This is a genomic window from Flavobacterium sp. T50_26 (assembly GCF_057652995.1).
The window spans coordinates 1-86,284 of sequence record NZ_JBYFCC010000019.1; the positions used below are offsets into that span (position 1 = coordinate 1).

78 protein-coding genes and 1 tRNA gene are annotated in these 86,284 nt (G+C 34.4%); 22 read left to right on the plus strand and 57 right to left on the minus strand.

Going from position 1 to position 86,284, the window contains the following annotated elements; genetic code table 11:
• Positions 1 to 95 precede the first annotated feature (95 nt).
• Together AC23MC_RS11765 and AC23MC_RS11770 are read right to left on the minus strand one after the other, a co-directional pair.
• Positions 96 to 575, minus strand: a complete 480-nt coding sequence (locus AC23MC_RS11765) for a PDDEXK-like family protein (protein ID WP_487568552.1) — start codon at positions 573 to 575, stop codon at positions 96 to 98.
• Between the two features lie 463 nt (positions 576 to 1,038).
• Entirely contained in the window at positions 1,039 to 1,470 is a 432-nt protein-coding gene (locus AC23MC_RS11770; protein WP_487568553.1) for a helix-turn-helix domain-containing protein, read from the minus strand.
• A gap of 472 nt (positions 1,471 to 1,942) precedes the next feature.
• Between AC23MC_RS11770 and AC23MC_RS11775 the strand changes: the two genes are divergently transcribed.
• The gene (locus AC23MC_RS11775; RefSeq protein WP_487568554.1) at positions 1,943 to 2,377 is read left to right on the plus strand and encodes an Hsp20/alpha crystallin family protein; all 435 of its coding nucleotides are present in this window, start codon (positions 1,943 to 1,945) and stop codon (positions 2,375 to 2,377) included.
• A 71-nt stretch (positions 2,378 to 2,448) separates the two neighbouring features.
• Here AC23MC_RS11775 and AC23MC_RS11780 read toward each other — a convergent pair whose 3' ends face one another.
• The 17 genes from AC23MC_RS11780 to rlmF all read right to left on the minus strand — a co-directional run bounded on the left by AC23MC_RS11780 (position 2,449) and on the right by rlmF (position 20,489).
• Positions 2,449 to 2,952 (minus strand): hypothetical protein, encoded by a 504-nt coding sequence (locus tag AC23MC_RS11780; protein WP_487568555.1) that lies wholly within the window; start codon positions 2,950 to 2,952, stop codon positions 2,449 to 2,451.
• A gap of 37 nt (positions 2,953 to 2,989) precedes the next feature.
• Positions 2,990 to 6,025, minus strand: a complete 3,036-nt coding sequence (locus AC23MC_RS11785) for a hypothetical protein (protein ID WP_487568556.1) — start codon at positions 6,023 to 6,025, stop codon at positions 2,990 to 2,992.
• A 2-nt stretch (positions 6,026 to 6,027) separates the two neighbouring features.
• Positions 6,028 to 6,183: a hypothetical protein gene (locus AC23MC_RS11790; protein ID WP_487568557.1), complete on the minus strand. Its 156-nt coding sequence runs from the start codon at positions 6,181 to 6,183 to the stop codon at positions 6,028 to 6,030.
• Between the two features lie 11 nt (positions 6,184 to 6,194).
• Complete coding sequence (locus AC23MC_RS11795) at positions 6,195 to 6,704, minus strand: hypothetical protein (RefSeq protein WP_487568558.1); 510 nt, start codon at positions 6,702 to 6,704, stop codon at positions 6,195 to 6,197.
• A gap of 2 nt (positions 6,705 to 6,706) precedes the next feature.
• The gene (locus AC23MC_RS11800) at positions 6,707 to 7,480 is read right to left on the minus strand and encodes a hypothetical protein (protein WP_487568559.1); all 774 of its coding nucleotides are present in this window, start codon (positions 7,478 to 7,480) and stop codon (positions 6,707 to 6,709) included.
• Between the two features lie 17 nt (positions 7,481 to 7,497).
• Positions 7,498 to 7,992, minus strand: a complete 495-nt coding sequence (locus AC23MC_RS11805; RefSeq protein ID WP_487568560.1) for a hypothetical protein — start codon at positions 7,990 to 7,992, stop codon at positions 7,498 to 7,500.
• Between the two features lie 11 nt (positions 7,993 to 8,003).
• Entirely contained in the window at positions 8,004 to 8,798 is a 795-nt protein-coding gene (locus AC23MC_RS11810; protein ID WP_487568561.1) for a hypothetical protein, read from the minus strand.
• A 20-nt stretch (positions 8,799 to 8,818) separates the two neighbouring features.
• The gene (locus AC23MC_RS11815) at positions 8,819 to 9,736 is read right to left on the minus strand and encodes a hypothetical protein (RefSeq protein WP_487568562.1); all 918 of its coding nucleotides are present in this window, start codon (positions 9,734 to 9,736) and stop codon (positions 8,819 to 8,821) included.
• 139 nt (positions 9,737 to 9,875) lie between these two features.
• On the minus strand, positions 9,876 to 12,761 hold the full coding sequence (locus tag AC23MC_RS11820; protein WP_487568563.1) for a hybrid sensor histidine kinase/response regulator transcription factor: 2,886 nt from the start codon (positions 12,759 to 12,761) through the stop codon (positions 9,876 to 9,878).
• Positions 12,762 to 12,929: 168 nt separating this feature from the next.
• The gene (locus AC23MC_RS11825) at positions 12,930 to 13,406 is read right to left on the minus strand and encodes a DUF1572 domain-containing protein (RefSeq protein WP_487568564.1); all 477 of its coding nucleotides are present in this window, start codon (positions 13,404 to 13,406) and stop codon (positions 12,930 to 12,932) included.
• A 113-nt stretch (positions 13,407 to 13,519) separates the two neighbouring features.
• Positions 13,520 to 14,281, minus strand: coding sequence for a hypothetical protein (locus AC23MC_RS11830; RefSeq protein WP_487568565.1), 762 nt, complete (start codon positions 14,279 to 14,281; stop codon positions 13,520 to 13,522).
• Between the two features lie 51 nt (positions 14,282 to 14,332).
• Positions 14,333 to 14,830, minus strand: coding sequence for a hypothetical protein (locus tag AC23MC_RS11835; protein ID WP_487568566.1), 498 nt, complete (start codon positions 14,828 to 14,830; stop codon positions 14,333 to 14,335).
• A gap of 162 nt (positions 14,831 to 14,992) precedes the next feature.
• A complete protein-coding gene (locus tag AC23MC_RS11840; RefSeq protein WP_487568567.1) occupies positions 14,993 to 16,669 on the minus strand; it encodes a hypothetical protein in 1,677 nt (558 codons plus the stop codon).
• Positions 16,670 to 16,969: 300 nt separating this feature from the next.
• On the minus strand, positions 16,970 to 18,958 hold the full coding sequence (uvrB, locus tag AC23MC_RS11845) for an excinuclease ABC subunit UvrB (protein ID WP_487568568.1): 1,989 nt from the start codon (positions 18,956 to 18,958) through the stop codon (positions 16,970 to 16,972).
• 23 nt (positions 18,959 to 18,981) lie between these two features.
• A complete protein-coding gene (locus AC23MC_RS11850) occupies positions 18,982 to 19,278 on the minus strand; it encodes a type II toxin-antitoxin system RelE/ParE family toxin (RefSeq protein ID WP_487568569.1) in 297 nt (98 codons plus the stop codon).
• Positions 19,263 to 19,493 (minus strand): hypothetical protein, encoded by a 231-nt coding sequence (locus tag AC23MC_RS11855; protein WP_487568570.1) that lies wholly within the window; start codon positions 19,491 to 19,493, stop codon positions 19,263 to 19,265. Before AC23MC_RS11855 ends, AC23MC_RS11850 begins: the two co-directional genes overlap by 16 nt.
• A 42-nt stretch (positions 19,494 to 19,535) precedes the next feature.
• Positions 19,536 to 20,489 (minus strand): 23S rRNA (adenine(1618)-N(6))-methyltransferase RlmF, encoded by a 954-nt coding sequence (rlmF, locus tag AC23MC_RS11860; protein WP_487568571.1) that lies wholly within the window; start codon positions 20,487 to 20,489, stop codon positions 19,536 to 19,538.
• Between the two features lie 197 nt (positions 20,490 to 20,686).
• On the opposite strand from rlmF, the gene AC23MC_RS11865 reads away from it, so the two are divergent.
• Complete coding sequence (locus AC23MC_RS11865; RefSeq protein ID WP_487568572.1) at positions 20,687 to 22,132, plus strand: hypothetical protein; 1,446 nt, start codon at positions 20,687 to 20,689, stop codon at positions 22,130 to 22,132.
• A gap of 52 nt (positions 22,133 to 22,184) precedes the next feature.
• Here the strand turns inward: AC23MC_RS11865 and AC23MC_RS11870 are convergent, their stop codons facing one another.
• The 10 genes from AC23MC_RS11870 to trmD all read right to left on the minus strand — a co-directional run bounded on the left by AC23MC_RS11870 (position 22,185) and on the right by trmD (position 32,678).
• On the minus strand, positions 22,185 to 22,847 hold the full coding sequence (locus AC23MC_RS11870; RefSeq protein WP_487568573.1) for a thiamine diphosphokinase: 663 nt from the start codon (positions 22,845 to 22,847) through the stop codon (positions 22,185 to 22,187).
• A gap of 56 nt (positions 22,848 to 22,903) precedes the next feature.
• A complete protein-coding gene (locus AC23MC_RS11875) occupies positions 22,904 to 23,281 on the minus strand; it encodes a GxxExxY protein (protein WP_248434585.1) in 378 nt (125 codons plus the stop codon).
• 156 nt (positions 23,282 to 23,437) lie between these two features.
• A complete protein-coding gene (locus tag AC23MC_RS11880; RefSeq protein WP_487568574.1) occupies positions 23,438 to 24,256 on the minus strand; it encodes a DUF4249 domain-containing protein in 819 nt (272 codons plus the stop codon).
• Positions 24,257 to 24,259: 3 nt separating this feature from the next.
• The gene (locus tag AC23MC_RS11885; RefSeq protein WP_487568575.1) at positions 24,260 to 26,638 is read right to left on the minus strand and encodes a TonB-dependent receptor; all 2,379 of its coding nucleotides are present in this window, start codon (positions 26,636 to 26,638) and stop codon (positions 24,260 to 24,262) included.
• Between the two features lie 128 nt (positions 26,639 to 26,766).
• Positions 26,767 to 28,989 (minus strand): NADP-dependent isocitrate dehydrogenase, encoded by a 2,223-nt coding sequence (locus AC23MC_RS11890; protein ID WP_487568622.1) that lies wholly within the window; start codon positions 28,987 to 28,989, stop codon positions 26,767 to 26,769.
• 252 nt (positions 28,990 to 29,241) lie between these two features.
• Complete coding sequence (gene rplS / locus AC23MC_RS11895) at positions 29,242 to 29,592, minus strand: 50S ribosomal protein L19 (RefSeq protein ID WP_188362613.1); 351 nt, start codon at positions 29,590 to 29,592, stop codon at positions 29,242 to 29,244.
• A 119-nt stretch (positions 29,593 to 29,711) separates the two neighbouring features.
• On the minus strand, positions 29,712 to 30,725 hold the full coding sequence (locus tag AC23MC_RS11900) for a Gfo/Idh/MocA family oxidoreductase (RefSeq protein WP_487568576.1): 1,014 nt from the start codon (positions 30,723 to 30,725) through the stop codon (positions 29,712 to 29,714).
• 41 nt (positions 30,726 to 30,766) lie between these two features.
• Positions 30,767 to 31,150 carry a DUF3037 domain-containing protein gene (locus AC23MC_RS11905; RefSeq protein WP_487568577.1) on the minus strand — a complete coding sequence of 128 codons (384 nt, stop codon included), beginning with the start codon at positions 31,148 to 31,150 and terminating at the stop codon, positions 30,767 to 30,769.
• Positions 31,128 to 31,916: a HipA family kinase gene (locus tag AC23MC_RS11910; RefSeq protein ID WP_487568578.1), complete on the minus strand. Its 789-nt coding sequence runs from the start codon at positions 31,914 to 31,916 to the stop codon at positions 31,128 to 31,130. The genes AC23MC_RS11905 and AC23MC_RS11910 overlap by 23 nt, the downstream gene beginning before the upstream one ends.
• Positions 31,917 to 32,000: 84 nt before the next feature.
• A complete protein-coding gene (gene trmD, locus AC23MC_RS11915) occupies positions 32,001 to 32,678 on the minus strand; it encodes a tRNA (guanosine(37)-N1)-methyltransferase TrmD (RefSeq protein ID WP_487568579.1) in 678 nt (225 codons plus the stop codon).
• A 285-nt stretch (positions 32,679 to 32,963) separates the two neighbouring features.
• On the opposite strand from trmD, the gene AC23MC_RS11920 reads away from it, so the two are divergent.
• Both AC23MC_RS11920 and AC23MC_RS11925 read left to right on the plus strand, forming a co-directional pair.
• The gene (locus tag AC23MC_RS11920) at positions 32,964 to 33,896 is read left to right on the plus strand and encodes a peptidylprolyl isomerase (protein WP_487568580.1); all 933 of its coding nucleotides are present in this window, start codon (positions 32,964 to 32,966) and stop codon (positions 33,894 to 33,896) included.
• 424 nt (positions 33,897 to 34,320) lie between these two features.
• Positions 34,321 to 34,875 (plus strand): hypothetical protein, encoded by a 555-nt coding sequence (locus tag AC23MC_RS11925; RefSeq protein ID WP_487568581.1) that lies wholly within the window; start codon positions 34,321 to 34,323, stop codon positions 34,873 to 34,875.
• A 55-nt stretch (positions 34,876 to 34,930) separates the two neighbouring features.
• Here AC23MC_RS11925 and AC23MC_RS11930 read toward each other — a convergent pair whose 3' ends face one another.
• From AC23MC_RS11930 to rsfS, 7 genes are all read right to left on the minus strand, one after another.
• Positions 34,931 to 35,704: a superoxide dismutase gene (locus AC23MC_RS11930; protein ID WP_487568582.1), complete on the minus strand. Its 774-nt coding sequence runs from the start codon at positions 35,702 to 35,704 to the stop codon at positions 34,931 to 34,933.
• A 4-nt stretch (positions 35,705 to 35,708) separates the two neighbouring features.
• A complete protein-coding gene (locus tag AC23MC_RS11935; protein ID WP_487568583.1) occupies positions 35,709 to 35,981 on the minus strand; it encodes an acyl-CoA-binding protein in 273 nt (90 codons plus the stop codon).
• A gap of 1 nt (position 35,982) precedes the next feature.
• Positions 35,983 to 36,633: a phosphatidylserine decarboxylase family protein gene (locus AC23MC_RS11940; protein WP_487568584.1), complete on the minus strand. Its 651-nt coding sequence runs from the start codon at positions 36,631 to 36,633 to the stop codon at positions 35,983 to 35,985.
• Entirely contained in the window at positions 36,623 to 37,429 is an 807-nt protein-coding gene (locus AC23MC_RS11945) for a phosphatidate cytidylyltransferase (protein ID WP_487568585.1), read from the minus strand. Before AC23MC_RS11945 ends, AC23MC_RS11940 begins: the two co-directional genes overlap by 11 nt.
• A 1-nt stretch (position 37,430) precedes the next feature.
• Entirely contained in the window at positions 37,431 to 38,033 is a 603-nt protein-coding gene (locus AC23MC_RS11950; protein WP_487568586.1) for a lactate utilization protein B/C, read from the minus strand.
• 115 nt (positions 38,034 to 38,148) lie between these two features.
• Positions 38,149 to 40,104: an ATP-dependent zinc metalloprotease FtsH gene (gene ftsH, locus AC23MC_RS11955; protein ID WP_487568587.1), complete on the minus strand. Its 1,956-nt coding sequence runs from the start codon at positions 40,102 to 40,104 to the stop codon at positions 38,149 to 38,151.
• Positions 40,105 to 40,129: 25 nt separating this feature from the next.
• Positions 40,130 to 40,501 carry a ribosome silencing factor gene (rsfS, locus tag AC23MC_RS11960; RefSeq protein WP_487568588.1) on the minus strand — a complete coding sequence of 124 codons (372 nt, stop codon included), beginning with the start codon at positions 40,499 to 40,501 and terminating at the stop codon, positions 40,130 to 40,132.
• A gap of 94 nt (positions 40,502 to 40,595) precedes the next feature.
• Here rsfS and AC23MC_RS11965 point away from each other — a divergent pair, with 94 nt between their 5' ends.
• On the plus strand, positions 40,596 to 41,324 hold the full coding sequence (locus AC23MC_RS11965) for a biotin--[acetyl-CoA-carboxylase] ligase (protein WP_487568589.1): 729 nt from the start codon (positions 40,596 to 40,598) through the stop codon (positions 41,322 to 41,324).
• A 28-nt stretch (positions 41,325 to 41,352) separates the two neighbouring features.
• Here AC23MC_RS11965 and AC23MC_RS11970 read toward each other — a convergent pair whose 3' ends face one another.
• From AC23MC_RS11970 to aroB, 4 genes are all read right to left on the minus strand, one after another.
• Positions 41,353 to 41,796 (minus strand): DNA primase, encoded by a 444-nt coding sequence (locus AC23MC_RS11970; RefSeq protein WP_487568590.1) that lies wholly within the window; start codon positions 41,794 to 41,796, stop codon positions 41,353 to 41,355.
• Between the two features lie 11 nt (positions 41,797 to 41,807).
• Complete coding sequence (locus AC23MC_RS11975; RefSeq protein ID WP_487568591.1) at positions 41,808 to 42,782, minus strand: deoxyhypusine synthase family protein; 975 nt, start codon at positions 42,780 to 42,782, stop codon at positions 41,808 to 41,810.
• An 89-nt stretch (positions 42,783 to 42,871) separates the two neighbouring features.
• Positions 42,872 to 44,272, minus strand: a complete 1,401-nt coding sequence (locus AC23MC_RS11980) for an arginine decarboxylase (protein ID WP_112084500.1) — start codon at positions 44,270 to 44,272, stop codon at positions 42,872 to 42,874.
• A 291-nt stretch (positions 44,273 to 44,563) separates the two neighbouring features.
• Positions 44,564 to 45,631 carry a 3-dehydroquinate synthase gene (gene aroB / locus AC23MC_RS11985; protein ID WP_487568592.1) on the minus strand — a complete coding sequence of 356 codons (1,068 nt, stop codon included), beginning with the start codon at positions 45,629 to 45,631 and terminating at the stop codon, positions 44,564 to 44,566.
• A gap of 138 nt (positions 45,632 to 45,769) precedes the next feature.
• Here aroB and AC23MC_RS11990 point away from each other — a divergent pair, with 138 nt between their 5' ends.
• A complete protein-coding gene (locus tag AC23MC_RS11990; protein WP_487568593.1) occupies positions 45,770 to 46,933 on the plus strand; it encodes a proline dehydrogenase family protein in 1,164 nt (387 codons plus the stop codon).
• Between the two features lie 56 nt (positions 46,934 to 46,989).
• On the opposite strand, the gene AC23MC_RS11995 is transcribed toward AC23MC_RS11990, so the two are convergent.
• Both AC23MC_RS11995 and lysA read right to left on the minus strand, forming a co-directional pair.
• On the minus strand, positions 46,990 to 48,408 hold the full coding sequence (locus tag AC23MC_RS11995; protein WP_487568594.1) for an alkaline phosphatase: 1,419 nt from the start codon (positions 48,406 to 48,408) through the stop codon (positions 46,990 to 46,992).
• A 261-nt stretch (positions 48,409 to 48,669) separates the two neighbouring features.
• On the minus strand, positions 48,670 to 49,875 hold the full coding sequence (gene lysA, locus AC23MC_RS12000; protein WP_487568595.1) for a diaminopimelate decarboxylase: 1,206 nt from the start codon (positions 49,873 to 49,875) through the stop codon (positions 48,670 to 48,672).
• A 153-nt stretch (positions 49,876 to 50,028) separates the two neighbouring features.
• On the opposite strand from lysA, the gene AC23MC_RS12005 reads away from it, so the two are divergent.
• Positions 50,029 to 50,358, plus strand: a complete 330-nt coding sequence (locus tag AC23MC_RS12005; RefSeq protein ID WP_487568596.1) for a type II toxin-antitoxin system HigB family toxin — start codon at positions 50,029 to 50,031, stop codon at positions 50,356 to 50,358.
• 2 nt (positions 50,359 to 50,360) lie between these two features.
• Positions 50,361 to 50,717, plus strand: a complete 357-nt coding sequence (locus tag AC23MC_RS12010; protein ID WP_487568597.1) for a helix-turn-helix domain-containing protein — start codon at positions 50,361 to 50,363, stop codon at positions 50,715 to 50,717.
• A 1-nt stretch (position 50,718) separates the two neighbouring features.
• Here AC23MC_RS12010 and AC23MC_RS12015 read toward each other — a convergent pair whose 3' ends face one another.
• The 4 genes from AC23MC_RS12015 to AC23MC_RS12030 form a co-directional block, all read right to left on the minus strand.
• Positions 50,719 to 51,273 carry a DNA alkylation repair protein gene (locus AC23MC_RS12015; protein ID WP_487568623.1) on the minus strand — a complete coding sequence of 185 codons (555 nt, stop codon included), beginning with the start codon at positions 51,271 to 51,273 and terminating at the stop codon, positions 50,719 to 50,721.
• Positions 51,274 to 51,396: 123 nt separating this feature from the next.
• Positions 51,397 to 52,215 (minus strand): KilA-N domain-containing protein, encoded by an 819-nt coding sequence (locus tag AC23MC_RS12020; RefSeq protein ID WP_487568598.1) that lies wholly within the window; start codon positions 52,213 to 52,215, stop codon positions 51,397 to 51,399.
• A gap of 111 nt (positions 52,216 to 52,326) precedes the next feature.
• On the minus strand, positions 52,327 to 52,500 hold the full coding sequence (locus tag AC23MC_RS12025) for a hypothetical protein (protein WP_487568599.1): 174 nt from the start codon (positions 52,498 to 52,500) through the stop codon (positions 52,327 to 52,329).
• A 160-nt stretch (positions 52,501 to 52,660) separates the two neighbouring features.
• The gene (locus AC23MC_RS12030) at positions 52,661 to 53,131 is read right to left on the minus strand and encodes a toxin-antitoxin system YwqK family antitoxin (RefSeq protein ID WP_487568600.1); all 471 of its coding nucleotides are present in this window, start codon (positions 53,129 to 53,131) and stop codon (positions 52,661 to 52,663) included.
• A 355-nt stretch (positions 53,132 to 53,486) separates the two neighbouring features.
• On the opposite strand from AC23MC_RS12030, the gene sucC reads away from it, so the two are divergent.
• Positions 53,487 to 54,683, plus strand: coding sequence for an ADP-forming succinate--CoA ligase subunit beta (gene sucC / locus AC23MC_RS12035; protein WP_248434538.1), 1,197 nt, complete (start codon positions 53,487 to 53,489; stop codon positions 54,681 to 54,683).
• Between the two features lie 124 nt (positions 54,684 to 54,807).
• Here the strand turns inward: sucC and AC23MC_RS12040 are convergent, their stop codons facing one another.
• From AC23MC_RS12040 to purL, 9 genes are all read right to left on the minus strand, one after another.
• A complete protein-coding gene (locus tag AC23MC_RS12040) occupies positions 54,808 to 56,598 on the minus strand; it encodes an acyl-CoA dehydrogenase family protein (protein WP_487568601.1) in 1,791 nt (596 codons plus the stop codon).
• A gap of 148 nt (positions 56,599 to 56,746) precedes the next feature.
• Positions 56,747 to 57,928 carry an acetyl-CoA C-acyltransferase gene (locus tag AC23MC_RS12045; protein WP_487568602.1) on the minus strand — a complete coding sequence of 394 codons (1,182 nt, stop codon included), beginning with the start codon at positions 57,926 to 57,928 and terminating at the stop codon, positions 56,747 to 56,749.
• Between the two features lie 90 nt (positions 57,929 to 58,018).
• Positions 58,019 to 58,375, minus strand: a complete 357-nt coding sequence (locus AC23MC_RS12050) for a four helix bundle protein (RefSeq protein ID WP_487568603.1) — start codon at positions 58,373 to 58,375, stop codon at positions 58,019 to 58,021.
• Positions 58,376 to 58,421: 46 nt separating this feature from the next.
• A complete protein-coding gene (locus AC23MC_RS12055) occupies positions 58,422 to 60,812 on the minus strand; it encodes a 3-hydroxyacyl-CoA dehydrogenase/enoyl-CoA hydratase family protein (RefSeq protein WP_487568604.1) in 2,391 nt (796 codons plus the stop codon).
• A 148-nt stretch (positions 60,813 to 60,960) separates the two neighbouring features.
• The gene (locus AC23MC_RS12060) at positions 60,961 to 61,392 is read right to left on the minus strand and encodes a MarR family winged helix-turn-helix transcriptional regulator (RefSeq protein WP_188363186.1); all 432 of its coding nucleotides are present in this window, start codon (positions 61,390 to 61,392) and stop codon (positions 60,961 to 60,963) included.
• Between the two features lie 169 nt (positions 61,393 to 61,561).
• Positions 61,562 to 61,975 (minus strand): OsmC family protein, encoded by a 414-nt coding sequence (locus tag AC23MC_RS12065; protein WP_487568605.1) that lies wholly within the window; start codon positions 61,973 to 61,975, stop codon positions 61,562 to 61,564.
• Positions 61,976 to 62,089: 114 nt separating this feature from the next.
• The gene (locus tag AC23MC_RS12070; protein ID WP_487568606.1) at positions 62,090 to 63,865 is read right to left on the minus strand and encodes an AMP-dependent synthetase/ligase; all 1,776 of its coding nucleotides are present in this window, start codon (positions 63,863 to 63,865) and stop codon (positions 62,090 to 62,092) included.
• Between the two features lie 118 nt (positions 63,866 to 63,983).
• Positions 63,984 to 65,957: an LTA synthase family protein gene (locus AC23MC_RS12075; protein ID WP_487568607.1), complete on the minus strand. Its 1,974-nt coding sequence runs from the start codon at positions 65,955 to 65,957 to the stop codon at positions 63,984 to 63,986.
• Between the two features lie 71 nt (positions 65,958 to 66,028).
• Complete coding sequence (purL, locus tag AC23MC_RS12080; RefSeq protein ID WP_487568608.1) at positions 66,029 to 69,682, minus strand: phosphoribosylformylglycinamidine synthase; 3,654 nt, start codon at positions 69,680 to 69,682, stop codon at positions 66,029 to 66,031.
• A 193-nt stretch (positions 69,683 to 69,875) separates the two neighbouring features.
• Between purL and AC23MC_RS12085 the strand changes: the two genes are divergently transcribed.
• Complete coding sequence (locus AC23MC_RS12085; protein ID WP_487568609.1) at positions 69,876 to 70,616, plus strand: FkbM family methyltransferase; 741 nt, start codon at positions 69,876 to 69,878, stop codon at positions 70,614 to 70,616.
• Here AC23MC_RS12085 and AC23MC_RS12090 read toward each other — a convergent pair whose 3' ends face one another.
• Positions 70,617 to 72,176 carry a hypothetical protein gene (locus AC23MC_RS12090; protein WP_487568610.1) on the minus strand — a complete coding sequence of 520 codons (1,560 nt, stop codon included), beginning with the start codon at positions 72,174 to 72,176 and terminating at the stop codon, positions 70,617 to 70,619.
• 126 nt (positions 72,177 to 72,302) lie between these two features.
• On the opposite strand from AC23MC_RS12090, the gene AC23MC_RS12095 reads away from it, so the two are divergent.
• From AC23MC_RS12095 to AC23MC_RS12115, 5 genes are all read left to right on the plus strand, one after another.
• Positions 72,303 to 72,731, plus strand: coding sequence for a hotdog fold thioesterase (locus tag AC23MC_RS12095; RefSeq protein ID WP_487568611.1), 429 nt, complete (start codon positions 72,303 to 72,305; stop codon positions 72,729 to 72,731).
• Between the two features lie 2 nt (positions 72,732 to 72,733).
• Positions 72,734 to 73,759: a chorismate-binding protein gene (locus tag AC23MC_RS12100; protein WP_487568612.1), complete on the plus strand. Its 1,026-nt coding sequence runs from the start codon at positions 72,734 to 72,736 to the stop codon at positions 73,757 to 73,759.
• Between the two features lies 1 nt (position 73,760).
• Complete coding sequence (bshB1, locus tag AC23MC_RS12105; RefSeq protein ID WP_487568613.1) at positions 73,761 to 74,483, plus strand: bacillithiol biosynthesis deacetylase BshB1; 723 nt, start codon at positions 73,761 to 73,763, stop codon at positions 74,481 to 74,483.
• A gap of 106 nt (positions 74,484 to 74,589) precedes the next feature.
• Positions 74,590 to 74,665, plus strand: a tRNA-His gene (locus AC23MC_RS12110).
• Positions 74,666 to 74,805: 140 nt separating this feature from the next.
• Entirely contained in the window at positions 74,806 to 76,881 is a 2,076-nt protein-coding gene (locus tag AC23MC_RS12115) for a M1 family metallopeptidase (RefSeq protein WP_487568614.1), read from the plus strand.
• Here AC23MC_RS12115 and AC23MC_RS12120 read toward each other — a convergent pair.
• The gene (locus AC23MC_RS12120; protein ID WP_487568615.1) at positions 76,878 to 77,402 is read right to left on the minus strand and encodes a DUF7935 family protein; all 525 of its coding nucleotides are present in this window, start codon (positions 77,400 to 77,402) and stop codon (positions 76,878 to 76,880) included. The genes AC23MC_RS12115 and AC23MC_RS12120 overlap by 4 nt on opposite strands.
• 226 nt (positions 77,403 to 77,628) lie before the next feature.
• Between AC23MC_RS12120 and AC23MC_RS12125 the strand changes: the two genes are divergently transcribed.
• The 7 genes from AC23MC_RS12125 (at position 77,629) to guaB (ending at position 86,194) form a co-directional block, all read left to right on the plus strand.
• Entirely contained in the window at positions 77,629 to 79,950 is a 2,322-nt protein-coding gene (locus AC23MC_RS12125) for an ATP-dependent helicase (RefSeq protein ID WP_487568624.1), read from the plus strand.
• Between the two features lie 300 nt (positions 79,951 to 80,250).
• Positions 80,251 to 80,628, plus strand: coding sequence for a GxxExxY protein (locus AC23MC_RS12130; RefSeq protein ID WP_487568616.1), 378 nt, complete (start codon positions 80,251 to 80,253; stop codon positions 80,626 to 80,628).
• Positions 80,629 to 81,094: 466 nt separating this feature from the next.
• Positions 81,095 to 81,571, plus strand: a complete 477-nt coding sequence (locus AC23MC_RS12135; RefSeq protein ID WP_487568617.1) for a DUF6495 family protein — start codon at positions 81,095 to 81,097, stop codon at positions 81,569 to 81,571.
• A 27-nt stretch (positions 81,572 to 81,598) separates the two neighbouring features.
• Positions 81,599 to 83,590 carry an NAD-dependent DNA ligase LigA gene (gene ligA / locus AC23MC_RS12140; RefSeq protein WP_487568618.1) on the plus strand — a complete coding sequence of 664 codons (1,992 nt, stop codon included), beginning with the start codon at positions 81,599 to 81,601 and terminating at the stop codon, positions 83,588 to 83,590.
• A gap of 9 nt (positions 83,591 to 83,599) precedes the next feature.
• Positions 83,600 to 83,770 carry a hypothetical protein gene (locus tag AC23MC_RS12145; protein ID WP_487568619.1) on the plus strand — a complete coding sequence of 57 codons (171 nt, stop codon included), beginning with the start codon at positions 83,600 to 83,602 and terminating at the stop codon, positions 83,768 to 83,770.
• A gap of 197 nt (positions 83,771 to 83,967) precedes the next feature.
• The gene (locus tag AC23MC_RS12150; RefSeq protein WP_487568620.1) at positions 83,968 to 84,657 is read left to right on the plus strand and encodes a lysoplasmalogenase family protein; all 690 of its coding nucleotides are present in this window, start codon (positions 83,968 to 83,970) and stop codon (positions 84,655 to 84,657) included.
• Positions 84,658 to 84,721: 64 nt separating this feature from the next.
• The gene (guaB, locus tag AC23MC_RS12155; RefSeq protein WP_487568621.1) at positions 84,722 to 86,194 is read left to right on the plus strand and encodes an IMP dehydrogenase; all 1,473 of its coding nucleotides are present in this window, start codon (positions 84,722 to 84,724) and stop codon (positions 86,192 to 86,194) included.
• Positions 86,195 to 86,284 lie beyond the last annotated feature (90 nt).

Genomic DNA, 86,284 nt, shown 5'->3' on the forward strand with positions numbered 1-86,284 from the left:
TAGAAAGCACTAAACGAGGTTGTTTTTTATGATTAGATTGAAAATTTAGTTTTTTGAAGGGGTTGTGCAACGGTTACTGCTGTTATAAACAGTTTTTATTCTGATAAATAATCCTTTATTAGTTGCCAATTGTCTATATAACTTTCAAGATTTTCAACTTTTTTAATATGAACTTTATTCCAACCAATTTCGTTTCTTATTTGCTTTAAAACATTAACTGGGAAAACATAAAATGTCGGCGGTTTTATTCCGTTATCTTTAACATTATTTTTTTTTCCAAATCTGTAACCTCGATTTAAAGCAACGTGAACAATAAAATCTGTGTCTAAACTTTTCAGAGGAAAACTTGAGTCATAATCAGTTGCCCATCTACTTTTAACTTGTATTCGTGCAACTCTTTTTGATTCTGGATTGACTGCGGTTAAATCATAACCTGGAAAATTTATATATGCTTTATATGTAGAAACACCTTCAATAAGTAAGAGTCCTAAAACTAGAAATTCCGCACCTTCTGACTCGAGTTTTGTGTCTTGCTTTTTGGCTTTTACAACGATGTTTTCTTCTTTTTTACTCATGGTTTGTAAAATTGCTTATAACTTGTCTGTATACTTATTTTTATATATCGTGTTGAGTAAATCTAACCTAACTGATAGATATATGTTCAATTGTCATTAGTAATATTTTCACTAAAATACAAAAAACTTCCACACCTCACTAATTTCCTAATAAATTTAGTAAAGTCAAAAAGAGAGATAAATAGTTAGGGGTAGAAGTAAAAAGTTATTCAAAACTCCTTTTTTGAGGTTTACGACTCCATGCATGACGTTCCAAACCCCACGGATGGGGTAGGAGAACCCCATTTTTTCCCGTCATGAACCCCTTTTTTTGGGTTTTAACTCCTTTTTACACGTTACCTAACTGGTTTTTTCCGGTCTTAAAGTAGGTAAAAGGGGTTATGGAACTACTTTAAAGGGGTTGTGGTGTATCGTCCTAAAAAAAGCCTTCCAAAAGGAAGGCTCAAAATATATAAATTCTTATTTAGTTCTTATTCAACAACTTCTCCAAATAAGCCACTTTGTCCTTCTCAGCTTGAAGCAATCGCTCATGCAGTACTTCTTTCTCCTGATAAACTTTTTTATTATCCTCGTAAGCCTCTATCAATTTATCTAACGGGTTGAACGTGCAGTTTGAAGCAAAAATACTTCCGGTTGTAACCACATTATCATGAAAAGTATTAAAATAATTAATCACATTCTCTTCACTAAAATTCTTAATTGCCTCACTTGTCACACCCAAAGCCTTTGCAATCGGTTCTAATTTCGCATCCTCAATCTCCTCAGTGTTTTCATATTGAGATATTTTCTGTTGGCTCACACCCATTAAGTCAGCCAGAGCTTCCTGCTTTATTCCCTTAATCTCTCTTATCTTGGCAATGTTGCGGCCAATATGTTTTTTAGTTGTGGTTGTCATGGCAATTCATTAAAAAATTATAATAACCAAATTTAATAATTTTTTTCATATGAAACACCGTTTCCATTCCTCCAATCAAATTTTTCTCCCAAAAACCACTTCAAACCCAAACAAGAATGCATCCCGCCATCCATATGTCATTAGATAAAGCGATGCTTACTTAATACCCTTTTCGACCTTTGTTGGTAAAAAATCACAGTGGCTGGTCCTCCTTATCATCTCCATATCCTAGGTATGGATAGTGTATGAGTAATGTATGAAGAACATTATGTCAAATACATATAAAACATGCCCATATCCTAATCCAATCCCTGAAAAAATGTCTGTTAAAACATTGTTAACCAGTTATAATAACTGAAATTTTGACGGTTTTTGGGTTGAAAAAATGTCAATTTGACTTAACGATTCAATTGGTATAAACTTTGTTTTTTGTGAGTCAAAATAAAATGTTTAACCATAAAAAAATAAAGTTATGACACTAGTAAAAACAAACAACCGATTTCCTTTTCCAGCCGTTTTTGATGAATTTTTTAAACCGGACTGGATGGGTGGCATGGAACGCATGAACAACACAGTTCCGGCTGTGAACATTAAAGAAACTGAAACTACTTTTGTGGTAGAATTAGCCGCTCCGGGCAAAAGTAAAGCCGATTTCAACATTGAATTGGATGACAATGTGTTAACCATTTCTTCTGAAGCCAAACACGAAAAAGAAGAAAAAGACAACGATGGAAAATATACTCGCAAAGAGTTTAGTTATTCTTCTTTTAAACGTGCGTTTACGTTGCCTGAAATTGTGAATGAATCGGATATTAATGCTTCGTATGAAAATGGTGTGTTGCACATTACGCTTCCAAAACGTGAAGAAGCATTGCCAAAACCAAAACGAATGATTGAGATTGGTTAATCATAAAGTTAAATGACAAAAAGCACCTTTCGGGGTGCTTTTTTTGTAATAAATCAAAATTTGCATAATTTTTAAGGCAGCAATGGAACAAACTTAAAATAGCCGTTTACTGACGTAACACCTGTAAATCCAATTCCGTTGCCTCCAATTTTAAAAATTCCGGAAATTCCAGATGAATTATTTTGTGTAATTTTTATGTAACCATCTTTGCCATACCAACTATTTGTGTTTGTGGGCAACATATAGGTGAAATAATTATCTTCTCCAATAAAATAAGTTCCCACGTCTAATGAACTTATTCCAAATTTTATAACATTAAAAGAACCGTCCATTGCATAGATGGCAGAATTTGATGCACTTGCAAATGCATCTGGAACACTAGTATAAGGAAGCACACCGTTGTGGCGGTAATAAAATTCGGCTAATCCCGGAGGTGGCGGTTTTAAAAGATGTGAATTACTGCTGTTGTTTTCATTTTCATTTTCATTGGTAACAATAGCATCGCTACTGCAAGAAAATAGGCTAGCACTCATAAATAGTACTATTGAAACTGATTTTAAAATTTTTGTTTTCATTTCTATTAAAATTTGATTGTTAAAGTTTTATGCTGTTTTAAAAAGCTCTAATGGCTCGAACAACAAAAGTATCTGATTTATTTAGTTGTAAAAAAGTACCTGTAAAAGAAAACAGGCCAAATACAGTGTTGGAAGTGTTTTCTGTGCTACTCCAATAAGATCCTGTTCGAGAAATAAGGGTATAACCTCCTAATCTCAGTGCTTTATTTGCATAATATCGATTGTTGTACAGAATATTTAATTCGTCAATACTAGGTATATACCAACCTGCACCAAGCGAAGATACATAGCTTGCGGCCGGGCTACTTGTCATCTGTGCGGTATTAAATGCACCATCTTCCGATCTGTTCGCATTAACTAATGTATTGGTCGTTTGCCAAGCATGAGAAGATTCTGTAAGTGAAACAATAAGTCCATGTTCCAGTCCATCACTACCTTTATATAGTTCAAAAATAATTCCACCAAGGTATAATTCACCTAAATAATGTGAAAAGCCAGAAGGTGATAGGTTTTGCCATGTAGCAACACCTGCTGCATCTGATGTTAACACTCGATTTGCTCCTTGTGTTCCATCAACAATTCGTAAAGCTCCGGGAGTTGCATTGTTTATATGGACTAAATTGGTAGGGTTTGTGTCTAATGGCACACCAATGCCTATGTTTCCGCCAACAAACATTGCCGAGTTTCCAATTCCATTTCCATTTGCAATTAATGCTTGGTTTCGAGAAAAACTTGTACTAAATGTTGGATTTACAGTGCCCAAAAGTGCATAAACTCCAGTTGAATTATAGGTGTTGTTAACATCACTCATTCCCAATACACCAACTCCAAAACCCCACCCTCCAGTGCCATTGCCATTACCTTTTACGCCAATGTTTAGAAAATCTGTTCCGGTATTAATTTGTCTAGCTTCACCCAAAATAACACTTTTGTTTGTGTCTGCATTTTCAAACGCGTGCAGTTTTTGAGTTGGATTTGTAATTCCAACTCCAACATTTCCATTAACAATACTCATGGCTCTCACTGAACCTAATCGATTGGCAGCTCCGGTTCCATTGGTATAAAAATCTAATCTTCCTGTAAATGCTCCGTTGTCTGCACTTTCGATATAGGCTGGTCGCCATTCATTTGGAAGGGTTTTATCACTATACATTGAAAGTCGTGTTGCACCAAAAGCTCCACGAGAACTTAATTTTAACTCTGTTATGCCACCGCTTTCAATTTCTAAACTAGATGTGGGGTTTGTTGTTCCAATACCAACATTTCCACCAAGTGGTTGTAAGCTCATGGGATCTGTTGTGCCTTGAAATCCAGATTGCAACCAAGCGGAAAAATTGCCTGTTGCTCCTGCTTTGCCTATATCTAAAGCATCAAGTTCATTTCCAATTCTGAGCATGGCATTAGAAGTTGCACCCGGAATCGCTGGTGCGTTAATAGTGCCTCGTACCGTTAACCTTGCCGGTGAAGTTGCAATACCAATTCCAACATTTCCTGTTGGTAGTACTCGCATGCGTTCGATATTATTGGTGCCTACCACGAAAGCTTGTGCGTTTGTTGTACCAATAAAGTTTTCGGTTGCACTTATAAAGGAAGTACCGTAAATGGCAGGATTTGCTGGTGTTACGATGGCTGAGTTACCAAAAATTGACCAGCCAGTTCCTATACTTAGCGGATTTGTCCAAGATAAATTTCCAAAACCATCGGTTTGCATGATTTGTCCATTTGTACCACGGGAAGGTGGAAAAGTGTAGGTGTTGGTATTTGTTGTTCCTACGCCTACATTTCCGAGAAAATATCCAGCAAAATTGTTTGCTCCCGGTTTTAAAACTTCGCTGTGAATTCCGTAATGTGTGCCCCCGGCAGTGGGATCAATGTATGTATATGTTCCTATTTTACTTCCATTTCCACTTCCAGAAAGATTACTCAGAATTCCGATGTGATTTCCATTACCTGAGTTAGTTATAAAAGAGTAAACGCCTCTAATGATTCCATCACCTGTTCCGCCCAATTGATTGCTATTTCCATAAGTTGGTGTGTTGCTATTTGTGTTAAAATCATTATATAATCCGTATATACTTCCGTTGTCAACAGTTGAAGTAATGGAGTTACTAACGCCATACATGTCATCTTGAACTAGTGAGGATATTACATTTCTGAAACCATATTTTCCACCAGTTTTTCTTCCTCCAATAAAATTGTGGATTCCATAGCTTCCGCCACCACCACCGTCCGGAGAGTCTATAACGTTAAAAACAGCAGTTGTTTCAAAGGTGCTATTGTTAGTTATTCTATTCTCAATGGCGTGAGTCGTTCCGGTAGAACCAACGGGATTGTTTATAGTATTAAATAGTCCTAAAGTTAAATCGCTACCGGAATGATTGAGCGTATTTCTCATCCCGAAAAGGTAATTGCTTCCACTAGCATTTAGTTCGTTGTCAATACCTATTTTTGAACCTAATATGGATGAATCGGCATAGTTTTTTAATCCGGTTTTTAATCCTGTTCCTGTTCCTAAAAATCTATTTCTAATGGCTTGGGTTTCGTCATTTGAGTTAATGTTCATTGTGTTATCAAAACCATAACCTATGCCTAAACTTAGACTTTTTATTAAATTATTGAAAATTCCAACATTTTGATTTGTAGTTTCAACATCAAGTTTATGGTTTGCTGTGTTTTTTCCTATCGCCACATTTCCAAGATGAAACATTTCGTCGGTAATTGCATTGGGTGCTACTGTTGTTCCCACTTCATACCAATCATGGTCTGATGAAGCATTTCCTGCAATAGCGGTCCACTGTGAACCATTCCAATAATAAAAACCTGCTACTACATTGTTCGGTATTGTTCCTGCTGGTGCTATATTATAAACCAATGTTGAGGTTTCTAAAGGGCCAGTGTTGGGATTAATTACTGTAGTTATATCTAGTATTGAAGTCAATTGAACTCTTGGAATCAATACTCCATTATTCGTTGATTCTACATCCAAAGCTGCTCTGGGCGTTGTTGTGTTTACTCCAACTTGAGCAATAGACAACAACGGTAGTAATAATAATAGGGTTAGAATTTTTTTCACGATTATTTTTTTTTGAATGTTGTTTTTTTGATCAATTTATTTTGATTGATGATGTTGATTTCATAATCACCCTTTTCCATGTTATTTACATTGATATAAATTTTGTTGGAAGGAAATTGATTAATTTTAGCCTCATAATTATACTTTTTTTGAGCCATGATAATAGAAATTACATGCGGCTATAATACGTTGTTTGTTTATCTTTAATAAAACAAGTTTTACTGCCTATTTTCATTTGAATTGTTGCTTTAATTTGAGCTTCATCTTCCGGTTCTTTAGCATTGCTTTTGGTGTCAAAATCAAATTCATAAAGTGAGTGTGAATTATCGGAGGCTGTTTCTACATTTTGATTTCGCATAGATGTCATCGGAACCAATTGATGACCAATAAAGTTTAGACTATTGAATTTAATATCGCATTTGTTTTTGTTTTCAAAATCAATTAGTTGCAATCTGTATGTTCTTACATTTTTTACTTCGCTGAGTTTGATAATTCTTATTTTAAAATCAATTTTATCACAGTCGCAATTTGTTAAATTTACTTTTGGAGCAACAGCAGTCCCTTTGTTTATAATTGCTTTTTGGTTGTTTTTTTGCGAAAATGTAATTTGTGTTGCCATTAAAAATAGCATGCAAAGAATCATTTTTAGTGCCGATTGTTTTTGATATACTGTTTTCATTGTTATTGTTTTTTAAGGTTTTTCATCATTTCTTCCATAGCTTTGTCCATGCCCTCCATTTCTTCTTTTTTAAATTCCGAAGCGTTAAAGTTGATAGCTACTTTTTCAATTTTAGACAAGCTGATTACTGTTCCGTTGTTTTCTAAACACATACTGAGCACTGTTTTTCCATCTACAAGAAAAAAGCCTAAACCAGCAAAACTCAATTGCTTGTTTTGTTGTGGTTTTGTTGAAATTGTTTTTTCGTTTAAATAAACAATCACCTTATCTTTTGCATTGTTTTTCGAATTATTGTATGGATATCCAACTAGGTTAGAACTGGTAAATTTTTTGGAAGGAATATTTTCTTTTTTCAAGGAAACTTTTTCCATTTTAAAATTGTTTTGCGGATTTATAGGAATAGACATCACTGTTTTATTACCTTTTCTATCGTTAGAAAACACATAATTTTTTAATGAATGTGAATAGACCATAAAGTTGAAGTTTTTGTCATCCGGATTAAATTTCTGTGTATCACTTTTTGAATTTAATAATCCAAAATAGCCATGTTTTGTATTAAAATAGGCACTCATTTCGGTAGTTTTCCCATTTTTTTCTTTCATTATATAAGTCATTTTTATATTGAAAGAAAGTTTTTGAGAGGTAGTTATTTCTTTGGGTTTAAACTTGCTAAAAAGTCCGTTTGCACCCAATAATGTATCTAGTTTAACAGATTGACTATAGGTTAAATTGGAAGTTAAACCAATCAACAATAGTAGTTTTATTATTTTTTTCATGATTTATTTTTAAATGATTAATCAATTCCTTCGTTAATGCAACGAATTCCTTTGGTTGTAATTTTTTCAAAGCGAATGTCTTTCAATACAAATGCTTCTTTAATAATTTTTACTTGTCTTTTTACACCTGAAAAAACAACAGCGATAATTTTTTCATCTAAACTGCCGTTCTTTCTAGTGCAATCGGTAATTCTAACCTCATAATTTTTTGGAATAGAATTGATTTTTAACACATTAATTATTCTATACTTATCTGAATTTTTGTCTATTTTTTTACACAATAAAACAACAAATGAGTTTCCTTTTCTATATACTTCTAAGGTTGAAAAAAAAGTGCCATTGACCGATTCGCCCAAAACAATTCCTTGTTCATATCTAAATGTTTTTAATCCATCAATTCCTTTTTCTTGCGAGTAGGTTAGACCAATTAGTTTTTTAAATTCTCCCGATAAATTGCCCTGAGCGAAAAGTGTGGTCTGGCAAAAAAGTAGTAATAGAACTATTTTTTTCATTTTTTATGTGCTTATTTGAATTCAACCGTTAGAGGAAAGAATTCAATCTTTTCGATTCTTGTATCATCATTACAATTGTCATCATTGCTAATATCATCGCCGCCGGTATCACCAACAATGTGAAAGAATTTCACTAATGCACCATCAAGTGAAGGAACTTTGTAAACCGTGTTTCCTTTAAAATAGGAGCTAACCAAATTATTTATTACTTCACCTGTTAGTTTTAGTGGAGCACCATGAGCATCAATAACTTCTTTAGGAACTACACCATGTGCTTTCAAAACGTCAAATGGGATGGCATGACCTTCAAAGAACTTGTTCATTCCTGCTTGAACATCTGCACCCGGAACTAAAAATTGAAATCCGGCTGCTTGACTTAAAAATTCTGTTCTCGAACCAGTGTTTGAAACGATTTTGCTTATTGTTTTTCCGTACGGAGCATCATAAACTTTTCGGGTCCATGTACTTTCTGTTGTACTCCAATCGTGAACTGTTTCTTGTGCCCATAATTTAATTTCTGCCCAAATTTCTCTTTGGTTAGAAGATAAGCGGATGTTTACTTCGCATTTTACTCTTGGTCCATTTCCATCAAACTCTCTGTCGCCACGTAATAATGCTTTTGGACATAACCACTCGTTTATGTCTTCTAGTTTTATGTTTTCTTGTTTAGACGGAGGAGTTATTTTCACGACATTCGGCTTTATTTTTCTAGCCGAGTTAGAGCTCGATTTTATTACTTGTGCCGAAGTTGTAATGCTAAAAATTGCTACTAAAATTGTTGCTGCCGATTTTAAAATTGTTTTCATGATAATAAATTATTAGATTGTTAAAATTCTATTTTGATGTCATTATTTTTTACTCTCAAGTACAAAAAGCCATCTAATCCAATGTAATAAAGTTGGCTTCCAAACACTGCAATAGCTTTTGCTTTGGCATTCATTGGGGTAGGGGTTGGTTCTTCGGTTGATAATTGATACACTAGGTTGTCAATTCCAACGTACCAAAGTGGAGTGCTTAAACCAACATCGGTAGTCAGGTGTTTTGCTTTGATTGCACCCATTTTTTTCCATTCGGCAAAACCTGGTTTCCACATTAATAAGTTGTCATCCATATCAATCATAAAAAATCTTCGGTTGTATGCCGTAAACATTTTGGCTGCATTTTCGGGAGGTATATTGGTAGATAAAGTGCTGCTTTTTGCCGATTTGATGTATTTTTTCTCATTTAAATACCAGTATCTATCTGTACTTTCTGTATCACAATAAATATAGGTTGTGTTTGGCATAGGAAAATCTGGAAGTCCACCCACTTGAATTCTTCTCACATGTTCCGGGTCTGCGTTGCCACCACGCATCATGCCTAAGCCATCTTTACTGTGAACCAAAACTGCACCGGCATCAACAGTAAGGTTTTCAACTTTACTATTGTTCGTTATGGTTGCTGTTCCTAAACTTTGGTAATGAAAATGTGTTCCTCTCAATCTATCATTTTCATCAATTATCCAAACGCCACCATTTCTTGTATTTATGGCCACTGACTTAAAACCTTTTGATGATGAATTTGGTAATTTTGGATTGTAGTTAATATTACCCGATTTTACAGCAGGTGTAACTACATTCGGACTCGATTGTGTGGGAGTAATGGGACGCAATCCATCCACTTTACTACTTTGATTTACGGGAACTTGTCCGTGACTAACGAATTGTGATGCTACTAAGAATAGCAGTAAGGTTACTTTTTTCATAATTGATAAATGTTATGTTGAACAAAGCAAATGTCCAATTTAACTTTCATCAGTAATATGAAAAATGTAACAACACTTATGACTATTGTAACAACGTGTTAAAAGTCAATAAAATCAATGCTTTACAGAAGGTATTTGTTTATTTTTCCATGTATTCAGTTGGAGTGCAATGATACATTTCTTTGAAGCATTTTGAAAAATAGGATACATCATTAAACCCGACAGAATAAGCAATTTCTGATATATTTGCTTTACCTTTTTTGAGTAATTCTGTGCTGGCTTTCAATCGCTCATTTCGTAAAAATTCGGAAGTAGAGACACCTAAAAGTGATTTTAATTTACGATGTAACTGCATTCTACTCATTCCAATTGAAGTGGCAAAGTCATCGGAACTAAATTCTGAGTTAGCTAATTCTTTGTTTAAAATGAGTTGCAATTTTTCAATAAATTTTTCTTCTACGGAATTGATAACAATATCCACCGGACGTAAAACCAATTCTTGGCTATATCGCGTATGCAGTTTTTTGCGTTCTTCGATTAATTGTAAGACTGTTGCTTTTACGATTTCGTTGTTAAATGGTTTGGTTAAGAAAGCATCTGCAGTACTTTTTAATCCCTCCAAATGAGCTTCGTCTGATGTTTTGGCAGTTAACAGAATAACCGGAATGAAAGAAGTTAATTCGTTGGTTTTAATTTGTTTAGTAAATTCAAATCCGTCCATTTTTGGCATCATGACATCGGAAATAATGCAATCCGGAATTTCTTTCTTGGCGATTTTTAAAGCTTGTTCGCCATCTGCCGCTTCTATAATTTGATAGTTTTCTTTGAAAATGTCTTTCAAAACATTTCTTACATCTTGATTGTCATCTACAAGCAAAAGAATAGGTAATTCTGATTCGGTGGTGTTTTGATCATTTAGTGAATATGTAGTTTCTTTTGAAACAACGATAGCATTTGAATTAGATTTCTCTAATGGTAACAGAACTGTAAAACTCAAAAGTCCATTTTCAACGGTTGTTTCAATTTTTCCGTTATACAATTCAACTAATTCTTTCACTAACGCCAAACCAATTCCGACACCTTGATGGTTTTCTTTTTTCTGATAAAAACGTTCAAATAGTTTGGGTAGTTCTTCTTTTTTAACTTCAGAACCTGAATTAGAAACCACCAATTGCAATTGATTGTTTTCTATTTTAGATTGAAAGCTAATTTTTTCATTTTCAGATGTATATTTAATAGCGTTGGAAAGTAAATTGGTTACTATTTTTTCAACCACATCTTTATCAAAATGATGATTTTCTGTGTTTTTTTCGATTGTAGAACTAAATGAAAGTTTATTTTCCTTGGCTTGAAAAGAAAAAGATTCTACTATCGAATTTAAAAACAAACTAATATTTCCTTCTTTTAAAATGAGTTTCAGTTTACCGCTATCAAGCTTTGAAAGTTCCAATAGCTGATCAACCAACTCTAACATTCTATTGGAGTTTTTATCAATCAAATCCAATTTATTTTTCTGGTTTTCGTTTGTAATCTCGGCTTGCAAACTTTGCACCGGACTTTTTATCAATGTCAACGGTGTTCTAAATTCGTGCGAAATATTGGCAAAAAAACGAGATTTTAATTCGTTTAATTCATTGAGTTTTTGAGCAGTTTTTATTTTATTTCGATAGCCGTAGAATAAACTTGTTCCCAAAATGACTAATAAACCGAGTAATCCGATGTAAATGTATTTTTGTTTTTCTGCTAATTCATTTTGAGTAGATAGAAGTTTGATTTGTTGTTCTTTTTTTTCGGTTTCGTAAATGGTTTGTAATTCATTAAGATTAGTTAAGTCTGTTTTATTTTTCAAAATTGTATTTAATGAATCTCTACTATTTATAGATGTAATTGCTTCTTCCAAATTATTAGATTTCACTAAATAGTCAATTTCTGTAGTTAGAATTTCGATATAATTCCGAGACTGTTTGTTCTTCATTAAAGATTTAGACAATTCAATATCTTCTTTAGCTTCGTCAAGCTTATTAAATTTTAAATCTATTCTCGCTCTATTGTTTAATGCTCTTGCATAATCGATGTTATTTTGCGAATTTTCATAGATTTTTATTGCTTCATTAGAATATTCAAGCGATTTGGTGTAGTTTTTTAATTCATAATAACATCTTCCTAAAAAATATGCTCCCATTCCTTTTAGGTTGATATTATTTGTTTCACTATGATATTCGTATGCTTCCAATAAGTATGGTAATGCAGCAGTATAATTTTTTGCTGTCGATTCAATAAAACCACGATTTCGAATAACATTCATTTTTATTGACATATCATTTAGCTTTTCGGCTATTTTGATAGCTTTGTTGTTGTATTCTCTTGCTTTATTATGATTTTCAATATTAGAATAAATTACACCAATCATATTGATAATGTCGATTTGTGTTCTTAAATCTTCCGGTTTTGTTTTCAATAACGTTTTTTCTGCGAGAATATAATTTTCTAAGCCTAACTTGTAATATGATCTATCAGCATTTAAAGTTCCTTTTAAATAATATAGAAAATAAAGGTTATCTTTTAAGTTGTGTTTTTTACTGAAATTTATAACATTATTCAAAACTAACTCTGCTTTTTCATGATTATGAAGTGCTATATAGTCTTGTGCAATTTGCATTTGAGCTAATTCATAATTTTGATAGTCGTTTATTTTTAAACAATTTTGAGAACATCTTTCAAAATATTGAATAGATTTTTCGTTTTCTGCGAGCATGTCATGATAGTAGCCATTGTTTAAATCAGCTATAATTTCACATTCAATACAATTGCTGTTTTTGTTTAAATCGTATAAACTTTGAATGTGTTTTTTTGCAATTTTTAAGTCAATGTCTAAATAGAGTTGAATTAAGACATCATATGCTTTTGATTTTTCTATGTTATCTTTTTTTGATGAAATAATTTTAGTCAACGAATCAATTTCTTTCTCATATTGTCCATAAGAAAAACTGCAAATAAAAAACAGAAGTAGATAGGCTTTTTTCATAAAATGATGAATTATTAAGTAAATTTATACAATTTTACTTAATAAAAATCATTCTATATCGTAAATATGTAACATTTTTTTGTTACAAAAATCACAGGTGCTTTTTGCTTAGTTGCTCACCTACAACGCTTTATTTTACCTAACTGTTTTGTAGATTTTATAATAGATTTATTTTTTATTCGCTGAAATGAGCTTTTTGATTAACACAATTTGTCCCAAATGATAATAACTGTGTTCAATCATTGCGTCGATGTTGCGGTAGTAAGTGCCGTATTTTTCATCGGTAAAATAGTGTTGGAGTTGTTCTTCGGAAAGTTGTTCAACGTGGTTAGCAAAGGTTTCTGAATCGTTCCAAAATGTAGAGAGAAAATTTTCCCATTGTTCTTGTGAGGTGATTGGCGGAAAATCGAAACTGTATTTGTCTTTAATGGCTAATGTTCCGCCTTTGAATACTTGATTTATTCCGTTGATGTAGTAATGAATATGTTGTGCTAACACCGCAATGGTGTTGAGGTCGTTTATTGGTGTGGTAACCGTTTTATAATCGGTGCCGGAAAGTTGTGCTTTTAAGTTTGTGTTGGCCACCCAAGTGCCATTTAGAATGACTTCACGAAAACGGGAGGCGAGTTGGTGAGGGGTTTTCATATCTTATTTATTTTAAAACATATAAGTAATATAAGTTTTTTGAAAAGTTAAGGGGCTTTGCGTTAACGAAAGATTATTGTTGCTAAATTATAGAATGCGAAGCTTGTACACAATTATTCTTTCAAATTTTCACTAACTTGATTTTTTACCCGAGTAAGTAAATCCATTAAAACTTTATGGTCAGTTTCGGGTAAATTATTAAAATCTTGTAGGCGGTGTTGTAATTCTTTGTTTGGATAAATATCAACAATCGTTTTTCTAATTCGTTGCATAATGGCACTTCTGTGGTTGTATGCTCCTTCCACTTCTACAGATGCGGAATATAAGGCACAAAAAAGACTGTAGATTTTGTTTTCAATATCATCTTTACATCTTCTGTCATCATTTCTATTCCAATGCTTTTCATCTTGAAGTAACGTGATTGTTTTATTGATCACCATTAAATCAGTTGCTGTGATAGGAGGATCAGGGTCATTATCCATTTCAAAGGTAATGCGATCGCTGTATATATTAAGATTATCCATGGCAAACCATCCATCGCTTGTTTTGATAAGAATTTGAGGAAATCCTGCCCGAGTCGTCACATCGTACTCTGCTTTGAGTTTGTAATCGACATTTTCCTTCGAATTGGGAACATAGGTAACATTAGCAATGCCACTTAACGGAAGCTGTTTAAACAAACTCACGCTATCCAATTGTTGATTCGTCAAATTAATCTCGAAGGAGGTAAAAAAACTTTTTTCACAGGTTCCAATCAGTTTTCCGTCTTTTAAAAATAGGGTGCAATAAGCGGTTCTGTTATCCAAAACAAATTGCTCTTGAGCAAAAAGGGTTGTGGAGAGGAATAGAAGGAATAATGTGGAGTAGAGTTTCATTTTTTTTGTTTTAGATAACAGTTTGCTATACTAGATTTTGTAAAAAGTTTTTTAATCATTAATTAACTCCTCGGCTTTTTTTATAATTCCAATATATTTATTCAGTTCGTAAAAGATGTTCTTTTTCTCTGTTGGTTCTCCAGAAAGAATTAATTCCCTTTGTTTTTTATTCCAGTTAGTTATGTATGAAACGGCTCTAAAATTTTCCTCTATGTCAATACTATAACCTTTTATTCTCGCAATAGAGTCGATAAGAAAGAAATTGGTGCTTTCAGATTCAATTATTTTAATTGGTTTATTTTCGACTAAATAGATTTCCGATTTTATTACTCCATAATCAACATAGCTTTCTTGAACTATTTTGAAAATTTGTTTTTCCTTATACCAAACTTTTAATTTAGATCTATTTGTCAAGTCAATTATTGGTTCGATTAATTCAGTATCAGAATTGATTGATTTTGATTGATTTTCAATTTCAGCAATTTTGTTTTCTTGTCCAAAAACAAGAATTCCAATAAGGGTTAATATGATTGTGAAAGTTTTTTTCATATTATTGTACAACGTTCCATCAGCTAGCGTTCAGTGGCGACTATTATCACGAACCAAACAAATATAACTAAAATTTCAATTAACGAGGATTTTTTGCTGCGAAGTCAGAGACATTCGCAGAGCAGTGTTCTAACAAAGAAAATTCAGGAGAGCTAGGGGTAATTATTTGTATTTAAAAATTAATCCTAGTGGTGATCTTTTAATGTTTGCTTTTTCATTCTCAATTTCCTTCATTTTGTCAAATGTTATAGGCAAATCTTTTATTTTGGGAGCATCCAAAATTTGATTTAGAACTACTGTTGATAAACCATATAATGGTGTTCCAATACAAGCTGAAGCAATTTCGACTGAACCCATAACAATCCATGAGCCAAAGTCTTTTCCTGCAACTTTCCATTTCTTAGCAATCAATTTATTTATACTTTCTTCATGTTGTTTGAAAGCAAGGTCTAAATTCTCAAGCACTTTGTTTGAGGTTGTTAAAAAATCAAGTTCGTTAGATAAAACAATTTCATCAATTCCTTTGGATAATATTTGCCGAATTTCATCTATAGCTCCAGTTTTACGCAATTCGATTAGCCCTTTGGGAGGAATTTTTCCAATCCATTTCAGATTAGTATTGCTAAGTCCTTCGAGCCCTTTAACGATATGTAGTTTAGAAAAATCTTCATTGGGAAAGGTTCTCTCTGTGTCATATTCTAATTTCCACTTGAAATATTCCCATGATGTCGGTGCATCGATTAAAGGTATTCCGTTAACTTTTGCAGATTTTATCAAAATTTCATTGCACACACTCATTCTACCAAGTGCCATTGCAGCAACAATTAATCCAGGATTACTTGTTCCTAATAATTGATTTGCTTGTCCAGACATTTGATTTTGAATTTGAACTTTAAGAGGTTCTTTGAAATCTACATCAAATAGTATCCTATTTTCGTCTTTGATTTCTTTAAATACCTTTTCAATTGTATCTAACTTTCCTGCAAAATCAAATAGTTCTTGTGTGCTTTCAAAATTTCTACCGAAAATTTTAGATGCGTGGTGTAATGAGTCCTTTTCTCCTAATTCTTTTATTTGCTCAAATGCAAATTCGTCCATCATTTCTTTATCTGGGAGAATAACAACTATCGGTTTTGTTACATCAGCTAAAGCTAATTCCTTATACTGAAGAATGTTTAAAGCATGTTTGATTAAAAAATAAACTCTTTGTTCTTTATTCCATCGAGTGAAAAATTCTCTACATCGAATAAAAGGGCAAGGCAATACGATTGTATCAGTATATATTCCACATTTAGAGGCGATATTTTCATCATGGGCAGGAAATAAATCTCCTCCAAAAACTCCTTTTATCGAATCTCTATGGTCATCTAAATGTAAGTAACCAGATTCTGCTACTGCCTCCCAAAATTCTTGAAGATCTTTTAGAATTGGTTCTATTACATCGTTTAAATGGTTTATGTCCGATTTTCCATAAGCTATACTTGATGCTATTTGATGAGGATTTGTTTTAAACTTAAGCATTTGCTTGTAAAAGAAATTAAAATTTCCATCAATTCTTTCAAAGTAAAGTCTTTGAATGTCAAACAATGAAATTGCATTTTTTGCTTTCTCTATGTAATCAAGGTGTTCAGCAGCTAACGCCATAGAACGAATTCTACTATCAATTGTAGATAAATCAGGTTCTCCATTTTCGTCAAATCGGGCTCTTTTGAGGCTTTCTTCAAGTTCGCCTCTCATGCCTTCTGCTACTTTTATCTTACCTTGTTCTAAAAGTTCTTTAAGAAATAATACTCTTTTCTTTACTCTTTCTTCATAATCTAATTCTTCCTGCGATTTCATATTTCTAGATGATGTTGTGATAATTATTGCATATAACTTGGATATAATTCTGACAATCTTCAGATTTATCTTCTCAAATTTAATAAAAAAATCTTACAGATCATTAAAATGGCTATACTCACTAATTTTTGTTTTAAAGCAGAATCTCTTAGCCCCGATTGCAGCGGAAAGCCTTTTGTGAAGAAAACCTATTTTTTCTTGGTTTGGCAGAGCGACCAACGGAAGCTCCTGCCGGACCTTAGAAAAAAAGGTTTTTGAGCAAAAGCTTGTAGTGTAAAGCGGGAATAGCTTCAAAAAAAATTACATCTTCTCCTGCAAACTTTTAATTTCGTCACGCAATTTGGCTGCGTCAATAAAGTTTAGTTCTTTGGCAGCTTTTTCCATCATTTTTCGGAGGTCGCGGATTTTCTTTTCGATTTCGGGCTTGGTGAGGTACAAACTTTCGGGTTCAGCGGCTTTCAGAAGTTTGTCTTCGTAGTATTGCGTAGAAACGGAATTGTTGCTTAACGCATTGCCGAGACTTTTGTTTAAGGCTTTGGGCGACAATCCGTGAAGGGTGTTGTAGGCAATTTGTTTTTCGCGACGGTAATTGGTTTCGTCGATGGTTTTTTGCATCGAAGCCGTGATTTTATCGGCATACATAATGGCTTTTCCGTTCACGTTTCGAGCGGCTCGACCTACGGTTTGCGTAAGCGAACGATGACTACGGAGGAAACCTTCTTTGTCGGCATCGAGAATGGCTACGAGCGAAACTTCTGGTAAATCCAGTCCTTCACGGAGTAAGTTTACACCAATCAACACATCAAATAGACCTTTTCGTAAATCTTGCATAATTTCCACACGTTCGAGGGTATCAACATCGGAGTGAATATAGCGACAACGGATGGAAACTTTGGTTAAATATTTTGTCAATTCTTCTGCCATTCGTTTAGTTAACGTGGTGACTAAAACGCGTTCGTCGGCTTCGCAACGGAGTTGAATTTCTTCGATTAAATCGTCGATTTGGTTTAAACTCGGACGGATTTCGATGATTGGATCTAATAATCCGGTGGGACGAATGACTTGTTCGACAAAGATGCCTTCGCTTTTTTGTAATTCGTAATCAGCCGGTGTGGCAGAAACGTAGATGACTTGGTTTTGCAAGGCTTCAAATTCTTCAAACTTTAACGGACGGTTGTCCATTGCAGCGGGAAGTCGGAACCCGAATTCAACGAGATTTTCTTTTCGGCTTCGGTCGCCACCGTACATTGCGTGAACTTGCGAAATGGTGACGTGACTTTCATCGACAACCATTAAAAAATCTTGCGGAAAATAATCTAACAAACAAAACGGACGTGTGCCGGGCAAACGACCATCTAAGTAACGGGAATAGTTTTCGATACCGGAACAGTAGCCTAATTCGCGAATCATTTCTAAATCGAAATTGGTTCGTTCTTCCAAACGTTTGGCTTCTAAATGTTTGCCGATTTCTTTGAAATAATCGACTTGTTTGACCAAATCTTGTTGGATTTCCCAAATCGCACCTTGCAATACATCAGGTGATGTGACGAACATATTGGCGGGATAGATGTTTAATTTGGTGTAACGCTCGATTACTTTGGTTGTTTTGGTATCAAAGGCTTCAATTTCTTCGATTTCATCACCAAAGAAATGGACGCGAAACGGATCATCGGCATAACTTGGGAAAATTTCCACGGTATCGCCTTTGATGCGGAAGGTTCCGGGTGTGAAATCGGCTTCAGTTCGCGAATATAAACTTTGCACTAAACGGTGCAATAATTTGGTTCGGGAGATGATTTCGCCACGATCAATGGAAATGACGTTTTTTTGAAATTCGACCGGATTTCCAATACCATACAAACACGAAACAGAAGCAACGACCAACACGTCTCTTCGCCCGGAAAGTAGGGCAGAAGTGGTGCTGAGACGAAGTTTTTCCAATTCTTCGTTGATGGATAAATCTTTTTCGATGTATGTTCCCGTTACCGGAATATAGGCTTCGGGTTGATAATAATCGTAATACGAAACAAAATATTGTACTGAATTATTCGGGAAAAATTGCTTGAATTCAGAGTATAATTGAGCGGCAAGTGTTTTGTTGTGAGCAAGAACTAAGGTTGGTTTTTCAACTTTTTCAATCACGTTGGCAACGGTAAATGTCTTTCCTGAACCCGTGACGCCTAACAAGGTTTGGTATTTTTCGCTATTCAGGATTCCGTTGGCTAATTTGTCAATGGCTTGCGGTTGATCGCCGGTGGGTATGTAATCTGAGATGACTTGGAATTTCATTTTTGAGGGGCTGAGAGGCTGAGTTAAAACATTAATTTATCAGGATTTTGTCTTGTATCCCAAACAGATAGAATAACGATTACATTATCATTTAGTTCATAGAATAAAATGTAGTTTTCAACTAGTAACCCACGAACATTTATTTCATTGGTCTTCTTTCCTATGTAAGGTTGCTTAATCAGTAAATTTAATTCTGTTTGAATTTTTCTGTGAAGTTTTAACGAATAGGTTTTGCTTTTGTTTCTTGCGTTGAAAAAATCAAAAATTAATTTCAATTCTAACTTAGCTGTAGATGTCCATACAATTACTCTTTCAACCATTTCTCCATTTCTTCATTTACAACATCATTAGTAGAAAAATTACCTTCTGAATATTCTTTTTGTGATTGATTGATAATTTCCTTTTGTTCTTTAGTCAAAACAATAATGTTTTCTGTTTTAGACTCAATCAACGTATTCAAGGCTGATAAGAATTTTTTATCGTTTATAAAATCGATTCTTAACTTTAAAATATTTTTTAGTTCAGCTGTATTCATAATTCAATGCTTTTTACAAAGTTACGAAAAAAACGTTTTGTTTTATTCTGAGGTAAACTTCCAATCTTTTTGTTGATTTTCGCTTAAAAACGTCCAAGCAACTAAGCGACTGATTTTTTGACCTTGGTTCATTTCGATGGTTTTGATGGTAGCAGCTTCCACTTTGTTGAGTGTTTTATAAATACTTTTCAGATGGTCTTTTTTAGATACTAAAGTGGTAAACCAGAAACATTGTTTAGGATATTTTACACTTTCAAAAATCATTTGGGTGATAAAAGCGAGTTCGCCTCCTTCACACCAAAGTTCGTTATTTTGTCCACCAAAATTTAGTATCGGATTGACTGTTTTTTGATTGGTTAAATTAGACACTTTTCGAGCAGCACTTTTGGCGGCTTCTTCTTTAGAATCGTGAAAAGGCGGATTGCAAATGGTAAACGCAAATTTATCTTCGGGTTGAATAATATCTTTAAATATATAACGCGAATTGACTTGTTGTTGTAAACTGATTACTTCGTTTAAATGCGGATTTTTTTCAATAATCGACACACAATTCTCAAGAGCATTGGCATCAATATCGGTAGCAACAAAACTCCAGTCATACTCGGCATTTCCTAAAATAGGGTAGATGCAGTTGGCACCAACACCAATATCCAAACCCATAATGTTATTTCCGGTTGGGATGATGTTCTGATTTACTTCGGCCAGCAAATCGGCAATATGATGAATGTAATCAGCTCTTCCAGGAATGGGCGGACAAAGATAATCGCTTGGCAAATCCCAATCTAATATTCCGTAATACGTTTTGAGTAGGGCTTTGTTTAATGTTTTAACCGCTAACGGATTACTGAAATCGATGGTTTCAATTCCGTGTTCGCTAGTATAAATAAAAGGTTTTAATTCTGGAGTTTTAGTTAATAAAACTTCAAAATCATAACGCGAACGGTGCTTATTTCGAGTATGTAACGTTGATTTTTCTGGGGTGGTATTATTTTTCAATGTAAATGGTTTCGATGATTCAATTTACACAAATTTACTTTTTTTAAAATTATTAAATTGAATTTCGATTACTTTTTGATAATTGATAGTCAAACACAATTCATTTTATGAATAACTGACTGAAAATAAGGTGAAAATGATTTGTTTTCAAAGTATTTCTGTTTTAGAATTGTATATTTGCACTCTAAAAAAACAATATGAAAACAATTTTTTACTTATTTCTACTCATCCCAATTTTTTCTTTTGCTCAAAAGATTAAAACCAAAAAAGACAGAATTTTATTTGACGAAAAAGAAGTCGCCATCTTCAATGATAAAGTACGTGACCAATGTATCTTTCTTGATTTGAATAATGTAAAACAATTTACTACGGAATACAAAACATTAATGGAAGGTCAGACCATTATCAATCAATGGTTAGTGGTTACCAATTCAGATGGAACGAAGAAAACTGAAATTCCGTATGAAGTTCTGATTACTTCGTTTAATTCTTCACGAGTTATTATGCATTTGTTATCTGCAAAATATGAATTGTTTGATGCAAATGGTTTTAATCAAGCAAAAATTGATGCTTTTTTTGCCACCGAAAGAGAAAGTATTGGCGATAAATCATTGCAAGCAAAAATTGATGTAATTGCTTCTAAAAAAGAAAAAGAAACAAAAATTGCTAAATATCGCCCATTTGTAAAAACAGATGGAACAGTGATGTTTGGCGGAACAGCCGGAACTAATATTGTCGGAAAAGTTATTGGTAGTCCGTACACCGCTTTTGGAAATAATAATTTTGCCGATGTGTATGATTTGGATAATATCAAGGTGGCTTCTGCAAAAATTACAGGAAATATGAATAATGATGTGGAAGTAACGTTGTTTAACGACAGTAAGTTTACTTATCCTGCACAAAAAAGATATAGTGGACCGGATAACACTAGTTTTTTTGTTGAATTAATGGGTGAATTGGTTTACCGTGACATCACATTAGGTCGTCAAGCGAAACAATACAAACAAGATTTATTGAATGAAAAAGTAAAATTAGCCAAGGAAAGAAGCGTAAATGTTTATAACGTTCGTGGTTATGCCATTGATGAAAAAGGTACAAAATATGATGGAACTTTAACAGCTCAATTTGAAAAATTAGATGTTCATCAAACAGGAAATACTGAAGTGGTTGATGCGATTGATAATTATGGTAAAAATGTAAGTATAAAGTATTTGAATGAAAAAGGAAAAGAACGTTTTATCACGCTTTCTGCAAAAGACAACGTTAGTTTTTATGTAATAAACAGCGATGGTACTCAAACGGGTTACAAAGGAATGAAAGTGAAAGGCGATGCAGCTAAAAAATTATCAAATGCAATGTCTTTAGGCTTTAACAATGCTTATTTTTATAAAGAAGTGTTTACCGAAAAAGAAAATTCGGTTTATATTGACCCGGTTGATGAGGAAGTTTTTGTGATAAAATTGAAAAGCCAAACAGTTGGTCAAATGATTGATAAGCGAAACAATAAAAACCTTTCTAAAGAATTAGCAGAATATTTGAGTACTTGTAAAGTTTTAGCAGATGAGATTTTAAGCGGAGCTTTTGATTTAAAAATTCAAGAAAATTTAATCAATATTGTGAAAGAATTTAATGAGTGTAAATAATTGATAGATAATTAGATATACTAAAAATGCTCGTTGTTTAACGGGCATTTTTTTAATCCCAACATTCCATTAAAATTAAATCGCCTTCTTCGTGTTCGATGGTCACTATGCCATCTTCGTTAACATGATTACTGCTTCCGGTTCTGTAGCCGATTGTTAATGAATCATTTTCTAACGGATAAAATAAATTTCGAGAATGAATGCCATGAACAGCTCCAATTGGAATCAACGAAATGACAGTGTTTTTAGGATACCATTTTTCATATTTTTTGGGAATAAGAAATATTTTAGAATGATCGTCAAATAAAACAATTTTCAATTTATTTCTGAACTTTACAATGGAAGTGATATTGGTTATAGTATGATCGGCTCTTTTACCGGTTGCCCAAACGACATTTACAGCAGGAAAATTTCGTTCAACCAAATAATCAAACGCTTTTTCTAAATCGGTTTTGTTTTGGTCGGGTGTGTGAACGATTTCAAGCGGATATTGAATTTCTTTGTAATAATTAGCATCAAAATTTCGATCAAAATCACCTAATAATACATCTACTTTAATACCTAATTCAATCACACGACTAATCGCAGAATCTAGCACAATTACAATCGGCGACCATTCTAACAACTGTCCTAGCAATTCTTCGCTACAAGCGGCACCATTGGCAATAATTAGTGCTGGTTCTTGATCGTCTCGAACTATGTGATGTGATGACATTTTTTTTTTCTCACAGAAAACACAGAAAACACAGAAAATTTTGTGTAATTCGTTTTCTAATTAATAATTCTAATTATACTTTCTTTATCTTTCAGATAATCAGCGTTAAAATTTACTAGAAGCCCCAGTTTCTTATTTGTTAATTTCAAATAGGTTAACAATTGTTTTTTATGAACATTTTTTACTTCTTCAACTGATTTTATTTCAATGATAATGCTATCATTTACTAATATATCTAATCGATATCCTAAACCTAAATCTTTACTTTTATAAATTACCGGCAAGTTAAGTTGACATTTAATGTCAAATCCTCTTTCTTCCAATTCATAACACAATGCGGCTTCGTAAACACTTTCTAACAGACCTGGCCCCAGTTCTTTAAATACTTCAAATATAGCACTTCTTATTTCATAAGTTAATTCATTATTTTCCATTCATCTTATATTTTATAATTTCAAAAACATAAAAATGTATGAATTAATCTTATTAAATTCAACATGGGCTAAAATATATTTTTAATAAACAATCAAAAGTCACAGAATCTATTTCAGTGTTTTCTGTGCTTTCTGTGAGAAATTTTTAGAAAGAAATCACTCAATAATATACTCATTAATTTCTGTTTGACTCAATCTAAAATAACCCAACGCAAAATTATCAAAATTTGTTTGATTAACTATGTTACCTCGAACGGTGGAAGTTGGTGTACTAAAGGGACCTGCATTACTTCCCGTTTGAGCCAAAAGTATGTTGAGGTAATTGAAATAATTTTGCGAAACGCCATTCATTGTAAATGTCAATGTATCGCCTGGTACTAAATCTTCGCTAAAATATAATCCGAACATTTCATTGTCTTCAAAAAAGCGATCTTCTAAAACACCATATTCGGGAATTACTTTGTAAGGATCAAAAATACCTAAAAAATAAAAATTAGTCTCATTCGGAATGTCATTAAAGAAGAATTTTACTTCCACATCCTCGCCTAAAACACCGCCATCATTACGTTGTTCAACACGAATAACTTCTGGAGTGGCTAATAATCTTTCGGTTGAAGTATAGGTTTCACCATCATAAACAACAACTAATGTATACGTTTCATTGACAACCGGAACAAAATCTGAACAAATATATAAACCGGGTTCATCTAATTGTGTAAAAGTAAAAATCGTACCTTCACTATTGGTAATGGTTACAATTGCATCTGTAACCGGCGGAATTTCCTCTGCAAAATAATTTGTGGTGGTTGATAGTTTTACTGCCTGAATATTTCCAGGCGTATTTCTTACCCAATTAATGGAAGCTTCGATTACTAATTTTGGCGGAGCTGTATTCAAATCAACATCCACAACTTCTTCGCATCCAAATGTTAAGAGACTGATTAATAGTAGTAAACTATATTTGAAATGTTTCATTACTTAAAATTTAAAATTATACGTTACACTCGGAACAATTCCGAAAATAGATAATCGAACTGCCTCATTTTTAGCTGTTTCATCATTTTGACGAAAAGTTATCGAAGCCGCATTTTGACGATTGTAAATATTATAAAAACCAAAAATCCATTCGGCTTGCCATTTTCTATCTTTATTTTTGCGAGGTGTTAATGTCGCAGAAACATCCAAACGATGATAGGTTGGCAAACGATCTTCATTTCGAAGACCATAATTCGGAACAGTGATACCTAAATATTCATATTGACCATTTGGGAAAGTGACAGGCTGACCTGTTTGAAGGGAAAAATTAGCTCCAAAACGCCATTTTTCATTCAATTTATAATTTCCAACTACTGAAATGTCGTTTAATTTGTCGAAGCCTGTTTTGTACCAATTTCCGTTGTTAATTCCGGTTTCTTCAGGTGTTCTTCCCAACACTTGTTGTTCGGTTCTGGCTAAAGTGTACGATAACCAACCGTTGAATCGACCTGCATTTTTTCTAAATAAAACTTCTAATCCGTAGGCTCTTCCGCGGCCGTTTAAAACGACTCTTTCAATGGCTTCGTTGGCAATTAAATTAGCACCATCAATATAATCTACGCGATCTTTGATGTCTTTGTAATACGTTTCCACTTCAACAGAATAAGCATCATCTTTAAAATTTTGAAAATAACCAATAGCATATTGATCTAATAATTGCGGTTTCAAAAAGTTGTCACTTGGAGCCCAAACATCCAATGGAGTAGGCGATTGTGTATTTGAAATCAAATGCAAATACTGACTCATTCGGTTATAACTTGCCTTGATGGATTGATTGTCATTCAATGCATACGAAACAGAAAAACGTGGTTCCAAATTGTTGAAACTGGCAATGGTTTTATTTTTTCCATAAGAAACTGTTCCAATCGGAGTAGCACTTTCATAAATTTGAAAATCTGAATTAAAATTGACTGCTTGATTGTTTTCATACACATTCAACGTTTGCTCGCCTAAACGTAAAAAGTTACTGTATCGAAATCCATAGGAAACCGTTAGTTTTTCGGTTAATTGATGTTCGGCATCTACATAAACAGCCGATTCTAATGCATATTTTCTATCTAATTGGTCTTCATTAATGCCTGAATCCGGACGGCTAGGTTCAATTTTACCGGGATTAAAATCATAATAAATCGTATTTAAACCATAGGTTAATTTCAATTTATCGCTTAAATAATGTTTGAAATCATATTTGAAGTTGTAATTTTTGATACCACTATTCCATTCGAAACCAACAAAATCCAATTCTAAGCCATAATAATAATCCGAATAAATGAACGACATATTGCTGAATAATTTATCCGAAAACAAATGATTCCATCGTAAATTCAATACCGCATTTCCATACGTGTTCACAAAAGCATTATTCAAACTAAACACATCACGACCAAAATAACCCGAAAAATACACGTTGTTGTTGTCATTTATTTTGTAACTCAATTTTGTATTCAAATCATAAAAATAAGCGGAATTGTCATTATCAGTTAGTCTTAAAAATAGATGAGCATACGAACCTCTTCCTGCAACCAAAAATGAGCCACGCTCTTTTACAATTGGACCTTCCGCCATTAATCGACTGGAAATGATGCCGATTCCACCATTAACATGATATTCCTTGCTGTTTCCTTCTTTTTGATAAATATCCAAAACGGATGATAATCTTCCGCCATAACGAGCAGGAATTCCACCTTTATATAATTTTAAATCTTTTATTGCATCGGGATTAAAAACCGAAAACAATCCAAATAAATGCGAAGAATTATAAATGGTTGCTTCGTCCAACAATATCAAATTTTGATCGGCTCCACCACCACGAACGTTGAATCCGGACTGACCTTCGCCGGCACTTGTGACACCCGGTAGAGTAAGCAGGGATTTCACAATATCAACTTCTCCCAATAAAACCGGCATTTCTTTGATTTCCTGAATGGAAAGTTTATTCACACTCATTTCAGGTTTCCTAATTTCGGCTTTGGCTTTTCGTTCGGTTAAAACGACTTCGCTCAACTGTTGACTCGACTCGAATAATGAAAAGTTTTTTCGAATATTTTTGTCTAAAACAATAGTTTCCTCAATGGTTTGAAAACCAACATAACTAATTTGAATTAGATAAGTTCCTTTTGGTAAGGAAATAGAATAAAATCCATATTCGTTGGTAGTTGCTCCCGATTTTGTGTCAGTTACAATGATGTTAACTCCGTAGAGCGATTCATTGCTTTTTTGGTCGGAAATTGTTCCGCTAATCGTGAATTTTTCTTGAGCTTGTAACATCGTAATCGACGATAGAAGAAAGAGGAAAGTGAGACTAATTCTTTTAAAAAACATAGACTTCTTTTTTTAACAAATTTGATGAAATTTTTTCAGAAATTTTATACATCAATTGTTAAAGTACGGTTAATAAAAAAGAGACAATCGTGCAGAATGTCTCTTTTTTATAGGTGTAAATAGTATCTTTAATTCAACTTCGCCAAAACTGCATTTAATGTCTCACTCGGACGCATCGCTTTTTCTAACAATTTAAAATCAGGTTTGTAATAACCACCGATTTCTTGCTTTTTGCCTTGCGAACCAATCAATTCTTCATTGATTTTAGCTTCATTTTCAGTTAATTCTTTAGCAATAGGAGTGAAGAGGGTTTTTAATTCTTCATCTTTATTTTGTTCTGCTAAAGCCTGAGCCCAATAGAATGCCAAATAAAAATGTGAACCTCTGTTGTCAATCTGACCTACTTTTCGGGCTGGCGATTTATCAGTTTCTAAGAATTTTTCGGTAGCCACATCTAATGTTTCTGAAAGAACCAACGCTTTAGAATTATTTAACGACTGACCCAAATGTTCCAAAGAAACGCCAAGAGCTAAGAATTCGCCTAATGAATCCCAACGCAAATAGCCTTCTTCGATAAATTGTTCCACATGTTTTGGAGCAGAACCACCGGCACCGGTTTCAAATAATCCACCGCCATTCATTAACGGAACGATGGATAACATTTTAGCTGAAGTACCAACTTCTAAAATCGGAAATAAATCAGTTAAGTAATCACGTAAAACATTTCCGGTTACTGAAATGGTATCTAATCCTTTGATTATTCTTTCTAAAGTGAAAGTAGTTGCATCAACCGGATTCAAAATTCGAATATCTAATCCGTTTGTATCGTGATTTTTTAAATATAAATTTACTCTTTCAATAATTTGTCTATCGTGAGCTCGATTATCATCCAACCAAAAAACAGCAGGCGTGTTAGATAATCTTGCACGGTTTACGGCTAATTTTACCCAATCTTGAATAGGAGCATCTTTCACTTGACACATTCTGAAAATATCGCCTTTTTCAACACCTTGTTGCATTAAAACTGCTCCTTCTCCATTAATTACTTTAACTGTACCAAAGTCATCTATTTGGAATGTTTTATCGTGCGAACCATATTCTTCCGCAGCTTGAGCCATCAAACCAACATTGGGAACACTTCCCATCGTTTTCGGGTCAAAAGCTCCGTGTTTTTTACAAAAGTCAATTGTAGCTGTATAAATTCCGGCATAGCATCTATCCGGAATAATCGCTTTGGTATCTTGAGGTTTTCCTTCTTTGTTCCACATTTGACCGGAAGTTCGAATCATTGCCGGCATTGAAGCATCTACAATCACATCCGAAGGAACGTGGAGATTTGTAATTCCTTTATCAGAATTTACCATCGCAATCGCTGGTCCTTTTGACATTGCTTCCATTAAAGCAGCTTCAACTTCTGTTTGTTTTGGATGACCGGAAATTTTATCATACACATCACCCAAACCATTTTTAGTGTTTACGCCCAATTCTTTGAATAAATCGGCATATTTTTCAAATACCTCTGCAAAGAAAACATCCACGATAGCTCCAAATATAATGGGGTCGGAAACCTTCATCATTGTTGCTTTTAAATGTACAGAAAACAAAACATTTTTTGCTTTAGCATCTTCAATTTCGTTGGCAATGAATTGTTTTAATGATTTCAAGTTCATTACAGAACTGTCTATAATTTCTCCTGCTTTTAAAGGAGTAGTGTCTTTTAATATTTTAGTTGAACCGTCTTTTGCTTCAAAAACAATTTTGAAAGTAGTTGCTTCCGGTATTGAAACAGATTGCTCACTTCCATAAAAATCACCACCGGTCATATGAGCAACGTGCGTTTTTGAGTCAGCACTCCAAGCACCCATACTGTGTGGATGTTTACGAGCGTAATTTTTAACAGCTTTTGGAGCACGACGATCGGAATTTCCTTCACGAAGAACGGGATTTACTGCCGAACCTAATACTTTCGCAAATTTAGCTTTAATGGTTTTTTCTTCTTCAGTTTGCGGATTTTCAACAAAATCAGGAATGGCATAACCTAATTTTTGTAATTCGGCAATCGCATCTTTTAATTGTGGAACAGAAGCGGATATATTTGGAAGTTTGATGATATTGGCTTCCGGAGTAGTGGCCAGTTGACCTAATTCGGCTAAATCGTTATTGATGCGTTGGTCTTCTTTTAAATATTCTGAGAAGTTTGAAATGATTCTTCCGGCTAACGAAATATCTTTGGTTTCAACGGATATATCTGCAGGAGCAGTAAAGGCTTTCACAATCGGTAAAAAAGAATGAGTAGCAAGCATAGGAGCTTCATCCGTAATTGTATAAATAATTTTGGATTTTGACATGATGGTATTATTTGTTTGTGTTTGTTTGTGACAATTCCTAAAAAAATCAGGATTACAAAGATAAGAAAAATGAAGTGGAATTCAGGTAGATTCTATAAACGAAAACGATTGAATTATGGATATGATAATCTGAACTTTAAAAATTAACAATTTGACAAAAAATGAATTAAAAATTGAGCGAGTTGTTAAAATTGACAGAAATAAAAAATCCCGTTCTGAATTTCAAAACGGGATTCTTTATGAGTAGAAAGTTGATTATCTTCTTCTTTCTTTGATTTTTGCTTTTTTACCTGTAAGGTCTCTGAAGTAGAAAATACGAGCTCTTCTAACTTTACCTCTTTGGTTTACTTCTACTTTTTGAAGTGCAGGCATGTTAACAGGGAAAATTCTTTCCACACCAACAGCTCCTGACATTTTACGGATAGTGAATGTTTCAGTTGCACCTGATCCTCTTCTTTGAATTACAACTCCTTTAAAGAACTGGGTTCTAGTTTTTTCACCCTCTTTAATTTCATAATAAACAGTGATTGTATCACCTGCTCCGAATTCCGGAAAGTCTTTTTTTGTAACAAATTCGTCTTGAACGAATTTCATTAAATCTGCCATAACAATTAAGTTAAAATAGTGATTATCAGAGCAACATACACGATTATCGTCAGAGGTTAGTCCAAATGTGGGTGCAAATTTACAATTTATTTTGAAATTACAATTAAATTGATTGATTTTTATTTGTTATTGAGTATAGTTATCTGCTCCAAAATAGCTTCATTCGTCACAGAAAACGGTTTTTCATTTCGAATACAATCATACACTTCATCAAATAAACCATTAAAATTTCCTTTTTGAGATGGAACTCGCTCAGTAATCACATTGTTATTTTCATCAACATAAGTCAATTTTCCGTCTTTGTTTTCCAATTCCAATCCAAAATCAGGATGATTCGGAGCCATACCTGCCATCAATTGATTTTCTTGTTCGTCACAAAAATATTTGATAAAACTTCCTTTTGTGCCGTGAATCACAATGCCGGGTTGAATATCCAATACATGCATACTCACGCTTATAAAAGCATTCACTTGATTCTCAAACAAAAGATGAACAAACGCATAATCATCCACTAAAGTGCCATTTCGATACATTCCTTTTTGTACATAATGCTTTTTCGGTTTGCCGAAAATTGAAATCGCTTGGTCAATTAAATGCGAACCTAAATCGTATAAAATTCCGCTTCCCGGCAATTCATTTTCTTTAAATCCTTTCGCACTGATATCGGGACGAAAACGATCAAAACGCAAATGAACTTCAACAATATTGCCTAATTTTCCTGATTTTAAGATTTCTTTTGCCGCACAAATATCGCTGCTCCAACGTCGATTTTGATAAATTAAAAGTTGTTTGTTAACCGATTTTGCAATCGTCATCAATTCCAAAAATTCTTCCGGTGTCGCTGTTGCAGGTTTTTCTAATAAGACGTGTTTTTTTGCTTGCAAACATTGTTTAGCCAATTCAAAATGCGTGTTGTTTGGCGTGTTGACAACGACTAATTCAATCGAATCATCAGCCAAAAGTTCTTCTAACGAAGCATAACTTTTTACATCCGGAAAATCATTTTTTGCTTTTTGGTTATTTCTTTCCAAAACAGCATTCAATTCAAAACCTTTATTCGTAGCTAAAAAAGGAGCGTGAAAAATTTTACCGGAAAGTCCGTAGGCTAAAAGGGCTGTTTTGATTGGGTTCATACTATTTTTTATAATTTTTATAACGGCGAAATGACATTTATTCACAAAACCAACTCCACATATAACCGTTCAAAAGTTCCATCCAAATCAACACTCAAACCAGTATGAGGTCTTGATGTTTGTATGCTCGAACTCTTTACAGCAGTTAACCATCTGAATCGTTCTGCTATATCAAAAGCAGCAATCGGACCACCGTCTTTTTTGCCGGAGCAGATTTTTGAAAAGGCTTCTAAATTTATTTTCAACTGTGATAAGTCGAATTCAGCATCAAAAAAAAGAATTTTTTCAGCCGGAATTTCATATTGAATCCGCAAATATTTTTGATGTTTACAAAAAACCATCAAACCGATATTAATGAATTCCTCACGTTCCACCTTTGGTACAACGCGAATTACGGCGTACTCATATAAGTGTGGTGCGGACATCTTGTGCTTGTTTTAAAAATACGGATGCATTGGCCAATCGAATCGATAAAAATTGAAAATAAACTTCTTTTATTTCAGTTGGCGTTATTGCTTGATCTTCCCAAAGTAACCAATCTTCCGGAATTTGATTTACAATTTTACGTAAAACAGTATCGTTTAATTTTGATGTAAATTCGTTGTTTACTTCCTCCAAACGAGTGGCTTTTGGCAACAAAACGTGGTCTTTAATCAGTGAAAAAGGAGTCAACGCATTGGCTTTCCAATTATCCCACGAATGATGGAAATAAAAAGCAGCACCGTGATCAATTAGCCACAGTTCTTTTTTCCAAATCAATAAATTGGTGTTCTTAAAAGTGCGGTCAACATTGGTAATATACGCATCTAGCCAAACAATTTTGGATGCCAAAAGTGCATCACAATCATTCACAGCCGCATCATAAGTCAAAGCTCCCGAGAGAAAATGCAAACCTAAATTCAGACCTTGACTACCTTGCAACAAATCTTGAATTTCCTCATCACCTTCGGTTCTTCCAAAAGCTTCATCAAGAGTAGCAAAAACTAATTCAGGAACGGGTAAACCCAAAAATCGTGCAATTTGACCACCCAAAAATTCAGCAATCAACGCTTTTACACCGTGACCGGCACCACGAAATTTTAAAACATACTTAAAATCATCATCAGCTTCGGCCAAAGCAGGCAAAGAACCACCTTCTCGTAAAGGAGTGATATAGCGGGTAACATTTACGGTTCGTAAATTGGTGTGCATAAAATTGGAATTTCAATAACAAAGATAGTTAAAAACAAAAGCTTCTTAACCAAAAACAGATAACACACAACTGACAACGGAAAACTACTCCTCCAACAAATCCGGCCGTCTATTCTTCGTATGTTCATACGCTTGATTCTCACGCCATTTGTCAATTTCTGCAAAATTTCCACTCAACAAAACATCAGGCACTTTCCAGCCTTTGTATTCTGCCGGACGTGTGTAGATTGGTCCGGACAACAAATTATCCTGAAAACTATCTGTCAAAGCCGATGTTTCATTACTCAAAACACCCGGAATTAACCGAATAATTGCATCACTCAATACCGCCGCACCCAATTCACCACCTGAAAGCACATAATCACCAATCGAAATTTCTTTCGTAATAAAATGATCGCGAACCCGTTGGTCAACACCTTTATAATGTCCGCAGAGAATAATAATATTTTTCAACATCGACATCGAATTCGCCATTTTCTGATTTAGCGTTTCACCATCGGGCGACATATAAATCACTTCATCATACTCGCGTTCGCTCTTTAATTTCGCAATACAATCGTCAATCGGCTGAATCGACATGACCATTCCGGCACCACCGCCAAACTGATAATCGTCCACACTTTTCTGTTTGTTGGTCGTATAATCACGCAAATTATGCACGTGTACTTCCACCAAACCCTTATCAATGGCACGTTTCAAAATCGATGCTTCAAACGGACTTCGTAAAAGCTCGGGCAAAACCGTGATAATATCAATTCGCATACAAATAATTTTTGGCAAAAATACTTATTTTTCAGAAGCTATTCCGGCTTTTCACTACAAGTTTTTTTCAAAACAAAAGTTTTGTAAGCCTCGGCAAGAGCTCCCAAGGTCGCTTTGCCAAGCCAACAAAACTAATTTGTTTTTTCAAAAAAGCTTTCCGCTTCAATCCGGGCTAGGGGATTGTGCTTTCAAAGGAAATTCATTTTCAACAATCAGCATTCATAAAAATAAGGTTAATCAACAATAATATCTTAAATTTGCACCTCAATTAAAATAAATCAAATAATGGAAAACGGAATATACGCTAAATTCAATACCACAAAAGGTACCATTTTAGTAAAATTGACACACGATAAAACCCCAGGAACGGTTGGAAACTTTGTTGGCCTAGCCGAAGGACAATTAGAAAACGACGCCAAACCAATGGGAAAACCGTACTATGACGGATTAAAATTTCACAGAGTTATTTCTGATTTTATGATCCAAGGTGGATGCCCACAAGGACAAGGAACCGGCGGACCGGGTTATCAATTTGACGACGAATTTCACCCTGATTTACGTCACGATGCACCGGGCGTTTTGTCTATGGCAAATGCCGGACCAGGTTCAAACGGTTCGCAATTTTTCATCACACACGTGGCTACACCTTGGTTAGATAAAAAACATTCGGTATTTGGAAATGTGGTGGAAGGACAAGATGTTGTTGATGCAATTGCTCAAGGCGATGTGTTAGAAACCCTAGAAATCGTTAGAGTAGGCGAGGAAGCTCAAAAATGGAATGCCATCGAAGCATTCAGAACATTTGAAGGCTCTCGTGAAAAAAGAATTGCAGAAGAAAAACAAAAAGCAGAACAAGCATTAGAAAAATTAGCCGCCGGTTTCGAAAAAACAGAAAGTGGTTTACGTTATAAAATCATCCAAAAAGGAAATGGAAAACAAGCTGAAAAAGGAAAAACTGTTTCGGTTCATTATTCAGGCTCTTTAGAAAACGGAGTAGTTTTCGATTCATCATACAAAAGAAAACAACCAATCGATTTCCCACTCGGAAAAGGTCACGTAATCGAAGGCTGGGACGAAGGAATTCAATTATTACAAGTGGGAGATAAAGCTCGTTTTGTCATTCCTTCGTATTTAGGTTATGGTTCTCGTGGAGCCGGTGGCGTAATTCCACCTGATGCTACGTTGATTTTTGATGTGGAGTTGATGGAGGTGAAGTAGGGATGTTGCGGGTTAAGAGTTACGGGTTTTAAAGTTGGAGGCCTTTTCTTCAAAGAAATTTTCACCAAATTAATTCCTTCAAATCCATTATAGCAAAGCTATCAAAATTTGCGAAAATCCATTAAATCTTTAAAATCCGTGTTCAATTAAAATTATAGAAGCATTCTGAAAAGAGTGCTTCTTTTTTTGCACTGATTTTGTCATTTCGCAAGATGACGAAGTCGAAATAGACCCGAGCGGTAGCGAACTGGCGAAGCAATTCTCCTGCAACGCAGGCAGTCTAAGTAAAAAAAAATATTCTAGAATTTTCAATTTTTAAAATCCGTGTTCACCAGCGTTTAGCTTTGCTAATCTATTTAATCCGCGTTCTAACTATTTTGGAATAACTTTTGATTTCGTATCTTTACAACATCATCAAATTACTATGAGAATTCTATTTTTATTTTTTCTACTCCTTAACTTTTCTGCAAAAGCACAAGTCATCAACGCACAACATTGCGGGTATGATTTTACTTCCTATTTGGTAATAAATGTTCACGAAAAAGGAAAAACAGAAACGATAAAAGGATTGCGAATTACCATTGCTGATAGTTTGGGTAGAGAAGTCATCAACGTTAATAATTTATTGAGCTGGACAAACAGAAATGAACCGCTGGTTTTTAAACTCAATCATAAAATAGACAATAATAACAATAAAGTGTCAACCGATGCACCGGATTCTAAATGGTTTTTTCCGTTTGCGAAAGAGAATTATTTACTTTCTGTTGCTACTACTTTTAAAGCAGAAAACTATTTTATCAAAATTCAAGACATTGATGGTGATGAAAACGGAGGACATTTTGAGACACAACTCATCCAACTTTATCCTTTTAATATGTATATTTTGTGTTCTTCTGAAAATGAACGTCAAGCTCAGCAATTCGGCCCTCGAACCAATCGCCCAGTGGAAGTGATTTTGGAAAGAAAAACGAATAAATAAAAAAAGGTTTGCTGAATTTTACTTCAACAAACCTTTACAATTTTGAACGAAAATATTATTTCACAGAAGTTGCAGCCGTATATTTTTCTGTTACTTTATCCCAGTTAATTACATTAAAGAAACCTTCTACGTAATCTTTTCTTTTGTTTTGGTGTTTTAAATAATAAGCGTGTTCCCAAACATCAACAGCTAAAATTGGTGTTCCGGTATTTCCTAGTTTTGTCATCAACGGATTGTCTTGATTTGCAGTAGTCGTAATGACTAACTTTCCTGTTTTATCAACAATTAACCAAGCCCAACCTGAACCGAATTGTTTCATTGCAGCATCAACAAATTGTGTTTTAAAATCGGCAAAACTTCCAAAATCTTTTGTGATAGCTTCGGCAACAGCACCGGTTGGTTCTCCGCCTTTGTTGGCTGCCATTATTTCCCAAAAGAAATTATGGTTATAATAACCGCCACCATTGTTACGAACTGCTTTGTTTTCTAAATCTAATTTTTTAAAAATGTCTTCAATAGACATATTAGCCATTTCTGTTCCTGCAATAGCTTTATTTAAATTATTTGCATAACCTAAATGATGCTTTGAAAAATGAATTTCCATGGTTTTTGCATCAATATGAGGTTCTAAAGCATTGTATGCGTAAGGTAAAGTTATCATTTCAAAAGCTCCGCCTTCATCCACTTTGACATCTGCCGGGTTGCCCATTTCTGTTACAACCTCTTCTTTTTCCGGTAATGGAACTTCAACTACTTCTTCTAATTTTTTGCTGTTATTACAACTTAATAAGGTTGAGATAATTAAAGCTGATAAAATTAATTTTTTCATAATATTATTTTTTTTTATTTAGTAATGAATTTATGGTTTCGATGTACAATTCTTTGGCTTCGTCAGGAGATATATGGCTTATTTGCATCCAAGCATTTGTTTTAAAGGCGTTTCTCAAATCGTTATTGCTCAATTGTTTATAACCAATTGTATCATGAGTTGCTTGTTTGTAATAGGCATAAATACGCAACATTACATCCTGAGGCAATTGCTCAGTCATATTTGATGCTTTTTCAAAAGCCTCTAAAAAACGAGTATCTAAATCTTTCTCTGCCATTTTATTTTTCGGCTACAACGGTTTCTCCACCTTTTACGGTTTGGTTTAAACTAACGTTTATTTTAGTACCTAAAGGTAAGAATAAATCAACTCTTGAACCAAATTTTATAAAACCGGCATCTGTTCCTTGTTTTACAATTGTTCCTTCTTTGGCATAGTTTACGATTCTTCTTGCTAAAGCACCTGCAATTTGACGGTATAAAATTTCTCCAAAATTTTGGTTTTCAATTACAACTGTAGTTCGTTCGTTTTCTGTACTCGCTTTTGGATGCCAAGCAACAAGGTATTTTCCGGGATGATATTTGCTGAAATTTATTTTTCCATTCACTGCATAACGTGTTACATGAACGTTGATTGGCGACATGAAAATGGAAACTTGAAGCCTTTTGTCATTAAAATATTCCGGTTCAAAAACTTCTTCTATCACAACTACTTTTCCATCAACAGGAGCAATTACATGATTATCATCGATTTGAGTTAATCGTTTTGGATTTCTGAAAAATTGCAAGATTAGAATTAAAAAAATCAAACCAATAATCTGAATTGTCATTCTTAACCACGTTAATGATATGAAATGATCTGCTAATAAAATCAAAGCCGCCACAAAAATGGTTGCTATTAAAATGATTTTTGCTCCTTCTTTATGAAACATAATTTAAAATTTGGTAAAACAAAAAAATGAATGGTGCTACGTAGATTATACTGTCTAATCGATCTAATATTCCTCCGTGACCGGGCATGATTTTTCCACTGTCTTTCACTCCGGCTAACCTTTTGAACTTAGACTGAATTAAATCACCCAGTGTTGCAAATATACTAACTAAAATCGCTATTCCAATCCAAATCCAGATATTGGACGTTCCGATAAAGAATTTTGCTATCACAATACTGCCTAAAACACTGAAGGTTAATCCTCCAAAAAATCCCTCAATTGTTTTTTTGGGAGAAATGCGTTCAAAAAGTTTGTGTTTGCCAATTGACTTTCCTACCACATAAGCAAACGTGTCATTTGTCCAAATCAAAATAAAAATTCCAATTAATATTCTGGGATTATATCCATTAACACCAATTGGAATTTTTGTTAAAATAATAAAAGGTAGTATGATATAGCCAATAAGATATAACCACTTTTCATGCTTTTTGAATGCTTTTTCTTTTTTGGAAAAAAGAAAAAATGCCAATTGTATTGAAACTAGTATGCTAATAATAGTTATAGTTCCATCATATACTTGATTAAAAGGAGTATTATAAAAAATAACATAACTAACTATTGCTATAATTAGCGGAACAACATAATTTAGTCTGACTAATTTACAAAATTCAAGTACAGCTAGAGCCAAAAAGAGACCAAACAAAATGTAGAAAGTAATGTTTGAATAAAGTATGCAGCTTAAAAGTAAAAGAATATAAACTGCACCCGATAAAGCTCTTATAAGCGTTTCATTCATCTTATAGATCTTCTAAAAGCAAGAGATACAGATTTTTGGCTGCACTTCCGTAATGAAGAAAATCTTCTTCTTTTGCTTTTTCAAAATATTTTATAGTGGTAATGTTAGTTGGATAATCTTTGTCGTAGCGTTTTTTAATTTCTCGTAAACCGTCACTTTTACTTTCCAAAATCTGACTTGTTGTTGCAAAAACAACAATATTTGCTGGTAATTCGTGTGGTTTGTTTTGTTTAATCTGATTAGAAGTTAACAAAACCGAGCCTTCATCAGCAATTAAATTTTCGCAACTTGCTAAAAGAAATTTTGGACTAGTTGTGTTTTTATAAGTCAATCTATTATCATCTAGAAAATGATAAAGTTTTGGTTCGTAGCAAACTGCTTCGCATTCAAACCAATCATTTTCTTCTAGGATATTAAGAAACTGTTCGTTTACTTCTTCTAAATTTTCACAATACAAAAACTTACCTCCATTTTTTTTAAAATTGAAAGTAAACATTTCGTCCACAGGAATTTTGGATTCGGGATTGAATGGACTTGCGTCTTTCTCCTTATTTTCATCAGAAGAATCGTTTCCGGCACCAAATAATTTTTTAAAAAGACTCATACTTTTTTAAACAATTCTGCAATTCGTAATTGAAATCGTTCAAAGATAAAAAAAACTCAATTCAAAATCATTTTTGAATTGAGTTTTTTATACTTTTTATCAAAAATTAAGAAATTTATTCTACTCCAACTGAAACATGGCTTTCATCTCCATACGGTCTCTTGCCAAAAATTGCTTCTAAATCATCTTTAAAAATCACTTCTTTTTCAATTAAAATGTCGGCTAATTGAATTAATTTATCTTTGTTTTCTTCTAATAATTTGATAGCTCTTTGGTATTGACCTTCAATTAATCCGGAAATTTCTTTGTCTATCGTAACAGCAGTTTCTTCCGAATAAGGTTTAGAAAAATTATATTCACTTTGACCTGAAGAATCATAGTAAGTGATGTTTCCTAATTTATCATTCAAACCATAAACCGTAACCATGGCACGGGCTTGTTTGGTTACTTTTTCCAAATCGCTTAATGCTCCGGTAGAAATGGTGTCAAAAATCACTTTTTCTGCGGCTCTTCCACCCATGGTTGCACACATTTCGTCTAGCATTTGATCTGGGCGAACGATTAGTCTTTCTTCCGGCAAATACCAAGCGGCACCTAAACTTTGCCCTCTCGGCACAATAGTTACTTTTACTAATGGAGCAGCATGTTCCAACATCCAACTCACCGTTGCATGACCGGCTTCATGTGTGGCAATGGCTCTCTTTTCTGCCGGTGTAACAATTTTATTTTTCTTTTCTAGTCCGCCAACAATTCTATCAACCGCATCTAAAAAGTCTTGTTTATCAACAGCTGTCTTGTTGTTTCTGGCTGCAATTAAAGCGGCTTCATTACACACATTAGCAATATCTGCTCCTGAAAATCCAGGGGTTTGTTTTGCTAAAAATTCAGTATCTAAGCCTTCAACTTTTTTCAATGGAGCTAAGTGAACTTCAAAAATCTCTTTACGCTCACGAATATCCGGTAAATCAACATAGATCTGACGGTCAAAACGACCTGCTCTCATTAATGCTTTATCTAATACATCGGCACGATTTGTAGCGGCTAATACAATTACATTTGTGTTGGTTCCAAAACCATCCATCTCTGTAAGTAATTGATTTAATGTGTTTTCTCTTTCATCGTTTGAACCGGACATATTGTTTTTTCCACGAGCACGACCAACGGCATCAATTTCATCAATAAAAATAATTGCTGGTGATTTGTCTTTGGCTTGTTTGAATAAGTCTCGTACTCTGGAAGCACCAACCCCAACAAACATTTCTACGAAATCTGAACCAGATAAAGAGAAAAATGGTACTTTTGCTTCGCCTGCAACAGCTTTGGCTAACAAGGTTTTTCCTGTTCCGGGAGGCCCAACGAGTAAGGCTCCTTTTGGTATTTTTCCACCTAAGTTGGTATATTTTTCTGGGTTTTTAAGGAATTCTACAATTTCCTGAACCTCTTCTTTAGCACCTTCTAATCCGGCAACATCTTTGAAAGTAACTTTTACATCGGTTTTTTCATCAAATAGTTTTGCTCTAGATTTCCCAATGTTGAAGATTTGACCACCTCCGCCACCGGCACCACCACCAGACATTCTACGCATGATGATAATCCAAATAACAACAATTAGAATTATTGGTAATAGGTTAATTAAAATTCCCGACCAATTGCTTTTAACCAAATAATTATAATCGGCTAATTTGTTTTCTTTTTTTGCTAATTCTAATTTGTCTTGAAATAATTTTACATCACCAATGTTTGGTAAAAGATAGTGTGCTCCTTTGTTTTCGCGACCTAAAACATCATTAATAACACCTTTGTGTTTTTTGTCTTTAAGGGCTTCTTTGGTAATATAAATTTCGGCTTCACTAAGATTTTCACCTTTGCTGTAAACCAAAACTTTTTCAATTTCACCTTTTTCAAGGTATTCATTAAATTTAGAAATGGTTAATTTTCCGGGTTCTTGGAATGAACTTCCACCAGAGATTACACTGATAAAAATAAAAATACCGGCAACAATAAAATAAACCAGCCAAGGATTAAATTTAAATTTATTCGGGTTTGGTGTAGAATTATTTTCTTTTGACATTATGAGTTTTCTTCTTTAGCAATTTTTAAATTTTGTTTGGAATAGTAGTGATTTTAGCATCGCCCCACAATCCTTCGATATTATAAAATTCACGCACGTGTTTTTGGAAAACATGAACAACAATGTCCACATAATCCATTAAAACCCATTCGGCATTTTCTGAGCCTTCCACGTGCCAAGGTTTATCTTTTAATTCTTTAGAAACTGTTTTTTGAACCGAGTTAACGATGGCGTTAACTTGCGTATTGGAGTTACCGTTGCAAATGATAAAGTAATCGCAAACAGTATTTTCGATTTCTCGTAAATCTAAAATGTCGATGTCATTTCCCTTAACTTCTTCTATTCCTTTGATGATGTTTATCAATAACTCATCTTTACTAACTTTCTTATTCGCCATTTACTATTTTAATATTTTCGCAAAGTTATCAAAAATTGTGTTTATTTTTGAAGCTTAACACAACTTTAGAACGATTTTTATATAATTTATTTCTATGGATATCATCAAACTAAGTGCCATAAATTCTACAAACGACTATTTAAAGGAGTTGATAGCCAAACAAGTGGTAACAAATTTTACTGTTGTGATGTCAAAAAGTCAAACCAACGGAAAAGGTCAAATGGGTTCGGTTTGGATTTCGGAATCTGGTAAGAACTTGACATTTAGTGTTTTAATACGGGATTTGATTGTAGATGTTAAACAACTTTACACTTTAAATATTGTTGTTTCCTTGGCTATTATTTCTGTTTTGGAAAAATATAAAATTCCTTCAGTCACAATCAAATGGCCAAACGACATTATGTCAGGTAATCACAAAATTGGAGGCATTTTGATTGAAAACAGTTTTAAATCAGATGGAGAAGTTTTTTCGATTGTTGGAATTGGCTTAAATATAAATCAGATTAATTTTGAAAATCTTCCAAATGGTTCCTCTTTAAAATGTAAAACCGGAGTGGATTATGATTTAGATGAACTACTTGATGAATTTTGTGTTTCAATTAGACAATTTGTCTCAAAAATTAGAACACAAGCTGATTCAATTTGGAATTCATATCATCAAAAATTATTTAAAATCGGAATTCCCATGGCTTTTGAAAATAAAAAAGGGGAGAAGTTTATGGGAATTATTCAACATGTTTCACCCGAAGGTTTATTGAATGTTTTGTTGGAAGATGATTCAGTCGTTTCCTTTGGAATTAAAGAAATTAGGATGTTGTATTAAAAAAAGAGCCCCAAATGGAGCTCAAATTTTAGTATTCTTCTTCGTCTTCGTCGTCATCAGAAGGTTCGTCTTCAAAATCATCGTCGTCATCGTCGTCATCTGAACCACCAGAATCTTTTAACGGATCAATTTCTACATCATCATCAGAAGGTGCGTCGTCATCTTCTTCGTCTATATCCACTTCATCAATGTCATCATCTAAATCAAGACCTTTAACCGGTGCGATTGTTTCTACTTCTACATCCAAATCTTCGTCTTCTTCAAAATTCTCAATGCGGGTGGCTAATTTTTTACTAACTTTAACCAAATAGATAGTATCTTCTGTACGAACTTCAACTGCTTCAATTAGTTCGTTTTGTGCATTTCTAAAGCGAATAATGTCGGTATCCTCGTAGCCATCAGGAAATTTTTCCACAAGCATCGAAAGAATATCATTCGTTAGTTTAGCATAGTCAACAATAATTCTTCTCATAAAAAAATCTGTTATAAATCAAGTAAGTAAGCAAATATTAATGGGGCAACAATGGTTGCATCGGATTCTATAATAAATTTAGGCGTGGTAATGTCTAATTTTCCCCACGTAATTTTTTCGTTCGGAACAGCTCCGGAATACGATCCGTAACTTGTGGTTGAATCAGAAATTTGGCAAAAATAACTCCAAAACGGAACATCATGCATTTCCATATCCTGATATAACATCGGCACAACACAAATCGGAAAATCACCTGCAATTCCTCCACCAATTTGGAAGAAACCAACTCCTTTTCCGGTTGAATTTTTTGGATACCAATCGGCTAACCACATCATATATTCAATTCCGCTTTTCATCGTGGTAGGTTTAAAAGTTCCTTTGATGCAATAGGAAGCGAAAATATTTCCCATCGTGCTGTCTTCCCATCCCGGAACAACAATTGGTAAATTTTTCTCAGCCGCAGCAACCATCCAAGAATCTTTTGGATCAATTTCGTAATATTGTTTTAAAACACCAGAATTAATCATCTGATACATAAATTCGTGCGGAAAATAACGTTCTCCTTTTGAATCTGCATTGTTCCAAATGTCAAACAAATGCGATTGTAATCTACGGAACGCTTCTTCTTCAGGAATACACGTATCAGTAACTCTATTGTAGTGATTTTCAAGTAAATCCCATTCTTCTTGTGGACTTAAATCACGGTAGTTTGGAACTCTTTTATATGAATTATGAGCGACCAAATTCATGATATCTTCTTCCAAATTAGCACCCGTACACGAAATGATATGTACTTTGTCTTGACGAATCATTTCTGCTAATGATTTTCCTAGCTCAGCCGTACTCATCGCACCGGCTAATGTGATCATCATTTTTCCGTTTTCAAGCAAATGTTGTTCATATCCTTTGGCAGCATCAACTAATGCAGCAGCATTGAAATGAAGATAATTTTTTTCAATAAATTGACTGATAGGTCCTTTACTCATTTTATAATTCTTAAATTGTATTCGTATTATTATGGCTCAAAGAAAAACCTTTTTTCTGAAAAGAAAAAAGGTTTTTAGAACAAAAAATGTTATTTTTTATCGTACCCCAAAATTGATAGTACTTGCTCTGCACTTTGTTGTTCAGAAAATACTTCGGTAGCCAAAATTCCGTTTTCATCGCGATCGATTAAAATATGTTTTGGTTGCGGAATCAAACAGTGGTGTAAACCGCCAAAACCACCAATGGTTTCTTGATAAGCTCCAGTGTTGAAAAATCCAATGTACAACGGTTTTTCCTTGTTATATTTTGGTAAATAAACTGCATTCATATTCTGTTCAGAGTTGTAATAATCGTCGCTATCACAAGTCAATCCACCCAATAAAACCCGTTCGTATGTATCGTTCCATCGATTAATGGCCAGCATCACAAAACGTTTGTTGATTGCCCAAGTATCCGGTAAAGTGGTGATGAAAGAAGAATCAATCATATTCCATTTTTCACGGTCATTTTGTTGTTTTTGGTATAAAACTTGGTAAATAGCTCCGCCACTTTCGCCAACGGTAAAAGAACCGAATTCAGTAAAAATGTTTGGAACATCCACTTCCGCTTCTTCGCAAGAAATTTTAATTTGATTGATAATTTCGTCAATCATATATTGGTAATCATATTCAAATGCTAATGAGTTTTTTATAGGAAAACCACCACCAATATTCAAACTATCTAATGTTGGACATTCTTTTTTTAATGCAACATACACTTTCATACATTTCAGTAACTCATTCCAGTAATAGGCAGTGTCACGAATTCCCGTGTTGATGAAAAAGTGAAGCATTTTTAGCTCTACTTTCTTGTTTTCTTCAATTTGTTTTCTGTAAAAAGGAACAATGTTTTTATAACCAATCCCCAAACGAGAGGTGTAAAACTCAAATTTTGGTTCTTCTTCGGCTGCGATTCTAATTCCGATTTTGAATTTACCATCAATTTTTTCTTGGAGTAAATCTAATTCTTCAAAATTATCAATAACAGGAATAGTTTTATTATGACCATTATTGATTAATCGAGCAATATTATCAATGTATTGCTCACGTTTAAAACCGTTACAAACTACATAGGTATTTTTGTTGATTTTTCCTTCTGCCATCAAATTTTCTACAATATTAATGTCAAATGCAGAGGAAGTCTCAATATGAATGTTGTTTTTAAACGCTTCGTTCATGATAAAACTGAAGTGAGAACTTTTTGTACAATAACAATAATAGTATTTTGCATCGTACTTATTTTTTTCCATCGCTTTTCTGAACCAACCTTTTGCACGGTTGATATTATTAGAAATTTGCGGCAAGTAGGTAAACTTTAATGGAGTACCGTATTGTTCTACAATTTTCATCAAATCGATTTGGTGAAATTGAAGATTATCTTTGTTTAATGTAAATTCTTCTTGCGGAAAGTAGAATGTTTGATTAATTAAGTCGAAGTATTTAGTATTCATTTGTTTGTCAGTAATTTAGATTAAAAGTGAAGTAAAAAATAATTAATCTAAATTTCAAACCCGAATATTTGCAAAAATTATTTGCAGTTTTTCATGAAACATTTTGGAATTTTCTGAATTGTCAAAATTTAAAGTATTTTTTGAACTTACGCTATTTTTAATAAAACATTGAAAAGACCAATGATTATTGAACGTTGTCAAATTTTCCCACTTTTTGTTTTGATTGTTTTTCATTGAGGCAAATGTAAAAAATAATCTAACCTAAATGCAAGCTCAAGGTTAAAAAAAATGTTATGTTTTATAATCATCAAAAGCCGAGGTAATTAGTTTGTTATCAGCTTGTTGGTGTAATTTAATTCTGCCAATTCCATCTATAAGAGCAAATTGAATCGTTCCGTATTCATTTTTTTTGTCATGAATCAATAAATCGATGATGGGATCAATGTCATTTTTATCAAAAATAACCCTTTCAAAAATGGAATTGATGGTGGTTTTTATTTCCAAATATTCATCCAAAGTAATTAACTCTTTTTTCATCGAAATATAACTTTCTAAAATCATTCCAACTGCAATGGCTTCTCCATGTAAAAGTGTTTTTTTTAAAGGATTTTCAAGAAAATAACTTTCAATTGCGTGGCCTAATGTATGTCCGAAATTTAATGCTTTTCGAATGCCGTTTTCCGTTGGATCTTGCATTACGATTGCATTTTTTATTTCAACAGATTGATAAATCAATTCATCCAAATCGTCCGAAGATAAATTGCCCAAATCGTTGAATTTAGTCCAATATTCTTTATCAAAAATGAGTCCGTGTTTGAGCATTTCGGCTAAGCCGGAACGCATTTCGTTTTGTGGTAAAGTCTCTAAAAAAATCGTGTCAACTAAAACCGCTTTTGGCGAATTAATCACGCCAATTTGGTTTTTTAAATTTCCCAAATCAACGCCGTTTTTCCCGCCAATTGAAGCGTCAACCATTCCTAATAATGTGGTTGGAACATTGATAAAATCGATGCCTCGTTTGAAAGTGGAAGCCACAAAACCACCAATATCTGAGACTACACCACCTCCAACATTAATAAGCAAACTTTTTCTATCTCCACCCAATTCTGTTAGTGTTTCCCATAATTGAACACAAGTTTCAATTGATTTAAAGGCTTCCCCAGATTCTATTTCTATAATTTCAATTTCATTTTCGATAGCCAAAAGTGATAAAAAATGTGGTAAACAATTATCATTTGTATTAGTGTCTACTAATATAAATAGTTTAGAATACTTGTTGTCTTTTAAAAAAGAATTTAAAAAAACGTAAGCATCTTGATTAAAATATATGGAATAATTGCTGGCTTGAATTGGTTGCATGAATCAGTTCGGTTTAGAAAATTAAATTCAAATTTCTTTGAATTTTTTCATTTTTAAAAATTTTGATACAAATTAAGGTAAAAAAAATATAACATTCTCAAACACTCCGTATCTTTGCTACACTATTTTCAACAAAACATGGATAAAATCTTTGATAATACGCAAGTTGCTTTTTCTTTAAAAAGTGATACTGAATTAGATAGAGCCTATTTTTTATTTAAAATGATTGATAGCGAGCCACTTGTTCGCATTGGAACAGCCGTTACAAATTTTGCTCTTAAAGCTCATTTGCCGGTAGAAGGATTAATTAGGGCTTCTGTTTTTGATCATTTTTGTGGCGGAGTAAGTGAAGATGATTGTTTGCCCGTGATGGAAAAAATGTTTACCAAAGGCGTTTGTTCTGTTTTAGATTATTCCGTAGAAGGCAAAGAAGATGAGATTGAATTTGATGCCGCGATGAAAAAAACGCTCAAAATAATTGAATTTGCTAAAGAAAAGAAAGCCATTCCATTTGCAGTTTTTAAACCAACCGGGTTTGGTAGATTAGACTTATATACTAAAGTTGGCGAAAAACAACCGCTTAATTTTGAGGAACATGCTGAATGGGATCGAGTAGTTGCAAGATACGAAGCAGTTTGCAAACTGGCACAAGAGCAAAATGTTCCTTTGTTGATTGATGCAGAAGAGAGTTGGATGCAAAATGCTGCCGATGATTTGGTAACTCAAATGATGCGAAAATATAATAGGGAAAAAGCAATTGTTTTTAATACGTTGCAAATGTACCGTTGGGATCGATTAGATTATCTAAAAAAATTGCACGAGCAAGCTAAATCAGAAGGTTTTTATATTGGTATGAAACTCGTTCGTGGTGCCTACATGGAAAAAGAAAACAAACGAGCTGAAGAAAACGGATATAAAACACCAATTTGTGCCACCAAAGTTGGCTCTGACGAAAATTATGATGCAGCCGTAGCCTACATGGTTGAAAATATTGACAAAATGGCAATTTTTGCCGGTACACATAACGAATTGAGTTCGTATAAATTGATTGAGTTGATGAAAGAAAAAGGTTTGTCATCCAATGATGAACGCATTTGGTTCGGACAATTGTATGGTATGAGTGATAATATCAGTTATAATTTAGCAGCCAATGGTTACAACGTGGCTAAATACTTGCCTTTTGGACCTGTTCGTGATGTGATGCCGTACTTAATTCGCAGAGCAGAAGAAAATACTTCCGTGGCTGGTCAAACGAGTCGGGAGTTGATGTTGATTAAGAAGGAGCGGGAGAGGAGGAAGTAGAGATAAAATAAAAAAACACAGCTATAAACTGTGTTTTTTTTGTGAATTAATTAACCTTAAAATTTATTTTCCACTTCTGCTGCTTCAAGCATAAAATAATGTAAATCGGTGTTTTTAATGAATGGTTTTAGTTTGTGGCTTCCTGGTCCAAACATCGCCAATTCGGTATAATCGGCCGAGTGGTCCATACTTATCCATCCTACGGATGTTCTGCTTTTTTGCATTTCGGCAAAGGTTTTGAAAGGTAGGTTTTTATAGTTGTATAATCCGTCATCCTTTTTTTCCAGATTAGAATAATAACTCATAATCGTTTTGGCTTCGTCATCGGTCAAGGCAAAACCATTGGCAAATTCAATGCGTTCTTTAATTTGAGCTAACGTAGATTCCGGTGTAAAACCATTTAAAATCCACTCATTCGTGTGTTTGTGCTGTTGTACGCTGTCAAAATGATCGTTTACATTTTTACCATATATCAAACCCGGATTCGCGTTTCCGTGATCGGTTGTAATAATGACTAAGGTTTCTTTATCTTTTTCAGCAAAATCGATGGCAATTTTCACGGCTTCATCAAAAGCAACTTGGTCATAGAGCAATCCTGCAATATCATTCGCATGAGCAGCCCAATCTACTTTTCCGGCTTCCACTTGCAAGACAAAACCATTTTTGTGACTTTTCATTCGGTCAATGGCTTTTTGCGTCATTTCTGCCAAAGTCGGAATCGTGTTGCCTAAATCTTTGATGTTTCCACGGTCAATCGAGTAGGGAAGTCCATCTTCAAAAAACACTCCCAAAATAGGTTTGTCGTTGGAAGTTGAATGCATTTCACTTCGTGTTTTAACCACTTGATATCCTTTGGATTGAAAAGCCGAATACAAATCTTTTTTATCTTTTCTGAAATTGGCATCAAAATATTTTTGTCCGCCACCCATCATCACATCAAATTGACTTTCTAAATAGGATTCTGCGATATCATCCTGACTATTTCTGCTTTTGCTTACAGCACAAAAACCTGCAGGAGTAGCATGCGTAATCGGAACGGTGGTGACACAACCCGCCATTTTTCCTGCTTTTTTGAACTTTTGCCAAATTGGTAAATATTCTTCACCGTTTACACCAACGTTTAACGCTCCGTTTTTAACACGGAAACCGCTTCCCCAAGATGAACTTGCTGCAGCCGAATCAGTCACAACGGATGATGCCGAAGCCATATCCATCAAAGCTCTTGTAACTTTATTTTCTCTATATAAATTCAACCAATTTGAACCTTTTCCATTTTTTCTATTTAGATGAATATCAGCCATGTTTAATGTTCCGGAACTCATTCCGTCACTCACTAATACAATGATGTTTTTCGCTTTTTTTCCTTTGAATTCTGTGGGTTGATCGAGAATAGTTGCAGTACTTTCAAAAGGGTTTAGAACGGCTGTTCCTAACGTAAATAATGTTCCGTTCCTAAAAAATTTTCTTCTGTTCATTGGGATTTTAAATTTTTCAAATGTAAAAAATACAAATGAGCTAAGCGTTAATTAATCATTAATTTCTATTCATAAAAAAAGCCGGAATGTGATTTCCGACTCCTTTTTGGTTGTGTTTGTTTGATTAGGTAGTGACATGCTATTTGTTTTAACCACGAATTCACAAATTAAAGTTCATACAGATTAGTTCATCTGTGATGAAAATTCGAATAAAATCGAATGAAAATTAATAAAATTTGTGAATTCGTGATTTGAAAAAAATTAAAACGTGATTTCAATCTGATTACGAAGAATATCTTCAAACGTTTCTCTTTCGCGGATTAAGTGACCTTTTCCTTCATACCAAAGAACTTCGGCCGGGCGGAAGCGAGAATTATAGTTAGAAGCCATCGAAAAACAATAAGCTCCGGCATTTCTGAAACATAAAATATCACCTTCTTTTATTTCGGAGATTCTGCGGTTGTTGGCGAAAGTGTCGGTTTCGCAGATGTAACCTACAACAGAATAAAAACGTTCTTTTCCTTTTGGGTTGGAAATGTTTTCAATGTGATGATAGGAACCATACAACATCGGACGAATTAAGTGATTAAATCCGCTATCGATTCCGGCAAAAACAGTGGAAGTGGTTTGTTTCACCACGTTTACTTTGGCTAAGAAATAACCTGATTCACTCACTAGAAATTTACCTGGTTCAAAAGCTAATGTCAACGGTCGACCGTATTCAGTTTGAAATTGATTGAAACGTTTGGATAATTTTTTACCTAATTCTTCCACGTTGGTTTCGATATCGTCTTTTTTGTACGGAACTTTGAATCCGCTACCAAAGTCAATGAAATCAAGTGTTTTGAAATTTTTTGCTGTTTCAAATAGAATTTCGGCAGCATACAAAAACACTTCGATATCCAAAATGTCGGAACCGGTGTGCATATGAATTCCGTTGATGTGCATATGTGTGTTTTCGATGATTCTCAACAAATGTGGTAGTTGATGAATGGAAATCCCGAATTTACTGTCAATGTGACCCACCGAAATATTCGTGTTTCCACCAGCCATCACGTGTGGATTAATTCGGATGCAAACCGGAACAGTCGGGTGTTTGGTTCCGAATTGTTCTAAAATCGAAAGATTATCAATGTTGATTTGAACGCCCAAAGTCGCCACTTCTTCAATTTCATCTATGGAAACGCCGTTGGGTGTAAAAATGATACGATTCGGTTCAAAACCGGCGGCTAAACCCAATTGCACCTCTTGAAGCGAAACGGTGTCTAAACCGGAACCTAATTTGTGAAAATATTTTAAAACAGAAATATTGGATAATGCTTTTACCGCATAATTAATCTGCAATCGTTCTACTTTTGAAAACGCGTTAACTAAACGATTGTATTGGGATTCAATTTTTTCGGCATTGTAAACATAAAGCGGTCCACCGAATTGGTCTGCTAATTGTAGTAAATCTGATGAGTTCATTCGTTAATTTTCAACAAAGGTAAGTCTGCAATACGTTAGTTTCAAATTTTTTGTGTTGAAATAACAAAAAATAACAATTTGTTATATTTGTAACTTATTTTAAAGGCATAAAAAAATAGTTTGCAATATGAAAACTTTTTTTATATTTGTTCTATGAAAATTCTCGTCAAGAAAACGATATTGTTTTATATCAAAAAATATCCATTTGCAGAAACGCAATTGTTGATTTGGTATAATGAGTTTTCAAAATATGAATTCAGTAATTTTAATGAACTGAAGAAAGTTTATGGAAACGCAAGCATAGTGAGTAACAATAGAGTTGTGTTTAATATTAAGGGGAATGATTTTCGACTTATCATTTCTGTGAATTTTTTGCAACGAGCTTGTTATGTAATTTGGTTTGGAACACACAAAGAATATGACAAAATAAATGTAGAAACAATTTCATTTGACACGACAATTTTAACAAACAAAAAGATTTAATTATGAAATGGAAAGTATTGAAAACTGAGGAGGATTACAATAAAGCATCGATACGAATGATGGAGATTTTTAATGCTGAGCCAAACACTCCCGAAAGTGATGAATTAGAATTACTTATCGTTTTGGTAAAAGATTATGATGACAAACATTATCATTTGCCTGAATTAGATGCCTTAGAAGTAATTAAATATAAAATGCAGGAAATGGGAATAAAGGCTAAAGATTTAGAACCCATTATTGGAAGTAAAGGACACGTTTCTGCCATTTTATCCGGTAAACGTGAAATAACTTTAAAGATGGCACAGAAACTAAAAGATTATTTTAGTATTCCTGCAGAAGTGTTTTTGCATAGTGCTTGATTTACTTCTTCATCTTCGAAACCTGCATCGCAATAAATTCCGGTAGATAGTTTAGTGTGCAGCCTTTGTGCACAAATTCGCCTTTGTATAAGCCGGTTCGTTCTCCGAGGGCGATGCATCTTTGGCGAAATTCAGGTTGAAAAATGCCGATTTGAGCAGCAGTAAAATTCATTGCCCATTGCACTTCCGGTTGTTCTTTTTCTATATTTTTTTCGATGGTGGAAAGAAGGTATTCGCTGTTTGGAGGAGGTGTTTGTCCGACCCATCGCAAACGAGCTTGATAGTACCAAAAAATTCTACGTTGAAGTGGTGATTTGCTATTTTCCCAAGATTCGATGAGCGAAATGGTTTTTTTATCTTTGGAAAGTTGGTTTGCCATTAACCAATCGATTAATTGTGTTCGTTCTTCTTCGGGGTGTTGGCTGATGTCGTTATCCAGTTGATTAATGAGTTCTTGCGTGAGCAATTTTTTATCCATAATCAGGATGGCTAACTGTCGGTGGTGAAAACCGCCAATTGACCAAAGTTCCATTGCTAATTCGTGGTCTTTTTTGATTTCTTAGGCAATGATAAGCAAATCGCCCAGTTTGGTTGTTTTTAGGTTGATTTGAGAGGAGATGGTTAGGGTTTTTGGGGAGAGGTTCATGGGGTTTAGGACAATGCTGTAGCTTTCAATATGTTATTTAAAGTTCTTAATAGCTTTACTTTCAAGTAAAGATTTCATTTGATTTATTGCGACTTTGTTGAGTTGAATTAGTCGTTCGTTTTGTTGCAAACCTTGACCGATTAGTAAAGCGTTTATACTTTCCAAATTACTCAAAACTACCAATTGTTCTAAAGTCGCATAATCTCTGCTATTTCCTCTTTTATCAGAATTGTTTTCTCTCCATTCTTTGGCTGTTATTCCAAAAAGTGCTACGTTTAGTAAATCGGCTTCGTTGGCATAAACAAAGCTTGCTTGTTGTTTGGTAATTTCTTTTGGAATTAAATTTTCTTTAATAGCATCTGTATGGATTTGGTAATTAACTTTAGCTAAAGTTCGTTGTAAGTTCCATTCCAATTTTAGACGACTGTTTTCATCGTCTTTTAGTCGTTGAAATTCATTGACTAAATAAATCTGAAATTCAGGACTTAACCACATAGCGAAGTGAAAAGCTATGTCTTTGTGTGCATAAGTTCCTCCGTAACGTCCGGCTTTTACAAACATTCCTTTGGCTTTGGTTCGGTTAATCCATTGACCAACAGACATCATAAATCTGTTTGTGCCTGCTTCTTGTCCAATTACCCCGAATTCGGGGTAATTAAAATCTTTGTTGTTGATTTTCTCCCAAACACCTAAATATTCCAACGTGTTTTTATTCGTTATCCATTTGCCGATTAGTCCGCTACCTTCCTTAAAAGAACTTGTCATGTCGGTTAAACTGATATAATCGGTTTCGTTAAGATGAATAACCGTTATATCGGATTCGTTTACATTTAATTTGCTGCTTTTTGCCATATTCTGATTCGCTAAAAAACAAATTTACAAAAAATGATTACGAATTTTTGAGTTAATTGAGGTTTTTGTTTAAGTTGTAATATATACGATTTTAAACTGCCACACTAAGATTCAAGGCAGTGGTAGAGCTAACTGACGGTGAATAAAACCACTGATTGACCAAATTTCCATTGCTAATTCGTGGTCTTTTTTGATTTCTTTAGCAATGACTCGCAAATCGCCTAATTTGGTTGTTTTGGGGTTGATTTGAGAGGAAATCGTTTGGGCTTTTGGGGAGAGTTTCATCGTTATTTGTTTAAGAGAAATAGCGTTTATCGTGTATGTCTTATTGGGGTTAAATATCCGAGGTTTTTCGGTGAAGCAGTAAAAATAGCGAAAATTCACTAACTTTAACCTAAGTACTTCAGCTGTAATAAGCTATACGTGGTGCTGTCAGTACTATTTATTACTGTTTATTGTTTTTCTCGTATTCTTGGAATTCCGCTTTGGTGGCTTTTTCTCCGTTGATGTAATATTCATCTCCCGTATCAGACCACCAAGTCAGTCCGTGTTTTTTTCCATCCACGAAATTAATTTTCCACATTATATGTTGACCTGTTTGGTCATAAAAAATATCATATCCGTTTTTCATTCCGTTCTTAAATTCGGCTGTTCCAATTAGAACTCCGTTCTGATATGATTTTTGAAGTCCGATTAATTTTCCATCTTTAAATTCGCAAAGACTATATTCATCTTTTTCTGGATTAACAATTAATTTGTAATCTCCATTCAAATATCTGTCAGCTTTTTTTACTTTAATTAAAGTTGTATCTTTATTAAATTCGAAATTTAATTCCTCAAATGAAACGATTTTTCGTTCTTGAGAAAATCCGTTGTTAAATCCTAAAATTAAAATTAGGTAAATCAGTTTTTTCATATTACTGGCAACTTATATATATGTCTGACAATCCTCAGATTTTATTTTTTCAAATTTAAAAAATAAATCTTACAAATCATCAAAACGACTTTATTCACTGATTTTTGTTTAGAAGCACAATCTCCTAGCCCCGATTGAAGCGGAAAGCCTTTTGGGAGGAAAACCTATTTTTTCTTGGTTTGGCAGGGCGACCAACGGAAGCCCCTGCCGGACCTTAGAAAAAAAGGTTTTTGAGCAAAAGCTTGTAGCGGAAAGCGGGAATAGCTTCTTGAAAATAAAAAAGAAAATAGTTTCTGAAATTGGTTTGAATTTGCTATTTTTGTGGCACTTTTTAACAGACAAACGTTATACTACTATGAACATACACGAATATCAAGGTAAAGAAATTTTGGCCAGTTATGGCGTTCGAATTCAACGTGGAATTGTGGCTAACAATCCGGTTGAGGCCGTGGCTGCCGCTAAACAATTAACTGCTGAAACCGGTACGGGATGGCACGTTATTAAAGCTCAGGTTCACGCTGGTGGAAGAGGAAAAGGTGGCGGAGTGAAGTTGGCTAAAAACTTGCAACAAGTAGAGGAAATTGCAGAGCAAATTATTGGTATGCAATTGATTACACCTCAAACTTCGGCTGAGGGAAAGAAAGTACACAAGGTGTTGATTGCCGAGGATGTTTATTATCCGGGAGAGAGTGAAACTTCGGAGTTTTATATGTCGGTTTTGTTGAATCGTGCGACGGGAAGAAATATGATTATGTATTCTACCGAAGGCGGAATGGATATTGAAGAAGTGGCGGAGCACACTCCACACTTAATTTTTACTGAAGAAATTGATCCGGCTGTTGGTTTGCAAGGTTTTCAAGCGAGAAGAATTGCCTTTAATTTAGGTCTTTCGGGAAATGCTTTTAAGGAAATGGTGAAATTTGTAGATAGTTTATATAACGCGTACATTGGTTGTGATGCGTCGATGTTTGAAATCAATCCGGTTTTGAAAACGTCTGACAACAAAATTATGGCGGTGGATGCGAAAGTGAATATTGATGATAATGCGTTGTACAGACAAGCCAAAATTGCTGATATGCGTGATATTCGTGAAGAAAATCCGATTGAAGTAGAAGCAAAAGAAGTTGGTTTGAACTATGTTGACCTTGACGGAACCGTAGGTTGTATGGTGAACGGAGCAGGATTAGCAATGGCAACAATGGATTTGATTAAGTATGCCGGTTTTGAGCCTGCTAACTTTTTGGACGTGGGCGGAACTGCGGATGCAAAACGTGTGGAAACTGCGTTTAGAATCATTTTGAAAGACCCGAACGTGGAAGCGATTTTGATTAATATCTTTGGTGGTATTGTTCGTTGTGACCGTGTGGCTCAAGGTGTTGTGGATGCGTATAAAAATATGGGTGACGCAATTAAAGTGCCAATCATCGTACGTTTACAAGGTACAAACGCTGAGATTGCAAAAGAATTGATTGATAATTCAGGTATGCCAATTTTATCGGCAGTACAGTTTCAAGAAGCAGCAGATCAAGTGAAAGCGGCTTTGACGAAATAATAGTTTTAGAATATAATAGTGTGAAAAAGCTGCCGAGAGGTGGCTTTTTTTTTGGTTATAAAACACAAAAAAAAACCACACTTTTTCAAGCGTGGCCTTTAATCAACAACTAAACTAAAAATTTTTAGAAACAATAACTGTTTTCAGTTACTAATTTCGTGGTAATTGTTTCTCTTAAACCAACAATGTTTGGCATATTGGTATATTTTGTAAAGCGACGTAAGCCCATCAACATCATGCGTTGTTCATCACCTTCGGCAAATGAAATGATGCTTTCTTTTCCTTTTTGCGAAACCACATCAACGGCTTTGTATAAGTATAATTTGGCCATTGCAATTTGTTCTTTCGCTTTGTCTTCGCCTACTTTTTTGGCTAGTTTTTCGGTACGTAAAACAGTACTTTCAGCAACATATATTTCGATTAACATATCGGCTGCAGCCATCAATAATTGTTGGTGAGCATCCAAGTCCATTCCGTATTTTTGAACGGCAGCTCCGGCGACCATTAAGAAGGCTTTTTTCAATTTGCCAACCATTTCTTTTTCTTCTGCAAATAATTCAGAATAATCCGGCGTATCAAACGATGGAATTCCCATTAATTCTTCTTGTACTTTCATAGCTGGACCTAATAAATCTACATGACCTTTCATGGCTTTTTTGATTAGCATTCCAACCGAAAGCATACGGTTAATTTCGTTTGTACCTTCGTAAATTCTAGCAATTCGAGCATCTCTCCATGCACTTTCCATCGGAGTATCTTCAGAGAATCCCATTCCGCCATAAATTTGAATTCCCTCATCGGCACAATTTTGAACATCTTCTGAAACCGCAACTTTTAATATGGAACATTCGATAGCGAATTCTTCTACACCTTTTAATTCTGCTTCTTGATGCGTTGCACCTTCCGCTTCACGAATTTTAATTCTGTTTTCGATGTCTTTTGCAGCTCGATAAGTAGCACTTTCGCCTGCATAGGCAGATGTTGCCATTTCAGCTAATTTATAACGAATAGCTCCAAATTGAGCGATTGGTGTATTGAACTGAATTCTTTCATTGGCATAATTGATTGCATTAGAAGTCACACGACGTTGAGCATCCAAACAAGCGGCTGCCAATTTGATTCGACCCACGTTCAAAGCATTCATTGCAATTTTGAATCCTTCACCACGAGCAGCTAACATATTTTCAACGGGAACTTTGGTGTCAGAAAAGAAAACTTGACGAGTAGAGGAGGCACGAATACCTAATTTATGTTCTTCTTCGTTCATCGTGATTCCGTTGGACGGATCATTTTCTACAATAAAACCGGTAATATTTTTATCATCCTCAATACGAGCAAAAACAATGAATACTGAACAAAATCCGGCATTGGAAATCCACATTTTTTGTCCGGTAATATTGTAATGCGTTCCGTCTGCTGACAAAACGGCTTTTGTTTTCCCGGAATTGGCATCAGAACCTGCACCTGGTTCAGTTAAACAATAGGCTCCAAACCATTCACCTGATGCTAATTTTGGTACGTATTTTTTCTTTTGTTCTTCTGTTCCATACAAAGTAATTGGCATCGTTCCAATTCCGGTGTGAGCACCAAAAGCGGTTGAAAATGAACCGGTTGCACCCGAAATGTAATCGCATACCAAACACGTATCAACAAATCCCATTCCCATTCCGCCGTAAGCTTCAGGAACTGCAACACTTAAAAAGCCCATTTCTCCGGCTTTTCGCATTACTTCTTCGGTAAATGCATAATCTTTCTTTTCAAATCGGTCTTTATTTGGCCAAATTTCTTTGTCTACAAATTCTTTTACCGAATCACGCATCATAATTTGCTCTTCTGAGAAATCTTCGGGTGTGAATACGTTTTCACATTTGGTTTCTTTTACCAAAAACTGACCACCTCTTGTTATGTCTTCCATTATTCTTTATTATTTTTTGATAGTTATTTTATCAATTATTTATTTATGATTTTGTCATTTCGACGAAGGAGAAATCTCATCACGTTATTCCTCAGTTATTATGAGATTCCTCCTTCGTCGGAATGACAAAAAACGGAAACTGTCTTAATTAAAGCAATTCAAAAATTCCCGCACTTCCTTGCCCAGTACCCACACACATACTCACAATTCCGTATTTACTTCCTCTTAATCTCATCTCATCAAACAATTGAACAGATAATTTTGCTCCTGTACAACCCAGTGGATGACCCAATGCAATCGCACCTCCGTTTACATTCACGATGTCAGGATTTAATCCTAATTCACGAACTACTGCTAATGATTGTGATGCAAACGCTTCATTTAATTCGATTAATTCGATGTCATTTAATGTCAAACCTGCTTGTTTTAATGCTTTCGGAATGGCTTTTACCGGACCGATTCCCATAATTCTTGGTTCAACACCGGCTGATGCAAAATTGACTAATCTTGCGATTGGTTTTATACCTAGTTCGTTTACTAATTCTTCACTCATGATTAAAACAAAAGCGGCTCCATCACTCATTTGTGATGAGTTTCCGGCAGTTACAGAACCATCTGCAGCAAATACAGGTTTTAATTTTGATAAGGCTGATACGTTTGTATCTGCTCTGGGACCTTCGTCTTTTTTTACGACGTAGGATTTTGTTTCTTTTTTACCATTTTCGTTGATGAATGTTTGTTCAACCGTGATTGGTACGATTTGTTTGTCAAATTTTCCTTCTGCTTGAGCTTTTAAAGCTTTTTGGTGGGAATGAAAAGCAAATTCGTCTTGATCTTCACGAGATACGTTGAATTGTTTTGCAACGGCTTCGGCGGTTAGACCCATTCCCCAATAATAATCTTCATTACCAGATGCGGCAACGGCATAATCGGGGGTTGGTTTATAGCCTCCCATCGGAATAAAACTCATACTTTCGGCACCACCTGCGATGATACAATCGGCCATTCCGGATTGAATTTTGGCTGTAGCCATTCCGATAGTTTCTAAACCGGAAGCACAATAACGATTCACGGTTACACCCGGAACATCGGTTACCTTCAATCCCATTAAGGAAATTAAGCGACCTACGTTGAGACCTTGTTCGGCTTCGGGCATAGCGTTTCCAACCATAACATCGTCGATTCGTTTTTTGTCGAAGTCGGGAAATTGAGCCATTAAATGTTCAATTGTTTCGGCTGCTAATTCGTCTGGACGTTTGAAACGGAAAACCCCTTTAGGTGCTTTACCAACTGCAGTACGAAATCCTGATACTATATATGCTGTTTTCATTTTTTTTTTGTATTAAGATTGGAGTATTAAGTATTAAGACAGTAGTATTAAGTATCAAGACTAAAGTATTAAGACATTCCTCCTAATTAATTATGTTGTTTTTAATGTTTTTTGAAAGGAAAAGTTCATATTTGAAACTTCAACTAACTTACTTATTATCGGTTGTACTATTTCTTCTTTTATAAGTTTTAGTCTTTTAGCGAGGATCAATTGCGTTATTAATTCGAATGTTGAGCCATTTGCTATACCTAAAAATTGAATAAATTCTTTATTATGATTTCTTCCTGAACCTTCTGCAATGTTTGAAGGTATAGAAACTGCACATTTTTTAATTTGGTGTATTAAATTAAATTTTTCATCATTGGGAAGTAATAAGGAAATTTCATAAACTTCAACAGCAATATCCATTGCTTTTTGCCAGATTTTCAGTTTTTCAAAATTATGCATATATTATTCTTTATGGGTCTTAATACTTAATACTTCCGTCTTAATACTAATTTCTCAAAGGCTTTCCTTTTGTCAACATAAATTGAATTCTCTCCAAAGTCTTTCTCTCGGTACACAAACTCAAAAAAGCTTCTCTTTCTAAATCCAACAAATACTGCTCACTCACCAATGTAGGTTCTGATAAATCGCCACCTGCCATGACATACGCTAATTTATTGGCAATTTTTCTGTCGTGTTCTGAAATGTATTTTCCGGCTTGCATTTGATCTGTTCCTACTAAGAACATTCCTAAAGCTTGCTTTCCTAACACTTTAATGTCTTTGCGTTGAACCGGTTGTGTGTAACCTTGTTCTGCCATTTGTAACGCGACTTGTTTCGCCACAGCAATTTGACGATCACGATTCACAACAACAATATCTTTACCTTGTTGAAGAATACCTAAATCAAAGGCTTCGTAAGCAGAAGTTGCTACTTTAGCCATACCGATGGTTAAGAAATATTCTTGTAAAACATTTAATTCCACATCATTTTTACGGAATAAATCAGAGGCACGAACGGTCATTTCTTTTGAACCGCCGCCGCCGGGAATTACACCAACACCAAATTCAACTAAACCAATGTACGTTTCTGCAGCAGCCACTACGCGGTCGGCATGCATAGTCATTTCGCAACCACCACCTAACGTCATACCATGTGGAGCAACAATAACCGGAATAGAGGAGTAGCGGCAACGCATCATCGTATCTTGGAACATTTTGATGGCCATATTCAATTCGTCATATTCTTGTTCAACTGCCATCATAAAAATCATACCGATGTTGGCACCGACAGAGAAATTAGTTCCTTGGTTTCCAATAACTAATCCGTTGTATTCTTTTTCGGCTAAATCGATGGCTTTGTTGATGCCTTGTAAAACTCCACCACCAATTGTATTCATTTTGGAATGGAATTCTAAATTCAAAATACCATCACCTAAATGATGAATTGTGGCATCGGAATTACCCCAAACTTTATGACTTTCTCGGATATTGTTTAAGATGATAAACGCATCTTGACCAGGAATTTTTTCTTGTGATTTGGTTGGAATATTGTAAAAATAAGTTGCTCCATTTTTAACCGTGTAAAAAGAAGCATTCTCGGAAGTAACCATTTCAGTCACCCAAGCTGCCGGCTGATAACCTTCGGCACGCATCATTTCAATTCCTTTGGCTACACCGATGCTGTCCCAAATTTCGAATGGACCATTTTCCCAACCGAAACCGGCTTTCATCGCATCATCAATTTTATATAATTCGTCTGAGATTTCAGGAATTCTGTTGGAACAATACGCAAACATAGCCGCAAAATTCTTTCTGTAAAAATCACCGGCTTTGTCTTTTCCTTTTACCAAAACACGAAAACGATCAATTGGTTTATCAATCGTTTTGGTTAATTCTAACGTAGCGAATGATGCTTTTTTAGCAGCTCTATATTCTAAAGTATCTAGATCTAATGATAAAATTTCTTTTCCTTCTTTTTTGTAAAATCCTTGTCCGGTTTTGCTTCCCAGCCATTTGTTTTCCATCATTTTGTCAATGAAAGAGGGTAGTTTGAATAAGTCATGAGCTTCGTCATTCGGACAGTTTTGGTGAATTCCGTTAGCCACGTGAACTAAGGTATCCAATCCAACCACATCAACGGTTCTAAACGTAGCCGATTTAGGTCGACCAATTACAGGACCAGTTAATTTATCCACTTCTTCGATGGTTAGCCCCATTTCTTTCACTTGGTGAAACAAACTCATGATACCGAAAATTCCAATTCGATTACCAATGAATGCCGGAGTATCTTTGGCTACGACCGAAGTTTTTCCTAAAAATTGTGAACCGTAATTGGTTAAGAAATCTAAAACAGTTTGACTTGTTTTTGGGCCCGGAATGATTTCAAACAACTTTAAATAACGAGCAGGATTGAAGAAGTGCGTTCCGCAAAAATGCTGTTGAAAATCTTCAGTTCTACCTTCACTCATAAATTGAATCGGAATTCCGGATGTGTTTGAAGTGACTAATGTTCCCACTTTTCTATATTTATCAACTTGCTCGAAAACGAGTTTTTTGATATCTAATCTTTCAACAACCACTTCGATGATCCAATCTACCGAAGCGATTTTCGGCATATCATCTGTTGTATTTCCGGTTGTAATTCGGTTTGCAAATTTCTGACTGTAAATAGGAGAGGGGTTCGATTTTAAAGCATTTGTCAAACTTTCATTCACAATACGATTGCGAACTGCTTTGCTTTCTAAAGTAAGACCTTTCTTTTCTTCAGCTTCGGTTAAAGCATTTGGAATGATGTCCAACAAAAGTACTTCGACACCGATGTTTGCAAAATGACAAGCGATACCGGAGCCCATAATTCCGGATCCGATGACAGCCACTTTTTTAATTGTTCTTTTCATTTTTTATTTCTTATTGCGGTTTCGGGTTACGGGTTACGAGTTACGAGTTTCCGCTGGTTCTATTTGATAATTCTTTTAAAACAGTTTTGAAATTAGAAAAATCTAAACCCCACTGTCTTTTTTCTTTTCTCTTTCTTCTATTTTCTTTTTAAAAAATCTTCTTCTCATTAATCAATTCCGTAATCACATCAGCGACTTCGATAAAATTTTGCAATTTTTCGTCGGATACGTTTTGACGAATGACTTCATTAAATTTCAAAACTGTATTTCTGGATAATTCTCTTTTTTCTTTTCCTAAGTCGGTAAGGTAGATTAAAACACCTCGACCGTCATCGGGATTTTTTTTGCGAATGATTAAGCCTTTTTCTTCTAAGGTTTTCAAGGTTCTGGTTAGGCTTGTTGCTTCCATTCCCATTCGGTTGCTGATGTAGGAGGATGGCGTTCCTTCTTCTTTATCGATGCTAAGCAATGCAAACCCGATAGCCATTGAGCCATCAAATTTAGAAGCTTCTTCGTTGTACATTCTGGCAACGGATTGCCATGTGGCTCGAAGAATATAATCTATTGTTTTATCTTTCATATTTTACGCAAACGATTTCAAAGATAATAAAAATTTATTATGCACGCATAGTAAATTTAAAATTTTAACATTTTTTAATTTGGTTGGGATAATTCTATTATTACAAACTATTCAAAAGAAAAAGACGGATTTAACTCCGTCTTTACATAGTTTTTGTTAATAAATTGAATTATTTATTCAATGTAAATTCAGCAGAAATAGCTGTATTCAATAGTTTTGAAATTGGGCAATTGTTTTCTGCATCTTTCACTAAATCGGCAAATTTGTCTTCAGAAATTCCGTCAACCGTAGCAGTAAGTATAAGATGTGATTTAGTAATTGCTCCATCTTCAAACGTAATTTGGCATTTTGTTTCTAATTCAGTTGGTACAAAACCAGCTTCTCCTAAATTGAAACTAAGTTTCATCGTAAAGCAACCTGCGTGAGCAGCGGCGATTAATTCTTCGGGATTGGTTCCGATTCCTTCTTCAAAACGAGAGCCAAATGAATATTGTGTTTTATTTAAAACGGTACTTTGCGTGGTTAAATTTCCTTTTCCTTCTTTTCCTGAACCGTTCCAAACGGCTGTTGCATGTCTTTTCATAATTATTATTTTAAGTTTTGTCTAAATTACAAAATCTAGGTCAGTTGGCTTGTTATTATTGTGTTAAGTGTTTTTTAAAAAATAAAAAAGCTCTCGGATTGGAGAGCTTTTGAATTATGAATTATAAATTTTTTCGTAAAGATGTTTGTATTTTTCTTTAACAATTTTACGTTTTAATTTCATAGTTGGTGTTAAATGTCCACCTTCTATAGACCAAACATCCGGAGTTAATTCGAAACGTTTGATTTTTTCCCAATTACCGAATTTTTCATTGGCATGATCAACTTCTTCTTGAAAACGTTCAATAACTTTTGGGTTATTTACTAATTCTTCGTTTGAATCGGAAACAGTTACCTGATGTCTTTTTGCCCATTCGCGAACAAAATCAAAATTTGGTTGAATAAAAGCTCCCGGCATTTTTTCACCATCGCCAATCACCATAACTTGTTCAATGAAGAAAGATTGTTTTAATCGGTTTTCAATTAATTGTGGAGCAATATATTTTCCGCCGGACGTTTTAAACATTTCTTTTTTGCGGTCGGTAATGCGAAGAAACCCATCATTATCAAACTCACCAATATCACCAGTGTGAAAATAGCCGTCTTTAATTACTTCATTTGTAAGCGTTTCGTCTTTGTAGTATCCCATCATGACATTAGGACCTTTGCAAAGTAGTTCTCCGTCTTCAGCAATTTTTACTTCTACATTTTTAATTAATTTTCCAACTGTTCCAATACGAAATAAACCGTTTCGCATATCGTTTACAGAAATTACAGGAGAAGTTTCGGTTAAACCATATCCTTCCATAACCGGAATTCCTGCAGCTGCAAAAACTCTTGTTAATCGAGGCTGTAAAGCGGCACTTCCTGAAACCATCACATCTAAATTTCCGCCTAAAGCTTCTTTCCATTTACTGAAAATAAGTTTGCGAGCAATGCCAAGTTGTTTTTCATAAAACCAGCCATTTTGACCATACGGTTTGTAGCGTAAACCAAGACCAATTGCCCAAAAGAAAAGCGTTTTTTTGATTCCGTTTAAATCGGCTCCTTTAGCATAAATTTTATCATATACTTTTTCCAACAAACGAGGAACAACCGTCATCACATTAGGATGAACTTCCTTTAAATTATCGGTCAATTTTTCGATACTTTCAGCAAAATAAATCGAAACCGAATAATATTGATAAATGTATAAAATCAAACGTTCAAAAATATGGCAAACAGGTAGAAAACTTAAAGCACGACTCGTTCCTTCTGCAAACGGAATTCTCGGAGCACTATCCAACACATTGGAAACAATATTATTGTGCGAAAGCATAACTCCTTTTGGTCTTCCTGTGGTTCCCGAAGTGTAAATAATTGTAGCTAATTCTTCCGGTTTTACATTGTTTTTTCGGTCTTCAACCACATCTTGATTGGAAGTGTCTGAATCTAATTCTAATAATTCTTTCCAGTTTTTGCAACCTTTAATTTCATCAAAAGAATAGACATCTTTTAAAGTAGGAACATTATTTTTTATAGCTATTAATTTATCATAAACCACTTGATCAGAAACAATGCAATAATTTGATTCAGAATGATTTAGGATGTATTCGTAATCTTCTGCAGCGATGGTTGGATAAATTGGTACTGTTTGAGCTCCCACTTGAAGCGATCCAATATCCATAATATTCCATTCTGTTCGATTGGTGGATGAAATAATCGCAATTTTATCATTTTTTTGAACTCCTAAACGAACAAATGCTCTAGAAACTGCATTGGCTTTGTCAATATATTCTTGTGTAGAAGTTTTTATCCACTCGCCATTGTATTTGGTAACCAAGCAATCGGCCACATTATTTTTGGCAAGTTGATAATACGGAAAATCAAAAAGTCGGGTTATTTGAATCATCTTTAATGGATTTTGATGCAAATTAGAGAAAAAACAATCATTTTCAAATCATTTTAATAAAAAAAGGAGTTGAAAATTGTCAACTCCTTGATTTTTATGAAATAAACGAAGTGTTGAGTTATAGTTTTTTCAGGAATTTAATTGTTTTCACTGTTTTATTGTTCCTGATTTTGTATGTTCTAGTTTTGTATAAATTTTCAGCAACGATTAAATGTGCTAATGCATCTTTAGATAATTCAATATTTAATTTTGTTGGTTTAAGAATGCTATCGCTTATCACCTTAAACTGTAAAGGTTTTGTTTTGGGTTGCAAGATAACAATGTCATCCTCAAGTCGAAAAGCAAAATTATCATGAAATTGCATAATACTTCTGCCTTTTGTATTTGGTGTAATTTCAAATAAACTTCTTCCAACCATAGGTGTTTCAACTTTTATTCCGCTATAACTTAATAAGGTTGGAGGAATATCGATTTGACTTGATTGTAAATCAAAAATCTTTCCTTTTGGAACATTTGGTCCAATTATTAAAGCTGGAATTCTAAATTTTTTTATTGGAACTAAATATTTTCCATATGTTCTGGTATTATGATCTGCGATTATTATAAAAATGGTGTTTTTATAATAGTCCTCATTTTTAGCTAATTCAAAAAACTTACCGATGCTAAAATCGGCATATTTTATAGCATTATTAACAGTATTTTTACTTTTGTCGTATTGTTTTATTCTTCCGTCAGGATATTCAAAAGGTTCATGATTTGATGTTGAAAAAAGCAATGAAAAAAATGGTTTTTTATTTAGCGATTTAAAATAGTGATTTGCTTTAACAACCAAATCTTCATCACAATAACCCCAAGTTCCCTTTAGAGCATATTTTTGATTGTCATTGTCAAAATCTGTTTCATCAATTATGTTTTGAAATCCATTTCCGTTAAAAAATGAAGCCATGTTATCAAAATTTGCCATTCCGCCATAGATAAAACTAGTATTATATCCTTCATTTTTATAGACAGAAGCCAGTGTGAAAAAGTTTTCTTGCGAGTTGCTTAATTTCACAACACTTTCTGATGAGGAGGGTAGAAACCCGGAAATCACTGCTTCTATGCCACGAACACTTCTTGTACCGGTACAGTATAAATTGGTAAAAAGTAACCCTTCTTTTGTAAGTTTATCAAATTCCGGTGTTAATGGTAATCCACCCAAAGAGCCTACAAATTCTGCTCCTAAGCTTTCTTCTAAAATAATAACTACGTTAAATTTTTTACCTGAAATACTGTCAGATTTATTAATGTGTAAGAGCGGAATACTATCAAACGTGAATCCATTTTCTTTTGTTGTCATGTATTTTTTAACCCGAGTATTGGCCTCTTGGATATTCATTTTTCCATATAAATCTGAAATATCAGTTTCATTTTTAATTGAATAAATTGCATATCCCAGTGTATATAATGAGTTTAATCCTAACGAATTAGTCATTTGATCTGTCGAAAAAATTGCGTTACTTGCATTAATAGGTCGTTTTGAAGTTAAGCTTGACCGAGCTCCAAAAATCAATAGAAATAAAAAAATGGGCATTAAGAGCAATCTTATTTTGAAAGGACTTGGTTTTAAAATAAAAAGCTGTTTACTTTTTCTGATGCCAAAGTAAACACTTATTGTCAATATAATTATTGTGATGATAATTGATGGTAAATAGCTTTTCAAAAGCGTTCCAATTACTTCTTTGGGATAAATTAGATAATCAATATAAATTCTATTGGGTCTAGTATCATATTGATTTATAAAATTAGCAGATGTTATTTCTGTCAATAAAATAAGAAGCAAGAAAAATAGAAAATAAAAGGAGATTGGTTTTTGAACATATTTCATCAATTTATCTGGAATAAATGTTAATATCACAAAAGGCAAAAATGAAATATAGCTCAAAAGAATGATGTCAAATCGTAAACCTATTGGAAAAATAGTCCAATAATTTTCGGTTTCTATTACTCTATCGATGAAATAAATGAATAAAAAAAATCTGCTTAGCGAAGTAATTAAAATCCCTAAGCAGAAAAATATAATAATAGGTTTTAAATAGGATAAATTTTTCATTTTATGTTTTTACAAAAGTCAAATCTACTTTCGTAAAAACACAAATTGATTAATTTTACCTTAATGGTTTCTTAATGTTTGCTTAACCAATTTTTTGCATTCACAAACGCTTCTAACCAAGGCGAAACTTCATCATTTCTGTCTTTTGGATAATGAGCCCAATTCCAAGGAAAAGTTGAACGTTCAATGTGTGGCATCATCACCAAATGACGACCGGTTTTGTCGCACATCATCGCTGTGTTGAAATCGGAACCATTCGGGTTGGCAGGATAATTTTCGTAACCGTATTTGGCTACAATTTGATATTGACTTTCTTCATAAGGTAATTTGAATTTTCCTTCGCCGTGTGAAACCCAAACGCCTAACGTAGTTCCGGCTAATGATTTTAACATAACCGAATTGTTTTCCTGCACTTTCACAGATGTAAAAATACTTTCGTGTTTCTGGCTGTCGTTATGATGCATTTTTCCGTGAATTTCGTGTTCAGGATTGATGACTTCTAATTCCATAAACAACTGACAACCATTGCAAATTCCGACCGACAACGTATCTTCTCGTTTGAAGAAATTATCTAACGCTGTTTTTGCTTTTTCGTTGTATAAAAAGGCTCCGGCCCAACCTTTGGCAGAACCCAACACATCTGAATTTGAAAATCCGCCCACAGCACCAATAAACTGAATGTTTTCCAACGTTTCTCGACCTGAAATTAAGTCGGTCATATGCACATCTTTTACATCAAATCCGGCTAAATACATTGCGTTTGCCATTTCGCGTTCAGAATTACTTCCTTTTTCACGAATGATAGCTGCTTTTGGTCTTGGTTTTGAAAAATCAACTTCCGGTTTTTTTCCATTAAAATGAGATGGAAATTGATACTGCAACGGTTGTACTTTATAATTGATAAATCGTGCCGTTGCATTTCCGTTTTTGGTTTGTTTTTGATCTAATAAATAGGAAGTTTTAAACCAAATATCTCTCAATTTTGAAATGTCTAACGAATAATTTCCAATTTCTAAAACATTCGATTCTGTGACATTTCCTAATTTATGAAAAGCGATATTTTCTTCTTTCAAGAATGATTCAAACACGTTATCATCATTCGCCTGAAGCACAATTCCGATGTTTTCTGAGAATAAAATTTTCAATACATCTTTTTCTTCAAATGATGAAAAATCGAGTTTCGCACCCAAATTGTTATCAGCGAAACACATTTCCAATAAAGAGGTAATCAATCCACCGCTTCCAATATCGTGACCGGCAGCAATTTCATCGTTTTTGATTAATTCCTGAATGACATTGAACGCTTTTTTAAAGAAAGCTGCATTTTTGATGTTTGGTGTTTCTTTACCAATTGCATTTCTCACTTGAGCAAATGAAGAACCTCCTAATTTAAATTCGTCTTGTGACAAATTGATATAGTAAATAGAACCGGCAGTCTTTTGAAAAACAGGTTCAACTACTTTCGTAATATCATTGCAATTTCCGGCAGCAGAAATAATCACCGTTCCCGGAGCAATTACTTCGGCATCGGAATATTTCTGCTTCATTGAAAGTGAATCTTTTCCGGTTGGAATATTGATTCCTAATTCGATAGCAAATTCCGAACAAGACTCAACTGCTTCATATAAACGAGCATCTTCGCCTTCATTTTTACAAGCCCACATCCAATTGGCAGAAAGCGAAACACTTTTTAAACCATCTTTTAACGGTGCAAAAACGATGTTTGATAAAGCTTCTCCAATAGCATTTCTACTTCCTGCTTTCGGATCGATTAAGGCAGAAACAGGTGAATGACCGATTGAAGTGGCAATTCCTTCTTTTCCTTTGTAATCCAACGCCATCACGCCCACATTATTCAAAGGCAATTGTAATGGTCCGGCACATTGTTGTTTAGCTACTTTTCCACCTACGCAACGATCGACTTTGTTGGTTAACCAATCTTTGCAGGCAACAGCTTCTAGCTGTAAAACTTGTTCTAAATAGGTTTCAAAATCGGCTTCTTTATAATTAATTTCGGTAAAATTTCGTTCTATCGAAACATCATTCATTATCACTTTTGGAGAACTTCCGAACATATCGGCCAATTCAAAATCCATTGGTTTTGCTCCGGTTGTTTTCGATTCAAATGTAAATCGATGATTTCCGGTTACATCACCCACTTGATACATTGGCGAACGTTCTCTGTCGGCAATGCGTTTCAACGTATCCATATCTTTTTGACCGATGACTAAGCCCATTCGTTCCTGACTTTCGTTGCCAATTATTTCTTTGGCAGATAGAGTAGGGTCGCCCACAGGTAATTTATCCAAATCGATTAATCCACCGGTTGCTTCCACTAATTCGGATAAACAGTTTAAGTGTCCGCCTGCACCGTGATCGTGAATGGAAACAATCGGATTTTCATCACTTTCCACCAAACCACGAATGGCATTGGCAGCTCTTTTTTGCATTTCAGGATTGGAACGTTGGATGGCGTTTAATTCGATTCCGGAACCGAAAGCTCCTGTATCTGCTGAGGAAACGGCAGCTCCACCCATTCCGATTCGGTAATTTTCACCGCCTAAAATCACAATTTTATCGCCAATTTTTGGCTCTTGTTTTTGAGCTTGGTCGGCTTTTCCGTAACCAATTCCACCCGCCAACATAATCACTTTATCAAAACCTAATTTGCGGGCATCTTCTTCGTGTTCAAAAGTCAAAACCGAACCGGTAATTAACGGTTGACCAAATTTATTACCAAAATCAGAAGCACCGTTTGAAGCTTTGATTAAGATGTCCATCGGCGTTTGATACAGCCATTTTCGTTCTTCCATCGCATTTTCCCAAGGACGATTTTCTTCCAAACGAGAGTAAGAAGTCATATAAACCGCTGTTCCTGCTAATGGTAATGAACCTTGTCCACCGGCAAGTCTGTCTCTAATTTCTCCACCCGAACCGGTTGCGGCTCCATTAAATGGTTCAACCGTAGTTGGGAAATTATGTGTTTCTGCTTTTATAGAAATAACTGAATCGAACTCTTTCGTTTGATAAAAATCAGGTTTATCGGCACTTTTTGGAGCAAATTGTTCCACTTTCGGACCTTTTATAAAGGCGACATTGTCTTTGTATGCTGAAACAATATCGTTGGGATTTTCGGCAGATGTTTTTTTGATTAATTTGAATAAGGAAGAAGGTTTTTCTTCACCATCAATCACAAATGTTCCGTTGAAAATTTTGTGACGACAATGTTCTGAATTCACTTGAGAAAAACCAAAAACTTCAGAATCCGTTAAATTACGTTTCAGTTTTATGGCTAACGTATTCAAATAATTGACTTCTTCTTCACTTAAAGCCAAACCTTCTTGTTTGTTGTAAGCAGCAATATCTTCAATTTCTTTGATGGATTCAGGTTGAATATTGATAGCAAAAATGTCTTGATGCAATTCAGTATATTTTTGAAATAACATCGGATCAAACTCGGAATGATTGCTTTCTACTTTATGAAATTCTTCGATTCGAATGATGCCTTCGATACCCATATTTTGCGTAATTTCCACAGCATTGGTACTCCACGGCGTAATCATAGCGGCACGAGGTCCAACAAAAAAATCCGTTAAGACGGATTTTTCTATTTTATTTGTATTGCCAAAAAGCCAGTTTAATTTTGCGATGTCCTGAGCCGAAAGTTCGTTTTGCGACTGAACGGCAAAAACGTTAGTACTTTCGTTTCCGAAGAAATGAATCATATAAAAAATATTTGTGTTGTTGTAGGTGCAAATTTACATCGAAAAAAGGTAGTTTCAAAGTATATTTTTTCACTAAGTTGTAAACAAAAAAAGACTGTCGTTTGGAAAGTCAATTTAAATTTATGACATAAAAAAAATATTTTTTTTGTATAATTTAACATATGTTTGCAGTCAAGTTTTATGATTAGAAAAAATGAGTAGATTTAAACAATATAGAAGACAGTTTGGAATTATTAAAGGAGTAGAAATATATTTAAAATTAAAGTTAGGTATAGTAAATGCATTGAAAGTACCAGGAATCAAATTTCCAATTAAACTAAGACCGGGTACTTCTGATATCAGAACATTTTATCAGGTTTTTGTGAAAAAGGAATATGATATTGATTTTAAATTAAATCCTAAAGTAATAATAGACGGTGGATCAAATGTTGGCTTATTTGCTATTTTGATGAAAAACAGATACCCGGATGCTAAAATTATTTGTATTGAGCCTGATCCTGAAAATTTTGAATTACTAAAAACTAATATCTCAAATTATAATGATATTTTTTGTGAAAATTCTGGACTTTGGAATAAAGATACCAAATTAAAAGTATATGATAAATATAATTCTGGAAAGTGGGGTTTGGTTGTAGAAGAAGATATTGAAAAAGGTTCTATTAGTGCTATATCCATGGATACCCTTTTTGAAAAATATTCACTCAATGAAGTGGATGTTGTAAAAATAGATATTGAAACGAGCGAAAGACAGCTTTTTTCAACCAATTTCGAAAAGTGGTTGCCTAAAAATAAAATTGTATTGATTGAATTACATGATTGGATTGATGAAGGATGTTCCGAACCTTTTTTTAAAGCCATAAATAAATCTTTTTCTAATTATCACTATTCTACCAATGGAGAAAATGTGATAATCAGAAATAAAAGTTTAGCGTAATTAATCTTCTTCAAAAACAGTAAAATTATAAGCTCCTATGTCTGTGGGACTTAACCTTGGTTGTTCGAGTATATCAGGAATGGTAGAGAAAGTTGTATTTGCCTGGCCTCTTGCAGCAGAATCATCTCCAATATTCAATTTGTTTCTATTAACATTTAAAAATCTGGGATTTGAAACCGAATTATTTGTGGCGATGATACAATTTATATATCTGTCAGGATTTGTAAATTGATACAAATCATTATTTGTATAAACGTTATTAACATTGTTAAACTTGATCAAACAATGATCGAATTTATAATTAAAAACACCATTTCCACTTTTATCAATCAACATTTGAATTTGGTTTGAACCATAAATAATGCTATTGGTAAAAGTAGCTTCTACCATTGGTAGGGTTTGAGGTTCTGCTCCATCAAAGAAATTATTCAAATAAACAGAAAGCTGTCTTGAACTTGCCCAATTATTATTAAAAGTAGAATGATTAAAATTATATTTTCCTCCATAAGTACATGCCAAAGCAAATTGTCCGGCACTATTTATCACCACATTTTCACCTGAAATGTAAGCTGTTCTGGCTAAAATTCCAAAATTAGAATGATCGTAAATTTGTACGTTCTTCAACTTAACATCAGCTTCAGGATTATTTAAACCGGTGTTTCCGTCGATTAAAAGTCCAACTACACCGTTTTTAATAATACAATTTGTAAATTCATTGTTCTTACTTCCTTCTGTCAACCATATTGCTCCCCATTGTCCAGGAACATCTTCATATAAAGGTTCTAATCTGTCGCCTTGAAAAATGACATGACTTTCTAATGGATTATCAGGATTATTAGAAATTCCTCCATTGACTTTGATGCTTCCTTGATCACCAATTATCAAAACAGATTCCGCATGAAAATGAATTCTGGCCCCAGCTTCAACAACTAATGTTTTGTTGGCAGGAACGGCTGCATAACCATAAATGACATAGGGTTTTGAATTGTTCCAAATATATTCATTACCGTTAATCGGGTCGTTTTCGTCTAAAACAAAACCACGTTCAAGTCTTCCTCCGATATTTATATTTTCATACATCCCATTATCCAAACGTTGCGGATAAAGAAAATAAGCATCTTGAATTAACGTAACCAATTCTACTTTTTGCTCTGAAGTTCCTTGACCAAAAAGTATTTGATCGGTATATAAAAAATCGGTTGGATTGGCTTCTGAGATATCCACCGTAGTTTCAATAAAAATATACATACTGTCTTTGGCGAGCATTTCCACATTTTCAAAAATGCGGTTGTTGCCTACCATTCCGTCAACGGTCATACGGTATTTAGAATCCAATCCTTTTCCTAAACGGATGGAAGGAATGCTAATGTCTTCATCGGAACGGTTGTACACTTTTAATGTATATGTACTTGAGCCGATATTACTGAAAACAGTATCAAAATAAACAGTATCTCTTGAAAATTCCAATCCGCCTGAACTGGGTTTAAATTCAAAATCATTTCTACAAGAAGTTAAGGAAATGGCAGAAATTATAAAAAATAGAAAAAGTAAATTACGCATGAGCCTGATTTTTGGTAAAATTAACCATTAAATTGAAATAGCAAAATCAAATTAGTAAACGAATTTAAGAGGATTTTAGTTTATGCACCATTGAAAAATCTTTATTTTTACCAAAAAATAGATAAGATGACTTTAGATAAAGCCAAAATTCTTCAAAATTGTAATGATTTCAGTAAAAATACGTTGATGGAAACCCTTGAAATTGAGTTTATTGATGTAGGTGAAGATTTTTTGAAAGCCAAAATGCCTGTAAATTCACGAATTCACCAACCGATGGGATTATTGCATGGCGGAGCTTCCGTTGCATTGGCAGAAAGTGTAGGAAGTGCTGCTTCAATGTTGTTTGTGAATGCAGAAAAACAAGAAGTGCGTGGCATTGAAATCTCAGCAAACCATTTGCGAAGTAAGCGAGAAGGAACTGTTTTTGCCACCGCTAAAATCATTCATCAAGGAAGAAGTATTCATCTTTGGGAAATTAAAATTGAAGATGAAGTAGGAAAACTAATCTGTCTCTGCAAATTGTCAAACATTGTTTTACCTAAAAAGACTTCCTAACGATGGCAATTTTGTCAAAAATTAAATTACAAGTAGAACAAAAATTGCCTTTTGCTTTGTATGTGCTTCCAAATCAAAACACGATTTGTGGTATTTTTCAAAAGGATGATTTCATTTTTGATTTTAAAGGTCAAAGCGGTTTTGTTTTTGCTTCTTTTGATGATTATAAAAAATATGTAATTCCTTTCGAAAGTTCAGATTTTTTGGAAGAGGAATTTAGTTTTGATTCTACAGAGCAGACTGAAGTTTTGATGAATTATTCAGAAAATGAAAAAATAAATTTTGAAGATATCGTTCAAAAAGCTGTAAATTCGATACAAAATGGCGATTTTGAAAAAGTTGTCCTTTCCCGAAAAATTGAAATTGAAAAAAAGATTGATTTTATTGAAACTTTTTTAAGATTAGTCAATCGTTATCCAACTGCTTTTCGTTCATTTTTTTATCATCCGCAAGTTGGTTGTTGGATGGGAGCCACTCCGGAACAATTAATTAAAGTTGAAAATAATCATTTTGAAACCGTTTCATTGGCAGGAACACATCAAAAAAGTAGTTTTAAAAATTGGTCAGCCAAAGAAATTCATGAGCAACAAATTGTGACCGATTATATTTTGGATAGTTTGCATAAAGAAGTACTTTCTTTGAAAGTATCAGAACCATTCACAGTGGAAGCCGGTTCGTTAGTTCATTTAAAAACAATTATTTCAGGGGAAGTTTATTCGATTGAAAACACCAAAAATATTATTCAAAATTTACATCCAACACCTGCAGTTTGTGGTTTTCCGAAAGCAAAAGCATTGCAATTTATTTCTGAAAATGAAGGTTACGAGCGAAAATTCTATGCCGGTTATTTAGGTTTATGGAATGCAGAAGAAGCATCTGCCAATCTTTTTGTAAATTTACGTTGTTTAGAAGTTGAAGAGAATAAAATAAACATTTATGTCGGTTGCGGAATCACCGGAGAAAGTAATCCTGAGAAAGAATTTTTCGAAACCGAACACAAATCACAAATTATGAAATCCATTTTATAAAATGAATGTACAAGTAGATATTTTGGCCTTTGGAGCCCATCCGGATGATGTAGAATTAGGTTGTGCCGGAACATTAGCCAAAGAAATTTCGTTAGGAAGAAAAGTCGGAATCATCGATTTAACGGAGGGCGAATTAGGGACACGTGGTTCGGTTGAAATTCGCTACAGAGAAGCCGCAAAAGCATCTGAAATATTAGGAATTTCTGTTCGTGAAAACCTAAAAATGCGAGATGGTTTTTTCAAAAATGATGAAGAACACCAAATGCAAGTAATTAAAATGATTCGCAAATACCGTCCGAAAATAGTGTTGTGTAATGCAATTGACGACCGTCATATCGATCATGGAAAAGGTGCAAAGCTGGTTTCAGATGCTTGTTTTTTGTCCGGTTTAAAACGAATTGAAACTGTTTTGGATGGTGAAAAGCAAGAAGCTTGGCGACCGCAAGTGGTCTATCATTACATTCAATGGAAAGATTTAAAACCTGATTTTGTAGTAGATATTACAGGATTTATGGATATAAAAGTGGAAGCTATTATGGCCTACGACTCACAATTTTATAATCCGAATACAAATGATAGTGTTACACCAATTGCTACAAAGAACTTTTTAGATAGTATAAAATACCGTTCGCAAGATATGGGAAGGTTGATTGGTACTGACTTTGCAGAAGGTTTTACAGCCGAAAGATATGTGGCTGTCAATAGCTTAGAAGATTTGATGTAAAATTGCAAAAAAATCTTTGCAGAATTCAAGGATTGCACTATATTTGCACTCGCAAAAGAAAACTTGGTGGGTTTAAATTCAAAAGGTTTTTACTTGTAAAATAAATGGTGATTGTAGCTCAGTTGGTTAGAGCGTCGGATTGTGGTTCCGAAGGTCGCGGGTTCGAGACCCGTCTTTCACCCAGAAATACAAAGCTTCGAGGAAACTCGAGGCTTTTTTTGTGGAGTTAATTTGAGTTAATTTTTAAATTTTTATTGATTTTCTTAAACTTATAAATCATCAAAACGAAACTATGTATCTTTGTTTATCATTTAAAAAATTCATGCGATACCTTTTTTTACTTTTTTTCTCTATCTCCTTCGCTCAACAATCTCAAAAAGTTGATTTTAAAACCTTACACGCCATTTTAATTCCAAATCAAATTGAAAAATCCATTTCAGGTGAAGTGAACTATGAATTTCAAGTTTTATCTTCCATCGATACTATTGCTATTGATGCCATTAGAATGGATTTTACTAACGTGAAAATCAACGGAAAATCAGTAAATTTTAAAAACACTACCAAAGCTCTACAATTATTTGAAGGATTTAAAAAAGGAAAAAATACATTGACTTTTAACTACAAAGCCATTCCAAAACAAACACTTTATTTTATTGGAGAAGGCGAAAATTTACAAATTTGGACACAGGGTCAAGGAAAATACACGAGTCATTGGCTGCCTAGTTTTGATGATGTGAATGAAAAATTGATTTTTAACATTTCTATAAAGTTTAACGAGGATTACACGATACTTTCCAACGGAGTCTTGAAAAATAGAGATCATAAAAGGAATGGTTATGAAAAGGGATTTACAACGTATAATTATCAAATGTCCAAACCAATGTCTTCTTATTTGGTAATGATGGCAATTGGAAAATTCGTCAAACAAACTTCCAAAACTAAGTCAGGAACACCATTAGAATTTTATTTAGATCAAAAAGATTTAAATAAATTTGAAACAACGTACAAATACACCACCCAAATTTTCGATTTTTTTGAACAAGAAATAGACGTCAAGTATCCTTGGGAAATTTACCGACAAGTTCCCGTTCGTGATTTTTTGTATTCCGGTATGGAAAACACCACTTCCACCATTTTTTCACAAGATTTTGTGGTCGATCAAATCGGTTTCAATGACAAAACTTACATCAACGTCAACGCTCACGAATTGGCTCACCAATGGTTTGGCAATCTTATCACTGCAGAAACCGGAAAACACCATTGGTTGCAGGAAGGTTTCGCCACTTACTATGCTTTGCTGGCCGAAAAAGAAATTTTTGGTGACGATTATTTTCAGTGGGAATTGTATGAAATGGCCGAGCGTTTGCAAAAAGCTTCCAAAACAGATACGATTCCGCTACTGAATGAAAAAGCAAGTTCACTCACATTTTATCAAAAAGGAGCTTGGGCTTTGCATTATTTACGTGAAAACATTGGAGCAGAAAATTTTCAGAAAGCAGTAAAAAATTACCTAAAAAAATACGGTTTCAAAAATGTCAATACAGCCAATTTTCTAAAAGATGTCAACGCCGTTTCCAATTTTGATACAGCAACTTTTCAACAAAATTGGCTTGAAAAATCAGGTTTTGAAGTCAATCAAGCTCTCGATTTACTTAAGAAAAATGCCTTTATGAAATCGTATTTAGACTTGGTGCAACTACAACCAAAACCCTTTGCTGAAAAGGCAGCCTTGTTTGAAACCATTTTAAAAAGCAACGATTTTTATCCCATCAAAGAAGAAGTCATTTATCAATTGGCTGAAATCCCTTTTGAAGAAAAAGAATCATTGCTAAACCTCGCATTAGATTCCAAAAACATAAAAATTCGACAAGCTGTTTCTCGAATTATGATTGAAATTCCACGTAATTTTCAGTCAGAATACGAAACGTTGCTCAACGATGATTCCTATATCACCAAAGAAATAGCACTAGGAACGCTGTGGAAATTATTCCCCGAACGACAAGAACATTACCTCAATTTATCCAAAAATTGGGTCGGATTTAATGATAAAAACTTGCGAATCTTGTGGCTAACATTAGCTTTAATTTCAGAAGGTTACGAAGTAAATAACAAAGTGAATTTTTACGACGAGTTATTAGATTATTCTTCCTTAAAATATGAAAGTTCCATTCGTCAAAATGCGTTAACCAATTTGCTTTTCCTCAATCCAAACGATCAAAATATTCTTCAAAATTTGGTCAACGCCACTACGCATCACAAATGGCAGTTTACACTTTTTGCCCGCAATCAAATTCGGGAATTAATCAAAACCGAACGACACAAAAAGTACTTTCAGGATATGTTGCCAACATTAAATTCCGCCGAACAAAGTCAGTTAAAACGATTACTCGAAAACTAACTCATCATCTGAATCACCTCAAATTTCAAATAGCTAATTGCCACATAACTAGGCGATTGCTTGTCTAATAAATCACTCAAAATCACCTCTCTCAACTTGTGCGAAGAATCCACACGGTCACTCATATTCGACTTTCTAATCGATTGAATGATTGTATTTTTTGCGGTCGTAATCACAGTCCAACACTCTTCCGTGATATAAATTTGTTGCGTCAAATTATGCTCAAATTCTTGCTCAATTTGCTGAATTAATTGGTTTTCATACGTGTTTTTATCATCCGAATACGGTGCCACACGAATCAATAATTTCGCAGGATTTATCCGTTCCAAATACAAAACCATTCGCTCATACGCCTGCAAACGAATTGGCAACGACTCCTTTTGCAATGCCTTTCGCATCAAATGTTTTCGCCTGTCTTCCAGACCTTTATGGTGCAAATGAAAAAAAGAATAAGCCACAACACCGGTAATAATCGCCGGCAAAGTATACGATAAAAGTTCAATCCACTTAATTGATTCCATATTTTTATTTTTTTAATTTGGAGCTACTTTAAAACTTACTTAATCTTTTTTTACCATATAAGTCATTTAAGTTTTAAATGCTTATATGCCTTATATGGTTAAATCAAATTTTAGTTATCTTAAAACGTTTACTGCAAAAATAGAATTTTAGTTGATAATTCGTTACAATTTTAATTGTAATAAATCATAAGTAAGCTTATTTTTGAGCTTTGCTAAAAAAACTATGATACAAGAATATATAAATCAACTCAACGAAGCTCAACGTGCACCCGTGCTACAAAAAGACGGACCAATGATTGTGATTGCCGGTGCAGGATCAGGAAAAACACGTGTGCTCACAATGCGAATTGCCTATTTAATGAGCCTTGGAGTTGATGCGTTCAATATTTTATCGCTCACATTTACCAACAAAGCGGCCCGTGAAATGAAAAAACGGATTTCCGATATCGTGGGTAGCAACGAAGCCAAAAACCTTTGGATGGGAACTTTTCACTCCGTTTTTGCTAAAATTCTTCGCATTGAAGCCGAAAAGTTAGGCTATCCAAGCAATTTTACCATTTATGATGCTCAAGATAGTGTTCGCTTAATCGGAGCCATCATCAAAGAAATGCAATTGGACAAAGATATTTACAAACCAAAACAAGTTTTTAGCCGAATTTCGTCCTATAAAAATTCATTAATTACCGTAAAAGCCTATTTCAATAATCCGGAATTAATGGAACAAGATGCGATGAGTAAAAAACCGCGAATTGGTGAAATCTACAATAATTATGTAGAACGTTGTTTCAAATCGGGAGCAATGGATTTTGATGATTTGTTATTAAAAACAAATGAATTACTGAATCGTTTTCCGGATGTGTTGGCCAAATACCAAGACCGTTTTCGCTATATTTTGGTGGATGAGTACCAAGATACTAACCATTCGCAGTATTTAATTGTTCGAGCGTTGTCCGATCGTTTTCAAAATATTTGTGTGGTAGGTGATGATGCTCAAAGTATCTATGCGTTTCGTGGAGCAAACATCAACAATATTTTAAATTTTCAAAAAGATTATGCTGACGTGCAAATGTTTCGATTAGAGCAAAATTATCGTTCTACCAAAAATATTGTTGAAGCAGCAAACTCCATCATCGATAAAAATAAAACCAAATTGGACAAAGTGGTTTGGACGCACAACCAAGACGGTCCGAAAATAAAAGTCAATCGCAGCATTACCGATGGTGAAGAAGGTCGATTCGTCGCTTCAACAATCTTCGATGAAAAAATGCGAAACCAAATGAAAAATGGTGAATTCGCTATTTTATATCGAACCAATGCTCAATCCCGTGCGATGGAAGATGCGTTGCGAAAACGTGACATTCCGTATCGAATTTACGGCGGATTATCCTTTTACCAACGCAAAGAAATCAAAGATGTGCTGTGTTATTTGCGTTTGGTTATCAATCCAAAAGACGAAGAAGCGTTGGTGCGAGTAATCAATTATCCCGCTCGTGGAATTGGCGACAGTACTATTGAAAAGTTAACTGTCGCAGCCAATCATTACAAGCGTTCCATTTTTGAAGTAATGGAAAATATTGATAAAATTGACCTCAAACTCAATTCCGGAACCAAACGAAAACTCGAAGATTTTGTAATGATGATCAAAAGTTTTCAAGTTATCAACGAAAACCAAGATGCTTTTTTTCTTGCCGATCACGTTTCTAAAAAAACCGGTTTGGTGCAAGAACTCAAAAAAGACGGAACTCCCGAAGGAATTGCGAGAATTGAAAACATCGAAGAATTACTAAACGGTATCAAAGATTTTATCGAAGGACAAAAAGAAATTGATGGAGCACGAGGAGCATTATCAGAATTTTTGGAAGATGTAGCTTTGGCAACGGATTTAGACAAAGACACCGGCGATGATGATCGTGTGGCATTAATGACCATTCACTTAGCAAAAGGATTAGAATTTCCAACTGTTTTTATTGTGGGAATGGAAGAAGATTTGTTTCCAAGTGCAATGAGTTTGAATACACGTAGCGAATTGGAAGAAGAACGCCGTTTATTCTACGTAGCATTAACCCGAGCTGAACATCAGGCTTATCTCACTTATGCTCAATCTCGTTATCGTTGGGGAAAATTGATGGATAGCGAACCTTCTCGTTTTATCGAAGAAATTGATGATCGCTATTTGGAATACATCAGTGCGGTAGAAACCGGTTATCGCTACAAACCGATGATTGATAATGACATTTTTGGCGATGTAGATAAATCACGATTACGATTAGCCAAACCAACCAATGGAACGCCACCAAAACGATATGGAGAAGAACCGACTTCCACAATACGAAAATTAAAACCCGTTTCCAGCAACGCACCATCAGGGAATAATTTATTTGATTCCGGTTTAGTTCCCGGTAACATCGTCATGCACGAACGATTCGGCAAAGGTCAAGTTTTAAACCTTGAAGGAGTGGGAGCAGACAAAAAAGCCGAGATTAAATTTGATGTAGGTGGGATTAAGAAGCTTTTGCTCAGGTTTGCGAAGCTAGATGTCATTGGTTAAATTTTGTTTCTCACAACGATTGTATTAAGTTTCTCGCAAAGACGCAGAGACGCAAAGTTTTTGAGATCCCAACATTTTGACTAGATAATGAATAATTTGTTTCGTAGAAGATGAATATTATTTTTCTCGCAAAGTCGCGAAGTTTTAAAGACGAAGAGATTTTATTTGTTAGTTTTGACATTATAACTGCAAGTTTAAAAAAAGATTTTATCAGCAATATTTATTTTGCGTCTTTGCGTCTTTGCGAGAAACAAAAAAATGCGAGAAACAAACAAAAACTACCAGTAATAAAAAATAAATATGACAGAAAACGAAATAGCCACAATTATTGTAGATTTATGTTTCAAGATTCATAAAAAACTTGGTCCTGGTTTGTTAGAAAGTGTTTACGAAGAGATTTTATTTTATGAGTTAACGAAATTAGGGTTAAAAGTTGAAAGACAAAAAGCACTACCGGTTTATTGGGATGAATTAGTTATGGATATTGGTTTTCGTGCAGATTTAATCGTAGAAGATAAAGTTATTACTGAATTAAAATCTGTTGAACAACTATCTAATGTAACACCAAAACAAATTTTAACCTATTTAAAAATCACACATTGTAAATTAGGTTTAATAGTGAATTTTAATGTTCCATTAATTAAAAACGGCATTACCAGAATTGCAAATGGTCTTTAAATAAGAAAAACAAAAATATATGTGACTTTAAAACTTTGCGTCTCCGCGTCTTTGCGAGACAAAAAAAAGCGAGAAATAAAGTTCGGCGATGAACAAAAATGAATTAGAATAAAATTGAAGTTATCAAAAATTTGCGTCTCTGCGATTTTGCGAGAAAAAATAAACAGGGAGAAATAAAGTTCGGCGATGAACAAAAATGAATTAGAATAAAATTGAAGTTATCAAAAATTTGCGTCTCTGCGACTTTGCGAGAAAATATAAATAGCGAGAAATAAAGTTCGACGATGAACAAAAATGAATTTGAATAAAATTAAAGTTATCAAAAAATTGCGACTTTGCGACTTTGCGTGCAAAAATAAACAGCGAGAAAGAAAGTTCGGCGATGAACAAAAATGAATTAGAATAAAATTGAAGTTATCAAAAATTTGCGTCTTTGCGACTTTGCGAGAAAAAAAAGCGAGAAAAAATGAAATACAGTAGACTAACCAAAGAACAATTCGAAGCCCTTCATCAAGAATTTGCTAATTTTTTAGCCACCCAATCCATTGACAAAAAAGAATGGGATGAAATAAAAACCAATAAACCTGAAATAGCCGAGCAAGAATTAGATGTTTTCTCCGATTTAATTTGGGAAGGTGTTTTGATCCAAACCAATTATTTAGAACATTTTTCTAAAAACCATATTTTTATGTTTCATTGTTTAGAAACAGAAGTCAAATCCATTGTTTTGAAAACACTAGAACCCGAAGTCGATTTTATGACGTCACAAGGTTTGGAATGGATGGTGAAAAATTTGTTCACCGATGCAATCGACATTCACGTAGGACGAAAAGAATACCAAGGCGAACGAAATGCCGCTATTTTTGACATCATTCAACAAGGAGCGATTTTAAGTGACGGACAATTGTACCAACAAATTGATAAAATAGTCAACGCAAACTAAAAACTCAGCAACTCAGCAACACAGACCATGGATATTCAGACTCAAATTCAATCCCTTCGTAACGAACTCAATCAGCACAACCACAACTATTATGTGTTGGATAAACCCACTATTTCCGATTTTGAGTTTGATCAATTATTGAGAAAATTACAAGATTTAGAAACCCAACATCCTGAGTTTTTTGATGAAAATTCGCCAACGCAACGAGTAGGAGGAAGCATCACTAAAAATTTTAATACCGTTGCTCACGAACATCGGATGTATTCGTTGGATAATTCGTATTCTACCGAAGATTTGATGGATTGGGAAACCAGAATTCAAAAAATGTTAGGCAATGTTGATTTGGAATATACGTGTGAATTAAAATATGACGGAGCTTCAATCAGCATTACTTACGAAAACGGAAAATTAAAAAAAGCCGTGACGCGTGGCGATGGTTTTCAAGGTGATGAGGTGACGAATAATGTAAAAACGATTCGTTCCATTCCACTGCAATTAAAAGGAAATTATCCGCCAAAATTTGATATTCGTGGTGAAATTATTTTACCATTTTCCGGTTTTGAAAAAATGAATCAAGAGTTAATCGAAATTGGAGAAACACCTTATTCCAACCCAAGAAATACAGCTTCCGGAAGTTTGAAATTACAAAACAGTGCTGAGGTTGCCAAACGTCCGTTGGATTGTTTGTTGTATTTTATTGTGGGAAATAATCTTCCGTTCAAAACACAATTTGAAGGTTTGGAAACAGCCCGAAAATGGGGTTTTAAAGTGCCAAATCAAGCCAAATTAGCCAAAAATATGCAAGAAGTGTTGGAATTCATAACCTATTGGGATGTTCACCGACACGATTTACCGTATGAAACAGATGGAGTTGTAATTAAAGTCAACAGTTTGCAACACCAAGACGAATTGGGTTATACGGCCAAATCGCCTCGTTGGGCAATGGCGTATAAATTCAAATCAGAGCAAGTTTCCACCCGATTAAATTCGATTTCCTATCAAGTGGGAAGAACGGGAGCGATTACTCCGGTGGCGAATTTAGAACCGGTTCAATTGGCAGGAACGATTGTGAAAAGAGCTTCGTTGCACAATGCCGATCAAATTGAAAAATTAGATATTCGTATTGGTGATAAAGTTTTTGTAGAAAAAGGTGGCGAAATTATCCCGAAAATTATTGCAGTTGCCGAAAGAGGAAATGAATCGTTTCCAACGGTTTATATTACGAATTGTCCCGAATGCCAAACCGCTTTAGAGCGAAAAGAAGGCGAAGCCAATCATTATTGTCCGAATTTTTATGGTTGTCCGCCACAGATTGTTGGTCGCATTCAGCACTATATTACTCGAAAAGCAATGGACATTGAAGGGTTGGGTGGCGAAACGGTTGCGTTGCTTTATCAAAATGGTTTAGTGAAAAATTATGCGGATTTGTATGATTTAAAAATCGAACAAATTCTTCCGTTGGAACGAATGGCTCAAAAAAGTGCGGAGAATTTAATCAACGGAATCGAAAAATCGAAAGAAGTGCCGTTTGAACGAGTTTTGTATGCGTTGGGAATTCGGTATGTGGGCGAAACAGTCGCTAAAAAGTTGGCGAAACATTACAAAAATATTGATGCTATTGCGAATGCCAGTTTGATGGATTTGATTTTAGTAGATGAAATTGGCGATAAAATTGCACAAAGTGTCATCGAGTTTTTTGAGAATATTGAAAATAGATTAACCATTGAACGTTTAAAATCAGTTGGAATTCAGTTTGAATTAGTGGAGAAAAACACACAAGTAAGTGATAAGTTTGCCGGAAAAACGTTTGTCGTTTCCGGTGTTTTTGAAAAATTTTCACGTGATGATTTAAAGAAAGCCATCGAAGACAACGGCGGAAAAGTAGGAAGTTCCATTTCTACCAAAACGGATTACGTGGTTGCCGGAGAAAATATGGGACCTGCCAAATTGGAAAAAGCGAATCAATTAAAAATTGCAATTATTAGTGAAGATGATTTTTTGGGGATGTTGAATAATTAATTTATACTTATGAATGATACAAAAAATAAAAACAAAATAACTTTCGGAGAATTCAAAGAGAAAAATTATGGAAAGTTAGGAACGAAAGAACGTGATGAACTTGAATTTGGATATAACAATTTCAAGATTGAAGAGTTGAATAGTATTTCTTCTTTGGAAATAAAAATATCTGAGGAATAATTCCTTAACAGCACAATTCCCTAGCCCGTATTGCAGCGGAAATCTTTGTGCCGTTGCGGTTTAGTTTTTTCTTAAAAGCGGGAAGCGACCAACGGAAGCTCTCCCGATTTTTTAGAAAAACAAACCGGAACAAACAAAATTGTAGCGGAAAGACGGAATAGCTTCTAATCTTGCAAAAAGTTTTATACATTTGGTCGATGAATAAACAAAAACCGGCATTGTACTTGTATCTCATTTCCAGTTTATTGGTGGTGATTGCCGTACTTTTTGATTTACAGGAATTAGAATTATTTGCGAAACCAATCGTAATTCCCGCAATTTATTTTTATTATTTACAACACCGATTTAAACGAATAAATTGGTGGTTTTCCGTTTCATTGTTGGCTTGTTTTGTGGGCGATATTTTAGTTTTACTCGATCCTGATTTTGATGTTTTATGGATAATTCTCTGCTTTTTTATTAGTTATTGCATTCTGATTAAATTCGGAATTGATGATTTAGTTCCGCAAAAACTTTCTGTTTCCAATATCATTTTAGGAATTTTGATTGTTGTTTTCCTATTATTTGTCTTATTTTCCATCATCGATTTAATTGAACCGGAATCCACAGAACGTTATATTATCTTTTTGTTTTACGGATTTACATTGCTGATTCTCACGGCACTTTCATTGATTAATTTCTTTTCAGAAGCTTCAAAAGCGGCATTGTATTTTTCGATTATGGCTTTGTGTATCGTGATTTCTGACGTATTTTATTCGTTTTATCATTTTATTGAACCGATTGATATGTTTAATTACATCAATATTTTCTTCCAATTGGCAACCTATTATTGTATGGTTTCTTATTTTTTGGTTCGTATAGAAAAACCTTCGAAATTTAACCGTTAATTCATCGTATTTTGTATCGTTAAATTTTGTATATTTGCACGCAATTTAACTACAAATTGCAACAATGAAAGCACACACAACAAAAATCATCGGCGAAGGATTAACTTACGATGATGTTCTGCTCATTCCCAACTACTCTGAAGTTTTACCCCGCGAAGTAAGTATTCAATCTAAATTTTCAAGAAATATTACGCTTAATGTTCCAATTGCCTCTGCTGCAATGGATACGGTGACCGAAAGTTCAATGGCGATTGCGATGGCTCAAGAAGGCGGAATTGGTGTTTTGCACAAAAATATGTCAATTGAGCAACAAGCTGCGAAAGTGCGAAAAGTGAAAAGGGCAGAAGCCGGAATGATTTTGGATCCTGTCACTTTACCTTTAACAGCAACGGTTGGCGATGCAAAAGCTGCGATGCGTGAATTTAGCATTGGCGGAATTCCGGTTGTGGATGAAAACGGAACTTTGAAAGGAATTGTAACAAATCGTGATTTGCGTTTTGAAAAGATAAATTCCCGTTCGATTTTAGAAGTGATGACGGCTGAAAATTTAATCACAGCTGAGGAAGGAACAACTTTGCAACAAGCAGAAGGAATTTTACAGCAAAATAAAATTGAAAAACTTCCGGTGATTGATAAAAACTATAAATTGGTTGGGTTAATTACCTTTCGGGATATTACCAAACTGACTCAAAAACCAATTGCGAATAAAGATAAATTTGGTCGTTTGCGTGTGGCTGCTGCTCTTGGCGTAACGGCTGATGCGTTAGAACGTGCTACAGCTTTGGTGAATGCCGGTGTGGATGCGGTTATAATCGACACAGCACACGGACATACACAAGGTGTTGTAACGGTTTTAAAACAAGTGAAAGCTAAATTCCCTGATTTAGATGTGGTGGTTGGAAATATCGCCACCCCGGAAGCAGCATTATATTTAGTAGAAAACGGAGCCGATGCGGTGAAAGTTGGAATCGGACCGGGTTCAATTTGTACAACTCGAGTGGTTGCCGGAGTTGGATTTCCACAATTTTCTGCGGTGTTGGAAGTGGCAGCTGCCATAAAAGGTAGCGGAGTTCCGGTGATTGCGGATGGCGGAATTCGTTACACAGGAGATATTCCGAAAGCGATTGCTGCCGGAGCTGATTGTGTGATGTTAGGTTCATTATTAGCCGGAACCAAAGAATCGCCGGGAGAAACCATTATTTTTGAAGGAAGAAAATTCAAATCCTACCGCGGAATGGGTTCGGTGGAAGCGATGCAAGAAGGCTCAAAAGACCGTTATTTTCAAGATGTGGAAGATGATGTGAAGAAATTAGTTCCGGAAGGAATTGTGGGCCGAGTTCCATACAAAGGAGAATTAAACGAAAGTATGCAACAATTCATTGGCGGACTTCGTGCCGGAATGGGTTATTGCGGAGCAAAAGATATTCCGACTCTACAAGAAACAGGAAGATTCGTAAGAATTACAGCAAGTGGAATAGGGGAAAGCCATCCGCATAATGTGACGATTACGAAGGAGGCTCCAAATTATTCGAGGTAGTTTATTTTATTAATTAACGTGAGTTCGATATAAAATTACTGAAAAAGGATCAATTGTTTAGTGTCCACGAAGTTGTTTTTTAGAGATGGT

Excerpts from the sequence above, each read along its gene's own strand:
- AC23MC_RS11765 (WP_487568552.1), bottom strand. The coding sequence starts at position 575 with ATGAGTAAAAAAGAAGAAAACATCGTTGTAAAAGCCAAAAAGCAAGAC.
- AC23MC_RS11770 (WP_487568553.1), bottom strand. The coding sequence starts at position 1,470 with ATGACAACCACAACTAAAAAACATATTGGCCGCAACATTGCCAAGATA.
- AC23MC_RS11775 (WP_487568554.1), top strand. The coding sequence starts at position 1,943 with ATGACACTAGTAAAAACAAACAACCGATTTCCTTTTCCAGCCGTTTTT.
- AC23MC_RS11780 (WP_487568555.1), bottom strand. The coding sequence starts at position 2,952 with ATGAAAACAAAAATTTTAAAATCAGTTTCAATAGTACTATTTATGAGT.
- AC23MC_RS11790 (WP_487568557.1), bottom strand. The coding sequence starts at position 6,183 with ATGGCTCAAAAAAAGTATAATTATGAGGCTAAAATTAATCAATTTCCT.
- AC23MC_RS11795 (WP_487568558.1), bottom strand. The coding sequence starts at position 6,704 with ATGAAAACAGTATATCAAAAACAATCGGCACTAAAAATGATTCTTTGC.
- AC23MC_RS11800 (WP_487568559.1), bottom strand. The coding sequence starts at position 7,480 with ATGAAAAAAATAATAAAACTACTATTGTTGATTGGTTTAACTTCCAAT.
- AC23MC_RS11805 (WP_487568560.1), bottom strand. The coding sequence starts at position 7,992 with ATGAAAAAAATAGTTCTATTACTACTTTTTTGCCAGACCACACTTTTC.
- AC23MC_RS11810 (WP_487568561.1), bottom strand. The coding sequence starts at position 8,798 with ATGAAAACAATTTTAAAATCGGCAGCAACAATTTTAGTAGCAATTTTT.
- AC23MC_RS11815 (WP_487568562.1), bottom strand. The coding sequence starts at position 9,736 with ATGAAAAAAGTAACCTTACTGCTATTCTTAGTAGCATCACAATTCGTT.
- AC23MC_RS11820 (WP_487568563.1), bottom strand. The coding sequence starts at position 12,761 with ATGAAAAAAGCCTATCTACTTCTGTTTTTTATTTGCAGTTTTTCTTAT.
- AC23MC_RS11825 (WP_487568564.1), bottom strand. The coding sequence starts at position 13,406 with ATGAAAACCCCTCACCAACTCGCCTCCCGTTTTCGTGAAGTCATTCTA.
- AC23MC_RS11830 (WP_487568565.1), bottom strand. The coding sequence starts at position 14,281 with ATGAAACTCTACTCCACATTATTCCTTCTATTCCTCTCCACAACCCTT.
- AC23MC_RS11835 (WP_487568566.1), bottom strand. The coding sequence starts at position 14,830 with ATGAAAAAAACTTTCACAATCATATTAACCCTTATTGGAATTCTTGTT.
- AC23MC_RS11840 (WP_487568567.1), bottom strand. The coding sequence starts at position 16,669 with ATGAAATCGCAGGAAGAATTAGATTATGAAGAAAGAGTAAAGAAAAGA.
- uvrB (WP_487568568.1), bottom strand. The coding sequence starts at position 18,958 with ATGAAATTCCAAGTCATCTCAGATTACATACCCACCGGCGATCAACCG.
- AC23MC_RS11850 (WP_487568569.1), bottom strand. The coding sequence starts at position 19,278 with ATGGTTGAAAGAGTAATTGTATGGACATCTACAGCTAAGTTAGAATTG.
- AC23MC_RS11855 (WP_487568570.1), bottom strand. The coding sequence starts at position 19,493 with ATGAATACAGCTGAACTAAAAAATATTTTAAAGTTAAGAATCGATTTT.
- AC23MC_RS11865 (WP_487568572.1), top strand. The coding sequence starts at position 20,687 with ATGAAAACAATTTTTTACTTATTTCTACTCATCCCAATTTTTTCTTTT.
- AC23MC_RS11870 (WP_487568573.1), bottom strand. The coding sequence starts at position 22,847 with ATGTCATCACATCACATAGTTCGAGACGATCAAGAACCAGCACTAATT.
- AC23MC_RS11875 (WP_248434585.1), bottom strand. The coding sequence starts at position 23,281 with ATGGAAAATAATGAATTAACTTATGAAATAAGAAGTGCTATATTTGAA.
- AC23MC_RS11880 (WP_487568574.1), bottom strand. The coding sequence starts at position 24,256 with ATGAAACATTTCAAATATAGTTTACTACTATTAATCAGTCTCTTAACA.
- AC23MC_RS11885 (WP_487568575.1), bottom strand. The coding sequence starts at position 26,638 with ATGTTTTTTAAAAGAATTAGTCTCACTTTCCTCTTTCTTCTATCGTCG.
- rplS (WP_188362613.1), bottom strand. The coding sequence starts at position 29,592 with ATGGCAGATTTAATGAAATTCGTTCAAGACGAATTTGTTACAAAAAAA.
- AC23MC_RS11900 (WP_487568576.1), bottom strand. The coding sequence starts at position 30,725 with ATGAACCCAATCAAAACAGCCCTTTTAGCCTACGGACTTTCCGGTAAA.
- AC23MC_RS11905 (WP_487568577.1), bottom strand. The coding sequence starts at position 31,150 with ATGTCCGCACCACACTTATATGAGTACGCCGTAATTCGCGTTGTACCA.
- AC23MC_RS11910 (WP_487568578.1), bottom strand. The coding sequence starts at position 31,916 with ATGCACACCAATTTACGAACCGTAAATGTTACCCGCTATATCACTCCT.
- trmD (WP_487568579.1), bottom strand. The coding sequence starts at position 32,678 with ATGCGAATTGATATTATCACGGTTTTGCCCGAGCTTTTACGAAGTCCG.
- AC23MC_RS11920 (WP_487568580.1), top strand. The coding sequence starts at position 32,964 with ATGGAAAACGGAATATACGCTAAATTCAATACCACAAAAGGTACCATT.
- AC23MC_RS11925 (WP_487568581.1), top strand. The coding sequence starts at position 34,321 with ATGAGAATTCTATTTTTATTTTTTCTACTCCTTAACTTTTCTGCAAAA.
- AC23MC_RS11930 (WP_487568582.1), bottom strand. The coding sequence starts at position 35,704 with ATGAAAAAATTAATTTTATCAGCTTTAATTATCTCAACCTTATTAAGT.
- AC23MC_RS11935 (WP_487568583.1), bottom strand. The coding sequence starts at position 35,981 with ATGGCAGAGAAAGATTTAGATACTCGTTTTTTAGAGGCTTTTGAAAAA.
- AC23MC_RS11940 (WP_487568584.1), bottom strand. The coding sequence starts at position 36,633 with ATGTTTCATAAAGAAGGAGCAAAAATCATTTTAATAGCAACCATTTTT.
- AC23MC_RS11945 (WP_487568585.1), bottom strand. The coding sequence starts at position 37,429 with ATGAATGAAACGCTTATAAGAGCTTTATCGGGTGCAGTTTATATTCTT.
- AC23MC_RS11950 (WP_487568586.1), bottom strand. The coding sequence starts at position 38,033 with ATGAGTCTTTTTAAAAAATTATTTGGTGCCGGAAACGATTCTTCTGAT.
- ftsH (WP_487568587.1), bottom strand. The coding sequence starts at position 40,104 with ATGTCAAAAGAAAATAATTCTACACCAAACCCGAATAAATTTAAATTT.
- rsfS (WP_487568588.1), bottom strand. The coding sequence starts at position 40,501 with ATGGCGAATAAGAAAGTTAGTAAAGATGAGTTATTGATAAACATCATC.
- AC23MC_RS11965 (WP_487568589.1), top strand. The coding sequence starts at position 40,596 with ATGGATATCATCAAACTAAGTGCCATAAATTCTACAAACGACTATTTA.
- AC23MC_RS11970 (WP_487568590.1), bottom strand. The coding sequence starts at position 41,796 with ATGAGAAGAATTATTGTTGACTATGCTAAACTAACGAATGATATTCTT.
- AC23MC_RS11975 (WP_487568591.1), bottom strand. The coding sequence starts at position 42,782 with ATGAGTAAAGGACCTATCAGTCAATTTATTGAAAAAAATTATCTTCAT.
- AC23MC_RS11980 (WP_112084500.1), bottom strand. The coding sequence starts at position 44,272 with ATGAATACTAAATACTTCGACTTAATTAATCAAACATTCTACTTTCCG.
- aroB (WP_487568592.1), bottom strand. The coding sequence starts at position 45,631 with ATGCAACCAATTCAAGCCAGCAATTATTCCATATATTTTAATCAAGAT.
- AC23MC_RS11990 (WP_487568593.1), top strand. The coding sequence starts at position 45,770 with ATGGATAAAATCTTTGATAATACGCAAGTTGCTTTTTCTTTAAAAAGT.
- AC23MC_RS11995 (WP_487568594.1), bottom strand. The coding sequence starts at position 48,408 with ATGAACAGAAGAAAATTTTTTAGGAACGGAACATTATTTACGTTAGGA.
- lysA (WP_487568595.1), bottom strand. The coding sequence starts at position 49,875 with ATGAACTCATCAGATTTACTACAATTAGCAGACCAATTCGGTGGACCG.
- AC23MC_RS12005 (WP_487568596.1), top strand. The coding sequence starts at position 50,029 with ATGAAAATTCTCGTCAAGAAAACGATATTGTTTTATATCAAAAAATAT.
- AC23MC_RS12010 (WP_487568597.1), top strand. The coding sequence starts at position 50,361 with ATGAAATGGAAAGTATTGAAAACTGAGGAGGATTACAATAAAGCATCG.
- AC23MC_RS12020 (WP_487568598.1), bottom strand. The coding sequence starts at position 52,215 with ATGGCAAAAAGCAGCAAATTAAATGTAAACGAATCCGATATAACGGTT.
- AC23MC_RS12025 (WP_487568599.1), bottom strand. The coding sequence starts at position 52,500 with ATGAAACTCTCCCCAAAAGCCCAAACGATTTCCTCTCAAATCAACCCC.
- AC23MC_RS12030 (WP_487568600.1), bottom strand. The coding sequence starts at position 53,131 with ATGAAAAAACTGATTTACCTAATTTTAATTTTAGGATTTAACAACGGA.
- sucC (WP_248434538.1), top strand. The coding sequence starts at position 53,487 with ATGAACATACACGAATATCAAGGTAAAGAAATTTTGGCCAGTTATGGC.
- AC23MC_RS12040 (WP_487568601.1), bottom strand. The coding sequence starts at position 56,598 with ATGGAAGACATAACAAGAGGTGGTCAGTTTTTGGTAAAAGAAACCAAA.
- AC23MC_RS12045 (WP_487568602.1), bottom strand. The coding sequence starts at position 57,928 with ATGAAAACAGCATATATAGTATCAGGATTTCGTACTGCAGTTGGTAAA.
- AC23MC_RS12050 (WP_487568603.1), bottom strand. The coding sequence starts at position 58,375 with ATGCATAATTTTGAAAAACTGAAAATCTGGCAAAAAGCAATGGATATT.
- AC23MC_RS12055 (WP_487568604.1), bottom strand. The coding sequence starts at position 60,812 with ATGAAAAGAACAATTAAAAAAGTGGCTGTCATCGGATCCGGAATTATG.
- AC23MC_RS12060 (WP_188363186.1), bottom strand. The coding sequence starts at position 61,392 with ATGAAAGATAAAACAATAGATTATATTCTTCGAGCCACATGGCAATCC.
- AC23MC_RS12065 (WP_487568605.1), bottom strand. The coding sequence starts at position 61,975 with ATGAAAAGACATGCAACAGCCGTTTGGAACGGTTCAGGAAAAGAAGGA.
- AC23MC_RS12070 (WP_487568606.1), bottom strand. The coding sequence starts at position 63,865 with ATGATTCAAATAACCCGACTTTTTGATTTTCCGTATTATCAACTTGCC.
- AC23MC_RS12075 (WP_487568607.1), bottom strand. The coding sequence starts at position 65,957 with ATGAAAAATTTATCCTATTTAAAACCTATTATTATATTTTTCTGCTTA.
- purL (WP_487568608.1), bottom strand. The coding sequence starts at position 69,682 with ATGATTCATTTCTTCGGAAACGAAAGTACTAACGTTTTTGCCGTTCAG.
- AC23MC_RS12085 (WP_487568609.1), top strand. The coding sequence starts at position 69,876 with ATGAGTAGATTTAAACAATATAGAAGACAGTTTGGAATTATTAAAGGA.
- AC23MC_RS12090 (WP_487568610.1), bottom strand. The coding sequence starts at position 72,176 with ATGCGTAATTTACTTTTTCTATTTTTTATAATTTCTGCCATTTCCTTA.
- AC23MC_RS12095 (WP_487568611.1), top strand. The coding sequence starts at position 72,303 with ATGACTTTAGATAAAGCCAAAATTCTTCAAAATTGTAATGATTTCAGT.
- AC23MC_RS12100 (WP_487568612.1), top strand. The coding sequence starts at position 72,734 with ATGGCAATTTTGTCAAAAATTAAATTACAAGTAGAACAAAAATTGCCT.
- bshB1 (WP_487568613.1), top strand. The coding sequence starts at position 73,761 with ATGAATGTACAAGTAGATATTTTGGCCTTTGGAGCCCATCCGGATGAT.
- AC23MC_RS12115 (WP_487568614.1), top strand. The coding sequence starts at position 74,806 with ATGCGATACCTTTTTTTACTTTTTTTCTCTATCTCCTTCGCTCAACAA.
- AC23MC_RS12120 (WP_487568615.1), bottom strand. The coding sequence starts at position 77,402 with ATGGAATCAATTAAGTGGATTGAACTTTTATCGTATACTTTGCCGGCG.
- AC23MC_RS12130 (WP_487568616.1), top strand. The coding sequence starts at position 80,251 with ATGACAGAAAACGAAATAGCCACAATTATTGTAGATTTATGTTTCAAG.
- AC23MC_RS12135 (WP_487568617.1), top strand. The coding sequence starts at position 81,095 with ATGAAATACAGTAGACTAACCAAAGAACAATTCGAAGCCCTTCATCAA.
- ligA (WP_487568618.1), top strand. The coding sequence starts at position 81,599 with ATGGATATTCAGACTCAAATTCAATCCCTTCGTAACGAACTCAATCAG.
- AC23MC_RS12145 (WP_487568619.1), top strand. The coding sequence starts at position 83,600 with ATGAATGATACAAAAAATAAAAACAAAATAACTTTCGGAGAATTCAAA.
- AC23MC_RS12150 (WP_487568620.1), top strand. The coding sequence starts at position 83,968 with ATGAATAAACAAAAACCGGCATTGTACTTGTATCTCATTTCCAGTTTA.
- guaB (WP_487568621.1), top strand. The coding sequence starts at position 84,722 with ATGAAAGCACACACAACAAAAATCATCGGCGAAGGATTAACTTACGAT.